The 115,343-nt window shown below is 73.5% G+C and carries 90 protein-coding genes and 2 pseudogenes (2 of these 92 running past the window's edge); 45 read left to right on the plus strand and 47 right to left on the minus strand.

The genetic code is table 11. The features are described 5' to 3' along the window. Together ACWCRA_RS15470 and ACWCRA_RS15475 are read left to right on the plus strand one after the other, a co-directional pair. Positions 1-2,448: the 3' portion of an SAV_2336 N-terminal domain-related protein gene (locus ACWCRA_RS15470; protein WP_451067825.1), read on the plus strand. Its footprint begins 1,125 nt before the window's first position; the window shows 2,448 of its 3,573 coding nt (coding positions 1,126-3,573); its start codon lies off the left edge, out of view; the stop codon is at positions 2,446-2,448. 94 nt (positions 2,449-2,542) lie between these two features. After that, positions 2,543-3,535, plus strand: coding sequence for an ABC transporter substrate-binding protein (locus tag ACWCRA_RS15475; RefSeq protein WP_351555729.1), 993 nt, complete (start codon positions 2,543-2,545; stop codon positions 3,533-3,535). Between the two features lie 262 nt (positions 3,536-3,797). Here the strand turns inward: ACWCRA_RS15475 and ACWCRA_RS15480 are convergent, their stop codons facing one another. Both ACWCRA_RS15480 and ACWCRA_RS15485 read right to left on the minus strand, forming a co-directional pair. Continuing rightward, positions 3,798-3,953 carry a hypothetical protein gene (locus ACWCRA_RS15480; RefSeq protein WP_451067826.1) on the minus strand — a complete coding sequence of 52 codons (156 nt, stop codon included), beginning with the start codon at positions 3,951-3,953 and terminating at the stop codon, positions 3,798-3,800. Positions 3,954-4,483: 530 nt separating this feature from the next. Then, positions 4,484-5,485 carry a ferric reductase-like transmembrane domain-containing protein gene (locus ACWCRA_RS15485; RefSeq protein WP_451067885.1) on the minus strand — a complete coding sequence of 334 codons (1,002 nt, stop codon included), beginning with the start codon at positions 5,483-5,485 and terminating at the stop codon, positions 4,484-4,486. A gap of 325 nt (positions 5,486-5,810) precedes the next feature. On the opposite strand from ACWCRA_RS15485, the gene ACWCRA_RS15490 reads away from it, so the two are divergent. Both ACWCRA_RS15490 and ACWCRA_RS15495 read left to right on the plus strand, forming a co-directional pair. Further along, positions 5,811-6,437, plus strand: coding sequence for a hypothetical protein (locus ACWCRA_RS15490; RefSeq protein WP_351555721.1), 627 nt, complete (start codon positions 5,811-5,813; stop codon positions 6,435-6,437). A 77-nt stretch (positions 6,438-6,514) separates the two neighbouring features. Further along, on the plus strand, positions 6,515-7,114 hold the full coding sequence (locus ACWCRA_RS15495; RefSeq protein ID WP_351555718.1) for a sigma-70 family RNA polymerase sigma factor: 600 nt from the start codon (positions 6,515-6,517) through the stop codon (positions 7,112-7,114). A gap of 486 nt (positions 7,115-7,600) precedes the next feature. On the opposite strand, the gene ACWCRA_RS15500 is transcribed toward ACWCRA_RS15495, so the two are convergent. The 5 genes from ACWCRA_RS15500 to ACWCRA_RS15520 form a co-directional block, all read right to left on the minus strand. After that, complete coding sequence (locus ACWCRA_RS15500) at positions 7,601-8,665, minus strand: ParB/RepB/Spo0J family partition protein (RefSeq protein ID WP_351555715.1); 1,065 nt, start codon at positions 8,663-8,665, stop codon at positions 7,601-7,603. A 464-nt stretch (positions 8,666-9,129) separates the two neighbouring features. After that, the gene (locus tag ACWCRA_RS15505) at positions 9,130-10,365 is read right to left on the minus strand and encodes an ABC transporter permease (RefSeq protein WP_351555713.1); all 1,236 of its coding nucleotides are present in this window, start codon (positions 10,363-10,365) and stop codon (positions 9,130-9,132) included. Further along, positions 10,362-11,189, minus strand: coding sequence for an ABC transporter ATP-binding protein (locus ACWCRA_RS15510; RefSeq protein ID WP_451067827.1), 828 nt, complete (start codon positions 11,187-11,189; stop codon positions 10,362-10,364). Before ACWCRA_RS15510 ends, ACWCRA_RS15505 begins: the two co-directional genes overlap by 4 nt. Continuing rightward, entirely contained in the window at positions 11,186-12,484 is a 1,299-nt protein-coding gene (locus ACWCRA_RS15515) for an efflux RND transporter periplasmic adaptor subunit (RefSeq protein WP_351555709.1), read from the minus strand. Before ACWCRA_RS15515 ends, ACWCRA_RS15510 begins: the two co-directional genes overlap by 4 nt. A 17-nt stretch (positions 12,485-12,501) precedes the next feature. Then, entirely contained in the window at positions 12,502-13,083 is a 582-nt protein-coding gene (locus tag ACWCRA_RS15520; RefSeq protein WP_351555706.1) for a hypothetical protein, read from the minus strand. A 257-nt stretch (positions 13,084-13,340) separates the two neighbouring features. Between ACWCRA_RS15520 and ACWCRA_RS15525 the strand changes: the two genes are divergently transcribed. Both ACWCRA_RS15525 and ACWCRA_RS15530 read left to right on the plus strand, forming a co-directional pair. Beyond that, positions 13,341-13,991, plus strand: a complete 651-nt coding sequence (locus tag ACWCRA_RS15525; RefSeq protein ID WP_351555703.1) for a response regulator transcription factor — start codon at positions 13,341-13,343, stop codon at positions 13,989-13,991. A 117-nt stretch (positions 13,992-14,108) separates the two neighbouring features. Further along, a complete protein-coding gene (locus tag ACWCRA_RS15530; protein WP_351555701.1) occupies positions 14,109-15,398 on the plus strand; it encodes a sensor histidine kinase in 1,290 nt (429 codons plus the stop codon). A 116-nt stretch (positions 15,399-15,514) separates the two neighbouring features. Here ACWCRA_RS15530 and ACWCRA_RS15535 read toward each other — a convergent pair whose 3' ends face one another. The 4 genes from ACWCRA_RS15535 to ACWCRA_RS15550 all read right to left on the minus strand — a co-directional run bounded on the left by ACWCRA_RS15535 (position 15,515) and on the right by ACWCRA_RS15550 (position 26,118). Continuing rightward, positions 15,515-20,434 carry an amino acid adenylation domain-containing protein gene (locus ACWCRA_RS15535; protein WP_451067886.1) on the minus strand — a complete coding sequence of 1,640 codons (4,920 nt, stop codon included), beginning with the start codon at positions 20,432-20,434 and terminating at the stop codon, positions 15,515-15,517. Positions 20,435-20,519: 85 nt separating this feature from the next. Further along, positions 20,520-22,607: an ABC transporter ATP-binding protein gene (locus ACWCRA_RS15540; RefSeq protein ID WP_451067828.1), complete on the minus strand. Its 2,088-nt coding sequence runs from the start codon at positions 22,605-22,607 to the stop codon at positions 20,520-20,522. Beyond that, positions 22,604-22,846, minus strand: a complete 243-nt coding sequence (locus ACWCRA_RS15545) for an MbtH family protein (protein WP_351555696.1) — start codon at positions 22,844-22,846, stop codon at positions 22,604-22,606. The genes ACWCRA_RS15540 and ACWCRA_RS15545 overlap by 4 nt, the downstream gene beginning before the upstream one ends. 332 nt (positions 22,847-23,178) lie before the next feature. After that, entirely contained in the window at positions 23,179-26,118 is a 2,940-nt protein-coding gene (locus ACWCRA_RS15550; RefSeq protein WP_451067829.1) for an AAA family ATPase, read from the minus strand. Between the two features lie 485 nt (positions 26,119-26,603). Here ACWCRA_RS15550 and ACWCRA_RS15555 point away from each other — a divergent pair, with 485 nt between their 5' ends. Together ACWCRA_RS15555 and ACWCRA_RS15560 are read left to right on the plus strand one after the other, a co-directional pair. Next, positions 26,604-29,810 carry an AAA family ATPase gene (locus ACWCRA_RS15555; RefSeq protein ID WP_451067830.1) on the plus strand — a complete coding sequence of 1,069 codons (3,207 nt, stop codon included), beginning with the start codon at positions 26,604-26,606 and terminating at the stop codon, positions 29,808-29,810. Between the two features lie 212 nt (positions 29,811-30,022). After that, positions 30,023-31,534: an FG-GAP and VCBS repeat-containing protein gene (locus ACWCRA_RS15560; protein ID WP_451067831.1), complete on the plus strand. Its 1,512-nt coding sequence runs from the start codon at positions 30,023-30,025 to the stop codon at positions 31,532-31,534. On the opposite strand, the gene ACWCRA_RS15565 is transcribed toward ACWCRA_RS15560, so the two are convergent. Genes ACWCRA_RS15565 through ACWCRA_RS15580 form a run of 4 tightly spaced genes read right to left on the minus strand, consistent with a single transcriptional unit; the run spans position 31,535 to position 35,944 of the window. Continuing rightward, the gene (locus ACWCRA_RS15565; RefSeq protein WP_451067832.1) at positions 31,535-32,752 is read right to left on the minus strand and encodes an MFS transporter; all 1,218 of its coding nucleotides are present in this window, start codon (positions 32,750-32,752) and stop codon (positions 31,535-31,537) included. It lies immediately after the preceding gene. After that, positions 32,749-33,987: an ATP-grasp domain-containing protein gene (locus ACWCRA_RS15570; protein WP_351556323.1), complete on the minus strand. Its 1,239-nt coding sequence runs from the start codon at positions 33,985-33,987 to the stop codon at positions 32,749-32,751. The genes ACWCRA_RS15565 and ACWCRA_RS15570 overlap by 4 nt, the downstream gene beginning before the upstream one ends. A 2-nt stretch (positions 33,988-33,989) precedes the next feature. Next, complete coding sequence (locus ACWCRA_RS15575) at positions 33,990-35,255, minus strand: pyridoxal-phosphate dependent enzyme (RefSeq protein ID WP_451067833.1); 1,266 nt, start codon at positions 35,253-35,255, stop codon at positions 33,990-33,992. Next, complete coding sequence (locus ACWCRA_RS15580; RefSeq protein WP_351556434.1) at positions 35,252-35,944, minus strand: class I SAM-dependent methyltransferase; 693 nt, start codon at positions 35,942-35,944, stop codon at positions 35,252-35,254. Before ACWCRA_RS15580 ends, ACWCRA_RS15575 begins: the two co-directional genes overlap by 4 nt. A 335-nt stretch (positions 35,945-36,279) precedes the next feature. Between ACWCRA_RS15580 and ACWCRA_RS15585 the strand changes: the two genes are divergently transcribed. The 5 genes from ACWCRA_RS15585 (at position 36,280) to ACWCRA_RS15605 (ending at position 40,863) form a co-directional block, all read left to right on the plus strand. After that, positions 36,280-38,532, plus strand: coding sequence for an MMPL family transporter (locus tag ACWCRA_RS15585; RefSeq protein WP_351556328.1), 2,253 nt, complete (start codon positions 36,280-36,282; stop codon positions 38,530-38,532). Positions 38,533-38,806: 274 nt separating this feature from the next. Next, positions 38,807-39,004, plus strand: coding sequence for a DUF397 domain-containing protein (locus tag ACWCRA_RS15590; protein ID WP_351556334.1), 198 nt, complete (start codon positions 38,807-38,809; stop codon positions 39,002-39,004). A 435-nt stretch (positions 39,005-39,439) separates the two neighbouring features. Beyond that, a complete protein-coding gene (locus ACWCRA_RS15595; RefSeq protein WP_451067834.1) occupies positions 39,440-39,802 on the plus strand; it encodes a hypothetical protein in 363 nt (120 codons plus the stop codon). 7 nt (positions 39,803-39,809) lie between these two features. Continuing rightward, positions 39,810-40,181 carry a hypothetical protein gene (locus ACWCRA_RS15600; RefSeq protein ID WP_451067835.1) on the plus strand — a complete coding sequence of 124 codons (372 nt, stop codon included), beginning with the start codon at positions 39,810-39,812 and terminating at the stop codon, positions 40,179-40,181. Between the two features lie 118 nt (positions 40,182-40,299). Then, positions 40,300-40,863 carry a dihydrofolate reductase family protein gene (locus ACWCRA_RS15605; RefSeq protein WP_351556343.1) on the plus strand — a complete coding sequence of 188 codons (564 nt, stop codon included), beginning with the start codon at positions 40,300-40,302 and terminating at the stop codon, positions 40,861-40,863. 9 nt (positions 40,864-40,872) lie between these two features. On the opposite strand, the gene ACWCRA_RS15610 is transcribed toward ACWCRA_RS15605, so the two are convergent. Both ACWCRA_RS15610 and ACWCRA_RS15615 read right to left on the minus strand, forming a co-directional pair. After that, complete coding sequence (locus ACWCRA_RS15610) at positions 40,873-41,187, minus strand: hypothetical protein (protein ID WP_351556346.1); 315 nt, start codon at positions 41,185-41,187, stop codon at positions 40,873-40,875. Positions 41,188-41,248: 61 nt separating this feature from the next. Next, entirely contained in the window at positions 41,249-41,599 is a 351-nt protein-coding gene (locus ACWCRA_RS15615; protein ID WP_351556349.1) for a DUF6879 family protein, read from the minus strand. A 219-nt stretch (positions 41,600-41,818) separates the two neighbouring features. On the opposite strand from ACWCRA_RS15615, the gene ACWCRA_RS15620 reads away from it, so the two are divergent. Continuing rightward, positions 41,819-42,289, plus strand: a complete 471-nt coding sequence (locus tag ACWCRA_RS15620) for a pyridoxamine 5'-phosphate oxidase family protein (RefSeq protein ID WP_351556352.1) — start codon at positions 41,819-41,821, stop codon at positions 42,287-42,289. A 162-nt stretch (positions 42,290-42,451) separates the two neighbouring features. Beyond that, a complete protein-coding gene (locus ACWCRA_RS15625; RefSeq protein ID WP_451067836.1) occupies positions 42,452-43,660 on the plus strand; it encodes a serine hydrolase domain-containing protein in 1,209 nt (402 codons plus the stop codon). 55 nt (positions 43,661-43,715) lie between these two features. Here the strand turns inward: ACWCRA_RS15625 and ACWCRA_RS15630 are convergent, their stop codons facing one another. Then, a complete protein-coding gene (locus ACWCRA_RS15630) occupies positions 43,716-45,707 on the minus strand; it encodes a YncE family protein (RefSeq protein WP_451067837.1) in 1,992 nt (663 codons plus the stop codon). Positions 45,708-45,967: 260 nt separating this feature from the next. Further along, complete coding sequence (locus tag ACWCRA_RS15635) at positions 45,968-47,029, minus strand: PucR family transcriptional regulator (RefSeq protein WP_451067838.1); 1,062 nt, start codon at positions 47,027-47,029, stop codon at positions 45,968-45,970. 256 nt (positions 47,030-47,285) lie between these two features. On the opposite strand from ACWCRA_RS15635, the gene ACWCRA_RS15640 reads away from it, so the two are divergent. The 4 genes from ACWCRA_RS15640 (at position 47,286) to ACWCRA_RS15655 (ending at position 56,742) form a co-directional block, all read left to right on the plus strand. Beyond that, positions 47,286-47,858 carry a hypothetical protein gene (locus ACWCRA_RS15640; RefSeq protein WP_351556361.1) on the plus strand — a complete coding sequence of 191 codons (573 nt, stop codon included), beginning with the start codon at positions 47,286-47,288 and terminating at the stop codon, positions 47,856-47,858. A gap of 258 nt (positions 47,859-48,116) precedes the next feature. Then, positions 48,117-50,159 (plus strand): SPFH domain-containing protein, encoded by a 2,043-nt coding sequence (locus ACWCRA_RS15645; RefSeq protein ID WP_451067839.1) that lies wholly within the window; start codon positions 48,117-48,119, stop codon positions 50,157-50,159. Between the two features lie 97 nt (positions 50,160-50,256). Further along, positions 50,257-55,578, plus strand: coding sequence for a DNA repair ATPase (locus ACWCRA_RS15650; RefSeq protein WP_451067840.1), 5,322 nt, complete (start codon positions 50,257-50,259; stop codon positions 55,576-55,578). Between the two features lie 288 nt (positions 55,579-55,866). Further along, on the plus strand, positions 55,867-56,742 hold the full coding sequence (locus tag ACWCRA_RS15655; protein WP_351556437.1) for an NAD(P)-dependent oxidoreductase: 876 nt from the start codon (positions 55,867-55,869) through the stop codon (positions 56,740-56,742). A gap of 24 nt (positions 56,743-56,766) precedes the next feature. Here the strand turns inward: ACWCRA_RS15655 and ACWCRA_RS15660 are convergent. From ACWCRA_RS15660 to ACWCRA_RS15675, 4 genes and pseudogenes are all read right to left on the minus strand, one after another. Continuing rightward, positions 56,767-56,844 (minus strand): annotated as a pseudogene (locus tag ACWCRA_RS15660) (alpha/beta hydrolase); the annotation flags it as partial. Next, positions 56,845-57,504: pseudogene (locus ACWCRA_RS15665) on the minus strand (alpha/beta fold hydrolase); the annotation flags it as partial. A 22-nt stretch (positions 57,505-57,526) separates the two neighbouring features. Next, positions 57,527-57,886: a hypothetical protein gene (locus ACWCRA_RS15670; protein WP_451067841.1), complete on the minus strand. Its 360-nt coding sequence runs from the start codon at positions 57,884-57,886 to the stop codon at positions 57,527-57,529. A 14-nt stretch (positions 57,887-57,900) separates the two neighbouring features. Further along, positions 57,901-59,157, minus strand: a complete 1,257-nt coding sequence (locus ACWCRA_RS15675) for a helix-turn-helix transcriptional regulator (RefSeq protein ID WP_451067842.1) — start codon at positions 59,155-59,157, stop codon at positions 57,901-57,903. 169 nt (positions 59,158-59,326) lie between these two features. On the opposite strand from ACWCRA_RS15675, the gene ACWCRA_RS15680 reads away from it, so the two are divergent. The 4 genes from ACWCRA_RS15680 (at position 59,327) to ACWCRA_RS15695 (ending at position 60,877) form a co-directional block, all read left to right on the plus strand. After that, on the plus strand, positions 59,327-59,779 hold the full coding sequence (locus ACWCRA_RS15680) for an ATP-binding protein (protein WP_451067843.1): 453 nt from the start codon (positions 59,327-59,329) through the stop codon (positions 59,777-59,779). Continuing rightward, the gene (locus ACWCRA_RS15685) at positions 59,776-59,994 is read left to right on the plus strand and encodes a hypothetical protein (protein ID WP_451067844.1); all 219 of its coding nucleotides are present in this window, start codon (positions 59,776-59,778) and stop codon (positions 59,992-59,994) included. Before ACWCRA_RS15680 ends, ACWCRA_RS15685 begins: the two co-directional genes overlap by 4 nt. A gap of 124 nt (positions 59,995-60,118) precedes the next feature. Next, a complete protein-coding gene (locus ACWCRA_RS15690; RefSeq protein ID WP_351556379.1) occupies positions 60,119-60,361 on the plus strand; it encodes a DUF397 domain-containing protein in 243 nt (80 codons plus the stop codon). 69 nt (positions 60,362-60,430) lie between these two features. Continuing rightward, positions 60,431-60,877: a hypothetical protein gene (locus tag ACWCRA_RS15695; RefSeq protein ID WP_351556382.1), complete on the plus strand. Its 447-nt coding sequence runs from the start codon at positions 60,431-60,433 to the stop codon at positions 60,875-60,877. Positions 60,878-60,899: 22 nt separating this feature from the next. Here the strand turns inward: ACWCRA_RS15695 and ACWCRA_RS15700 are convergent, their stop codons facing one another. The 3 genes from ACWCRA_RS15700 to ACWCRA_RS15710 all read right to left on the minus strand — a co-directional run bounded on the left by ACWCRA_RS15700 (position 60,900) and on the right by ACWCRA_RS15710 (position 63,031). After that, complete coding sequence (locus ACWCRA_RS15700; protein WP_451067845.1) at positions 60,900-61,070, minus strand: hypothetical protein; 171 nt, start codon at positions 61,068-61,070, stop codon at positions 60,900-60,902. A gap of 90 nt (positions 61,071-61,160) precedes the next feature. Continuing rightward, entirely contained in the window at positions 61,161-61,628 is a 468-nt protein-coding gene (locus ACWCRA_RS15705; RefSeq protein WP_351556388.1) for a DUF7144 family membrane protein, read from the minus strand. 56 nt (positions 61,629-61,684) lie between these two features. Next, positions 61,685-63,031 carry a hypothetical protein gene (locus tag ACWCRA_RS15710; RefSeq protein ID WP_451067846.1) on the minus strand — a complete coding sequence of 449 codons (1,347 nt, stop codon included), beginning with the start codon at positions 63,029-63,031 and terminating at the stop codon, positions 61,685-61,687. A 341-nt stretch (positions 63,032-63,372) separates the two neighbouring features. Here ACWCRA_RS15710 and ACWCRA_RS15715 point away from each other — a divergent pair, with 341 nt between their 5' ends. The 3 genes from ACWCRA_RS15715 to ACWCRA_RS15725 all read left to right on the plus strand — a co-directional run bounded on the left by ACWCRA_RS15715 (position 63,373) and on the right by ACWCRA_RS15725 (position 66,912). Next, positions 63,373-64,821, plus strand: a complete 1,449-nt coding sequence (locus tag ACWCRA_RS15715) for a chloride channel protein (protein ID WP_351556394.1) — start codon at positions 63,373-63,375, stop codon at positions 64,819-64,821. Between the two features lie 42 nt (positions 64,822-64,863). Next, positions 64,864-65,649 carry an aminoglycoside phosphotransferase family protein gene (locus ACWCRA_RS15720; protein WP_351556397.1) on the plus strand — a complete coding sequence of 262 codons (786 nt, stop codon included), beginning with the start codon at positions 64,864-64,866 and terminating at the stop codon, positions 65,647-65,649. Between the two features lie 162 nt (positions 65,650-65,811). Next, the gene (locus ACWCRA_RS15725) at positions 65,812-66,912 is read left to right on the plus strand and encodes a magnesium and cobalt transport protein CorA (RefSeq protein ID WP_351556442.1); all 1,101 of its coding nucleotides are present in this window, start codon (positions 65,812-65,814) and stop codon (positions 66,910-66,912) included. Positions 66,913-66,933: 21 nt separating this feature from the next. On the opposite strand, the gene ACWCRA_RS15730 is transcribed toward ACWCRA_RS15725, so the two are convergent. After that, entirely contained in the window at positions 66,934-67,140 is a 207-nt protein-coding gene (locus ACWCRA_RS15730) for a hypothetical protein (RefSeq protein WP_351556400.1), read from the minus strand. Positions 67,141-67,235: 95 nt separating this feature from the next. Here ACWCRA_RS15730 and ACWCRA_RS15735 point away from each other — a divergent pair, with 95 nt between their 5' ends. The 7 genes from ACWCRA_RS15735 to ACWCRA_RS15765 all read left to right on the plus strand — a co-directional run bounded on the left by ACWCRA_RS15735 (position 67,236) and on the right by ACWCRA_RS15765 (position 75,515). After that, a complete protein-coding gene (locus ACWCRA_RS15735; RefSeq protein WP_351556402.1) occupies positions 67,236-67,523 on the plus strand; it encodes a hypothetical protein in 288 nt (95 codons plus the stop codon). Positions 67,524-67,573: 50 nt separating this feature from the next. After that, positions 67,574-67,765: a hypothetical protein gene (locus tag ACWCRA_RS15740; RefSeq protein ID WP_351556445.1), complete on the plus strand. Its 192-nt coding sequence runs from the start codon at positions 67,574-67,576 to the stop codon at positions 67,763-67,765. Positions 67,766-68,617: 852 nt separating this feature from the next. After that, a complete protein-coding gene (locus ACWCRA_RS15745; RefSeq protein WP_351556405.1) occupies positions 68,618-68,908 on the plus strand; it encodes a hypothetical protein in 291 nt (96 codons plus the stop codon). A gap of 83 nt (positions 68,909-68,991) precedes the next feature. Further along, positions 68,992-69,795 carry a bestrophin-like domain gene (locus ACWCRA_RS15750; RefSeq protein WP_351556408.1) on the plus strand — a complete coding sequence of 268 codons (804 nt, stop codon included), beginning with the start codon at positions 68,992-68,994 and terminating at the stop codon, positions 69,793-69,795. A 251-nt stretch (positions 69,796-70,046) separates the two neighbouring features. Continuing rightward, the gene (locus ACWCRA_RS15755) at positions 70,047-71,198 is read left to right on the plus strand and encodes an LLM class flavin-dependent oxidoreductase (protein ID WP_351556411.1); all 1,152 of its coding nucleotides are present in this window, start codon (positions 70,047-70,049) and stop codon (positions 71,196-71,198) included. Next, positions 71,195-71,797: an FMN reductase gene (locus ACWCRA_RS15760; RefSeq protein ID WP_451067847.1), complete on the plus strand. Its 603-nt coding sequence runs from the start codon at positions 71,195-71,197 to the stop codon at positions 71,795-71,797. The genes ACWCRA_RS15755 and ACWCRA_RS15760 overlap by 4 nt, the downstream gene beginning before the upstream one ends. A gap of 367 nt (positions 71,798-72,164) precedes the next feature. Then, positions 72,165-75,515, plus strand: a complete 3,351-nt coding sequence (locus ACWCRA_RS15765; protein WP_451067848.1) for an ATP-binding protein — start codon at positions 72,165-72,167, stop codon at positions 75,513-75,515. An 84-nt stretch (positions 75,516-75,599) separates the two neighbouring features. On the opposite strand, the gene ACWCRA_RS15770 is transcribed toward ACWCRA_RS15765, so the two are convergent. The 6 genes from ACWCRA_RS15770 to ACWCRA_RS15795 all read right to left on the minus strand — a co-directional run bounded on the left by ACWCRA_RS15770 (position 75,600) and on the right by ACWCRA_RS15795 (position 81,897). Beyond that, entirely contained in the window at positions 75,600-76,778 is a 1,179-nt protein-coding gene (locus ACWCRA_RS15770; RefSeq protein WP_451067849.1) for a MerR family transcriptional regulator, read from the minus strand. 318 nt (positions 76,779-77,096) lie between these two features. Further along, positions 77,097-77,969 carry an ABC transporter permease gene (locus ACWCRA_RS15775; RefSeq protein WP_351556423.1) on the minus strand — a complete coding sequence of 291 codons (873 nt, stop codon included), beginning with the start codon at positions 77,967-77,969 and terminating at the stop codon, positions 77,097-77,099. Next, positions 77,966-78,931: an ATP-binding cassette domain-containing protein gene (locus ACWCRA_RS15780; RefSeq protein WP_351556426.1), complete on the minus strand. Its 966-nt coding sequence runs from the start codon at positions 78,929-78,931 to the stop codon at positions 77,966-77,968. Before ACWCRA_RS15780 ends, ACWCRA_RS15775 begins: the two co-directional genes overlap by 4 nt. Positions 78,932-79,066: 135 nt before the next feature. Then, positions 79,067-79,597, minus strand: a complete 531-nt coding sequence (locus ACWCRA_RS15785) for an NADPH-dependent FMN reductase (RefSeq protein ID WP_351556429.1) — start codon at positions 79,595-79,597, stop codon at positions 79,067-79,069. 261 nt (positions 79,598-79,858) lie between these two features. Beyond that, the gene (locus ACWCRA_RS15790; RefSeq protein WP_451067850.1) at positions 79,859-80,836 is read right to left on the minus strand and encodes a GlxA family transcriptional regulator; all 978 of its coding nucleotides are present in this window, start codon (positions 80,834-80,836) and stop codon (positions 79,859-79,861) included. Positions 80,837-81,072: 236 nt separating this feature from the next. Further along, positions 81,073-81,897, minus strand: coding sequence for a S1 family peptidase (locus ACWCRA_RS15795; protein WP_451067851.1), 825 nt, complete (start codon positions 81,895-81,897; stop codon positions 81,073-81,075). A 143-nt stretch (positions 81,898-82,040) separates the two neighbouring features. Here ACWCRA_RS15795 and ACWCRA_RS15800 point away from each other — a divergent pair, with 143 nt between their 5' ends. Further along, on the plus strand, positions 82,041-83,069 hold the full coding sequence (locus ACWCRA_RS15800) for a GlxA family transcriptional regulator (RefSeq protein ID WP_451067852.1): 1,029 nt from the start codon (positions 82,041-82,043) through the stop codon (positions 83,067-83,069). Between the two features lie 88 nt (positions 83,070-83,157). On the opposite strand, the gene ACWCRA_RS15805 is transcribed toward ACWCRA_RS15800, so the two are convergent. Then, positions 83,158-83,535, minus strand: coding sequence for a hypothetical protein (locus tag ACWCRA_RS15805; RefSeq protein WP_351559639.1), 378 nt, complete (start codon positions 83,533-83,535; stop codon positions 83,158-83,160). A gap of 183 nt (positions 83,536-83,718) precedes the next feature. On the opposite strand from ACWCRA_RS15805, the gene ACWCRA_RS15810 reads away from it, so the two are divergent. The 3 genes from ACWCRA_RS15810 to ACWCRA_RS15820 all read left to right on the plus strand — a co-directional run bounded on the left by ACWCRA_RS15810 (position 83,719) and on the right by ACWCRA_RS15820 (position 88,088). Beyond that, positions 83,719-84,771, plus strand: coding sequence for a hypothetical protein (locus ACWCRA_RS15810; protein ID WP_451067853.1), 1,053 nt, complete (start codon positions 83,719-83,721; stop codon positions 84,769-84,771). Positions 84,772-84,887: 116 nt separating this feature from the next. Further along, entirely contained in the window at positions 84,888-85,904 is a 1,017-nt protein-coding gene (locus ACWCRA_RS15815) for an endonuclease/exonuclease/phosphatase family protein (protein WP_351559635.1), read from the plus strand. Between the two features lie 180 nt (positions 85,905-86,084). Beyond that, the gene (locus tag ACWCRA_RS15820) at positions 86,085-88,088 is read left to right on the plus strand and encodes an FUSC family protein (protein ID WP_451067854.1); all 2,004 of its coding nucleotides are present in this window, start codon (positions 86,085-86,087) and stop codon (positions 88,086-88,088) included. An 11-nt stretch (positions 88,089-88,099) separates the two neighbouring features. Here ACWCRA_RS15820 and ACWCRA_RS15825 read toward each other — a convergent pair whose 3' ends face one another. Continuing rightward, positions 88,100-88,489, minus strand: a complete 390-nt coding sequence (locus ACWCRA_RS15825) for an RNA-binding S4 domain-containing protein (RefSeq protein WP_351559631.1) — start codon at positions 88,487-88,489, stop codon at positions 88,100-88,102. A gap of 100 nt (positions 88,490-88,589) precedes the next feature. Beyond that, positions 88,590-90,656, minus strand: coding sequence for a PhoX family protein (locus ACWCRA_RS15830; RefSeq protein WP_451067855.1), 2,067 nt, complete (start codon positions 90,654-90,656; stop codon positions 88,590-88,592). 361 nt (positions 90,657-91,017) lie between these two features. Between ACWCRA_RS15830 and ACWCRA_RS15835 the strand changes: the two genes are divergently transcribed. Next, entirely contained in the window at positions 91,018-92,742 is a 1,725-nt protein-coding gene (locus ACWCRA_RS15835) for a VWA domain-containing protein (RefSeq protein WP_451067856.1), read from the plus strand. Here ACWCRA_RS15835 and ACWCRA_RS15840 read toward each other — a convergent pair. After that, positions 92,739-93,863 carry a sensor histidine kinase gene (locus ACWCRA_RS15840; RefSeq protein ID WP_451067857.1) on the minus strand — a complete coding sequence of 375 codons (1,125 nt, stop codon included), beginning with the start codon at positions 93,861-93,863 and terminating at the stop codon, positions 92,739-92,741. The two genes, ACWCRA_RS15835 and ACWCRA_RS15840, sit on opposite strands and share 4 nt — an antisense overlap. A gap of 197 nt (positions 93,864-94,060) precedes the next feature. Beyond that, positions 94,061-94,714 carry a response regulator transcription factor gene (locus ACWCRA_RS15845; protein ID WP_351559101.1) on the minus strand — a complete coding sequence of 218 codons (654 nt, stop codon included), beginning with the start codon at positions 94,712-94,714 and terminating at the stop codon, positions 94,061-94,063. 188 nt (positions 94,715-94,902) lie between these two features. Between ACWCRA_RS15845 and metG the strand changes: the two genes are divergently transcribed. After that, entirely contained in the window at positions 94,903-96,522 is a 1,620-nt protein-coding gene (gene metG / locus ACWCRA_RS15850; RefSeq protein ID WP_351559099.1) for a methionine--tRNA ligase, read from the plus strand. Positions 96,523-96,656: 134 nt separating this feature from the next. Here the strand turns inward: metG and ACWCRA_RS15855 are convergent, their stop codons facing one another. The 4 genes from ACWCRA_RS15855 to aspS form a co-directional block, all read right to left on the minus strand. Further along, entirely contained in the window at positions 96,657-97,544 is an 888-nt protein-coding gene (locus tag ACWCRA_RS15855; protein WP_451067858.1) for a L,D-transpeptidase family protein, read from the minus strand. 11 nt (positions 97,545-97,555) lie between these two features. Beyond that, entirely contained in the window at positions 97,556-98,383 is an 828-nt protein-coding gene (locus ACWCRA_RS15860; protein ID WP_351559095.1) for a hypothetical protein, read from the minus strand. After that, positions 98,367-98,894: a SigE family RNA polymerase sigma factor gene (locus ACWCRA_RS15865; RefSeq protein ID WP_351559109.1), complete on the minus strand. Its 528-nt coding sequence runs from the start codon at positions 98,892-98,894 to the stop codon at positions 98,367-98,369. The genes ACWCRA_RS15860 and ACWCRA_RS15865 overlap by 17 nt, the downstream gene beginning before the upstream one ends. Before the next feature lie 220 nt (positions 98,895-99,114). After that, positions 99,115-100,887, minus strand: a complete 1,773-nt coding sequence (aspS, locus tag ACWCRA_RS15870; RefSeq protein ID WP_351559093.1) for an aspartate--tRNA ligase — start codon at positions 100,885-100,887, stop codon at positions 99,115-99,117. 168 nt (positions 100,888-101,055) lie between these two features. Here aspS and ACWCRA_RS15875 point away from each other — a divergent pair, with 168 nt between their 5' ends. Further along, a complete protein-coding gene (locus ACWCRA_RS15875) occupies positions 101,056-103,170 on the plus strand; it encodes an ATP-binding SpoIIE family protein phosphatase (protein ID WP_351559091.1) in 2,115 nt (704 codons plus the stop codon). Positions 103,171-103,600: 430 nt separating this feature from the next. Here the strand turns inward: ACWCRA_RS15875 and ACWCRA_RS15880 are convergent, their stop codons facing one another. The 3 genes from ACWCRA_RS15880 to ACWCRA_RS15890 form a co-directional block, all read right to left on the minus strand. Next, a complete protein-coding gene (locus ACWCRA_RS15880; protein WP_451067859.1) occupies positions 103,601-104,650 on the minus strand; it encodes an AI-2E family transporter in 1,050 nt (349 codons plus the stop codon). An 80-nt stretch (positions 104,651-104,730) separates the two neighbouring features. After that, positions 104,731-105,687 (minus strand): pirin family protein, encoded by a 957-nt coding sequence (locus ACWCRA_RS15885; RefSeq protein ID WP_351550307.1) that lies wholly within the window; start codon positions 105,685-105,687, stop codon positions 104,731-104,733. Positions 105,688-105,851: 164 nt separating this feature from the next. Then, a complete protein-coding gene (locus tag ACWCRA_RS15890) occupies positions 105,852-106,310 on the minus strand; it encodes an SseB family protein (protein ID WP_351550310.1) in 459 nt (152 codons plus the stop codon). A gap of 137 nt (positions 106,311-106,447) precedes the next feature. Here ACWCRA_RS15890 and ACWCRA_RS15895 point away from each other — a divergent pair, with 137 nt between their 5' ends. The 4 genes from ACWCRA_RS15895 to ACWCRA_RS15910 all read left to right on the plus strand — a co-directional run bounded on the left by ACWCRA_RS15895 (position 106,448) and on the right by ACWCRA_RS15910 (position 110,982). Next, complete coding sequence (locus ACWCRA_RS15895) at positions 106,448-108,274, plus strand: acyl-CoA dehydrogenase (protein ID WP_351550313.1); 1,827 nt, start codon at positions 106,448-106,450, stop codon at positions 108,272-108,274. Positions 108,275-108,366: 92 nt separating this feature from the next. Next, the gene (locus ACWCRA_RS15900) at positions 108,367-109,089 is read left to right on the plus strand and encodes a hypothetical protein (protein ID WP_351550316.1); all 723 of its coding nucleotides are present in this window, start codon (positions 108,367-108,369) and stop codon (positions 109,087-109,089) included. 131 nt (positions 109,090-109,220) lie between these two features. Further along, on the plus strand, positions 109,221-110,519 hold the full coding sequence (locus ACWCRA_RS15905) for a M18 family aminopeptidase (RefSeq protein WP_351550319.1): 1,299 nt from the start codon (positions 109,221-109,223) through the stop codon (positions 110,517-110,519). Between the two features lie 88 nt (positions 110,520-110,607). Then, positions 110,608-110,982 carry a hypothetical protein gene (locus ACWCRA_RS15910; RefSeq protein ID WP_351550322.1) on the plus strand — a complete coding sequence of 125 codons (375 nt, stop codon included), beginning with the start codon at positions 110,608-110,610 and terminating at the stop codon, positions 110,980-110,982. Between the two features lie 363 nt (positions 110,983-111,345). Here the strand turns inward: ACWCRA_RS15910 and ACWCRA_RS15915 are convergent, their stop codons facing one another. Further along, the gene (locus ACWCRA_RS15915) at positions 111,346-113,145 is read right to left on the minus strand and encodes an NHL domain-containing thioredoxin family protein (RefSeq protein ID WP_451067860.1); all 1,800 of its coding nucleotides are present in this window, start codon (positions 113,143-113,145) and stop codon (positions 111,346-111,348) included. A gap of 262 nt (positions 113,146-113,407) precedes the next feature. Between ACWCRA_RS15915 and ACWCRA_RS15920 the strand changes: the two genes are divergently transcribed. After that, positions 113,408-114,232, plus strand: coding sequence for a maleylpyruvate isomerase family mycothiol-dependent enzyme (locus ACWCRA_RS15920; RefSeq protein WP_351550328.1), 825 nt, complete (start codon positions 113,408-113,410; stop codon positions 114,230-114,232). A gap of 53 nt (positions 114,233-114,285) precedes the next feature. Here the strand turns inward: ACWCRA_RS15920 and ACWCRA_RS15925 are convergent, their stop codons facing one another. Then, positions 114,286-115,343, minus strand: the 3' portion of a protein-coding gene (locus ACWCRA_RS15925) for an MFS transporter (protein WP_351550331.1). The gene runs 286 nt beyond the window's last position; only the last 1,058 of its 1,344 coding nucleotides appear in the window; the start codon falls outside the window, past its right edge; the stop codon is at positions 114,286-114,288.

Genomic DNA, 115,343 nt, shown 5'->3' on the forward strand with positions numbered 1-115,343 from the left:
TGGGTCGCGCTCCCCACCCTGACCTTCTCGCCCCACTCGCTGGGCCGCTGGGCGCGCGGGTTCGCGCACGGCGCGCCGGAGGGGTACGACGCGGTCCTCCTCCCCGCTTCGGGCACGCTGCCCACCCCCTTCGACGCGCCCGGGCCCGCCGGGGCCTCCCCGGACGCGGCGGAGGCGTTCCTCCGCACCGGGACCCCGGCCGCCGTCCGACTGGCGGCGCTCTGCAGCCCGTTCAGCCGGATCGGGCTGCGGCTGCTCCAGCTCATCCGGCAGGAGGTGGTCCCCGAGGCGGGCCTCGGGGAGGTCGCCGAGCTGCTCACCAGTGGTGTCCTCGCCGTCGAGCGCACCGGGGGCGCCCCGCCGGTGCTGGTCTTCCAGGGCACGGCCCGGCGCCGGTTGACCTCGGCCCTGGCCCGCCGGGACGCCTGGCTGATGCACTCGGCCCTCACCCGCTACATCGCCGCCCACCCGCCGTCCCCCCGTGGCCTGGGGGCCGTCGCCGTCGAGACCTCCGGCTCCCCCCTCCCGGACGATCCACGGGACGACGAGGAGCTGCGGCCGTTCGCGGAGGCGTCGGGGGAGCTGCTGAGGGTCCTGCGGGGTGGGGGGCGGGCGGCACCGGTCGTGCCGAAGCCGGAACCGGAACCGGAACCGGAGACCGAACCGGAGCCGGAGCTGGAGACCGTCTCACCGCTTCCGGACCCGGAGCGCAGTGCGGCGGTGCTCATCGGCGTCTCGGCCTACACCCGCCTTCCGCGCCTGTGGAACGTGGCGGACGCGCTGGACGAGATGCGCGGCCTGCTGACCTCCCCCGCCGGGTGGAATCTGCCCGACTACCGCTGTGTGACCGTGCTGGACCCTCCGGACGCCCGAGCCGTGCTGGAAGCGGTCCAGGCGGCCTGCGACCGGGCCGAGGACGCGCTCTTCCTCTACATCGCGGCGCGGACGCTGGAGAGCGACGGGCCGGAGCTGCCCGCCTGGGCGGTCCCGGACTCCGTCCCGGGGGAAGCACGCGCCACCGGCGTGCCCTTCGACAAGGTCCTGAGGATCGTCCACGGTTCCTCCGTACGCCGGGTGATGGTGGTCCTCGACCACACCCTGGGGATGGAGTCCACACGGGAGCTCACGGAGTCGGGCACCCGGGTCTCCCGCTCCCCCTCGACCCACCTCATGGTCTGCGAACCCCTCCTGGACCGCCCGCGCGCCGCGTCGATCCACCGGTTCGTCGAGCAGGGGCTGCCCGGCGGGCCGCGTTTCCTCGGGGTACCGGAAGTACTGACGCATCTGGCGGAGTTGTCCGGCCGGCAGGGGCTCACCTCCGCCTCCTGGACGGAAGGGCGGCTTCCGCTGGCATTGGGCCGCAACCGGCTCGCGGGGGAGGGCAGCCCGCTCGAATTCGCTCGCCGGAGCGTGTACGGACAGATGTACCGGATCATGCCGTTCGGCGCCGAGGCGGAGCTGCTCCCGGATGCGGAACGGCTGCTGACGGCGCTGCTGTGGTTCATGGGGCCGGACCCCGCACGTACCGTGCGCTCCCTCTCCCCGGGGGACCCCTCCCCGTTGCTGGATGAGCTGACGGAGTATCTGGAGCGGCGCGGGTTCGATCTGCGGCCCGGCACGCTGGACGGCGGCCCGGACTATTTCTGTTCGCCCAACGGGTCGTCGTCGCTCTTCCCGTTCGAGGTCAAGGTCCGGGCGGAGGGCCGGGGCTCCGGGGACTCCCTGCCCTGGAGCCTCAACCGGCTGACCCAGTACCCCTCCCCCATCGCCTTCCTCCTCGTCCTGGAGCCCTCCCGGAACCCCGTGCCGCCCCCGCTCGGCGAGCGGGTCTCGGTCGTCGACACCAGCCGGGGCGGGGAGCCGGACGAGCGGTCGTGCGTGGTCACCCTCCGGCTGCCGGTCTCCCTCACGTCCGCACAACCGGGCCCGGACGAGGAGGAGCACGTACCGGAACGGCCCGAGGACCTCTGGGAGTCCTATGACCGGTCCCTCCACGAGGTGCTGCGGGACGCCGTCGACGGTGCCTGCGAGAACCTCGCGGGACGGGAGGTCGCCACCCTCCTGGACGGCTATCCGCACCGGGACGGCGGCGGACTCGACCTGGAGGACGTCGACATACCCGCCCTGCTGGACTCCCCGACCGTGAAGTCCGTCCACCCCGACCGCTCGACCCTGGACTGGCACAGCCATGAGGAGTACGACCACGGTCTGGTCGTCGGCGAGGTGACCGTCGAGGCCGAGATCACCATCGAGGGGTTCATGACGAAGTCCGCGTTCGCGTTCCACGAGCACGAGGTGGATGTCCTCGACGGGGACTGGAACGACGACACGGTCTGGGCGTCGGTCAGCCGCTCGGTGGTGCTGACCTTCCACGCCCAGGTCGAACCGCCCCCCTTCGACGCGGAGCTCGAACTGCAGGCGGTGGCGAGCCCCGGCCCGCGCCGGTAGCCGATCCCCCTGTCGGGATTCAGCCAAACACACTTACACTTAGCCAAGCCTTACCAAACCTGCGTCGGGTCCCCAGCACGAAAGCGGAATGTCCATGATCAGCACGACCTCCTCGCGCCGCCGAACTCTCGCCCTGGCCACCGCACTCGCCGGTGCTCTCACGCTCACCGCCTGCGGCTCCGGCTCGGACTCGGGCTCGGGTTCCGAGGACAAGGGCGCGGACAAGGCGGCTTCGAAGACGACGGTCGTCAAGACGGCCATGGGCGATGTCAAGGTGCCCGCCGAGCCGAAGCGCGTCGTCGTGCTCGACACCGCCGAGCTGGACTCCGTGATCACCCTCGGTGTGAAGCCGGTCGGCGCCACCCGCACCGACACCCCCTCGGGCTTCCCCGGCCATCTGCCCAAGGAGTCGGTCGAGGGCGTCAAGCTGGTCGGCGAGATGCCGGACCCCAGCCTGGAGACCATCGCGGCGCTCGACCCCGATCTGATCCTCACCAGCAAGATCCGCCACGCCGACAAGTACAAGGAGCTGTCGGCCATCGCGACCACCGTGATGACCGAGTCCACCGGCCTCCCCTGGAAGGAGAACTTCCTGACCCACGCGAAGGCGCTGGGCAAGGAGGCCGAGGCGGAGAAGGCGATCGCCGGCTACAAGAAGCAGACCGCCGCCGTCACCGAGGCCCTGGGCGGCAAGGAGAAGGCCGCCGGCACCGAGGTCAACATGGTGCGCTTCATCGAGGGCGCGGACATCCGCATCTACGGCAAGGAGAACTACATCGGCACGCTGCTCGCCGATGTCGGTCTGGGCCGCCCCGCCATCACCGACAAGGCGGAGGAGGGCTTCATGCTCAATGTGAGCCCCGAGAAGATCGACACCGCCGACGCCGATGTCATCTTCCACTCCACCATCGGCGACCCGAAGAAGGCCAAGGCCACCGAGGTCCTCGGCGGTCCGCTGTGGAAGAACCTCGGCGCGGTGAAGAAGGGCAACGTCTTCCCGGTCGAGGACGAGCTGTGGATTCAGGGCATCGGCTACACCGCCGCCGGCAAGATCCTCCAGGAGATGCAGACCGCGCTCACCAAGTGACGCATGACGCGGTGACGCGGTGACGCGGCAGCCCACCGGAGCACGGCGAACCGCCCGGCACGGGCCTCTCCTCGGGGAGGTCTCCGCGCCGGGCGGTTCGCCGTCCGGGCCCCCGGGGCCCCCGGATCAGCCGGGGTCCCAGCTCTCGTCGTCCTCGGAGGCGCCGTTGAACGGGGTCACGGTCATCGTCAGTCGCGGTACAGCCGCCATCGTCCTCATCCTCACGTGTGTCGTCATCGTCATCACCCGCTCCCGCCCGGCCTCAGCCGAGCCGTCGGCGGTCGCGCCCACGCATGCCACGCATGCCGCGCGGACCGTTCGCCGGTGCCGTGTCGCCGAGCCCCGGCTCGCCCTGCGAACAGGGCATATCGGGGCCGGGCGGGGTGGTCGGTACGGCTCGGGGCAGGGTCGTGGTCATCTTCATCACCTTGAGAGGGAGGTACGCGGCGAGGTCTTCCGTCGGCGGCCATGGTCCGGTGGGGCCGGCGGCGGCGGTTCCACTCGCGTGTGCCGGGTGGAACGTCGGTCGGGCTCCCGCGCGGCCCCTTCCCCCGCGCTCGGCCGGCCGGCCGGCGCGCGGAGGCGCACGCCGGCGGCAGGCGTTCGGGGAGGAGGAGAGGGGTCCGCTCCGTGGACGTAACGACGCGCGTCAACGCGTGCGATACCCACGGATGCGTACTGCGAGAACTCGGAAACTGCGTCGGGGCCGAGCGCCCGGACGCTGATGCGTCACGGCACTCACCGGGTGGTGGCGGTGTCCGCCTTTCCTGTGGTCATGCCCCGATCCTGACAGGGGGTGGGGGTACCCGCAACGCAGTTTTCACGGCGTGATGAGCCGCCGGGAGCGGCCCCCGAAATTCCCTTCCGCACAGGCGAAAGCCCCCGCGCGGCGGCTTGCCGAACGGGGGCGGAGGGTGTCTCGCGAACGCCTGGGCGGGGGCCGCCGGGTCAGTCGTGGTTGTGGGTGGAGGAGGTGTCGGCGGGGGGTTCCGTACGGCCGCCGTCACGGCCCGAGATCACCACCGCGAGCAGCACCGCGATGGCCGCGGCGGCCAGTACCCGGCCGGTGAGCCGCAGGCCCCAGCCGGCCGCCGAACCCGAGCGCGCGCCGGGCGCGGCCAGCCGCTGGGAGCGGCGCGCCGGACGGAGCAGCCGCACCAGGAAGAGGGCGGCGATGGGGAGTTGCAGCAGCCAGATGGAGGTGCGGAACCAGCCGTCGTACCAGACGTTGGTCCCGTACAGCAGGGTGTGCCACACGCTCAGCACATAGACCACGAGGACGAAGCGGTGCATCACCCGCCAGGTCCTGGGGCCGATGCGGTGGCGTATGTAGAAGAGCAGACCGAGCGGGATCGCGAGATAGAGGGCGGCCTGGCCGATGGGGATGGCGATTCGGCCGGTGCCGGACTCGTAGCCGCCGGGCACGAAGGACTCGACGAAGGCCGTCCAGGTGCTGCCGTACCAGGTGTCGGTGTCGTGGCGGATCAGCTCGGCGGCGAAGGCCAGGGCGTGCGCGAAGATCAGGGCGATGGTGTTGATGCTGGTGGTGCGGTGCAGGCGCTCCAGCCGGGGGACCGACATCGGCAGCCAGGACGGGCGGGGGCCGGAGAGCAGCAGCCCGAGGATGACCGTGCCCCAGGCCCACAGCAGCGCCGACCAGCCGAAGGCCTGGCTGACGAAGTAGACCCAGAACGCGCCGGTGTCGGCCATGAAGGGCATGACCGTGACCGTGGAGGAGGTCTTCGCGCGGATGCGGAGATAGAGGATCACGAAGATGACGGCGGTGATGGCGAGGGCGACCGTGCCGTCCAGGACGCTGTTGCGCAGGTCCGAGCGGAGGGTGATCCGGGGCTGGGAGCGCTCCCGCGCGCGGGGGATGGAGACCAGGCCCTGTCCGCCCTCGGCTCCCGATCCCGCTCCCGTGCCCTCGGCTCCCGATCCCGATCCCATGCCCTCCGCGCCCGTGCCCGTGCCCGCCGCCGTCGGCCCGGGGTGCTGCCCGGCGGCGCCGTCGGGGGACTCCGGCTCCGGAGTCGCTCGCTCCGTGTTCGGCTGCATCGGCTCGGCTCCGCTCCTCGCTGAGACCCGCGCGGGCCCGGGGCGCGTGCGGGGCGTGTCGGTGGAGGTGTCGGACACGGTGGCCGGAAAGTTCCCGGCACTCCTCAGTGACGTGCATCACTGTGTCCGGGTGTCCGGGCAAAGGGCGTGATCGGGCGATGTGTCGGCATCAGCGGGTCTTCCCCGGACCCCAGGTCCCACTGGCACCATGACTCCCATGGGAGCCGGACCCGCACTCCGCCTCGCCCACACCGCGGTGCTCGCCGCTGTGTGCGTCGTGGTGTCCGGGCTCGGCCATGCGCTCTCCTCCGACGGTGCGTCACCCTCCCTCTGGGGATATCTCGTGGTGATCCCGCCGGTATGCGCGGCGGCCTGGCGGCTCACCCGTACGGAACGCTCCGCGCGGTGCGTCGTCGCGGCGAGCGCCGCCGGGCAACTGGCGCTGCACATGCTCTTCGGGCTGGTGGCCCATCCGCCGGCCGGGGGCGGCGGGCTCCATCCGCCCGGGCACACGGGGATGGCGCGGGCGCCGTCCGGCGGTGTGCTCGATCCGTCCGCGCTCACCCCGCTGACCGGTGCGATGGGGATGGCCCATCTGCTCGCCGGGGCGGTGTGCGGGTGGTGGCTCTGGCGCGGGGAGCGGGCGCTCGTGCAACTGTCGCGCGCGCTCCGGCTGTTCGCCGGGGGGCGGCTGCGCTTCGTCCGCACGGTGCTGTGCGGGGTGTGCCTCCCGCCGGTCCCGCTCCGGGTACCGCCCGGCCACGGGGCGCCGGTCCGGGCGCCCGCGTCCCTGGTGTCCCTGCGCGCGCTCCCCCGGCGCGGGCCGCCCGCGCTCTCCTTCTGATTCGTCACCTCGTCACCTCATCCATTCCCCACGGGAATCCCTGACGGGCTCTGCCCGGACATGAAGGACGTTTTGTGATGCTTTCTTCCCATGTTGTCGAGACCGAGCGCGACCGCGACGCGGAGATCACCGGCTGGGCGCTGGCGGCCGGGCTCGGCGATCAGCGGGCCGCCGAGCTGTTCGTGGGGGCCACGTACGAGGACGTGCGGCGGTTCGTCGCGCACCTCACCGCCGATGTGCGCGGGGCCGAGGATCTGACCCAGGAGACCTATCTGCGCGCCCTGCCGAGTCTGAGACGGTTCGCCGGGCGCTCCTGCGCCCGGTCGTGGCTGCTGGCGATCGCCCGCCGGGTGGTGGTGGACCGCTACCGGAGGGCGGCGGTACGGCCCCGTGTCGCCGACACCGCCGACTGGCTGAGCGCGGCGGACCGGGCGCAGCCGCGCCATCTGCCCGGGCTGGAGGAGGCGGTGGCGCTGGGGGACGCGGTGCGGGGGCTGGAGCCGGGGCGGGGGAGGGCGTTTGTGCTGACGTGTGTGGTGGGGTTGTCGTATGCGGAGGCGGCGGAGGTGGTGGGGTGTCCGGTGGGGACGATACGGTCGCGGGTGGCGCGGGCCCGTCGTGACCTGGCGGCCATCTGGCACGCCCCCCACCCCCCGTCCCTCCCCTCAGCCGCCTAGCCCCCACCGCCCCCGCACGACGGGCAGCCCGAGCAACCCCAGCCCGTCTGGGGGCACCTCCCAGAAGCAGCTCTGGGGGAGTTTGAGGACGGACCCTGCGCCACAGGAGACCCGAGCAAATTCAGCCCGTCCGGCGTTTGAGGACGGACCCTGCGCCACAGGACCCCGCACCCTGCGGGCCACGGTCGGGGGCCAGCCCCCGAACCCCCGCGCCTCAAACGCCGGCGAGGCTGAATACGCCCAGCCCATCCGGGAACACCTCCCAGAGGCAGCTCTGGGGGAGTTTGAGGACGGACCCCGCACCACAGGACCCCGCACCCTGCGGGCCACGGTCGGGGGCCAGCCCCCGAACCCCCGCGCCTCAAACGCCGGCGAGGCTGAATACGCCCAGCCCGTCTGGGGGCACCTCCCAGAGGCAGCTCTGGGGGAGTTTGAGGACGGACCCCGCACCACAGGAGACCCGCACCCCGCGGGCCGGGTCCGGGGTCAGGGGGAAGGGGTCACCTGGCGTTCAACCTTCGCCGCGAACTCCGCCCAGATCTTGGCGTGATCCCGCGCCAACTGCGCCACCACCCCACCCCAGTGCGGCGGCACATGATCCACCAAGTGATCCCACCCCGCCGCCTCCAGCGTGTGCATGTTCAGCAGGCGCAGCAGCGTGCGCCCGCTCTCGCTGAAGCGGAGGGAGGGGTCCGCGCGCAGCCGGGCCACCAGGAGGGCGCGGTCCTTGATCATCGCGCGGTCGACCGGAGGCGGCTCCGGAGGCGCGGCCGGAGCGGCGGCACGGGCCGGGCGGCCCCCGCAGCCGCCCGCCCCCCGCTCCCCCGGCACCGGGTCCTCCCCCCGGCTGAGCCGGTTCCGCACATCGCGCGCCGTCTCCGGCGAGATCCCCGCCGCCTGCGCGATCTGCCGCAGCGAGAGCCCCGGGTTCTCGGTCATCAGCGCACTCGCCAGCCTCCGCCCCACCGCCCGGTTGACCGGCCGCACCCTCCCGTCCTGCCCGATCCGGGCGCTGTCGGCGGACGCCACCCCCGGCACCCGTTTCCGCATCCCGGCGACCGTGCGCGCGGCGATCCCCGTCACCGCCGCCACCATCCGGTCCGACCACTGCGGATGCGAGGTCATGATGCGTTCGGCGGCCTGTTTGCGGTCCGCCAGTGAGAGCGGCAGACCGTGGGCGATGTTCATGCTGACGGCGACCACGAAGGCGTCGGCGGCGTCGCCGTCGAAGAACCGCACGCCGATCGTGCCCTGCCGCCGCAGCCGCGCCGCCTTGAGCCGGTGCATCCCGTCGATGACCCGGTTCGTGGGCCGGTGCACGATGATCGGCGGCAGCTCCGCGTGCGCCGTCGCGAGCGCCTCCACATGGTCCGTGCTCTCACCGAGAATCCGCGGCGAGTCCGCGGAGTGCAGCGCGTCGACGTCGACCTGGACAACCGGTTCCTGAACGGGCTGGACGAACTGCGCGAGCTGTACGTGCTGCGCGTGCTGCTGCTGTGTGTGCTGCGCCTGCTGTACGTGCTGCTGTACGTGCTTGGTCCCCGACTCCACTGAGACTCCTCACGATGTGATCCCACCCGGGAGCGACCACCCCGTGCCCGTCCACCGAGAGACCCCACGCCGGCGCCGGGCGGCGCGCGTGGTGTCGGGACCGGGCTCCGCCGGAGTGATCGTGGTCTGCTGAAGAAGACGTGGTGGCGAGAAACTTCCCCCCGTCGCGCACCCTCCCCGTCGCACGCTTTCCCAGGTGGAGGCCCCCGCTTCACCCCCCTGCCGGCGTGAGGACGGGTCCCCCGACCCCCTCACTGCTCAGCTCAAATCCGACTATAACAACGCGTGTTCCCGTGCGTACCCATAGAAGTCCCCTATTCCGGGACCCCGCATCCCCTAGGGCCCTCCCCGGACCCCGCCGGGAACAACCGCAAGGGGGTACGGACCACACCCCACCGGTGGCCCGTACCCCCCTCGTTGCCCTCACGGACACCCCCCAAAAAACGGTGTCCGCGCGGGCGGTCTCACACGGTGCGCAGCGCCTCCGTCGGGGAGAGTCGCGCCGCCCGGATCGCGGGCAGCAGCCCCGCGAGCGCACCGATCAGCAGGGCGGAGACGATCCCGCCGACCCAGGACTCGACCGGGATCACCACGGCCCAGTCCTGGGTACTGGCGTAGATGGCGGTCGACGCCACCCCCGCCCCGACCCCGACCGCGCCCCCGATCAGCGCCAGCATGACCGCCTCGGCGAGGAACTGGCCGCGCACCTGGCTCCTGGTCGCCCCCAGCGCCCGCCGCAGCCCGATCTCGGACCGCCGCTCCAGAACCGAAATGATCATGATGTTGGCGACACCGACCGCGCCGACGATCAGCGCCACCGCCCCGAGGCCGAGGAAGAGGCTGTTGAAGGCGCCCTCCGCCGCCGCGCGCGCGGTGAGCGCGTCGGACGGCTGGCTGACGTCGACCTCCCCCGCCGCCTGCGGGTTCGCGGTCTGCGCGAGCACCGACTGCACCGCGCCCACCTGATCGGTGGCGGACCTGACGTACACCGTGCTCGGCGGGCCGCCGACGGGCTTCCCCGCCACGACGCTGACATGGTTGAGATAGTCACGCGCCGCCGGATAGCCGATCAGCGCGCTGGTGTCGATCTCGCCGGTGAGCGCGGCCGGCTCCAGGATGCCCACGACATAGAACCACTGGCCGCCCAGCCAGACCCGCTGCCCCGGATAGACCCGGGTGATCCCCATCCGCTCGGCGGCGGTCGCGCCGAGCACGGTCACCGGCTTGGTGGCGGTCGCCTCGTTCAGCCAGCGCCCGTGGGCGACCCCGGTGGCGATCACCGGGAGCAGATTGAGGCTCGCCGCCCTGACCTGGAGGGCGTTGGTGTTGGTGGAGGGGACCAGCGGGCTGCGGTACGCCTTCGCGTCGGCGACCGTCCCCACATGGGCGATCTCCTCGACCGGGTCCAGCATCGAGAGCCGGGCGGGGGCCTCCAGCGGGAGCTGTGCCTCCTTGCCGCTGAGGGTCTGCCCGTTGGTGACCTTGAGCAGATTGGTGCCGAGCCGGTCGATCTCCGCGAGCAGCCCGGCCTGGGAGGACGAGGACAGCCCGAGGACGGCGACGATCGCGGCCACCCCGATGGCGATCCCGAGCGCGGAGAGCGCGGCGCGCAGCGGACGGGAGCGGATGCCGATACTGGCCAGCCGGGCCTGGTCGCCGAGGCGCAGCCGGGCGGGGGCGGTGAGGTCCTCGGCGTTCATCCGCTCTCCTCCCCCGCGCCCGCGCCGCCCGTGCTGTTCCCGCCGCCCGCGCCGCCCGTGCTGTTCCCGCCGCCCGTGCTGTCCGAGACGATCCGCCCGTCCAGTACGTGCACCTGGCGCGGGAGCCGGGCGGCGAGTTGCGCGTCGTGGGTGATGACGACGATCGTCGCGCCCTCCGCGTTGAGCTGGTGGAGCAGTGCCACGATGGCGGCGCCGGTGGTGCTGTCGAGATTTCCGGTGGGCTCATCGGCGAGCACGATGGCGGGCCGCCCCACCAGCGCCCGGGCGATGGCCACCCGCTGGCGCTCGCCGCCGGACATCTTCCCCGGCCTGAAGCCCTCCCGGTGCCCCAGCCCGACCTGGGCGAGGGCGTCCGACGCCCGCCGGCGCCGCTCGTGGACCCCGGTGCCCGCGTACAGCAGCCCGTCCGCGACGTTCTCCAGCGCCGTGGCGTACTCGGCGAGGAAGAACTGCTGGAAGACGAAGCCGATACTGCGGGCGCGCAGGGCGGCCAGCCGCCGGTCGTCCAGTGTCGCGATGTCGATGCCGTTGATCCGTACGACCCCTTCGGTGGGCCGCTCCAGGGTGCCCATCACCTGGAGGAGGGTGGTCTTGCCGGAGCCGGAGGGGCCGACGATCGCGACCAGTTCACCCCGGCGGACGGTGAAGGAGACCCCCCGGAGCGCGGCGACCGGCGGCTGTTCGCCGTAGGTCTTGGTGACCGCCGTCAGCTCCAGGACGGCGGGTGCGACGGACGCGGAAGGCGCCGCGGGCGCCGCGGACACGGCGCCCGGGACCGTCCGGGGCGAGGGAAGGGTGGTCATGTCGAGGGCACCGCCACCCGGTCGCCGGCCGCGAGCGCGCCGGTCACCTGGACCTGCCCCCCGGCGCTGTCGAAGAGCCCGAGGGTGACGGGCACGGTCTCCCGCCCGCCCGCCGCGGTGACCCGCTCCACCGCGTACCGCCCCCCGGCGAGACCGACGAGCGCGGTCACCGGGACGGTCAGGGCCTTCTTCACCCCGGCGGTGGTGATCTGGACCTGGACGGGGGCCTGGTCGAGGCTGCCCGCGTCCTTGGGGCGCTCCAGGGTGATGTAGACGGGGAGCGCGGCGGTGGACGCGCCGGAGGCGGAGGCCTCCTCGCGGTCGCCGCCGTCGCCGTCGCCGGACGAGGAGGTGGCGATGGTGCCGATCCGGCTGACCCGGCCGGGGGTGGTGCGGTTGTCGGGGAGGGTGACCCGCACCCGGTCGCCGGTCTTCACCCCGGTCTGCTGGGAGGCGTTCAGCTCCACCCGCACCTGGCGGCTGGTGGTGCCGGCCTCCACGACCGGGGAGCCGGGCACGGCCCGGGTGCCGAGCTGGGCGACCGTCCTGGTGACCCGCAGGGGGCCGGGGAGCAGCACCGCGTCGCCGAGCTTCAGCCGCCCGGTCTCCTCGGCGCCGATCTCGTCCTGGAGGTTGATCAGCGCCTCCCGGGTCTCGGCGCCGAACTCGTCGGAGTCCTCGTCGATCTCACCGGAGCCGGCGTGGCCGAGGGCCAGCAGATTCCGGTTGAGCGCCTTGACGTCCCGGCCCTCGTCGCCGTACGCGAGATCGCGGTAGAAGGGCCGCGAGCCGCAGAGCAGGGGGACGGGCCGGTCGGCCACGCCGTAGAGGGTCTCGCCGCACTTGATGACATCGCCGACGGCCGGGAGGGAGGTGTAGATGCCCCGGGACTGGTTGACGGCGGTGTGCGCGCCGCCGTCGGGGCGGGCGGCGTACGAGAGGGTGCCGACCTGGCTGACCTGCGCGGAGAGCGGACCCTCCCGTACGGTCGCGACCGCGCCGCCGCGCTCCTGGTCCGGCGCCGCCACCGGGTCGCCGCCGAACGGGTCGGTGACGGCGACCGCCCCGCCCGCCGCGGCCACCAGGACCACGGCGGCGGCGACGAGCAGGGGTCCTCTGCGCCGGCGGCGGTGCCGGCGCGGCTCGGGCTTCCCGGCGGGCGCGCCCGGCGCGACCGTCCCGGCCGGCGCCTGGGCCTCCGCTTCCTTCCCCGGCTGCGTCTCCGGCTCCGGCCCCGTCACCGGGCCGGTCGCCGCCCCGGCCCTCGGCGCCGTCTCGGGTGCCTCGTCGCTCATCACTGCCACCGCCGGTCTCAGTTGGGTCCGGGACCGGGGGCGACGCCGCCCGGCATGTGCTTGCGGCAGGTCTCCTCGGCCTTCTTGAAGACCTGGGACTCGGGGTCGAGTTCCGGGCCGCGGTTGAGCTGGAGGCGCCCCTCGACCGGGTCGGGGAAGGCCGGTACGCCGTTCTCCCGCATGCAGGAGACGAACTTCAGCAGCTGCTTCTCCTGGTCGCTGCCCGCGCCGGAGCCGCTCGCGAGGCCCGGGGGCTCCTTGTCCTTGCAGGCCTGCTGGGCCGACTTGTAGGTGGCGTTCTCCGGGTCGAGCGGCCCGCCGCGCTGCACCTGGAGCCGGAGCCGGCCGTCGACGGGGTCGGGGAAGGAGGCGACGCCGTTCTCCCGCATGCACTGCGAGTACGCCACCAGGGCCGCCGTGCGGTCGGCGGTGCCGGTCCCCTCCCCCTTCGGGGCGGAGTTGCCGCCGTCGTCGCCGGAGCCCCCGTCGTCGGACTCCCCGCAGGCGACGGCGGTGAGGCTGAGCACGGTGATGGCCGCGAAGGCCATCGCGGCCCTGGCGGCGGCGCGTCGGCCGCCGGGTGCGTGTGTCCTGCTCATGTGCTGGTCCCTCCGTGTCCTCGGGCCGTCCGTGTGGGCGGTGGGCCCGCTGGTGACGCCGATGCGTTGCGGTGTGACGACTCCGTTCTACGAGTCGTCCGGTCACAGCGCGGTTCGCACCGGGACCTGACGGTGACGGGCCGGCGCCGGGTACGTTGAGGCGGGCCGGCGCGCTGTGACCGGTGTGCGACCGGGGGGCGGGCAGGCTGGTGGGCACCGTCCGGGGACCGGAAGGTGCGTTCGGCGGAGGGCGGGCGATGAGAGTTCTGGTGGTGGAGGATCAGGCCGAACTGGCCGCGTCCGTGGCGCGGGTGCTGCGGCGCGAGGGGATGGCGGTCGATGTCGTCCACGACGGCGCGGAGGCGCTGGAGCGCGCCTCGGTGGTCGACTACGACGTGGTGGTGCTGGACCGGGACATCCCCGGGGTCCACGGCGACGAGGTCTGCCGGACGCTGGTGGCGGGGGCGACCTCGCGGGTGCTGATGCTCACGGCGTCCGGCACCATCGCGGACCGGGTGGAGGGGCTGAGTCTGGGCGCCGACGACTATCTGCCGAAGCCGTTCGCGTACCAGGAGCTGATCGCCCGCATCCGGGCGATCGGACGGCGGTCGCAGCCGGCGGTGCCGCCGATCCTGGTCCACGGCGATCTGAGCCTGGACCCGGCGCGGCGGGTCGCCACCCGGGGCGGGCGCGAGCTGGCGCTCAGCCCCAAGGAGCTGGCGGTGCTGGAGTATCTGCTCGCGGCGCAGGGCCGGGTGGTCTCGGCGGAGGAGCTGCTGGAACGGGTCTGGGACGAGGCCGCCGACCCGTTCACCACCACGGTGAAGGCGACGGTGAGCCGGCTGCGGTCCAAGATCGGCAGCCCGGCGCTGATCGACACGGTCCCGCGCGGCGGCTACCGCATCTGACCCACGGCCCGCGCCCTGCCGCGCCCGCCACCGGCCCCTGACCAGCACCGGCCCCCGCCCCAGCCCGTCGTCCCGCCGGCCCGCGCCCGTGCGCGAGCCGGCCGAGAGGCCGCACCCATGCCCCGTACCCTCCGCGCAGCCCCCCGCGCCTCCCGCGTCCCGCGCCTCCCCCGGCTGCCGCGCCCGCCCGCCCGGTTACGGCCGAGCCGGGTCCGCACCCGGCTCACCCTGCTCTACGGAACGCTGTTCACCGTCTCCGGCACGGTGCTGCTGGCCATCGTCTATCTGCTGGTGAGCACCCGTCCCCGGAATGTCGTCACCAAGGTGCGGCGCGCCCCGGGCCCTCCCACCCCGGGGTCCGGCCAGGGGCCCACCGAGGGACCGGGGAACGGGCCGCTGCTCGACCTCGGCAAGGACATGCGGCGGCAGGCGGAGCGGCAGCACGAGTCGATGCTCCAGAACCTGCTGGTGCAGTCGGGGATCGCGCTCGCCATCATGATCCTGATCTCGCTGGCCCTGGGCTGGCTGGTGGCCCGGCGGGTGCTGCGCCCGCTCTCCACCATGAACTCCGCCCTCCAGTCGATCACCGCGCGCAATCTCCACGAACGGCTCGCCGCCGAGGGGCCGCGCGACGAGATGAAGGACCTCTCGGACACCGTCGACGGGCTGCTGGAGCGGCTGGAGACGGCACTCGGCACCCATAAACGCTTCGTCGCCAACGCGGCGCACGAACTGCGCACCCCCCTCACCCTCGAACACGCCCTGATCGAGGAGATGCTCATCGACGAGGACGCGGGCCCCGGGGAGCTGCGCGCCACCTTCGGGCGGGTGCTGGAGATCTGTCAGCAGCAGGGCCGGCTGCTGGACTCGCTGCTGACCCTCACCACCGGCGAACGCGGCCTGGACCGACGCGCCCCCCTGGACCTGGCCCGGCTCACCGAGCAGGTCGTCGCCGCCGCCCGCCCCGAACTCGACCGGCGCGGGCTGCGCGTCGGCACCCGGATCACCGCCGCGCACAGCCACGGCGACCCGGCGCTGGTGGAGCGGCTCATCGCCAACCTCCTCGACAACGCCACCGACTACAACATCCCCGGCGGCAGCGTCGAGATCCACTGCGGCACCCGCGCGGGCCGCGCGGTCGTCTCGGTCACCAACACCGGCCGTCCGATCCCCGCCGACCAGCTCGACCGCCTCTTCGAACCCTTCCACCGGCTGGACCGCACCGCCGGCCGCGACGGCCACCACGGCCTGGGCCTCTCCATCGTCCGCGCCATCGCCCAGGCCCACGACGCCCCCCTGACCGCCACCGCCCACCCCTCCGGCGGGCTCCGCGTCGATGTCTCCTTCCCCCGCCTCCCGGAACCGGCTCCCGAGGAGACCGCCACCGCCGGGGCCGTCCCCCGCTAGGGGGTTTCTCTCGGATCAGGCCGGACACGGGAGGCTCCCGGGGCGGCGCGCGCCCCGGGAGCCGTGGTGCCGGTGGCCGGATGGCCGGATGGCCGGGTGGCCGGGTGGCCGGGTGGTCAGGACCTCGTGGCCGCCTCCCCGGAGGCGCGGACGGCGAAGGTCGCCTCGAACTCCTCGATGTCGTCCTGGGCCAGGGAGATCAGCGAGAAGTCGGACGGCGTGTGGCCGCCGCTCGCGCCCTCGGTGACATGGGCGACCAGACCCCGGAGCATCGCCGCCCAGGCTCCCAGCAGCTCTTCGAGGAGCGGGGTGCCCAGCAGACCCACCGGGCTCTCCAGAAGGACTGTCAGCTCCGGGCCGCCCGGGAGGTCACGGACCGAGCCCCCGGCCTCCAGCGGGTGGCGGGCGGCCATCTCCGGGTCGATGGTGCCGCCCATCGCCCGCTCGCCCGCCGGGCGCCAGTCGGGGCGGACGCCCCGGGTGTCGCCGTCGGCGGCCGAGGCGAAACGGCCCATGTAGTTGAACGCGACCTGCGGGGTGGGCAGGGCCGCCAGGGTGGGGGCCGTCGCCGGGTTGAGATGGCGGAGCATCCCGTACCCCAGTCCGTCGCCGGGGACGGACCGCAACTGCTCCTTGACGCGCTTGACCAGCCGGCCCGCCGCCGCGCCGCCGGAGCGGACCTCGGCGAAGTCCAGCACCCCGGGGTCGAGCCGGACCGGGTGGACCCCGGTGAACCAGCCGACCGTGCGGGTCAGATCCATCTCCCCGGTCAGCGGCTCCCGGCCGTGCCCCTCCAGCGCGACCAGCATCCCCCCGTCGAACCCCTCGCCCCGGGAGCGCCGCCACTCCCCGACGGCGGCGACCAGCGCCGCGAGCAGCACATCGTCGACCCCGGCGTGGAAGGCCGCGGGGACGCTGGTGAGCAGCGCGGTGGTCACCTCGGCCGGCAGGGTCAGCGGCACCCGGTCGAAGCCGTGCGCCAGCTTGTCCTCGGCCGGGTCGAGCGGCCGTTCGCCCAGGATCAGTTCGGACCCGGCGAGCATCTCCGTCCACCGCGGCAGCTCGCTCACCCGCTGCTGGCTCCGGGCCTGCTCGGCCAGCTCCCCCGCCCAGCGGCGGAAGGAGGTCCCCACCGGTTCGAGCGCGACCTCCGCGCCCGTCTCCAGCGTGCGGTACGCCAGCGCCAGATCGGGCACGAGAATCCGCCAGGACACCCCGTCCACGACGATGTGGTGCGCGGCCACCAGAAGACGGCCCGGCACCCCCGGCCCGAGGTCGAACCAGACGGCCCGCACCATCTGCCCCGCGTACGGGTCGATCCGCCGGGCGGTCTCCCGGGCCTCCGCGTTGACCAGGGCGGACAGCTCCTCGTCGGTCAGCCCCGCCGCGTCCACCCGGCGCACCAGATCCGCCGCCGGCGCGCGCTCGCCCGCCTCCGGGACCAGCAGCCGCTCCGCTCCGCCGGGCTCGTCGGCGGCGACCAGCTCGGCACGGAGCAGATCGTGGTGGTCCAGCACGGCCGCCAGGGCCGCCGTGAGCCGCGCCTCCTCCAGCTCCGCCGGAACCGCCAGCAGCATCGACTGCGTACCGGAGCGGGCCACCGAACCGGACTGCCCGGCCAGCTCCCGCATCACCGGCGTCAGCGGCACATCGCCGGTCGCCACGTCGTCGACGGCGTCCGCGCCCTCCCCGTTCTCCACGGTCCCGGCGACCCGCGCCAGCTCCGCCGGGGTCTTCAGCTCGAACACCTGGCGCGGGGTGATCACCACTCCGGCCCTGCGGGCCCGCGACACCACCAGCATCGACATGATCGAGTCGCCGCCGAGGCCGAAGAAGGAGTCCTCGGCGCCCACCTTCTCCAGGTTGAGCACCTCCGCGAAGAGCCCGCAGAGCAGCTCCTCCACCGGGGTCGCGGCGGCCCGTCCGGTGACCCGCCCGGCGAAGTCCGGCGCGGGCAGCGCCTCCCGGTGCAGCTTGCCGTTGACCGTCACCGGCAGCCCGTCCAGGGCGATCACCGCGACCGGGACCATGTAGTCGGGGAGCCGGTCGGCGACATGCGCGCGCAGCGCCTCCTGGTCGACCGTCCCCGCGTCCTCCGGGACGACATACGCCACCAGCCGTTTGACCCCCGGCTGGTCCTCGCGGGCGATCACCACGGCCTGCCGGACGGCGGGGTGCGCGGCGAGCACCGCCTCGATCTCGCCGGGCTCGACGCGGTAGCCGCGTATCTTCACCTGCCCGTCGGCGCGCCCGGCGAAGAGGAGTTCCCCGTCCGGGCTCCACCGCGCCAGGTCCCCGGTGCGGTACATCCGCCGCCCGGCCGGGCCCGCCGGACCGCCGCCCGCGGGCGCCGGGAAGGGGCAGGCCACAAAGCGCTCGGCGGTGAGCGCCGCCTGTCCGACATAGCCGCGCGCCACCCCGGACCCGGCGATGTACAGCTCGCCCGTCACCCCCGGCGGCACCGGGCGGAAGGCGTCGTCCAGGACATAGGCCGAGGAGTTGTCCATGGGGTGGCCGATGGGCACCAGATCGGGCACCTCGCGGCCGGCGGTGAAGGCGATCTGGGTGGTGAACGCGGTGGTCTCGGTGGGCCCGTAGGTGGAGCGGACCACCAGGCCGGGGTGGGTCTCCAGCAGGACGCGGATGGCGTTCGCGGAGACCACGTCACCACCGGTGGACACCTCGCGCACCCCGGTGAAGATCTCCGGGTGCTGCTCGGCGAGCACCCCGAAGAGCCCGGCCGTCGCATGGACGTTGGTGACCCGCCGGTCCGCGATGAGCCGCCCGCGCGCCACGGCGTCGACCTCCCCCGGCGGTACGACGACCAGCTCCCCGCCCCGCAGCAGCGGCACCCACAGTTCGTAGGTCGACGCGTCGAAGGCGTGGTTGGCCTGGACGAGGACGCGCTCCACGGTCTCGTCGCGCCAGCTCCCGTCCAGGCAGAAGCTCAGCACATTGCCGTGGGTGGCGCCGACGCCCTTGGGTTCGCCGGTGGAGCCGGAGGTGTAGAGGACGTACGCCAGATGGTCGGCGGTCAGCGGTACGCCCGGGTTCTCCGCGCCCGGGCCCTCCGCCAGGGTCTCGAAGGCCACCGGGAAGAGGGCGGCGCTGAACGGGTTCTCGCCGCCGAGCCGGCCGGCGGTCCCCCGGTCGAGCAGGACGAGGGAGACCTCCGCTTCGGCGGAGCGGCCGTGCAGCGGCACATAGGCGCCCCCCGCCTTGACCACCGCGAGCAGCGCGGTGACCAGCGCGGCGGAACGCTCCAGCACCACGCCGACCCGGCTCTCCGGGCCGACCCCGGCGGCGATCAGCCGGTGCGCGAGCCGGTTGGCGCGTGCGTTGAGCTGCGCGTACGTCAGGGTCTCGGCGCCGTCGGTCACGGCGGGCGCGTCCGGGGCCGCGGCGGCCCGGCGCTCGAAGGCGGTGGCGACGCAGCCGCCGGGCAGCGGGCGGGCGGTGTCGTTCCAGCCCTCCAGGACCCGGTGGCGCTCCTGCTCGTCGAGGAGTTCGGCCCGGCCGACGAGGGTGGACGGGTCGTCGGCTATCTGGGTCAGCAGCCGGACCAGCCGGGCCATCAGGGACTGGACGGTGCCCTCGTCGAAGACGTCGGGGCGGTAGTCCAGGCGGAGTTCCATCGCGTCGGCCGGGGTGACGACCAGGGTGAGGGGGTAGTGGGCGGCCTCCTCGCCGCCCGCTCCGGTGATCCGGATCTGGCCGTCGGCGGGGGCCGCGTCGGGAGTGCCGCCGCGGGCGCCGGGCGGGGGGCCGCCGTGCAGCGGGCCCGCGGCGCCGGGCGGCCGGGCCCCGTGCGGCCCTTCCGTGCCCGGGGGCGGCCCGGGGGGACGGCCCTGGGGCGGTCCCGGCGGAGGGCCCTGGGGCGGCCCGGGCGGGGGGCCGTCGCGCCGGGGGCCCGGCGCGCCGCCCGGACCGGGTTCGCCCGTCTGGCCGCGCGGCCCCGTGCGCGGCTGCTGGACCGGCCCGCGCGGATAGTTCTGGTAGACGACCAGCGCGTCGAAGGTCGCCCCGGGGCCCGCCACCCGCTGGATCTCGGTGAGACCGAGGTGCTGGTGCTCCAGCATCGCCGAGTGCTGGCCCTGGAGCCGCTCCAGGACCGCGCTGAACGGCAGCGCCGGGTCCAGACCGACCCGTACCGGCACGGTGTTGATGAAGAGCCCGAGCATCCGCTCCACGCCCGGCAGATCGGCCGGCCGGCCGGACACGGTGGCGCCGAACACCACATCGCCGCGCCCGGAGAGCAGGCCGATCAGCACGGCCCAGGCACTCTGCACGACGGTGTTGAGGGTCACCCCGTGGCTCTGCGCCACCCCGCGCAGCGACTCGGCGAGGCCGTATCCGGCCCGGGAGACGACATGCTGGAGCATCACGGGCGGGCCGCCCCGGTCGGCGGGGCCGACCAGCGTCGGTTCGGGGGCGTCCGCGAGCAGCTCCCGCCACGCGGCGCGGGCGACGTCCTTGTCCTGGCGGACCAGCCACTCCAGATAGGTGCGGTACGGAGTCACCGGCGGCAGCACCCCGGCGTCGCCCCCGGCCCCGTACACCTCCCACATCTCCCCGAAGAGGATCGGCAGCGACCAGCCGTCCATGAGGATGTGGTGGATCGTCACGACCAGCCGGTGGCGCTCCGGGCCGAGTCTGACCAGCAGCACCCGCAGCAGCGGCGGTACGGCGAGGTCGAACCGCGCCCGGTCCGCGTCGGCGGCGCGGGCCTCGGCCTCCCGGGCCGCCTCCTCGTCCAGTCCGGCGAGGTCCACCATCCGCCAGGGCAGCGGGGCCCGCTTGGCGATCACCTGGACCGCGTCGCCGGAGCCCCGGGTCTGGAAACCGGCCCGCAGGCTGGCGTGCCGGTCGAGCAGCGCCTGCCACGCGGCCCGCAGCCGCTCGGGCTCCACCCGTCCTTCGAGGGTGAGCACGCGCTGTCCGACATAGACGTCGCGGGGCGCGTCCTCGTCGTAGGCGGCGTGGAAGAGCAGTCCTTCCTGGAGTGGCGCGAGCGGCCACACGTCCTCGACCTGCATCTGGGTCAACGTCTTCTCCTTCTCACCGGGCATGACGCGAGGGCGTCGGAGCGGGGGGCCACCGAGGGGGCGGTTGTCGTGGGCATCAGCGGGGCGGCGGGGGCAGCAGATGCGGCCTTCCGCCGCCCCCGCCGGGCGGCGGGAGCAGATGGGGTCGGCCTCCGCCGCCGGGGGGCGGGCCGAGCGGCCCTCCGTGCGGGCCCCCTCCCGGCCCGCCGTTCGGACCCCCGTGCGGACCCCCGTGCGGTCCGCCGGCGCCGTGCGGTCCGGTGGGTACGGGGCCGGGGGCGCCGGGCCCCCGGGTGAGCTGGGTCCGGTACAGCTCCGCGTACACCCCGTCCAGCGCGAGCAGTTCGTCGTGGACACCGCGCTCCACGATCCGTCCGCCGTCGACCACCAGGATCTGGTCGGCGTCGCGGACGGTGGCGAGCCGGTGGGCGATCACCAGCGAGGTGCGGCCGGCCAGCGCGGTCCGCAGCGCCCGCTGCACCGCCGCCTCGGACTCGGAGTCGAGATGGGCGGTGGCCTCGTCCAGGACCACCACCGACGGGGCCTTGAGCAGCAGCCGCGCGATGGCGATGCGCTGCTTCTCGCCGCCGGAGAAGCGGTAGCCGCGATCGCCGACGACGGTGTCGAGCCCGTCGGGGAGCGAGCTGATCAGCCGCCAGATCCGGGCGGCGTCGCAGGCCTCGATCAGCTCGCGCTCGCTCGCGCCGGGACGGGCGTACTCCAGGTTGGCGCGGAGCGTCTCGTGGAAGAGGTGCGCGTCCTGGGTGACCATGCCGACGGTCTCGCGGAGCGACTCCAGCGTGAGATCGCGGACGTCGTGGCCGCCGATCCGCACGGTGCCCCGCTGGGGGTCGTAGAGCCGGGGCACCAGATGGGTGAGGGTGGTCTTGCCGGCGCCCGACGGGCCGACCAGCGCGGTGAGCTTCCCGGCCGGGGCGCGGAAGCTGATGCCGTCGAGGGTCCAGGAGTCGTCGGGCCGTTCGGGCGCGGGGGCCGCGAGCGCCTCCAGCGAGGCGAGGGAGACCTCGGAGGCCGCCGGGTAGCGGAACCGTACGTCCTCGAACGCGACCTCCGGCGCGGTGGCGGCCGGCGCGGGCAGGGCGCGGGCCCCGGGCCGTTCGGTGATCAGCGGCTTGAGGTCCAGCACCTCGAAGAGCCGGTCGAAGCTGACGAGCGCCGTCATGACCTGCGCCTGGGCGTTGGAGAGCTGGTTGATCGGGCCGAACAGCCGGGTGAGCAGGGTGGCGAGGGCGACCAGGGTGCCGATCTGGAAGGCGCCGTCGATGACCAGCGAGCCGCCGATCCCATAGGTGACGGCCGTGGCGAGCGAGGCGAGCAGGGTCACCGAGAGCAGCAGCAGCCGGGAGTGGACCCCGGTGACGATCCCGAGGTCGCGGACCCGGGCCGCGCGGTCCGAGAAGAGCCGGGTCTCGTCGGCGGGCCGGCCGTAGAGCTTGGTCAGCAGGGCGCCCGCGACATTGAACCGCTCGTTGAGCATGGTGCCCATCTCGGCGTCCACCTGCATGGACTCCCGCAGCAGCCGCTGGAGTCTGCGGCCGACGACCCGCCCGGGAAGGATGAAGAAGGGCAGCACCACCACGGCGAGGACTCCGACCGCCCAGGAGAGATAGAAGATCGTGCCGAGCACCAGCAGCAGCACCAGGGTGCTGGACATCACCATCGACAGCAGCGAGGTCATCGCCTGCTGGGCGGCGACCACGTCGGTGTTGAGCCGGCTGACCAGGGAACCCGTCCGGGCGCGGGTGAAGAAGGCGAGCGGCTGGCGCTGCACATGGTCGAAGACGGCGGTGCGCAGGTCGTAGACGAGCCCCTCGCCGATCCGGCCGGAGAGCCGGCTCTCCAGGAGCCCGGCACCCGCCTGGAGCACCGCGAGCGCGCCGACGGTGAGGGCGACCCGGACCACCACGGAGGTGTCCCGGGGAAGGATGCCGTCATCGATGAGGACCTTGAACAGCAGCGGGGTGGTGACGATCATCAGCGCGTCCAGCGCGGTGATGACCAGCAGCGCGGCGACGGTGCCCCGGTAGGGCCGGAGATAGGGCAGAACGCGCCGCAGGGTGCCCGGGGTGATCTGCTGCCGGTCCGGGGACTCGGGGCCGAATCCGCCCCGCACCTGGATGAGGGGGCCCGGTCCACCGATCATGAGACGGGAACCCGCGCGGTGGTGGCGGGCGCGCCGCCCATGGCGGTGACCAGGCTCAGCGGGCGCATGTCCGTCCAGACCCGCTCGATGAAGTCCAGGCAGGCGGTGCGGGCGCCGGGGCCGTGGGCGACCGCCCAGCCCCCGGGTATGTCCGCGAACGCGGGCCAGAGGGAGAACTGGCCCTCGTCGTTGACGAGCGCCAGAAAGGTACCGTCCGCGTCGTCAAAGGGGTTGGCCACAACAAATCCTTTCCTTGTTCCTGGGGAACCGGATTGTGCTGAGCGAAGGCATGACCGTGCGGGATATCAATCACTCCGGGACGGCGCATTCCGGGATGGCGCATTCGGGGACGGCGGAGCGCTTTCCCGCTCCCCCCTGCCGAGGCCCCAGAGTCACACGGCGCGCGGCGCGCGGACAAGAGTCGCCCGCGCTGTCCGAGTGCGGAGTTGATCATTGGTAATTCGGGCCGCGTCCCCATGCCGCGTCCAAATGGTGTTCTTCCGCAGTTGGACGACGCGCCCGGCGGGTACTCCCGGGCGGAATGGGGTGACGGCCGGCGGGAGAACCCGCGTCAGGCGGGGTGGCCTTCGAGCGGGAGCATCAGATGGACGGGGAGGTCGGTCCGCCGGTGCACCCGGAGCTTGCGGTAGACGCGGGTGAGGTGCTGTTCCACCGTGCTCATCGTGATGTGCAGGTGCTGGGCGATCTGGCGGTTGGTGTAGCCGCTGGCCGCGAGGCCGGCGACGCGCCGCTCGGAGACGCTCAGCCCGGCGAGCGGCCCCTCGCCGCCGTCCCGCTCGGGCGGTTCGGGCAGTTCGGCGGGGAGCAGCAGGGGCCGCGCCTCCTCGGCGGGCTCGACACCGCACTCCGCCGCGAGCTGCCGGGCCCGCTGTTCCATGGCCCGGGCCGGGCCCTCCTGGCCCCGGGCGCGGCAGACGTCGCCGAGGTCCGCGAGGGCGCGGGCCAGCTCCAGCCGGTCGCCCGCCCGCTCCAGCAGCCGCACCGCCGTTCCCAGCGCCTTGGCGCGGGCGGGCGCGTCGCAGGCGGCGGCGAGCACCCGCAGCGATATTCCCCGGGTTCTGAACTGGCCCGGGCGGATGCGTTTCAGCTGTTCCGACACGAGCCGCCCGGCGGCTTCCCGCTCGCCCAGCGCGATATGGGCGCGGGCGAGATCACTGCGCCAGGGAACGAATGCGGGGGTGTCGAATCCCCAGCGGATCATCAGTTCGCCGCATGCCTGGAATTCCGCGAGTGCGGCCTGCGGTCGGTCTATCATCAAATAATAGTTTCCCCGGGCCTGGAGATAGGGGAGACAGACCGGAGTGTGGAACATCGCGTCCGGAACCGGAATGTCGAGGCACTGTTCCGCCTCGTCGTGCCGCCCCCGCGCGATGAGCGCGGAGAGCAGCACGGAGACCGGAAAGCCGAGGGCGACACCCCACCCCTGGGACGGAATCAGGGTGAGCGCCTCGTGGGTGGCCTTCTCGGCGCTCTCCAGCTCCCCGCGCCGCAGATGGACGGCGGCACGGAGCGCGAGGAAGAGGGCGTTGCCCAGCGGGGGGCCCTGTGCGGCGGCGGGGCCGAGCCGCTCGCAGGCGCTCTCCGCGCGATCGGGCTCGTCGGAGTGGACCAGGGCGGCGACGGCGGCGAGCGCCGCCATGGAGCCGGGCGCCCGGCCGGGGTGCCGCAGAATGCGCTCGGCGCGTACGAGGGTGTCCTGCCCGGGGTCGGCGGCGGGGCCGGGAGCGGGGCCGGGGCCGGCCGGTTCGGCACCGGGCGGTTCGGCGCGGGCAGGCTCGGCACCGGGCGGTTCGGCGCGGGCCTGGGCGCGGAAGGACGTCAGCAGGGCGGCGGTCTCGTGGGAGCGCGGCGGCGCGGACGGGAAGGGGGCGGCGGGGGCGCCCTCGCACGGGACGGAGGGAGAGCCCCCGCACGGGGCGGAGGCGGCGGGGGCCGCCGGGGCGCGGTCGAGGCCCGGGTAGCCGAAGGGGAGCCACCACAGGGGAGCCGGGGGGCCGGGGCGCCCCGCCGGACGGTCCATCAGACCGAGCGCCTCGTCGACGCGGCCGAGCCAGAGCAGCCAGGAGACCGGCAGGGCGGCGCGGGCCGCCGGCAGCGCTCCGTCCCGTACGGCGAGCACCAGTTCGGGGAGGCGGCGCGCGGCGACCGCCGGATCGAGCTGCCACTCCGCTTCGGTGAGGTCGAGCAGGACGGCGGGCCGCTGCTCCTCGTCCGCGCACTCCTGGAGGGCGAGCCGGAGCAGCGGGATCGCCCGCTGCCGGTCCCCGCCCGACCGCGCCTGCCGGGCCGCGTCCCGGAGCGCGGCGACCGCCCAGGGCGCGTCCGCCCGGTCGGCGGCGAGCAGCCGGTGCGCCACGGCGGGCGCGGGCGCGCCCAGGCCGTGCAGCACCTGCGCCACCCGGACGTACAGCGCGGTACGGGCCTCGGGCCGCATCCCGCCGAGGACGGCGGCCGGGACGGCCGGGTGGCGGAACCCCCCGGGGCCGAGCAGTCCGGTGGCCCGCAGCGCCTCCCGGGCCGGGCCCACCGACTCGGCGTCGTACTGCGCCAGTTCGCCCAGCGCCGCGTCGGACACATCCTCCCCGAGGACCGCCATGGCCTGCGCGAGCGCGGTGGACTCCGAGTGGAAGAGACAGGTGAGGACGGCCTGCCGGAAGGATTCGCCGAAGACGGGCACGGCGCGGGGCGCGGGCCCGGCGCCGAGGGTGTCCTCGATCAGCGCGTGCGCGAGGAGGGGGTTGCCTCCGCTGGCCGTGTGGCACTCGGCGGCCAGCCGCTCCACGGCCGGGGGCGCGAAGTGCCCGGCCAGCAGGGCGGCCGTGCCCTGTTCCGTCAGCGGTCCGACGCGCAGCCGCCGGGCGCCGGGCCTGCGGAGCAGTTCGGCGTGGACCAGGGGGTGCGGCCGGGAGGCGCGCACTGCCTGGGTCAGCACCAGCAGCACCCGCGCGCCGCCCGGCCGCCGCACCAGGTGGAGCAGCAGATGCAGCGAGGACGCGTCCGCGTGGTGGATGTCGTCCACCCCGATGACCAGGGGGGCGCCGCCCGCCGCGGTGAGCAGGATCTCGCCGAGGGCGCCGAGGACGCGGGCGGGGACCTGGAGGGCCGCGCCCGGTTCGGTTCCGGCCGGGGTCACGGTGGTGTGCGCGGTGGCCGGTTCGGCACCCGGGCCGCCGTGGGTGCCGGCGGCGCGCGCGCCCTCCCGCAGCAGCCGGTCGGCCCGCGCGATCCGGCGGGCCGTCAGGGCCGGTGCCTGGAAGAGCTGGCCGACCGCGCCGAGTGGAAGATCGCGCTCCACCCGGGAGGCCGAGGCGGTGAGGAAGACCCCGCCGGACGCGGTGACACGGGCCCCGAAGGCGTCGAGCAGAGTGGTCTTGCCGGTGGCGGCGGCCCCCTCGACCAGCACCACCCGGCCCGGGGGCCGCTCGTCGGCGAGTGCCTCCTCCAGTATCCGGAGTTGCTCGGTCCGCTCCACCACGCTCATGCCAGGCATGTCCCCCGCCCCCCCAAGCAGCCGCCCTCCTGCCTGCGCGTGCCCGCCGAGCCGCCGAGCCGCCGGGCAGACGGCGCCACGGCCGGCGCGGGGCCGGACAGGGAGCCGCTCCTGCTGACTCTCGCACCGACGGGCCGTCAGGACAAACGTCTGTTTGTGGCCTGTTTCGAGCATGAACAGAGCCTCGGCGAGCGGCCCGAGGGGCGCGCGACAGGCGCGCGCGCCGGTGCGGAGGGCCCGCGCGGACCACCCGTACCGCGCACCGCACAGCCCCTCCACAGCCGTTCCACATCTGCCTCACAGCGCATCACCAGCCAGAACAGCCCACTGGGGCCACGCCGGGTCCCCACCGAACCCGGATGGCGCGGTGACCTTCCTGTGACGGCGCCCATGGTCTACTCCTCACGCACGGCTCCACCGCCGTCACGGTAAGTCCAGTCGACGTCGTGACCAGAGGAAATACGTCATCCGTTGGGGATACGTCTATGCAACTGATCGAGCGGGAACGGGAGCTGGCGACGCTGCGCGGGCTCCTCACCGGAAGTCTGGGCGGGCAGGGGGGCGTTGCGCTCATCAGCGGAGCGGTGGCCTCCGGCAAGACCGCGCTGCTGCGCTCCCTCTCGGCGGACGCCGAGGCGTCCGGGGCGCTCCTCCTCCGCGTCACGGCGGTCGCGGCGGAGCGCCGCACCCCGCTGAGCGTCGCGCACGCCCTGCTGCGCGCGCTCCCCGGACACACCGGACGGCCGCTCGCGCCCGCGCGGGCCGGGGAGCCGTCCCCCGACACCCTGCGCGGGTTCTCCGCCGCGCTGCTCGCCGGGTCCGCGCGCACCCCGCTGGTCATCGGCGTCGACGACACGCACCACGCGGACCCCGCGTCCCTGCGCTGTCTGCTCCACCTCGCCCACCGATTACGGTCCGCCCGGATTCTGCTGGTCCTCACCGAGCGCGACGGGGGCTGGCCCGACGATCCGCTGCTGCACGCCGAGTTGCGGAGCCGGCCGCACTGCGTCCGGATCGGTCTCGGCCCGCTGTCGCGCGCCGGGCAGACCCAGCTGCTCACCGAACGGCTCGGCGCCGCGAAGGGGCTCCGTCTCGCCGCCGCCTGCCACAGCCTCACCGGGGGGAATCCCCTGCTGGTACGGGCCCTGCTGGCCGATCACCGACGGCTCGGCCCGACCGTGGGGCCCGCTTTCACCCAGGCGTGGACGGAGTGTCTGCACCGGGGGGAGCCGGGGCTCCACGAGGTCGCCGGGGCGCTGGCGGTCCTGCCCGACGCGGCCCCGGCGGGGCTGGTGGGGCGGCTGCTCGGCCGGGACACGGCGCGGGTGGCGCATCTCGTCGCCACCATGGACGCGGCGGGGCTCCTGGACGCCGGGCGCTTCCGCCACCCGGTGCTGCGCACCGCCCTGCTCGACGCCATGCCCGCGCGGGGGCGGGCCGCGCTCCACACCCGCACCGCCCGGCTGCTCCACGACCACGGCCACGCCGCACTGAGCGTCGCGGAGCACCTGATCGCGGCCTCCAGAGCCGGGACGGCGGACCCGGGGCAGGGGGCGCCCTGGGCGGTCGCCGTGCTCCAGGAGGCGGCGGGGCGGGCCTGGGCCGAGGGGGAGCGGCAGCTGGCGCTGGTGTGTCTGGGCACGGCGCACGGGATCTGCCCCGAGGGGCCGGAGCGGGTGCGGGTGGTGGGGGCGCTCGCGCGGGCGCGGTGGCGCACCGATCCGGTGACGGTGCTGCCGCTGCTGCCGGAGTTGTGCGGTGCGGCGCGCGAGGGGGGGCTGGACGGGCGGGGTGCCGCGGGGCTCCTCGGCGCCCTGCTGTGGTTCGGCCGCACCCGGGAGGCCTCCCGCCTCCTCGCCCTCCCGGCCCCTCCGCCCTGGCACGCGGCCACCCTCCTGGCAGCCTGCGCCTACCCCGAACTGCTCCCCCCTCCACCCCCTGAGCAAGCCCCTCCCCCACCGCCCCCCCGCACCACGGGACCCCGCACAGTGCGGGCCACGGTCGGGGACCAGCCCCCGAACCCCCGCGCCTCAAACGCCGGCGAGGCTGAATATGCCCAGCCCCTCGAAACGGCTGGGCCTGCTCAAGTCCCGGAAGCCGCCGGGCATGCCCGGATCACCGCAGAGGCCAAGGCTGCCCAGCCCACCGGAGAGCCGGGCACCCACCCCCCGGCAAACCCGAACACCCCAGCCGGTCCGCCACTTGAGAACGAACCCCGAGCCAACCCAGCCCGTCCGGCGATTGAGGACGGACCCCGCACCACGGGACCCCGCACAGTGCGGGCCACGGTCGGGGACCAGCCCCCGAACCCCCGCGCCTCAAACGCCGGCGAGGCTGGAAATGCCCAGCCCGCCTGGGGGCACCTCCCAGAGGCAGCTCTGGGGGAGATCGAGGACGGACCCCGCACCACAGAACCCCGCACCACAGAACCCCGCACCACAGAACCCCGCACCCGGCGGACCCCCGGGTGGCTGGGTGCCGTGGACGCGCTCTCCGGGGCCCTCACCGGCACCCCGGGCAACCACACCCTCACCCACGCCCGCCAAGTCCTCCACCAGACCCGCCCCGGCGATTCCACCCACCCCCACGTCCTCGCCGCCCTCGCCGCCCTCGTCTACGACGACCACCCCGCCGAGGCCGCCCGCTGGTGCGACCCCCTCCTCGCGGAGGCCGCGACCCGCGACGACGCCGTCGGCCACGCCCTCCTCACCGCCATCCGCGCCGTGACCGCCCTCCGGCTGGGCGACCCGGCCGCCGCCGGCGCGCACGCCCGCGCCGCCCTCGCCCGGATCTCCCCGGCGAGCTGGGGCGCCGCCATCGGCCTCCCGCTCTCGGCGGCCGTACTCGCCGCCACCGCGACGGGCCGGTACGACGAGGCCGCCCACCACCTCTCCCACCCGGTTCCCCGCGCCGGCTTCGACACCCCCTGCGGCGTCCACTATCTCCAGGCCCGGGGCAGGCTGCGGCTCGCCTCCGGCCGCCCCCGCGACGCCCTGCGCGACTTCCTCGCCTGCGGGGAGGCGATGGAGGGGTGGGGGTTCACCGCCCCCGGCCTCGTCCCCTGGCGCGGCGACGCGGCCGAAGCCCTCCTCGCGCTCGGCGAGCGCCCCCGCGCCGCCACCCTGATCGGCGAGCAGCTCGCCCTGCTGCGCCCCGGCCCCTCCCGGACCCGGGGTCTCTCCCTGCGCGTCCAGGCGCTGACGGCCGCCCGGCCGGACCGGCCCGCGCTGCTGAGGGAGTCGGCCGCCGTCCTCGAAACCTGCGGCGACCGGTACGAACTGATGCTGACGCTCTCCGAACTGAGCCACGCCCAGCACGCCCTGGGCTCCCACGACGACGCCTTCGCCTCGGCCCGCGCCGCCCACCGCCTCGCCCGGCGCTACGGCCTGGGCACCCCGAGGACCGCACCCACCGACACCACCAGCACCAGCACCAGCACCGACACCACCGACGGCAGCACCCCCCGGTTACCGGGCATCCAGGAACAGCGCCGGGACCGGTCCGGCGAACTGACCGAGGCCGAGCGGAGGGTGGCCGCGCTCGCCGCCCACGGCCACACCAACCGCCAGATCGCCGAGACCCTGCTCGTCACGGTCGGCACGGTGGAGCAGCACCTGACCCGGGTCTACCGCAAGCTCCGGGTGAACCGCCGGGCCGAGCTGCGGCCCCGGCTGCGGATCTCCCCGGTCTAGCCCGAGCGGGCGGCAGCACGTGCACCCCCTGCTCACCCCTGTCGCCGGGCGACCGGCGATCACGCGGGGATCTCGGGCCGCCCCGGGCCCCAGGCCCCGGGCCCCAGGCCCCGGGCCCCAGGCCCATCACCGGAAACGGACCACAACCCTTCGGCCCGCCGCGTGATCTCCGAGACTGTCCCGTCCGCCCGAACGATCCCCGAGGTCCCCCGATGAACCCCCGCAGTGCCCCCCGTGCCCTGGCCCTCCTCGCCGCCATCGCGGTGACCGGCTCCCTCACCGCCCCGGCCGCCTCCGCCGACCCCACCCCGAAAGCCCCGAAGCCCGCGACCTCACCGCACGACGACTTCAACGGCGACGGCCACCAGGACCTCGTCGTCGCCGCACCCCGGGCAACCGTCGACGGCAGGGCCGGAGCCGGCTACGTCTCCGTCCTCTACGGCTCCGCCAGCGGCCCCCGGGTTTCGAGCAAGCAGATCCTCCAGCAGGGCACCGGCGGAGTGCCGGGCGCACCGGGGGCGGACCACCGCTTCGGAACGTCCCTCGCCGCCGCCGACCTCGACCGGGACGGCTACGCGGACCTGGCCGTCAGCGCCGAGGGCCAGGGCCCGCCCGGCGACCCGGACGCCGCCGGCGGACTCTCGGTGATCTGGGGCAGCCCCGCGGGCCTCGGGCGCGGCACCACCCCGGCCACCTCCCTGAAGGGCTTCACCACCAGAGCCCTGGTGACCGGGGACTTCGACGGCGACGGCCACCAGGATCTGGTGTCGGCCGGCGTGGGCGCCGGTCTCACGGTGCGCCACGGACCCCTGCTGCGGGACGGCACCCCCGCCCGCACGGCACAGGTCGACGGCGAGGACTGGAACGTGGAGGAGCTGGTGGAGCTGGTGACCGGCGATCTCAACGGCGACGGCGCCACCGACATCGTCGGACTGGACCGGGACCCCGGCGCGGAGGGCGAGTACGCCTTCACCCCGCTCCAGTGGATGGGCTCGCCCACCGGCCTCGGCCCGATCCGGCGCAACGCCCTCGGAAACCAGCACGGCGACTCGATCGACGTCGGGGACACGGACAAGGACGGCTACGAGGATGTCGTCATCGGCTACGCGCACTGGATGACCAACCACCAGCCGGCGGCCCACGGCGGCGTGGTCGTCACCATCCCCGGCTCGGCGACCGGACCGGACGTCTCCCGGAAGCGGACCCTCTTCCAGGACAGCCCCGGCGTCCCCGGCACCGCCGAGACGGACGACATGTTCGGCGCGGACGTCTCCGTCGGCGACATCGACGGGGACGGCTACGAGGACATCGCGGTCGGGGTCCCGGGCGAGGGCCTCGGCACCGTCGCGCACGCGGGGGCGGTGGTCACCCTGCCCGGCTCCGCGACCGGCCCCACCGGCACCGGCGCGAAGACCGTCACCCAGAACACCCCCGGCGTCCCCGGCACCGCCGAGGCGGGCGACGGCTTCGGCTCCGTGGTCAAACTCATCGACGGAAACGACGGAAACGGCGGGACCGGCGGAAACGGCGGGACCGGCGGGAGTACGGCCGTCCGCAAGGACCTCGCCGCGAGCGCCGTCAACGAGAACAACGGGGCCGGCTCGGTCTGGTGGCTCCCCGCCACCGCCTCCGGCCTCACCCCCGCCGGCTCCTTCGTCTACGGCCCCGGAGCCCTCGGCACCACCGCCGCCAAGGGCTTCTTCGGCGAGAAGTACACCTCCTGATCACCCCTGCCGCTGGGCGAGCGGGCGGCCCGGCACGGCCGCCCGCCGCCGCCCGCACCGGCGCGCGCGCCACACCACCGCCCCCCACAGCAGCAGCGGCAGCACCGCGCTCTGCGCGGCGACCACGAGCCAGAACCCGCCTGCCCCGCCGCCGCCCTCCGCCGCGCCGTACAACGGCCCGCCGAGAAGGGCCGCGGCGAAGGCGCCGAGGCCGGCCGCGAGGCGCTGACGGCCGAAGACGGTCGCGGCGGGGGCCCGGGAGCGGGCCAAAGCCTCCAGATCGTTCCGGAGGAAGAGCACGGTCTCCGCGAGCCCCAGCGTGAGCGCGCCCACCGCGATCCCGAGGGGGCCGCCGGTGGCGACGGCCGTCATCCCGGCGGCCATCGCACCGAACCCGAGCCAGAGGGTCCGCCCGTAGCCGAGCCCGGCGATCCGGTCGGCGAGCAGCGGCTGCGCGGTGACGAGCAGCAGCGAGTACGCCATGAGGAGCGCGCCGTAGTAGGCGGCGGAGGTGCGCGGCACGGCGAAGAGCGCGATGTAGTGCTGGAAGAACATGAAGACATAGACGGAGAGCAGGGTGTAAGCGAACGGCGGCAGCCGGACCCCGGCCGTCGGGCGCGGGGGCTCCGGGGCCGCGGACGGCACCGGCTCCGCCGGCTTGTCCTCCGCGTGCGGCAGCACCGCGTGGGCGAGCCCCACCACCGCGAACACCGCCGCGACGACGGTGAACAGCAGGGCGGGCGAGGTCAGCACGAAGGGCGCGGCGGCGGGCGGCCCCAGCGCCATCCCGGCGTTGAAGGCCGAGCCGCTCGCCGCCAGCAGCCGGGGCCGCTGCTCCGGTGCGCACCCGGCCACCAGATACGCCTTGTTGGCGGGGAGGTAGAGCGCGGCCCCGGCCGAGACCAGGAAGAGCGCCACCACCGCGAGCCAGGGCCGCTGGAGCCCCGGGACGAAGCAGCAGAACCCGGCGGTACGGATCGCCAGCGCCACGAGCATCGTGGCGCGCAGCCCGATCCGCCGGGCCACGGCCGCGCCGACGACCCCGCCGCTGAACTGGACCAGCGAGGCCACGGCGAGCACCGCGCCGACGACGCCCAGCCCGAGCCCCCACCGCTGGTGCAGCAGCACGGACATGAAGGGGAGCACGGCGAAGCTGCCGAGGGTGATGAGGAACGAGGCTCCCAGCAGCAGGAGTTGGGGCCAGGAGAGCCGGGTCATGGACCGTCGGCCGTCTTCATCACCGGAGTCACGGAGGTGGCCGCGCTCCACGCGCGGTGCTGGGCGAGTTCGGCGGTGGCGGCGTGCGCGAGGACCATGCCGGTGCAGCCTCGCTGGTCGCCGAGTTCGGTCACGGAGTCGCCGGGGGCGCGCACCGGATACCACTCGGGCCCGCCGGGGAAGCCGCCGAGGGAGCCGAGCCCCCGCCACTCCTCCAGCACCCCGGGCCGGTCGGGGTAGACGAGGACGAAGGCGACGGCCGGTCCCGCGGTGCCGCCGTCCGGGGCGTCCAGGAGGGCGGGGCGGCGGCCGAGGGCCGTCTCGATCAGCGCCTCGTACACATTGGTCCCCAGGGACCGGCAGAGCGCCTCGCCGACGAGCGCGCCGCCGATCCTGCGGTTGATCTCGACCAGTTCGGGTCCGCCGGCGGTGAGCACGAACTCGACGTGGGCGAAGCCCTGATCGTGCCCGGCCGCCGCGAGGACCCGCGCCACCCAGCGGGCGATCCGCTCGTGGTCGGCGGGCGGCAGCGCGACGGGGAAGGCCGCGCCCTCCTCGCGCACGGCGGGGGTACGGGAGGTCTGGCGGCTGGAGACGCCGAGGAGCCGGGTCTCGCCCGCCCAGCTCAGGGTCTCCGCGCTGTAGAGGGGCCCGGCGAGGAACGGCTCCGCGAACAGGTGGCCCTTGAGGGGGAGTTCGGCGGCCTCGGCGAGCGCGGCGCGCAGGGCGGGCTCGTCGTGGACGATCCACACGCCCCGGGAGGAGGTCCCGGCCGAGTCCTTCAGCACGGCGGGCAGCCCGACGGCCTCGCGGACCCGGGCGGCGGCGTCCGGCCGGGAGGCGTCGACGGGGACGGCGGTGTGCCCGCTGACCCCGGCGCGGTGCAGGGCCCGGCGCACGGCGGCCTTGTCCCGCAGCCGCCGCACGTCCTCGGGGGCGGGCCCGGGCAGGCCGTACGCGGCGGCGAGTTCGGCGCCCGGGACGGACCAGGTGTCGGTGGTGTTGATCAGTCCGGCGAGGCCGGGGAGCCCGTCGAGGGCGCGCCGCACGGCGGCCGTGTCCATGGTGTCGACATCGACGACATCGAGGGCGGCGCCGGCGGGGAGCGCGGCCAGCTCGTGCCGGTAGACGGCGCGGTCGCCGGTGAGCAGGGCGAGCCGGTGCCCGGCGGCGGCTGCCGCCCCGGCGGTCCTGGCGAGCCCGAAGGAGAGCGATTCCAGCGAGGCGATGGTCATGATCACAGGCTCCCATCGGCGCGGCCGTGCCCGGCGGGCACGGCGCTGCCGGTGCCGCCGGACGGCCGGCCGGGCGCCCCCACCACGGCCTGCACCCGGACGCCGGGGCTCCCCGCCCGGCCGCCGGGCTCCTCCACCCGCGCGCCGGGCGGCGCGGCCCTCCCGGCCCACTCCATCACCGCCCACGGCGGGCGCAGCTCCCCCAGCGAGCCGATCCGCTCCGGCCGCAGCCCGCCCGGGTCCTGGGCCTCCGCGTGCCGGGCGAAGACCCGCTCCGTGTAGCGGTGTCCGGTGTCGGCGCCGAGCACCAGATAGGTGGTTCCGGTCCCGGCGTCCTGCCCGGCACTCCGCCCGGCCGCGCTCCCGGCGGTCCTTCCGCCGCCCCGCCCCGACTCGTTCCCGGCCTCCCAGCGGGCGACCAGATGGGCGGCGCCCGTGGAGAGCCCGGCGAAGACGGCGTGGCGGCGCAGCAGTTCCACCGCGCCGGCCATGGCGTGCCGGAAGTCCAGCCAGTGCAGGGTGTCGTACAGCTCGTGGCGGACGTTCCCGAAGGGGATGGAGCTGCCGATCCCGGCGATGATGGCCTCCGGGTCGTTGAACCCCTCGCTGCCGAAGGTGACGCTCCCGAAGGGCTGCACCCCCACCAGCCGCACCCTGCGCCCCGTACCGCGCAGGGCCTCGGTGAGCCCCCCGGTGGAGGAGCCGGTGCCGACGGCGCCGACGACGGTCAGCGGGCCGGGCGGCAGGGCGGCGGCGGCGAGGTCGGCGAACTCGCGGTAGCCGGCGTAGTGCACGCCGTCGTGGTACTGCCGCATCCAGTGGAAGTCGGGCCGGGCCTCCAGCAGGGCGCGGACATGCCGCACCCGGCGCTCCTGGTCGAGGAGGAGGCTCTGCGAGGGCGGCATCTGGTCGACGGTCGCGCCGAGGACTTCGAGCTGGGCGCGCATGGTGGCGTCGACGGTGGTGGAGGCGACGATGTGGCAGCGCAGCCCGTAGCGGTGGCAGGCCATGGCGAGCGCGAGGGCGTAGATCCCGCTGGAGCTGTCGACGAGGGTCTGTCCGGGGACGACCCGTCCGCTCTCCAGCAGGGTGCGCACGGCCCCCAGGGCCGCGTACACCTTCATGGTCTCGAACCGGGCGAGGACGACGGAGCCGGAGAGCCGGACGAAGGCCGGGTCCTTGAGGGCGTCCGTGATGTGGTCGTGGATGGGGACGGCGGCGGTCATGGCGGAACGGGTCTCCTCGGGGCCGGGACGGAGTGTGTTCATGACGCCCGCCCTCGGACGACGAGCCGGCGCGCGTGCTGGTCGTAGGGGCCGCCGTCGAAGTCGCCGAAACACTCCACCCCGGTGAACCCGGCCTCCAGGAAGAGATCGTGGAGTTCGGCGGCGCTGTAGAGGAAGGAGTGGATGGAGGCCGTGCGGGCGGTGTCGCCGCGCACATGGGTCCAGTCGGTGCGCAGCCGGCGCCAGCTGTCGAGGATGGTGTCGCGCTGGACGATGTACGAGCCGTCCGGCAGGTCGACGGCCTGGGGGCGGCCGATCCAGCCGGCGATCACCTCCTTGCCCATGACGTCGACGAGCAGCTGTCCGCCGGGGGCGAGGCTGCGCCGGGCGTTCCGCAGCACCTGGAGGTTGTCGGCGGCGTCGGCGAAGTACCCGAAGGAGGTGAAGACATTGAGGATCACGTCGTAGGCGCCGGGCGCGGTGTATTCGAGCATGTCGGCCCGGACGAGTTCGACGGCGGCCCCGGCCTTCTCGCAGGTCTCCCGGGCGCGCTCCAGCATGGCGGGGCTGAGGTCCACGCCGGTGACGCGGTGGCCGCGCTCCGCGAGCGGCACGAGGAACAGGCCGGGCCCGCAGCAGAGGTCGAGCACGCGGGAGCCCGGCGGGAAGCCGAGGAGCCGGGAGTCGCGGACGAGGGCCGCCACGGTGTCGGCGCGGTCCCCGGAGAACATGACGGGCGCGAAGTCGACCCAGAGCCCGTCGTCGGCGTACCACGGCTGCTCGCCGCCGCCCGGACCGACACTGCCGCCGCCCCCGCCGGCACTGCCGCCTCCGCCGCCATCGCCGTTCCGCGCACCGCTCGTCACATCGGCCTCCTCTTCGTGTCCGTCCGGCTCTTCGCCTGTGTCGTGCACCGACCCTTCCCGAAGTAGTCGCGTGGTCACGGCATGGAGTTCCCCCGTGTTGTGGGCGTGCCCCCTCGCCGAACGCCGACAGCAATGCAGAATGTCCGCAGTGTCCCTTTTCGGAGCGCGGGAAATGAGCGCCAGCCTGGTCGGGAGTCCGTATGCCGGTGCCGCCGTCCCCCGGCCCCACGCCGTCCCCCGGCGCCGCGCCGCCCGTGCCCAGGGGCACCCTGCGGCGGATCGGGGAGTGGTGCGCCCGGCACGCGGTCGTCGTCATCATGCTCTGGCTCGCCGCGCTGGCCGGGCTCCAGGTGCTGCACCACACCCACGCCGGTGAGTACTCCGACGACTTCTCCCTCCCCGGGACCCAGTCGCAGCGCGGACTCGACACGGTCAGGGAGCACGACCCGTCCGTCGACGGCTACAGCTCCCAGATCGTGCTGCACGACCCCGACCGGCCGCTCACCGACGCCGGCTCCGGGATCGCGGGCGCCACCGACGCCATCGAGCATCTCCCCTATGTGCTGTCCGCGCAGAACCCGCTGACGGTGACCAGCGCCCCGGCCGTCGGCCCGCTCTCCGCCGACGGGAGGACCGCGTACATCACCGTCCACTTCGCCCGGCCGCCGTCCGAACTCGGCGAGGAGTACCTCCACGGGGTGGACTCGGCCGTCACCCCGCTGCGGGACTCGGGCGTCGAGGTCGAGTACGGCGGCGCGCTCGGCGAACTCGCCCGCCCGTCGGCGGACGACCGCACCAGCGAGATCATCGGGTTCGCGGTCGCGATCGTCGTCCTGCTCATCGGATTCGGCAGTGTGGTGGCCGCCGTGCTGCCCCTGCTCACCGCGCTGATCTGCGTGATCTGCGGGCTGGCGCTGCTGGGGCTGCTCGCCGCCGCGTTCACCTTCGCCACCGTCTCCCCGACGCTCGCCACGATGATCGGCCTCGGCGTCGGCATCGACTACGCCCTCTTCCTGGTCACCCGGCACCGCCAGAACCTGATGAACGGCGAGGACCCCGCCACCGCGGCCGGGAAGGCCAACGCGACCAGCGGGCACGCGGTGCTGCTCTCCGGCTGCACGGTGATCATCGCGCTGTCGGGGCTCTGGGTCTCCGGGATCGGCTTCATCGGGAAGCTGGGCCTGGCCGCCGCCGTCACCGTGGTCACGGCGGTGGCCGGCGCGCTCACCCTCGTGCCGGCGCTGCTCGGGCTGATCGGCCGGCACATCGACCGGCTGCGGGTGCGCGCCCCGGTCGCCGAGGCCGACACGGACCCGGAGCGGGCGGCGCACGGCGGCTGGCACCGGTACGCGCTGCGGGTGGAGCGCCGGCCGTGGCGGTATCTGATCAGCGGGGTCGCCGTCCTCGCCGTCCTCGCGTTCCCCGTCTTCTTCATCCAGCTCGGGCACATCGACGACGGCGCCGATCCCCGGTCCTTCACCGACCGGCGCGCCTTCGATCTGATGTCGACGGCGTTCGGCCCCGGGTCCAACGGCCCGCTGACGCTGGTCGTGGACCAGACCGCCGTACCGCAACAGGACCGCGCGGCACTGGCGTCCCAGGCGCGGCAGGCGCTCGGGGACGTCCCGAACGCGGCCGTCATCACCCCGCTGAACCCCACCCCCGGCGGCGATCTGCTCCTCGGCACGGCCTACTCCGTCGCCTCCCCCCAGGACGAGCGCACCACCGCCCTGGTCAACCATCTGATCGACGACTCCCTCCCGGCCGCCGTCTCCGGCACGGCGGCCCGCGCCTATGTCACCGGCACGACCGCCGCCCAGGTCGACTTCCTCGACATCGTCTCCCAGCGGCTGCCCGTGATGATCGCCGTCGTGGTCGGGCTCGCCTTCCTGGTGATCCTCACCGTCTTCCGGGGACTGCTCGTGGCCGTGAAGGCCGCCGTCCTCAATGTGCTCTCGATCGCGGCCTCGTACGGGGTGGTGGTCGCCGTCTTCCAGTGGGGGTGGGGCGGCCCGGCGCTGGGGGTGAACGGGGAGGTGCCCATCGAGAGCTATGTGCCGATGATGATGTTCGCCATCGTCTTCGGCCTCAGCATGGACTACGAGATCTTCCTGCTCTCCCGCATCCACGAGGCCTGGCTGCGCACCGGCGACCCGAAGGCGAGCGTGGCGCACGCCCTGGAGATCACCGCCCGGGTCATCACCTGTGCGGCGCTCATCATGGTGAGCGTCTTCGCGGCGTTCGTGCTCAGCGACAACATCGTGGTGAAGATGCTGGGCCTCGGTCTGGCGGCCAGCGTCCTGATCGACGCGACCGTGGTCCGCCTGCTGCTGGTCCCCGCGGTGATGACCCTGCTGGGCCGGCGCGCCTGGTGGACCCCGCGCCGGCTGGACCGGGTGATGCCCCACCTGGAGGCGGAGGGCCACCCGGAGGAACCGCCCCGGACCCGGTGACCATCCCGCCCGGGCCTGCCGCGTGCCCGGGCGGCGGATCGGAGGATGTCCCGCTGATGAGCCGTACCAGCGGCGGGAGATGATCGGTCCGGCGCCGAGCGTCCCTCGGATCACCGGCTGTCCGGCGGGCGGCGGCGGCGGGCGGCGGGCGGCCACGGAGCGGAAGAAGTGCAGTATGTCGCGGGAGAACACCCCGCGCGCCTCGCTCGCGTCCGGCGAGTCGCGCCCCAGCTCACCCACCACATCGCACGAGACCTCCGAGAGGCCCAGAGCCATGAGCGCACCCATACGGTGGCAGAAGTCCTCCTCCGGCGGCGGAGGAGAGAACTGCGTCGAGATCGCCCGCCACGAGGGCAGCATCCTCCTCCGCGAGAGCGACACCCCCGGCACCGTCATCACCACCGACCGGGCCAAGCTCGCCGCCTTCATCCAAGGCGTCAAGGCGGGCGAGTTCGACCACTTCCTCGACTAGGGAGCTTCTTTCGGATCGGGCCGGACCGGTGAGCGGGGTCCGGTGCCGTGGATCGCGAGGCGGAGGAGGGAGCCCACGCGGAGCGCCGGCGACCGACGACAGCGCGGCGGGGCGCGGTGCCGGGGCTCGCGAGCCCGGCACGATCCGAAAGAGACGACCCAGATCCTCCCGGTCCGGCCATGGATGTCCACCCGGTGGGGCGTGAGGGGCTGCCTGCGTGGAGCCCACCGGAGCCGTGCCGGCGCCCCGGGGGAGCGACGTCGCGCCCGAGGTGACACCGGGGCCGGGCCGGCGTCCGGCCCCACGGCAGGGCCCTGGACCCCGGTCACGGGCCGCTGCTGACCGGGCCGCCGGGCAGGACCACGGGCATCGCCGAACCCACCCCTGGCGGACACGCCGACCCGTACACCGCTCCGGCCGCGCCCCCGACGCAGGATGGGGCGCGTGACCGAACCCGACACCTTCCCGGCCCTCTGTGGGCACACCCACCTCTTCCCGGGCGCCCGCTGCCGTGTCCAGGGGCTCCCGGACCCGCGCGCCTTCGCGGCGGAGCCGTGGCCCATCGAGGTGGACCTGCGCTTCTCGGACGGCGTGCTCACGGAGGCGGAGCTGCGCACCGGGGGTCCGGCGGGCCCGGTGCTCGCCGTCCCGGCCCACACCACCGGCGCGGGCACCCCCATCGGCGGACGCATCTGGCTGATCCGGGAGTTCACCACGGCGGGGGACGAGGTCGAGCTGACGATCGGCGGCCGGGAGCAGGTCCGAACACCGTCCACGGGCGGGCCTCCGGCCGCATAATGCAGCCGTGAAGAGCGACCACGTGGTCTTCGACCGAGGACAGCCCATCGAGCATCGCATCGGCCGGCTCGTGACGCTGTGGACCGGCGACGGCCGCGGACCGGACCATCTGGTCACCGGGCGGGCGTTCCACGCCGTGTACTGCCGGCACCTCAGGCACGGGACCGATCACGGCATCGCGTGGGCGGAGTACGTCACCGCCGCGTACGACGCCATCGGGGGCGACGAGGGGTGGAACGTCATGCTGCGCGCGCGGGACGTCTGCGAGAGCTGCGGGGACACCTACCGGCTGGAGAACATCGGGCTGTGCACCGGGTGCATGGAGTACACCTGCTACTCCTGCCGGGGGCACGGGTCCTGCGCGGGGGAGATCGTCTGACGGGGCGGACGCGCCGGGCCCCGATTGTCAGTGATGGTCGCTAGCGTTTCCTCCGGATGGGGAAGGGCCGCGGAGGCCCGGGACCCGCCGTATCCCAGGACTCCGGAAGGGCACCGCCATGCGCACGTTCAAGCTCCAGCTCCAGACCACCGTCGACGGCTTCATGGCGGGGCCGAACGGCGAGATGGACTGGCTGACGTTCCCGTGGACCGACGACATCGCGGCGCACATCGGCGCGCTCACGGAGCCGGTGGACTGCATCGTGCTGGGGCGGAAGCTGGCCGAGGGGTTCATCCCGACCTGGGCGGCGGGGCCGGAGGGGGAGCCCCGGGAGGCCGTCGACAAGATGAACAACACGCCCAAGGTCGTGATCTCCCGGAGCCTCACCGAGTCGCCCTGGGAGAACACCGCGGTGGCCGGCGGGGACCTCGCCGAGACGGTGCGCCGGCTCAAGGAGCAGCCGGGCGGGGACATCATCACCTACGGAGGGGCGACCCTGGTCCCCGAGCTGATCGCGCGGGGCCTCCTCGACGAACTGCACCTGTTCGTCAACCCGACGGCGATCGGCGCCGGGCTGCCGGTGTTCGGCGACACGGGCGGGCTCCAGCGGTTCCGCCTGGTCGAGGCCCGGCAGTTCGACTGCGGGATCACCGGACTGCACTTCGAGCCGAAGCGCCCCTGACCGCGGTGCCTACCGGTGCGTCCGCTGCCACACCGGCTCCTCGCTCCGCAGCTCGTCGCGGTGCTTGCGCACCCAGCTGAAGAACTCCTCCGGGGACTCCTCTATCGAGGCGACGAGAACCAGGTGCAGACAGAGGGCCTCATGGGCGATCTCGTAGTCGCAGGCCGCGCACACCCACCACTCGGCCCGGCCGGGCTTGAGCTTCTCCTCGCACCGGGGACAGGACGGGTTGAGCGCGGGCTCCGATGTGCCGCACGGATAGCAGATCCACCAGCCGTCCTGTGTCTGCGTCATCGTCTGGCCGCACTTGGTGCAGGTCTTCATATGCCGCTCCTCTCGGGGCCAGTCTGGCAGCGGACGGGACTCCCCCAGGGCCGGGGTCCCTTCAGACTCTGTACTCCTCGTGCGGAATCCCTCGCTCCCACACCGCCTCGAAGGCGGAGGCGCACAGTGCCGTCACGCCGGGGTCGTCCGTCCGATCGGTGTGCGTCCATCTCCCCTCCCCGTCGGAGATGTTGAACTGCGCGAGGCGGCCGTCGAAGAGCCAGAAGTCATTGCCCGGCAGCGCCAGATCCGACGCGAGCCGCCGGGGAAGCCGGCGGATCTGTTCACCCGCGGCGGCGTTGGTGAAGCTCCCGGAGTGCTCGAAGGCGATGTACTGACTGACCGGCTCGGAGACCACCCGGGCCCGCCGGATGACAACAGGGACATCCTCGGCCCAGTCTCCCGCTCTCACGTCCGGCGCCGGGCGCCGCACGGCCGGAAGAACCCTCGCCGAGGGCACCCCCACGCCCCACCCGGGAGTGGGAGCGCCCCGCGCGGGAGCCGGCCGGCCCGTTCTCCTCGTACACCCCATGGCCGCCGTGCCGCCGGTCGCCGGAAACGGGCCGCTCCGCCCAGGGACCTGGTCCTCCGGCCCGACGCACTCGCTCACCCCGCCCCCTAGCCTCCTCCCATGACCACCGACACCACGGCGGAGCCCGCCCCCCGCACCCCCCGGCAGCGCAAGCGCGAGGCGTTGGAGCGGCTGGAGCGGGACATCGACGTGTGGGTCGCCACCGCCGACGAGGGCGGAGAACCCTGTCTGGTGCCGCTGACGTTCTGGTGGGACGGGGGCGGGGTGTGGCTGGCCACCCGGGAGACCCATCCGACCGGGCGGAACCTCGGCGCGTCGGGGCGGGTCCGGCTCTCCTTCGGGCACACGCGGGACGTGGTCCTGGTGCACGGCAGCGCCCGCAGGGTGCCGCGTGAGGAGCTTCCGGACGGGGTGGGGGACGCCTTCGCCGCGAAGGATGGCTGGGACCCGCGCCGGGACCACCCCTCGTATGTGTTCTTCCGCGTCACCCCGCTGCTCCTCCAGGCGTGGGGGACCGTCGCCGAGAACGCGGAGCGGACCCTGATGCGCGACGGTGAGTGGCTGGTCTGAGCCGGGGGTGCCGGCGCGGGCGGTTCCGCCGTACGGGTGGGCGGGGTGCGGGAACACGGCGGGCGGCGGTTCGGCGCGGCGGCCCGGTGGGGCGGCTCCCCGATGCTGGGAGCGGCCCGGGGCGCGGGCCCTCGTGCCGGACCCACAGAAGGAGTGATCCCGTTGGCCGGAGACCGTCGTACCCCCTCCCGGCGAGCCGCGAGGACCGCGAGCGCGACGAGGGCGACGAGGGCGACGAGGGCGTCGGCCGCGCTCGCCGTGCTCGTCGCCCTCGCGGCCCTCGCCACCACCCTGGCCGGCGCTCCTGCTGCGGCGAGCACCCCCCGGCCCGGCGACCCCGTGCAGCGGGGCATGGAGCGGCTGGTGACCGAGGACCGCTGGCCGGGTGCGCTGGCCGCCGTGCGCGGCCCCGGCGAGCGGCGGTTCCGGCATCTCACCGCCGGGGTCGCCGATCTGGCGACCGGGGCGCCGGTGCCGCGCGACGGGCGGGTGCGCATCGGCAGCAACAGCAAGACCTATCTGGCCGTGGTGGTGCTCCAGCTCGTCGGCGAGGGCCGGGTGGAGCTGGACGGGCCCGTCGAGACCCATCTCCCCGGGCTGGTGCGCGGCGAGGGCATCGACGGCCGGAACATCACCGTCCGGCAGCTTCTCCAGCACACCAGCGGGCTGCCCAACTACACCGACCACCTGGAACCGGACTGGTTCGTGAGCCGCGACCGCTATCTGGAGCCGCGCGAGCTGGTCGATCTGGCGCTCTCCCGCAAGGCGTCCTTCCCGCCCGGCACCGACTGGCAGTACAGCAACACCAATTTCGTCCTGGCGGGCCTGCTGGTGCAGAAGGTCACCGGCCGGCCGCTGGCCGAGGAGATCGAGCGGCGGGTCCTCGCGCCGCTCGGCCTGCGCGACACCTCCTTCCCCGCCGCCGGGGACCGGACCATCCCGGGCCCGCACCCGCGCGGCTACCACGCGGACGACCCGGCACAGACCCCCGGGGACATCACCGTGATGGACCCGTCGTGGGCCTGGGGCGCCGGGAGCATGATCGCCACGCCGGGCGATCTGAACCGTTTCCTCACCGCGCTCATGGGCGGCCGGCTGCTCAAGCCGGCCCTGCTGGAGCAGATGCGGACCACCGTCCCCGCCGACAGGCTCTGGCCGGGGTGGCGGTACGGGCTCGGACTGCTCAGCATGCCGCTGAGCTGCGGCGGGGTGGTCTGGGGACACGGCGGCGACATCCCCGGGTACAAGACCATCAGCGGGGTCACCGACGACGGCCGGGCCGCCACCCTCGCCCTGACCGCGATCCGCCGGGCCTCCCATCCCTCCGTCGCGCACGCCAACGACGTCTTCGACACGGCCCTCTGCGGATGAGGGCGGCGGAACGGCCCGGCGCGGGAGCGCGCCGGGCCGTTCCGCGCCGCTCGGGTCAGGAGGTGAAGGTGAAGTACCTCCACGGGCCGTGCGTGGTGGAGTTGACCGTGTCACCGGAGGAGCCGTTGATGTACGAGGAGCGCATCCGCAGCCGGTAGCCGGTCTCGTGGGGTCCGTTCAGCTGAACCCGGGAGACACCCTTGGAGTCGAGGGGGAAGTACGCGTTCTCCAGCTCCAGGTCGTACCACTTGCCCTCGTAGAAGAACTCCAGCGTCAGCCGCTCGGAGCGGTTCTTGAAGGCCGGCATCGTCGTGGTGAAGTACGGGTTCTTCGACTTCTTGTAGAAGTGGTACTTCTGGTTCCCGAGCTTCGCGTACTTGTAGTGGTTCGTCAGCGCCGTCGACACCTTGACCCTGGTGCCCACCCAGGTCTTCGCCGACTTCGACGAGGTGCGGGAGTCACCGGCGAAGTCCGCCGTCACGACCGTGTCGCGGGTCAGCCTCACCTTCGCGGAGAGCTTGCCGGAGCTGTTCACCGTGCCGGTCTTGATGAGCTTGCGGCCCTTGCCGTCGCCGGCCGGGTCCGCGTACAGCTTCACCGTCCGGTTCTTGTACGTCTTGCCGAGCTTCGCGGTGAAGTTCACCGTGGAGTTGTAGTCGTAGAACTTGTTGTTGTTGTCCAGCGACAGGGTGGTGGACGAGCGCGAGACCTCGACGCTGTCCGAGCCGGCCGACCCCTGGTGCTGGGCTCCGCCCGCGTATGCCGCCCTGTAGGTGACCTTGCCGCCGGAGTACGGGGTGTCGCTGAAGGAGAAGGTGCCGTTCGACGCGACCTTCTTCTTCCCCAGGGACTTGCCCTTCGGCGACTCCGCGTCGGTGCGGGTGACGGAGACCTCGGAGCCCGCCGGGAACGCCACGGTCGCGTTCACCTTGCCGCTGACCGTCACGGGCTTGGCCCGGGTGGCCTTGGCGGGCGCGCTCACCGTCACGGTGGTGAGGGACTTGCCCGGGTCGTTGAGCACCCGGAGCGCGTACGCGCCCTGGCTGTTCTGGGTCACCGCGAAGAGGCGGCTGCCGCTCGCGTCCCAGGCCAGGCCGCCGTCGACCAGGGCCTCGGCATAATTCGTGGTGTTGTTGTTGGGGAAGTCGTAGCTCCGGACCAGCTTGGTGGAGCCGGCCGACGGGAAGATGTGGACGTCCTCGGACCACCGGGCGTCCGAACCGGTCGCGACCCGGCCGTCGGCGGCGACGGCCACCGAGTTGGCGAACTCCTTCGACGCGTACTGGCCCGCCGGTGTGAGGTCCGAGGTCCTCCAGATCTGGTGGCGGTTGCCGGACGCGGCGGTGATCAGCCGGCTGCCGTCCGGGGAGAGCCGGGCGTCGGCGAGCCGGACGCCGAGCGCGGCGCCCCGCACGGTGCGCTCCGCCGTACCGCCGCTGATGTCGTAGACCGCGACCCGGCCCGAGGTCGTGTCGGTCTCCGCGACGACCAGGGTGTTCGGGGCGCCGGGGGTGGTGACCAGCTCGGGGGCCTCGGGCAGCTTGCCGCCGTCCGCCTGGTCCAGGGTGACGACCGGCTCGGCACCGGACAGGTCCAGCGAACCGATGTCGCCGGAGTTCCCGCCGCCGTAGCCGAACCAGATCTTCCCGCCGGCGACGGCGACATCACGCGGCCCGGAGACGGTGTTCCCGATGGGGTACCTGCCGGCCTCGGTGACCGTCGCGGTGTCGTAGGCGAGGATCGCGTTCTCGTCGTTGACCGCCGCGTACAGCGTGCCGCCGTCGGGGGAGAGCGCCAGCCCGTCCACCCCGGGGAGCGAGGGAACCGAGGTCACGACCTTGCCGGTGAAGTCCGTGACGACGATCTGGTTGCCCGTGGAGATGTACAGCCGCTTCCTGGCGTCGTCGACGACGAAGTCGCGCACGGAGTCGACGGGCAGTTTCGTGACGGAGTCGGCCGAGGCCGTGCCCGCCGTGCCGACGACCAGGGCGGCGGAGCTGAAGAGGACCGCGAGCGCCGTCGCGGTAGAGATGCTGCGCCTGCGCACAGTGATTCGTACCCCCACATGGAAACGCGTGGAAACGCGCGAGAAGAGGGCCGCGCGGCACCCGTGATGCGGTGGTTCTCGTCCCGGGGCGCGGCCGGTGTGAAGCGCAGCGTAAGCCATGGGTCCGGCGCATCACACCGCAATACCCCGCAACGATGTGATCACGGGGGGTACCGGACGGTTCGCGGGGCCCGGCCCGGATGCCGGGGGAACGGGCTGGTCACAGAGGTGCGATCGGGGACGGGAAGGGTCCGGCGCGGCTACCGCTCCCCCTCCGGCCAGCCCAGCAGCCGGGCCCCGATCACCGCCGTCTGGAGGGTGTAGCGGTGCACCGGATCGCCCGGGTCTGCTCCGGTCAGCCGGTGGATGCGGTCCAGCCGGTAGGTCATCGCCCGGACGCTCAGGGAGAGCCGGCGGGCCGCCTCCGCCGCCACGCACCCGGTGTCGAAGTAGGCGGTGAGGGTGGCGAGCAGCGGCCCGGCGCCGCCCCGGGCCCGCTGGAGCGGGCCGAGGACGCTCTCCACCAGATCCGCCATGGCCTGCCGGTCGCGGGTGAGCACGGGGTAGACGAGAAGATCGGCCGCGTGCAGCACCGGGTCGTCCAGGCCCATCCGGGCCGCCAGTTCCAGGGCGTTGAGCGCCTCCTCGTACGAGTGGACCACGCCGCCCGCCCCCGGGTGGGCCCGTCCGATCGCCACCCGGCCGCCGTCGGTCACCGCGTACGCCTGCTTGGCGAAGAAGCCCAGCACATCGGCCTGGTCGGCCGGGGCGATACAGATCAGCCGGCCGTCCTTGGTGGTCAGCAGGATGCTGCGGTGCCCGAAACGGCCGGTCAGCTCGGACTCGATCCTGCGGGCGACCGGAAAGCCGTCGTCGTACGGCTCCGGCCCCTGCGCCACGGCCACCGCGTGCGCGTGGGAGAGCAGCAGCCCGAACCGCTCGGCGCGCTCGGCGATCCGGCCGAGGTCGCTGGTGCCGTGCAGCAGATCGTCGATGAACTCCCGGCGGGCCGCCTCCTCCTGGCGCACCGCGAGCCGCTGGGCCCGCTCATGGCCCTCGGCGAAGGCGTCCACGGCCTGCTCGACGGCGGTCAGCAGATGGTCGGCGGCGGTACGCGGGAGCCGGGGGCGGACATCCCGCGCGGCGGCGAGCTGGGCACGGACCAGGGCGCGCAGCCCGATGCCCGCTTCGGCGGCCTGTTCGCCCCGGGCGCGGAGGAACTCCAGTTCGTCACGGGTGAGTCGGCGGCCCGTCCGGCATGCGTCGATCAGTATGCGGGTATAGCCCTCGCGATCGTCCTCGGACAGCTCCTGTTTCACCATGGATTCCCCCCACTCTTAACGCTTTCCTGACGCCCCTCGAACAGGGTCGCACGGCCTCCCCAAGGGTCGTGACCGGCATCAAGAAAGCGTAAAGACTGCCGGTCCACGGCAATGAACCCACCCCCGCGCCGGGCTCAGAATGAGCACGGCGACCGGGCCGGGACAGAGCGTCCCTGCCGGGGTACGGAAAGGACCGCCAACCACCACACCAGCAGCGGGCCGGCCGGGGCCGGGACAGTGAGACGGGGGAGAAGTGATGGGCGAGTTCGTCGATGCCGTGACCGGCTTCCCCACCGTGCTGTTCACCGCCGCGCTCGTGGTGGTCGCCCTCTTCTGGCTGCTGGTCCTGGCCGGCGCGGCCGAGGCCGACGCCTTCGACGCCGATCTGGACACCGGCGCGCTGAGCGTGGGCGGGGTGCCGGTCGCGGTCTCCGTCTCCCTGCTGACGGTCTTCGGCTGGTTCACCAGCCTCACCGGCTCCGTGCTGCTCGCCGGGGCGGAGGGGGCCTGGCGGCTGCTGTACGTACCGCTGCTGCCGCTCTCCCTCCTGATCGCCTGGCGGCTGACCCGCGCCGTCGTCCGGCCGCTCGTCAAGCTCTTCCCCGACGAACCCGCGCCGTCCCGGCAGGACTTCATCGGCCTGACCTGCACCATCCGCACCGGACGGGTGGGGGCGGACTTCGGCCAGGCGGAGGTCCGGGCCCGGGACGGCTCCACGGCAGTGGTGCAGGTGCGCCAGAACGGCACCGGTGAGATGTCCCTCGGGGCGACCGGACTGCTGTACGCGTACGACCACACCGGCGAGTTCTTCTGGGTCGCGCCGTACTGACGCGCCGCACCGACGCTCCGTACTGACGCGCCGCACTGACGCTCCGCACGGAGTCCCGTACCGGAGTCCTGTACCTGAGCGGCGTCCTGACGCGCCGGGCCGGCTGCGCGCACCGGCGCGCGGTACCGGCGGCCGTACGGACACGCCCCGCCGGCCCACCGCACCGTCACGACGCACCGGCCCGCGCCCTTGGGGCCCGGCCGCTCTCTCCGCTCCCACCTCTCCGCTCACCCGCCGCCCGCGAAACGGGAATCTCTCATGGATGCCATCTCCCTCGGCCTCGGCGTGCTCATCGCCGTGGTCCTGCTCATCGCCGTCGCACTGCTCCTGGTGATCAGCCGTCTCTTCCGCAAGGTGGAACAGGGCAAGGCCCTGATCGTCTCCAGAATGCGCAAGGTGGACGTCACCTTCACCGGGCAGGTCGTGCTGCCCGTCCTCCACAAGGCCGAGACCATGGACATCTCGGTGAAGACCATCGAAATCTCCCGCACCGGCCGGGACGGGCTGATCTGCCAGGACAACATCCGCGCCGATATCCGGATCTCGTTCTTCGTCCGCGTCAACAAGACCGTCGAGGACGTCATCAAGGTCGCCCAGGCCATCGGCACCGCCCGCGCCAGCGACCAGACCACCCTGCAGGAGCTGTTCAACGCCAAGTTCTCCGAGGCGCTCAAAACCGTGGGCAAACAGCTCGACTTCACCGATCTCTACACCAAGCGCGATGAGTTCCGGGACCGGATCATCCAGGTCATCGGCACCGATCTGAACGGCTACAGCCTGGAGGACGCGGCGATCGACTATCTGGAGCAGACGCCGCTCGCCCAGCTCGACAGCAACAACATCCTGGACGCCCAGGGCATCCGGAAGATCACCGAACTGACCGCCGTCGAGCATGTGCGCACCAATGAGTTCCAGCGCCACGAGGAGAAGGAGATCACCCGGCAGAACGTCGACGCCCGCGAGGCGATCCTCGAACTGGAGCGCCGGCAGGCGGACGCCGAGATCAAGCAGCGCCGCGAGATCGAGACCGTACGGGCCCGGGAGGAGGCCGAGACGGCGCGGGTGGTGGAGGAGGAGCGGCTGCGGGCCCAGGGCGCGTACCTCAGGACCGAGGAGCAGCTCGGCGTGCAGCGCGAGAACCAGGCCCGCGAGGTGGCCGTCGCGGCGAAGAACCGCGAGCGGGTGATCGCGGTGGAGAGCGAGCGGATCGAGAAGGACCGGATGCTGGAGGTCATCGCCCGGGAGCGGGAGACCGAACTGACCCGGATCTCCGCCGAGAAGGAGGTGGAGGCCGAGCGCCGCGAGATCGCCGAGGTGATCCGCGAGCGGGTGGCGGTGGACCGTACGGTCGCGGAGCAGGAGGAGTCCATCAAGCGGCTGCGCGCGGTGGAGGAGGCCGAGCGCGGGCGGCAGACGGTCGTCATCGCCGCCGAGGCGGCGGCGCAGGAGCGGCTCGTCAAGGACATCAAGGCCGCGGAGGCCGCCGAGCAGGCGGCGGTGCACCGGGCGGCGGAGGAACTCACCCTCGCCGAGGCGAGGAACAAGGCCGCCGACATGGACGCCCGCGCCCGGATCAGGCTCGCCGAGTCGCTCCAGGCGGAGGCGGCGGCCGAGGGGCTGGCCGCGGTCACCGTCCGGGAGAAGGAGGCGGACGCGATCGAGAAGTCCGGCCGCGCGGAGGCCGGGGCGACCGCGGCCCGGCTCTCCGCCGAGGCGGAGGGGCTGACGGAGAAGGCCGCCGCGATGGCCGCGCTGGACGAGGCGTCCCGCGGGCACGAGGAGTACCGGCTGCGGCTGGAGGCGGAGAAGGAGATCCGGCTCGCCGGGTTCGAGGTCCAGCGGCGGATCGCGGAGGCGCAGGCCACGGTGGTGGCGACCGGTCTGGAGAGCGCGGACATCAGCATCGTCGGCGGGGAGTCGGTGTTCCTGGACCGTCTGGTGCAGTCGATCTCGCTCGGCAAGGGGATCGACGGGTTCGTCGACCACTCGCGGACCGCGCGGACGCTCGCCGGGCCCTGGCTGGACGGGTCGGCGTCCTTCACCGGCGATCTCACCCAGGTGCTGGGCTCGGTGTCCACGGCGGATGTGCAGAACCTGACCGTGTCCGCGCTGCTGATGAAGCTGATGGGAGGGGGCGGCGGCGCGGCGGACGGGCAGTTGGAGAGCCTGCTGGCCGCCGCCGACCGCCTGGGCATCAAGGACACGCCGCTGGCGGCGCTGAACGGGCACGGGCAGAGGCACGGGCAAGGCCCCGGGCAGGGACCCGGCCAGGGCGCGGCCCCGGGCCGCGGCCAGGGCTGAGGGCACGGCCCTCCCGCAAGTTCCGCGGCTGCCGCGCGGGGGGCGGCAGCCGCGGTTCGTACGTACCTTCAGGGAGCTGGACCATATGGAACCGGGCATGAACACGAAGACGGACAGGACGGCGGGGGAGCCCGGAGCGGACGGCTCCGCCCGGGCGGCGGGGACGGGACCGGGCGGGCCCACCGGGACGACGGGCGCGGAGGCCGTCAGCGGCGGTGCCGGGTCGTGGGACCCCGGGGCGGCCCCGGGCCCCGGCGGTCCGGGGCGTGGTCCCGGCACGGGCCGGGGCGCCGGCGGCGGTCAGGTTGCCGGCGGCGGCCCGGGTGCCGGTGGTCCCGGCGGACCCGGCGTCGGTGACGGGCCGGGTGCCGGTGGCGGTCCGGCTGTCCGTGGCGGTCCGGGCCGTGGTCCCGGTGGCGGTCCGGGGCCCGGCCTCGGTGACGGCCCCAGCCGCCCCGGTGGCCGCCCGGGTGCCGGTGGCCCCGGCCCCGGTGACGGTCCCGGCGGGCCCGGTGGCGGGATCGACGCCGGGACCTATGAGCTGCTGCGCGACCGCCTCCACCAGCGCGCCGCCGAGCTGGCCCGGCGCGCCGAGGCGCTCAACACCGCCCGTGCCGGCGCCTTCGGCTCCACCGGGCTCACCCTCACCGGCACCGGCACCCTGCGCACCCCCGCCCCCGCGCTCCCGCGCGACCTCGCCGCCGTCGGGGGCCGGCTGCTCTTCGCGTACGACCCGCCCGGGGGGCTCACCGCCCGCACCGAGGCCGGCGACGTCCTCGCCCTCCACGACCAGGAGCTGAACCGGCTCCCGGAGGACGCCGTCCCGGGGCTGCTCGACGACCCGGCGTTCACCGCCGAGTTCGACGCCCTCCGCCGCTACTACCGGGGCGCCCGGCTGCTCCGGCTCCGTACGGTCGGCGACCGGCTGCTCGCCGTCCTCCTCACCGGCGAGAAGGACATCCGGGTGCTGCGCTGGGAGACCGGGAACGGCCGGGTCCGGTTCCTGGACGCCCGGGGCGAGCGGGATCACGCCCTCCCGGCGCCGTACGACTTCGACTGGACCGGGACCACCCGGGACAGCCATGTCCCGGGCCGGGTCCCCGGCCGCCATCCGCACCTCTCCATCGAGGGGGAGCTGCTGCTCTCCACGGCCGGCGGCTCCCTCACCCTGAGGGCGGCCGGTGCCCCGGACTCCGCCGGCCCCCTCCACCAGGAGCCGGTGGACGAGCCGCTCCAGTCGCTCGCCGACGCGGAGGTGGCGTACGCGCGGGTCGGCGCGCTGCTGCTGCTGCGGGTGCGGCCGTACAACGAGACCACCCTCCGCCATCTGGTCGTCAACACCCTCACCTCGTCGGTGACCCGGCTCGACGCCATCGGCCAGGCCGCGCGCCGGCTCCCCGGGGACGAGGGGATCGTCTTCCCCGGCGGCTACTGCCTCGCCGCGACCGACACGGTGCGGACCTTCGACGGCGCCGCCCCCGAACACCCCGGGGCACCGCTGGAGTTCGAGCGGACGGTGCGCTCCCCGGGCGGCGAGGACGTGCTCTTCGTCTTCCGCTCCCCCACCCGCACCCTGCTCCTCCCGTACAACACCATCCGCAAGGAGATCGCGAGCCCGCTGCCCTGCCTCGGCCACGCCCTCTTCGACGACGGCACCCTCGCCGTGCTCCGCGCCCCCGAGCCGGGCGAGGGCCCCGCCACCGCGCACCGCACCCAGGTGTGGAGCACCCCGTTCGTCTCCGACACGCACCCCGTCCCCGACCCGGGCGGCCCCCTGTCCCGGATCGGGAACGCCGACCTGGTGCGGGCGGTCTCCGACACGCTGGCCATCGCCCGCCAGGCCACGGAGACCACCGCCACGGCCCAGGTGTACGAGACGCTGGCCGCCGCCTGTGTCCGCGCCGCCGACCGCTACCCCTGGCTCGGTGACCCGGACGCCGGGGATCTGCGCACCCCGCTGGAGGAGGTGCGGGCGACGGCGGCGCGGGTGCTGGAGGAGTTCGCCACCGTGCAGACGCTGACCCGGCGGGCCGCCGAAGCGCTCGCCGAGGCGGACCGGCGTGTCGCCCGGCTCGTGCGCCGCGTCCGGGGCGAGGCACCGGCGGCGGCGGAGGAGTGGATCGCGCGGATCACCGAACTGCGCGCGGAGCAGGGGCGGCTGCTGACGCTGCGGGAGATGCGGTACGCGGACCTGGAGGCGCTCGACACCCTCGGCCGGGACATCGGCGACGGCATCGCGTCGACCGGCCGGCGCGCGGTGGCCTTCCTCGGGCGCGCGGACGCCTTCGCGGCCCACCACACCGAGACCGAGCGCTTCGCCGCCGGCGCGGAGGCGGTGGCGACCGCCGCGGACGCCGGGCGGCTCGGGGAGCGGCTGACCGAGCGGACCGCCGGGCTGCGGGCGCTGAGCGAGGTCGTCGCCGGTCTCGACATCGCCGACACGACCGTGCGCACGGCGGTCCTGGAGCGGATCGCCGAGGTCCTCACCGGGATCAACCGGGCCCGCGCCGGGCTCACCGCGCGCCGCCGGGAGCTGCTCGACCAGGAGGGCCGGGCGTCCTTCGCGGCCGAGTCCGCCCTGCTGGGCCAGTCGGTGACGGCGGCGCTGGAGGGCGCCGGCACCCCCGAGAGCTGCGACTCCCAGCTCGCCTCGCTCCTGCTGCAACTGGAGAACCTGGAGACCCGGTTCGCCGGGCACGACACCTTCCTCGCCGCGATCGGCGAGCGGCGTGCCGAGGTGTACGAGGCGTTCGCGGCGCGGCGCCAGACCCTCCAGGACGAGCGCGCGCGGCGGGCCGGGCGGCTCGCGGACGCGGCGGAGCGGGTGCTCGCCGCGATCGCGCGCCGGGCCGCGACGCTGGAGAGCACGGACGCGGTGCACACCTACTTCGCCTCCGATCCGATGGTGGTGCGCGTCCGGGCCACCGGGGACGAACTGCGCGCGCTGGGCGACCGGGTGCGGGCGGAGGAGCTGGAGGGCCGGCTCAAGGCGGCGCGCCAGGAGGCCGCGCGGGCGCTGCGGGACCGCCGGGAGCTGTTCACGGACGACGGCGGCACCATCCGTCTGGGGCGCCACCGGTTCGCCGTCACCACGCGGCAGGCGGAGCTGACCCTCGTACCGCACGGGGACGGGATGGCGCTCGCGCTGACCGGCACGGACCTGCGATCGCCGGTCACCGGGGCGGAGTTCGGGGCGACCCGGCCGTACTGGGGCCGGACCCTGCCGTCGGAGTCCGCCGAGGTGTACCGGGCGGAGCACCTGGCGGCCCGGCTGCTCCCGGAGGCGGCGGGCGCGGCGCCGGAGGAGCTGGAGCACCTGGTGCGGCGGGCGGCGGAGGCGGCGTACGACGAGGGGTACGAGCGGGGGGTCCACGACCACGACACGGCCGCGATCCTCCGGGTCCTGCTGCGGTTGCGCGCGGGGGCGGGGCTGCTGCGGTACCCGGCGGGGGCGCGGGCGGCGGCGCAGCTCTTCTGGGCGTACGGGACCGCGGAGGACGAGCGGGAGCGCTGGCGGCGCCACGCCGTGTCGCTGACACGGGCGCGTTCGCTCTTCGGCACGGCTCCGGCGCTGGAGGTGCTGCGCGCGGAGATCGCCGAGGCGATGGCGCGGGCGCGCACGGCGGGTGCGGTGGGGGCGGCGCCGGACGCGGGGGTGGCGGCGGGGTATCTGGTGGAGGAGCTGGGGTGCGCGGTGCCTCGGGAGCCCCAAGGGGCCCCGGTGTCCCCCGTGTCCCCCGTCTCCCCCGTCTCCGCCGTCTCCGCCACCTCCGCCGTGTCGTTCGCGACGGGTGCGCCCGCCCGGCTGTTCCTGGACACGTTCCGGAAGCGGGCCACGGGGAGCCGGGGGAGCACCCCGGGGCACACATCCCCCTACGCCGCCGATGTCCGGGCGCTGCTCGAAGCCGACGACCCGCTGGGGGCGCACCGGCTGATCGAGGGCTGGCTGGTCTCCTGCGCCGCGTCGTCCGGCGAGTCGGCCGACCCCGGCGACCTCGCCGAGGCGGTGGCGATCGAACTCTGCGCCGGCCTGGTCCGCCACGAGGTGGAGGCACCGCTGAGCGGTACGGTCACCGGGCTGCTGGGCAGCCATCCGAGGATCGGCCGGGGAGGGGTGCTCACCGTGCGGCTCGACGAGTTCCTCACCCGTACCGCCGGCTTCGCCGCCCAGGGCGTCCCCGGCTTCCGCGCGTACCGGAAACTGCGCGGCACCCTGGTCGCCGAGGGGCGGGAGCGGCTGCGGCTGGACGAGTACCGCCCCCGGGTCATGTCCTCCTTCGTGCGGAACCAGTTGGTGGACGAGGTGTATCTGCCGCTCGTCGGCGACAGCCTGGCCCGGCAGCTCGGCGCGGCGGGCGACGCCCGGCGCACCGACAGCGCGGGGCTGCTGCTGCTCGTCTCACCGCCGGGTTACGGCAAGACCACGCTCATGGAGTACGTCGCCGACCGCCTCGGGCTGCTCCTGGTCAAGGTGGACGGCCCGGCGCTCGGTTCGGCCACCACCTCGCTCGACCCGGAGCGGGCACCGGACTCCGCCGCGCGCCGGGAGGTCGAGCGGATCGCCTTCGCGCTGGAGGCGGGCACCAATGTGCTGCTCTATCTGGACGACATCCAGCACACCTCGCCGGAACTGCTCCAGAAGTTCATTCCGCTCTGCGACGCCACCCGCACACTGAATGGCCGTGACCTGCGGGGAAAGCGGTTCGCGGTCTGTATGGCGGCGAATCCGTACACGGAGTCGGGGGAGCGTTTCCGCGTCCCCGACATGCTGGCCAACCGGGCCGATGTATGGAATCTGGGCGAGGTGCTCACGGGCAAGGAGGACGCCTTCGCGCTGAGCTTCGTCGAGAACGCGCTGACGTCCCATCCGGTGCTGGCCCCGCTCGCGGGCCGGGACCGGGCCGATCTCTCCCTGCTGGTCCGGCTGGCCTCGGGCGATCCGGCGGCCCGCCGGGACCGGCTCGTACACGCGTACGTCCCGGCGGAGTTGGAGGGGGTGCTGGCGCTGCTGCGGCACGCGTTGACGGCGCGTACGACCGTACTCGCCGTCAACGCGGCGTACATCGCGTCCGCCGCCCGGACCGATGAGACGCGCACCGAACCGCCGTTCCGCCTCCAGGGCTCGTACCGGAACATGAACAAGATCGTGCAGCGGCTCGACCCGGCGATGAACGAGGCCGAGGTGGCGGCGGTGATCGAGGACCACTACGCGGGTGAGGCGCAGACACTGACCAGCGGCACGGAGTCCAATCTCCTCAAACTGGCGGAGCTGCGCGGCACACTGGGCGAGGCGGGGGCGGCGCGCTGGGCCGAGGTGAAGGCCGGGTATCTGCGGGCGCGGGCGCTGGGCGGCGGGGGCGGGCTGGGGCTGGTGGCGGAGCGGCTGGCGGGGGTGGAGGCGGCGATCAGGGGGAGTTGAGAGGGGGCCGGGGGGCGGGGTCCCCGGGGCTCGGGGGCTCCGGGGCTCGGGGGCTCGGAGCCTCGGGGCCGGGGTGGCGGGCGCGGGGCTCCGGGCCTCCGAGCCGGGGTGGCGCGGCCGGATATCTGTCCACACCCTGTGGACAACCCTCCCCCACTTCCACTAGAGCGATCGTTCTACACAGGTGCTAGAGTCATGCCCGCACCGCTAATTAGAGCGTTCGTTTTAGTCCTTGAGCTCGTGGAGGTCCTTGTGGAGAATCCTGCGCACACCCCGGCGGACGCCCCGGTGTCCGGCCCCCGGCAGCCCCTCACCCTCATCGGACTCGGCCCCATGGGCCGGGCCATGGCCGCCGTGCTGCTCGACCGGGGCCATGAGGTCACCCTCTGGAACCGCACCGCCTCGCGGGCGGACGAGCTGGTCGAGCGCGGCGCGGTCCGCGCGGCGAGCGTGGCGGACGCGCTCGCCGCGAACGAGCTGGTGATCCTGAGCCTCACCGACTACGACGCCATGTACGGACTCCTGGAGCCGGCGGCCGGGGCGCTGGCCGGCCGGACGGTGGTCAACCTGAGCTCCGACACCCCGGAGAAGACCCGGGCGGGGGCCCGGTGGATCGCCGGGCACGGCGCCGTGATGATCGCGGGCGGCGTCAACTCCCCGCCGTCCGGGATCGGCCGGCCCGATTCGACCACCTTCTACAGCGGCCCGCGCGACGCCTTCGAACGCCACCGTCCCGCCCTGGAGTCGCTGACCCGCGCGGACCACCGGGGCGAGGACCCCGGACTCGCGGCGCTGATGTACCAGATCGGGATGGTGATGTTCTGGACCTCGATGCTGAGCTACTGGCAGGCCATCGCACTGGCCGGCGCGAACGGGCTGACGGCGGCGGATGTCCTGCCGCACGCCGAGGACACCATGGGCGGGATGCCCGCCTTCCTCCGCTTCTACGCGGAGCGGGTCGACGCGGGGAACCACGCCGGGGACGTGGACCGGCTGGCGATGGGCGCGGCGAGTGTGGAGCACGTCCTGGACACACTGGCGGACGCCGGGGTGGACAACGCCCTGACGGGCACCCTGCTGGAGGTGTTCCGGCGGGGGATGGCGGCCGGGCACGCCGAGGACAGCTTCTCCAGCCTGGTGGAGCTGCTGAGGAAGCCGTCCTGAGCGGGTCGTCGCCGCCGGTGCGGGTCAGCCGGCGCAGTGGGTGTCGCGGGCGGGCCGCTCGCCCGTGGTCAGGAAGCCGGTGACCGCACGGTCGGCGCAGGCGTTGCCGCTGAGCGGCTTCCCCGGGGTCGTGGTCTCCCGCTGTGTCCGGTCCAGCCCGGAGGCGAGGCCGAGCACCAGGCCGCGTACGTCCTCCGGACGGCCGGCGAGCCCGAGCCCCTCCCGGTCGCGCGCCGGGTCGGCGGCCCAGCGGGCGAAGTCCGGGAAGCGGTCCTCGGCGCCGGGGGCGAAGTTCGCCGGCCGGCCCCGTTCCACCCGGCGCGGGTCGGGGTCCCCGGAGCTGTCCAGGACGGGGCGCCGATGTACGAGCCGCAGGAGTTCCCCCGGGCCGAGAGCTTCTCCGCCCCGAGGGCCCGCCGGAACCGCTCGATGTCCCGGACCTCGTTGGCGAAGGTGAAGCTGAGCAGTTCGTCGCCGCCGTCGCGCGGACATGCCTCGGCGGTGCGCCGGGCCCGTGCGGCGTTCTCGGAGATGTCCCCGTCCGCGCCGGGGAAGGGCCGCGGCGCGAGCAGGTCCCGGACCTCGCCGGGGAGCCCGCACCGGGCCGTGGTGCTCCTCCCGACGCCTCGGGTCCAGGCTCACGATGTCGTACGCCCCGCCCAACTCCTGTCGCAGGGCGGCCCCCCTCTGCCCCAGCCGCTGCACCCCCGACCCGCCGGGACCCCCGGGCAGCACGAGCAGCGTCCCGCGCCGCGCCCCGGGGTACCCCCGGGGGCCCGTGCCGCTAGCTCCGCTCGATCGCCTCGAAGATGTCCGAGTCGGTCTCCCGCTGCCAGTCGGGAAGCTCCGGCCAGTCCGCGACGTACCCCGGCTTCGGGTCCTCGAAGTGCCGGTACATCTGCGCGATCCAGCAGGTCGCGACAAACCGTCCCTTCTGCTCCCGCGACAGCCTCCCCGCGTGCCCACCGCTGACCTCGACGAACTGCCGCACCTGCTCGTACACGGCACCGGCGGCCTCGCGCTCCCACTCCGGTGTGTCCTCCCAGGGGGTCACGTACCCGGGTTTCGGCTCCCCGGGGAAGTGCCGGTGCACACCGGCGATCCACGCTTCACGAAACAGCCGCGCACCCTCAGCCTGCGACATGAACTCTCCTCTCATCACGCCGAACTCAGCACGCCGATCTCCGCTTTCAGCTCGGCGATCCGCCGGTCACGGGCCAGAGTGCGGATCTCGGCTCGTAGTCCGTGGAGTCTACGGACGATGTACCCCGACGAGGTCTCGCGAGCAAGCCGCACGGCCTCACGGCCGAATGCGATCACCTGGTCCACATCACGGCGTTTCGCACCGATCACGGCGAGATCCGTGAGAACGGCTCCGCGCCGCCGGAACGAGTGTCCCTCCACGAGGGCGCCGGTGTTCAGTGCCCTGGTCAGCGTCTGCTCCGCCAGATCGAGGCGACCGAGTGTCACATAGCGGGAGCCCCGCTCCTCGGCCAGCCGTGAGCCGTCGAACCGCAGCCAGCCACCCTGATGACTGGGAGGGGCAAGGTCCGTCACCTTCTCCGCTGCCTCCAGGGCGCGCTCACAGGCGGAGAGATCCCCCATACCGGCGAACGCTTCGGCCTGCGCGGCCGCGACCCAATGACGTGTGGAAAGGGAACTGTCCCCGTGACCGGCGACCCTCTGGGCGGCAGCGAGCACGCCAGAGGCCTCTCGGTACCTGCCCTCGTACACATCGACATACGCGTGCCGGACCAGGGCACAGGCCCAGAGGTCGTACGCACCCGCGTCCTTGCTCGCGGACGCCGCCAGCGTGTAGGAGGCGGCGGCATCCGCGTAGCGATTGCTGTCGAAGGACAGTTCTCCGGCAAGCTGGAAGAGGTCACCGGCAGCGATCCAGAGCGACCTCGCGTGCGCCCCGGAGCGGGCATTCAGGGAATCATTCACATCCCGCAGTTGATCGCGGACGATTGGATGGACGGATCGTTTGGAACGGGCAAGACGATAAACCTGCCAGAGGTGGCTGCTCATGCGTGTGAAAGAGGATTCACCTCCACTCCGCGTCGCTTCTTCCAGCGCCTCCGCCTCGTCGACGGGCAGGACCGCCAGTGCGCCTGCCATGGAGGTGGCGCGCAGAAACTCACGTCGGATCATATGGTCGACTTCCCCCGGGCTCAGGTGGTCGCATGACGGCGTCCTTGTGAGCTCATGGGATTCAGCCGGCGGCTGGGCCACCAAGGAGTCGAGCTCAGCAAGGCCGATCTCCAGCAGCTCTGCCAACTTCGGCCTGAGCGGTGGCTGAGGCAGGGCCCTGTATGTCTCCCAACGGTAGACCGTTGTCCGATCAACTTCGAGTGCGCGGGCCAGCCCCTCCTGGCTGTAGCCCAGGGCTTTCCTGCGATCAGCAAGGCTCATCGAGGTCCCGTCCCTTCCCCTGCGCCCACCGCACCTACCCGGTGGCGCGTACGTTGCACCGCATCGCAACAACACCGCCGCACGGATGCAGTTGAGTGCTCCGGTCCGCACACGGTTCCCTGGACCGTGTCAGCAACAAGAACGTCTCAACGCAGCCAGGGGTGCGGGCATGGAGGCAGGACATCGTGTCCATGAAAGCGCTGAACTCGGCGGAAGCGGTCCGGTCGTCCTGGATGGGGAGCTGAGCTGGAAGGTGCGCGTCAGACCCTCCGAGCTGCGGTCCATTCGCCACCGCGTCGCCTCGTTCCTGAAGGGAAGAGGTTGTTCCGCGGCGGCGGATGACGTGGTCCTGGTCATCGGCGAGTTGCTGGCCAACGTCCATGAGCACGCCGAGGGCATCTGCGACCTGGATGTCACGCTCCACGACAAGCGGGTGATCGTCCAGGTGAGCGACACCGTCACGACCCCGCCGACCCCGCGCCCCCGCTCCGGCGCCGCCGAGGCAGGACGCGGGCTGCTTCTCGTCGACGCGCTCACCGACCACTGGGAGACCACCCTCACCGCCACCGGCAAGGTCATCACCTGCACCTTCAGCACCCCCGAACGGGGGGTCTCCCCATGACCGCCGCCATGGCGAACAGCGGGCGCGCTTGGGTGCGGGGCATGTGCTGGCTCTACTGCCGCCGCACCGGCATCCCGGTGCTCTGGATCGGGCCCGCCACGACCGAGGGCCTGCACGCCCCCATATACGGCTGCGCCCCCTGCGTCGCCGAGCTGGAACACATGATCTGGCAGCACTTCACCGCCAGGAACAGCCTCCGCGCTCCCGCCTCCTGAGGCCGGGGCTCCGGACACACAGCCCCCGCCCCGGCCCTCGCTCCCCGCTTTCCGACGGCCGGGGCGGGCTCACCCGCACCACCACACGGAGACAGCGTCTCCACACACCTGGAGGGACACCCCCATGCACGGCATCTACAGCGTTCCCGTCGAAGAGACCCGGTTCGAGAACTTCTGCGGCGGCAACCTCGGCGGCGAGCACGAGACCTGCGTCGAGATCGCCACGATCCCCGGATTCGCCGCCGGGTTCGCCGTCCGCGACAGCAAGCCCGAGGGCGCCGGCCACGAACTGCGCTTCACCGCCGACGAACTCGACACCTTCGCCCTCGGCTGGGCCAAGCGCCAAGGGCTCACCCTCGGGGCCTGACCTTTGCCCCGGCAGGGCCGCATCCCTTGCGAGGGCACGGCCCTGCCCCACCCCCGGAAAGGCTGAGCGTTGAACTGGTCAGGCCACTGGCACGGATACGGCCCCTGGACCGGCTCCCGGGACACCTACGCGCAGGAGGCCCTGCGGCGGCCCGGCAGCCACCCCGAAGACCCGCACACCCGTGCCTTCATCGCCTCTCCCCTGCCTCCGATGCAGACCGGTCACTGGCTTCTGCGCACCGGCCAGACCACCCCCGACCGCACCTGGTCCGCGCTTTCGCAGGCCCTCGCCTGGCTGGCGGAGATCCACGCCGCGCACCCGCCCCACGGGCGCTACCCCGGGGTCGACATCAAGCTCGCCCACGCCCGGGACGCCCTCCCGCGCGGCACCGATGTCGTCTGGGTCCACTACACCCGGACCCAGCACCTCGTCTCCCTCTCCGTGGTGTGCTGCCCCCAGCGCTTCCATCCGGGCATCCCGTGCCCCGGGGCACCCGTGTGCCCGGGTGCTTCGTGAAGGCGCGGACAGCCCCGTCCGCTCACAGCTCCGCCCGCAGCGTCAGCGCATGCTCCGCCGGCCACCGCGCATTCCCGCTCGGGTCCCTCGTGCCCGCGTCCTCCGCGAAGAGCGCGGCACCGCACGCGACCAGGCCACCGGCATCGGCCCGTACGGCCCGGCGGACGACGATCCCGTCCCCGTGATCAGTCATACCCACGACGCCGACCCGGGGCACTGACAACGACCCGGGCCGCACGGGCCCGGGTCGGTGTCGTTGTCGGTGTCGGTGTGGAGCCGGCGGTCAGATCAGGTCGCTGCGGCCCTGCCCCTCCGGGTGGTAGGCCGAGAGCGCCCAGATGATGAACACATCGATCGCGATCATGATCACCGACCAGATGGGCAGATACGGCAGGAACAGGAACTGCGCGATCAGGCTGATCGACGCGAAGAAGATGCCCGCGTACCGGCCCCAGGCCATGTTCTTCAAGATCCCGTAGCCGACGACCACCAGACACACCCCGAGAATGAGGTGAATCCAGCCCCACCCGGTGAGGTTGATCCGGTAGACGTACTCGCCCACCCGGCCGTAGACATCGTCCGTGCCGATCGCCGCGATGCCCTGGAGGATCGCGAGCACCCCGTTGCAGAGCAACAGGATTCCCGCGAAGACGACCCCTCCCACCGCCCAGCCGCTGTTGTGGCCCGTCTCCGGGCCCCGCGAGGCCTTCGGTGGCGGAGTCCCGGCCGGCTGCTGTGATGCGTGGCTCATGGGACCTCCCTTCCTTGACCCGTGCGCCCAACGCGGACGGGACATGGATTCGAGCGTCAGTCCGCGCCCCTCCCGCCGCCATCCGGATACGGCCGTTCGGGTGAATTCCCGGATTCCGCGGATCGCGCAGAATCCGGTGTATCCGGTGTATCCGGGGATTCACCGGATACACCGCCCTCCGCCGCCAGGAAGTCCACCACCGCCACCGCGAGGACCAGCGCCAGCGCCAGCCCCACCACCACCCACCCCGTGGGGTGGCTCCACAGCAGATACGCGAGGACCGCGCCCGCCACCAGCACCCACACCACCCAGCGGCGCCACCGCCGCAGCCACGGCCCCACGGGGCCGGTGCGCAGACCCGCGCGGTCGGCCACACCCCGTACGGCGACGATTCCGGAGCGCCACAGTCCGCGTACCCGCACGGCGTGCCGGCCGGGGCCCGTGAGCCAGGCCGCGAGGGCCAGCACCACACCGAGGGTGACCACCATCCGTACCGTCGCCCGCAGAAAGCGGACGAATGTGTCGTAGACCGCCTCGGCGGCCGGCTGCGAGACACCGGACGGGAGGCGGTCGAGATAGATCCCCCGGAAGGCCGTCAGGGCCAGTCCCAGCAGCGCGGTGGCGAAGGCGGCACCGAGCGCGGCGGCCACCACGGCACGGCGGCGGCGGACCGCGAGGAGTACGCCCGCGACGAGGAGCAGCAGGGCCAGTACGGGGAGCCAGACGCCGGCGAGCTGGAGCAGCCGGAAGCCCGTCCTGAGTTCGCCGATGTCGTCGGAGCGCGCGACCACGAACGAGGTGTGGACCTCGGGGATCTTCCCGGCGACCGTGAGTCCGTCCGCCACCAGACGCTGCTTCACCTGGTCGACGACCGGCCCGAGATCGATCTCCACCGCGTTGTCGGTCAGCCTGACCGCACCCCCGCCGCTGCCGGTCAGCGCCTTGTCCACGGTGTCGTGCGCCCTGCGGTTGGCCTCGGTCCACAGACGCCGGAAGGTGTCGGACGACACCACCGCCTCCGCCTTGTCGTGGACGAAGCTCCTCAGCGCGCTCTCCAGCGCGTCCCCCGCCCGCCCCAGCGCCTTGGCCAGGCGCGGCCGGTCCGCCGGGGCCACTCCCTCCAGGAGGGAGGTGAGGTCGATGTGGTCCATGACGGCGTCGGTGGCCCGGTCCGCCGCCGCCGCGCGGACATCGGGGTCCGAGGCGAGCGGGGCGACCGTGGCGACATAGCGGTCGGTGTCGCCGACCTCCTCGGCGGTCCAGACGGCGACCGCGCTCAGCGGCGCCAGCACACAGCCGATGACGATCAGCAGGGCCGAGAGGAAGGAGCGCACCCGGTGGTGCCGCCGGTCCGGCGCCGTCCGGCTCTCCAGCGCGGCGACCCGCGCCCGGAGCCCGTCCAACTCGTCCCCGCCGCCCCCGTTGTGCGGGCCTCCGGCTCCGGGGCCCGACGCGTCCGCCGGACCTCGCGGCCCGTTCGGCCCGTTCGGCCCGTGCGAACCCTGTGGCCCGTGTGGTCCGTGCGGCCCGTTCGGTGCGTCCGACGCCATCGCCATGCGTCCAGCCAAAGCGGGACGGGCCCGGGCGGCGAGCCACGGGCGGCATACGGGTGGCATCCGGGCGGGCCCGCCCCGCCCGGCTCACCCGTTCGGGCCCGCCCCCGCGCACTCCGGCCGCCGCTCACCTTGCATGAAGGCATGCGTACACCGGGTGCCCGCGGAACGACCCCGCCACGGGGTCCCGTATGAGCGCCACGGACGACGGAGCGGAGCCAAGCGGACCGAACACACCAAACAGTCCAAACACACCAAACACACCGGACACACCGGGCGCGCCCGGCGCGACAGGCCCGCCGGACACCCGGACCACGAAGGCCGCCGGCACCGCCGGCACCCCCACCGCCCCGGCGGAGACCTCCCTCAGCGACACCCTCCGCAGCCGCGGCTACGCCCGTCTCCTCCTGCTCTCCGCCCTCCTCGGCATCCCCATCGCCCTCGCCTGCTTCTTCTTCGTCAGCCTCCAGCACACCTTCCAGCACGGCGTCTGGCACTCCCTCCCCCGCGCCGCCGGCTACGACCAGCCCCCCTGGTGGTGGCCCCTCCCCGCGCTGCTGCTGGCCGGGCTGCTGCTCGCCCCGGTCGTCACCCGGCTCCCGGGCGGCGGCGGGCATGTGCCCGTACAGGGGCTCGGCGGCCCCCCGCTGGGGCCGAGCGCGCTGCCCGGGGTGGTGTTCGCGGCGCTCGCGACCCTCCCGCTGGGGGTGGTCCTCGGGCCCGAGGCACCGCTGATGGCGCTCGGCAGCGGGCTGGCCCTGCTCGCCGTGCGCCCCGCGCGGCGCGCCGCCGACCCCCGGGCGGCCATGGTCCTCGGCACCACGGGGTCGACCACCGCCATCTCCACCATCCTCGGCGGCCCGCTGGTCGCCGCCGTGATGATCGTGGAGGCCGCCGGGCTCGCCGGGCCGCGGCTGGCCCTGTTGCTGCTGCCCTGCCTGCTGGCCAGCGGTGTCGGCGCGCTGGTCTTCACCGGCTTCGGCGAGTGGACGGGCCTGTCCATCGGCGCCCTCGAACTCCCTTCCGTACCCCCGAACGTCAACCCCGACGCGGGCGACTTCCTGTGGGGTGTCCCCGCCGCCGTACTGATCGCCGTGGTCGTGAGCACCGCCCACCGGCTCGGCCATCTGACCGCCGGCTGGGCGGAGCGCGGCGGCAGAGCCCTCCGCACGGTCGCCGCCGCCTGCGCCGTCGGCGTCGCCATCGCCGCGTACGCCCTGATCACCGGGCGCTCCCCGGCCGAGGCCGCGCTCTCCGGGCAGGCGACGCTGGGCACGCTCGCGGCCGATCCGCACGCCTGGCCGGTCGCCGCGCTGATCGCGCTGGTGATCTGCAAAGGTCTCGCCTGGGGGATCTGTCTGGGCTCGCTGCGCGGCGGTCCGATCTTCCCCGCGGTGCTGCTGGGCGCGGCGGCCGGAGTGGCGTGCGCGGGGCTGCCGGGGCTCGGCGCCGCCCCCGCCCTCGCACTCGGGATGGCCACGGCAGCGGCGGTGGTGACCCGTCTTCCGGTCACCAGCTCGGTCCTCACCGTCCTGCTGATGGGCCAGGACGCCCACAGCCAGATGCCACTGATCGTCATCTGCGCGGTGATCGGCTTTATCATCTCCCAACTCCTGGAGCGAAAGCATCTGAACGGGTGATGATGGGGAGGTTTACCAACAGCGAACAGCAAAGGGGTGGGGATGGACGATCGCGAAGTCCTGTCCGGCGGGGTCAACGAGGTCCTGCGGATCGGTGCGCGGGTGCGCCGGCCCACCGGCCCGTGGTCCCCGCTCGTCCACGGTCTGCTCCGGCACATCCGGGAGCAGGGCTTCACCGCGGCGCCCGCCGTCCACGAGGTGACCGGCGACGGGTACGAGATCCTGGACTTTCTGCCGGGCGAGGTCAGCGACTATCCGCCGACCCCCGCCGCCGCCTCCCGGGCGGCGCTGGAGAGTGCGGCCCGGCTGCTGCGCGCGTACCACGACAGCACGGTCGGCTACGCCCGGCGCGACCACGCCACGGGGTGGATGCTGCCCGCCCGCGCGCCCGTCGAGGTCATCTGCCACGGCGACTACGCGCCCCACAACTGTGTGCTGGACGGCACCCGGGTCACCGGGATCATCGACTTCGACGCCGCCCACCCCGGCCCCCGGCTGTGGGACATCGCGTACGCCGTCCACCGCTGGGCCCCGCTCACCGCGCCCGGCAACCCGGACGGCTTCGGCACGGCGCGGGAGCAGGCGCTCCGGGCCCGGCTCTTCTGCGACCGCTACGGGCTCGACGGCGCGGGACGGCACCGTCTGGTGGACACCGTCGCCGAACGGCTGCGCGCCCTGGTGGAGTTCACGCGCGCGCGGGCGGCGGAGGGGAACGCGGCCTTCGCCCGGCACATCGCCGAGGGGCACGATCGCCAGTATCTGGCGGACGCGGCCCATGTGATCGACCGGCGGGCGGAGTTCGAGCGGTACCTCCTCGACGACCGCTGAGCCGCGCACAGCCGCGGACCGGCCCCGGACCGGCCCCGCACCGCCCCGCGCACCGGCCGCGCCAGGCCGGCGGCGGGTGGATGTCCGGCCCCGGAAGACCACCGTCCGCGCCCCGGCGGTGTCACACTGACGCACGGTCCGCCGAAGGAGCCGCCCGTGCCGATGATCCACAAGCTGCGCCGAGTGATGCGCCGCGCCCACCGCCCCACCGTCGATCTCAGCCACCCGGCCCGCTCCCCGCTCGGCAGCACGGTCGTCAACTGCGTGGTGTACGAGGACGGGGTGCGGCAGCCCTGCGGCGACAGCGCGGAGGACGCCCTGCGCCGGGTGCGGGGGCGCGGCAGGGGGTTCGTGTGGATCGGCCTCCACGAGCCGACCGAGCTCCAGTTCGCCGTCTTCGCCGAGCTGTTCGGACTGCACCCGCTGGCGGTCGAGGACGCCGTGCAGGCGCACCAGCGCCCGAAGGTGCAGCGGTACGGGCAGGGCAGGGGCGGGGTCCTGTTCACCGTCCTCAAGACCTGCCGCTATGTCGGACACGAGTACCAGCAGTTCACCCCGGAGAGCGAGGTGGTGGACACCAGCGAGCTGATGATCTTCACCGGGGCCGACTTCGTGATCACCATCCGGCACGGCCGGCACGGCTCGCTCGGGCCGCTGCGCGAAGCCCTGGAGGACGACCCGGACCAGCTCGCCAAGGGCCCGGCCGCCGTGCTGCACGCCATCGCCGACCAGGTCGTGGACGACTATCTCGCCGTCGCCGACGCCGTCCGCCACGATGTGGACGATGTGGAGAGCGCGGTCTTCAGCGAGCACGCGCGCCAGGCGGACGCGGGCCGGATCTATCTGCTCAAGCGGGAGTTGCTGGAGCTGAAACGGGCCGTGGCGCCCCTGGAGCGGCCGATGTGGTCACTGGCCACCGCGCCCCAGCCGCCGGTCGGTCCCGACATCCAGCCGTACTTCCGCGATGTGGTCGACCATCTCGCCCGGCTGAGCGAGCAGATAGGCGGGTACCAATCCCTCCTGGACTCGATCCTCCAGGCCCATCTGGCACAGGTGACCGTCGCCCAGAACGAGGACATGCGGAAGATCACGGCGTGGGCCGCGATCGTCGCCGTGCCGACCATGGTCTGCGGTGTCTACGGAATGAACTTCGACCATATGCCGGAGCTGCGCTGGACCTATGGATATCCGCTGGTCATCGGCGTCATGGTGACGGCCTGCGTGGCGATCCACCGCAGTTTCCGCCGCAACGGCTGGCTCTGAACGGCCCATCTCCCGCGCCCTCTAGAGGAGGGTCACGAAGAGGCCGAGCGTCAGCAGCGCGACCAGGCAGCCGTAGAGCGCGAGGGTGAGGGAGCGCGCCTCGTCGGAGGGGTCGGTCCGCCCCGCGCTGGACAGACGCAGCGCGGAGGTGGCGACGAGCAGCAGCGCGACGGCCGAGAAGGCCGCGACCAAGGGGAACGGGAAGGCCGAGAGCAGGGATTCGATCACTCGGAGACCGTCTCACGGCCCCTGGATCGCCGCACCCCGGTGTACTCCGTCCCGGTGCGCGGCTTACCGTGGACGGACGACAACGGGAGGCAGCCATGGACGCCACGCTCAAGACGAGCATCGGTGGCGAACTGGTCGAACTCCCGGGCACGATCGCCGCGATCCGGGCCGCGATCCGCGCCGTCATGAGCGCGGACCGCGCGGCGGACTTCGAGCGGGAGATCGAGCATCTGCCCGTCGCCGATCTGCCCTCGGCCCTGGTCCGCTGGGCGCTGGCGGTCACCCCCGCCGACGCGGAGGACACCGAGCTGTTCGACCGGCTCGCCCGTGGCGAGAACATCGGCGCCGTCCCGGCCGACACCGCCGGGCCGGGGGTGGCGTGAACCGCTGCCGCATCCAGTACGCACCACCGGCCGACCACTCGCGCCACGCCATGGGCACCGCCCTGAGGGCCCGCTTCGACGCGGCGATGCACCATCTCGCGGCGGCCCCGTACGGACACGGCTCGACGCCCATCAAGGGGGACCACGACCGCCGGGAGGCGACGGTGGCGGGGGTGGTGGTGCGCTACTACGTGAGCGCCACCGTTCTGACGGTGTCGGTCGTCCGGGTCGTCTACGTCTGAGCCGTCCCCGAGGCGCGCGTCCCGCCTCGCTCGGCGCGGCTGCGGGCTGCGGGCTGCGGGCTGCGGGCTGCGGGCTGCGGGCTGCGGGCTGCGGGCTGCTGATCATCCCGGAGATTTCCGGTCACATTCCGAACGAACCGACCGGGGCGGTACCGACGGGCGCGCGCCGGGGGCGAGTTGGCGTCGTCGCAGGCCAACGCCTTTACCTCCCCACTCCGGAGTCATGGAATCAGACAAGCGTCTTATTCACCTCTTCGGGTGATAGTTGACCTCCGTGCGCCGCCTGCGTCCTACCGTGCGAATGTGGCGGGATTTGAGCAGCTGAGCGCACTGGGAGTCGCGGCGGTCCTGGGGTCGCACGGAGTGGGGTGGTCCGCCCCCTCGGCGGGGGTCCCGGAGAGACCGGTCCGTCCGGCGGTGTCGGCGCCCGTGCCGGGCGGCGGTGGAGAGGCACGGACCGGCGGCCGTCCCGCGGAACCGTTCCCCTTCACGGTGTCGACGTATGTGTCGGTGCCCGGGACGGTGTGCGCCTCGGCCTCCGTCGCCGTCCAGGGGCCGCGGCCGGTGTCCGTGGACGTGTCCGTGTCGGTCCAGGTGCTGCGGCACTGTCCGCCCCCGACCACCCCGCCCCCCTGCCCGACCCCGACACCCACTCCCACGCCCACGCCGACTCCAACCCCGACTCCGACACCAACGCCGACTCCGACGCCCACACCGACGCCGACGCCCACACCGACGCCGACGCCCACAGCCACACCAACCCCGACTCCGACGCCCACACCCACGCCCACGTCGGCCTCGCCATCGCCCTCCGCCCCGGCCACCTCACCCGCGCCCGCCCCCGAGGTGTCGGTGTCCCCGGCGGTGCCCGAGCAGGCCGCGCAGACCCCGGCCGCCGTCCCGCCGTCCCCGGCACCGAGCACCACCAGGGCGTCCCGGGCCACCACCGCGCCCTCCGCCGGCCCGGCACCCGCCCCGGCGCCCACGGCACCGGCGCCCCAGCGGGTCGAACCCGCACGGAACCGCGCTCCGGTCGCCGGACCCGAGACCGAGGGGTTCCCCCTGGTCGTCCTGGTCCTGGTCACCACGGTCCCGGCCGTCCTCGCCGCCGCCCTCCTGCGCCCCCGGCGCCGGCGCGGCTGAGCACGGCCCTCCGTACCGCCCGTCACCCGAGCACGCGTACACACGCACGATCCGAGCCGTACAGAGCAGACACGGAGATCACCATGTCCGAATGGCTGGTCCTGGCCATCGTGATGGCCGCCGCATGCGCCGTCGTACTCACCGTCGTCCTCCTCAGCCAGCGCAGACGCGCGGCGGACCCTGCGGGGGACGGGGACGACGACTCCGAGAGGGAGGCCCGCGAGGTCGAGATCCCCGATGTCCTGGAGTACATGACGATGATGGTCGGCGTGGTCTACGCCATCGTCCTCGGCCTCGCCATCGCGGGCGTGTGGGAGGCGCGCAGCGCCGCGCAGGACGATGTGCGGCGGGAGGCCCAGGCCCTCCACGAGGTCACCCAGCGCGCCGAGGTCTACCCGCCCGCGGTGCGGGAGCGGCTCCGCCAGGACATCGACACCTATGTGTCCCATGTCGTGGAGAAGGAGTGGCCGAGGATGGTGGACGGCCGGGAGCTGCCCGAGCGGGGCACGCGGCTGATCCAGGAGCTGCGGAAGGACTTCTCCCGGCGCGCGCCCGCGAACGAGCTGGAGGCCCATGCCTATCAGCCCGTCCTCGATCAGCTCGCCGTCGTCGACGACGCCCGCAACGCCCGCGCCGAGAGCGCGGGGTCGACCCTGCCGGCGGTGGTGTGGTTCGGGCTGTTCATCGGGGCCCTGGTGACCGTGGGCCTGATCTTCACCATGCGCATGGGGCGCAGCTTCCGCGAGCTGCTGCTCGCCGGGCTGTTCAGTGCGCTGATCGCGTTCCTGCTCTTCCTGGTCTGGGACTTCGACGCCCCCTTCGGGCGGTCGGGCTCGGACTCCGCCGACGCCTTCCGCCGGCTCTTCCCCGGCGCCGCCGGGCCCTGACCCCTGTCCCGTGGTGGCCGCCCCGGCCCCGGCCGGGCCCGCCACCGCCCGCCCGGCCCCGGCCCGGGGAGCGGCTTCCGGCGGCCCGGCGGCGCCCGGATCGGGGGCGGCGGCGCCGGGCTGTGAGGCCGGGGTGCTGCTCCGACCAGCGCGGACGGGGTGTGGAACAGCCAGAGGAATAGCCAGAAGAGGTCTCCCGTTGTAGGGTTTGGTTCAACATTCAACCAATCTGACATCGAGAGGTGAGCCTCATGCAGTTCGGCATCTTCACCGTCGGCGACGTCACCACCGACCCGACCAACGGGCGCACGCCGAGCGAGCACGAGCGGATCAAGGCGACGGTCGCCATCGCGCGCAAGGCGGAGGAGGTCGGCCTGGACGTCTTCGCGACCGGGGAGCACCACAACCCGCCGTTCGTGCCCTCGTCCCCCACGACCCTCCTCGGGCACATCGCCGCCCGCACCGAGAACCTGATCCTGTCCACCTCCACCACCCTCATCACCACCAATGACCCGGTGAAGATCGCCGAGGACTACGCCTACCTCCAGCACCTGGCGGACGGACGGGTGGACCTGATGATGGGCCGGGGCAACACCGGGCCGGTCTATCCGTGGTTCGGCCAGGACATCCGTCAGGGCATACCGCTGGCGATCGAGAACTACGCCCTGCTCCACAAGCTGTGGCGGGAGGACGTGGTGGACTGGGAGGGCAAGTTCCGCACGCCGCTCCAGTCCTTCACCGCGACGCCGCGCCCGCTGGACGGCGTACCGCCGTTCGTCTGGCACGGCTCGATCCGCTCCCCGGAGATCGCGGAGCAGGCCGCGTACTACGGTGACGGCTTTTTCCACAACAACATCTTCTGGCCCATGTCCCACACCAAGAAGATGGTCGAGCTGTACCGGAAGCGGTACGCGCACTACGGCCACGGCACCCCCGAACAGGCGATCGTCGGTCTCGGCGGCCAGGTGTTCATGCACAGGAACTCCCAGGAGGCGGTCAGGCGGTTCCGTCCCTACTTCGACAACGCGCCGGTGTACGGACACGGGCCCTCGCTGGAGGACTTCACCCAGCAGACCCCGCTGACCGTGGGCACCCCGCAGCAGGTCATCGAGCGGACCCTCGGGTTCCGCGAGGCGGTGGGCGACTACCAGCGGCAGCTGTTCCTGGTGGATCACGCGGGTCTGCCGCTCACGACGGTGCTGGAGCAGCTCGACATCCTCGGCGAGGAGGTCATCCCGGTGCTGCGCAAGGAGTTCGCCGCACTCCGGCCGGCCGGAGTGCCGGAGTCCGCACCGCTCCACCCGGCGGTCACCGCCGCCCGCACGGCGCCGAACGCCGAGCGGAACACCGTACCGACCGCCGAGCGGAACACCGTACCGACCGCCGAGGGGGCGTCCCGATGACCGCACGGAAACTGGTGGCCGTCTCCGCCGGTCTGAGCGTGCCGTCGTCGACCCGTCTGCTGGCCGACCGGCTCACCGAGTCGGTACGGAGCACTCTCGCGGCGGACGGCACGGACGTCGAGGTCCGCGTCGTCGAGCTGCGGGAGCTGGCGGTGCCCATCGCCAACCACCTGGTGACCGGGTTCCCTTCGCCGGAGCTGAGCGAGGCCATCGAGGCGGTGACGGAGGCCGACGGGCTGATCGCGGTCACCCCGGTCTTCACCGCCTCGTACAGCGGGCTCTTCAAGTCCTTCTTCGACCTGATCGAGCCGGAGGCGCTGACCGGGAAGCCGGTGCTGATCGGCGCGACCGGTGGCACGGCCCGGCACTCGCTGGTGCTGGAGCACGCGCTGCGACCGCTCTTCGCCTATCTGCGGGCGATCGTCGCCCCGACGGCGGTCTACGCGGCGTCCGAGGACTGGGGCGGCACGGGCGACGCGCTCACCGACACCCTGCCGGTGCGCATCCGCCGGGCGGGCGAGCAGTTCGCGCGGCTGGTGGCGGCGGAGGCGGCGGAGCGGGGGCCGGTGGACGACGTGCCGGTGCTGTCGTTCCCGTGATCCTCCGGAACCGGGTGCCCGGGAGTTGCCGGGCACCCGGGGGCTCCTGGGCGGGGGCTCCGGTCGGGGACTCCCGGGCGGTGACTCCCAGTCGGGAGGCTCCTGGTCGGGGGCTGAGCGCGAGGGGCTGAGCGCGAGGGGCTGAGCGCGAGGGCCCGGGTGCCGGGGGCCTGAGCGCCGGGGGCCTGAACGCCGGGGAGAGGTCCCGGGTCCCGGGTGCCGGGGGCTCCCGGGTGCCGGAGGTCCGCCGGTGGGGGCCGGGAGACCGCTCCGACCAGCCGTTTCCTCGCCCGTCCCGGCCGGGGCGGCACGGACCGCGCGCATTCTCCCGTGCGCGTTGTCAGTGCCGCCTCCTAAGGTTTCGGGCATGAGCCCTGTACTCATCGGTCGTGACCACCCCGCGGGTGTCCTCCGGGCGGAGATAGTCCGCGCGGCGGAGAGCCATGGCGGTCTGGTGCTCGTCACCGGCGAGGCCGGGATCGGCAAGACCGTGCTGGTCACCGACGGGGCGGACGAGGCGCGCCGGCGCGGGGCGCTGGTGCTGGGCGGCTCCTGCTGGGATTCCGACAGCGCCCCGGGCTACTGGCCGTGGGTGCAGGTGGTGCGCGGTCTGCGGCGCGGCATCGGCGAGGAGGAGTGGGCCGAGGCGGAGCGCGCGGCCGGCGGGCGGCTCGGGATGCTGCTCGGCGAGGACCCGGGCCCGGTCCGCGAGGCGGCCGAGGGCTTCCCGCTGTACGACGCGGTGACCACGGCCCTGGTCACCGCCTCCCAGCGACGGCCGGTGGCCGTCGTCCTGGAGGACCTCCACTGGGCGGACCCCGCCTCGCTCCGGCTCCTCGAATTCGCCGCCCAGCACGCGTGGTTCGAGCGGCTGCTGCTGATCGGCACCTACCGGGACGTCGAGGTGGAGGCCGCCGACCACCCTCTCCAGAAGCTGATCCTGCCGCTGGCGGCGCGGGCCGCCGCCACCGTCACCCTCACCGGCCTGGGGCGGGACGAGGTGGGGGCGCTGATGGCGCTCACCGGCGGGGTCGAGCCCGAACCCGCCCTGGTGGACGAGGTGCACCGGCACACCGGCGGCAACCCCTTCTTCGTGGAGCAGACCGTCCGCGCCTGGCGCGGCGGCAGCCCGGTGACCACCGTCGCGCCGGGGGTGCGCGAGGCGGTGCGGCAGCGGCTGGCGCTGCTGCCGGATGAGGTGAGCCGGCTGCTGGAGACGGCGGCCGTGCTGGGCCACGCGTTCCACCGCCAGGTGCTCGCGGCGACGGCCGCCGTGCCCGTGCCCCACGCGGACCGGCTGATGGAGCGCGCGGTGGCGGCCCGGCTGGTCACCGTGGAGCCGGACGGCCGGTTCGCCTTCGCCCACGACCTCGTCCGCGAGACCCTCTACGGCGAGCTGGACGAGGCCCGGCGGCGCCGGCTGCACGCCGCCGTCGTCCGCGCCCTGGACGGCGCCCCGGCGCTCAGCGAGAAGACCCACTCCGCCGATCTCGCCGGACACGCCTATCTCGCCGGCGAGGAGGTGGAGCGGGATCAGCGGGTCGATCTGCTGACGGCGGCGGCCCGGCACGCCGCGGGCCGGCTGGCGAGCGAGGAGGCCGAGGGCCACTACCGGCGGGCGATGGAGACGGCGGGGGACGACCGGCGCCGGATCGCGCTGATCTCCCTCGAACTGGGCAGTGTCTTCTGGCAGCGGGACGCCGCCGAGGAGGCCCGCGCCTCCTTCGACCACGCCGTGGAGCTGGCCCACGGGCTCCGCGACCCCACCCTGCTGGCCCGGGTGGCGATCACCCTCCACCAGTACGGCCTCGCCCACGACGAGGACACCCGGAACAGCACCCTGCTGCGGGACGCGCACCGCGCGCTCATCGGGTCCGCCGGGGAGGACCCGACAGATCTGTCGTCCGAACGGATCGCCCAGGACCTGGCGGTGCGGACCACGGCCCTGGCCCGCAGCGGCGCCGACGACGACGCGCTGGCGTTCTCCCTCTGGGCACGGCACGACACCATCTGGGGGCTGGGCACCAGCGAGGAGCGGCTCGCCCTCACCGAAGAGGTGATCACTGTCGCCCGCCGCTCCGGGAACACGGACCTGGAGCTGCACGCGGGCTCGATGCGCTGGGTGACCCTGCTGGAGCTGGGCGATCCGCGCTTCCGTGACCAGCTCCGCACCTTCGGCAGGCTCGCCGAGCGCTCCGGGCTGCGCCGCCACGAGCTGGCGAAGTCCGTCGACAACTCCCTGGTCGCCACCCTCAGCGGCCGGTTCGACGAGGGCACCGAACTGCTCTCCCAGGTGACGGACCTCGGCCTCGGGCAGGCGCCCTACCACTATGTGGCCTCCCATATGCGGTGGGCGCAGCTGATGCTCCAGGGCCGGTTCGCCGAGGCACGGGAGCAGGTGAAGGAGGCGCATCCCTATCCGGAGCTGCTGGCGGGGGTGACGGCGGCCGAGACCGGCGACACCGCTCTCGCCCTGCTCCACGCGGACGGGATCGCGGCGCTGCGGGAGCCGCTGCCCCGGGCGTTCCAGCCGCTGGCGCTGCGGATGCGGGCCCAGGCGGCGGCGGTGTCGGGCGACAGGGCGAGGATCGAGGAGGCCAGGGCGGCGCTGGCGCCGTACCGGGGGCAGTGGGTGGTGTCGCTGTGGGGGTGCGACATCAGCGGTCCCGTCGACCTCTGGCTGGGGCTGCTGGATGCGGCGCGCGGCGACCGGGAGGCCGCGGTGGCGGAGCTGACGGCGGCCCGCGAGTCGGCGGACCGGCTCCGGGCGCGGCCGTGGTCGGTCCGGGCGCGGGCGGCGCTGCTGGAGCTGCTGGGCCCGGAGGCCCGTGCCACTGCGGCCGGGGCGGCCGGGGGCCGGGGTCTCGCCGAGGGGGTGCGGCGGGACGCGGAGGAGCTGGGGCTCACCCATCTGCTGCCCGCCCCGGCGGCCGGCGCCGAAGGGCCGGCGCGGTCCCGTCCGGATGCCGGGGGAGGGTCCCGGGGCGGAGCCGGTCACGGGGGCGGGTTCCCGGGCCGGTCGGGTCACGAGGGCGGGTTCCCGGGCCGGTCGGGTCACGAGGGCGGGTTCCCGGGCCGGTCGGGCCACGGGGGCGCGGCCGGAGCACCGCAGGCGGCCCTGTCCGGCGGGGCGCCCGGCGCGGAGGGTCCCGGGCGGGAGAAGGAGACCTCCCGGCCCCGGTTCCGGCGGGAGGGAGCCGTCTGGGAGCTCTCCTTCGACGGGCTCTCCGTCCATGTGCCCGACGCCAAGGGGCTGCGGGACCTGCACACCCTCCTGGCGCACCCGGGGGACGACCTCGCGGCCGTCTCCCTGCTCGCCCCCGAGGCCGGTGCGGTGGCGATCGCCGCTCGCGGCCTGGGCGGCGATCCGGTGCTGGACGACGAGGCCAAGCTCCGCTACCGGCTCCGTCTGGAGCGGCTGGACGAGGAGATCGACCGGGCCGCCGTCCTCGGCGACACCCGCAGGGCGGAGGAGTTCACCCGTGAGCGGGCGGCGCTGCTGGACGAGTTGCGCACGGCCGCCGGCCTCGGCGGGCGCACGCGGCGGCTGGGGGACGAGGCCGAGCGGGCCCGTAAGACGGTCACCGCGCGCATCCGCGACAGCCTGCGGAAGCTCGCGAAGCTCCACCCGCCCCTCGCCGCGCATCTGCGGGAGTCGGTGACGACCGGGGCGCACTGCTCCTACCGCCCGCCGAAGCCGGTGGAGTGGCGGCTCTGACCACGGCGCCCCGGGCCGGGCGGTGGATTCCGACCACGGCGCCCCGGCACCGGCGGTGAACGCGGAAGCGGGGTCAGGGCCCGGTCAGCGGATGTCGGGCCCGGGGCCCAGAGCCTTCTGCTTCCTCGCCGCCCCGGAATCCGCCGCCGTCTCCTCCAGGGCGACGACATCGGCGACCACACAGGCGATGTTGTCCGGCGCGCCGGCCCGGTGGGCGAGGGCGATCAGGGCGGTGACGGTCTCCTCGGGGTCGGCGACCGTGGTGAGCGCCTCCCGGATCAGCGCCTCCGGCACGGCGTTGAACAGCCCGTCCGAGCAGAGCAGATACCGGTCGCCGGCCCGGGCCTCGCGCAGCCGCAGATCGGGGCGGGCGGTCTCCTCATCGCCGGTCAGGGCCCTCAGCAGCAGGGTGCGCTGCGGATGCGAGGCCGCCTCCTCCACCGTCAGCGAGCCCTCGTCGATCATCCGCTGCACCACGGTGTGGTCATGGGTGATCCGGGACAGCTCCCCGTCGCGGAGCAACTGGGCGCGGCTGTCACCGATATGGACGAGCGCCAGCCGGGAGCCGCTCCGGACCAGCGCGGTCAGGGTCGTACCGGATTCGGCGAGTCCGCTCACGGCGGCGTTGGCCCGGTGGACGGCGTCCTCCAGGGAGTTGAGCAGATCCCCGGCCCGCAGCGGGCGGCTCGGGCCGTCCGGACCGGGGCCGGGTCCTTCCGGCCCCTCCAGCCCTTCGATGTTCCTGAGCGCGTCGATCGCCGCGGCGCTGGCGAGGGCGCCCTCGCCGCCGAACCCGTCGGCGACGGCGAGCAGGCCCGGGGTGGCGTGGGCGGCGTCCTGATCGGTGGGGCGCACGGCCCCCCGGTCGGTGCGGGCGGCATAGCGGATTCCCAGAGACGTCATGGTGACGGTGTCCTTCCCCGATGGCTGAACGAGCTGATCGGCGAGGAAGAGCGCCAGGTCCCGGCGGGCGGAGGTCTCCGCCTCCACCCGGGCCCAGTAGGCCCGGATCGCCTGCGCGGCGGCGGCCGGGTCCGTGCCGTGGAGATCACAGACCTCCTGGATACGGACGAGCGGCATCCCGATCCGCCGCAGCCATGCCACCAGCCGGGCCCGGTCCAGCTGGGAGCGGTTGTAGTAGCGGTAGCCGGTGAACTGATCGACGCGCGCCGGCGGCAGCAGCCCCAGGTCGTCGTAGCGGCGCAGCGCCTTCGCCGACAGCCGGGACTCCCGGGCGAACGCGCCGATGGTGAGCCGGTCCATGGTTCCTCCCTCGCACCGGGCGGCGGGCCCGGCGGAATCGATGCTGGCCCTTCCCCGGGGGAGAAGGTCAACCGCACCGGCCGGACGGGCCCCCACCGGCCGCACCGCACGCACCGCACGACCGGCCCGCGCCGGCCGCACCAGCACCAGCACCAGCACCAGCACCAGCACCAGCCGCACCGGACGTCCGGTCCGCGCCGGCCGGCCACCGGGGAGGGGGCGGTGGGGACCACGGCGGCGGACACTCTCCCGGCCGAGTGGGGAAGAACCCGGCCGGGAGAGCGTCCGCCGCCTGCCCGTGTCCCCCGTGCGCGGGGGTCACTTGCGGTTGTAGAGCCGCATCGTCAGAAAACCGAAGACGATCACGAAGAACGCCGACCACCCCAGGGACCAGGCGATATCGGCGGCCGGCCACTCGCCGGCCATCAGCTCCCGCACACCGGTGGCGACATGGGTCACCGGGCTGTTGTTCACGAACGCCTGGAGCCAGCCGGGCATCGTCTTCGGGTCGACGAAGACATTGCTCAGGAACGTCAGCGGGAAGATCACCATCATGCTGACGCCCATCACGGACTTCTCGCTGCGCAGCAGCAGCCCGAACATCGTCCAGACCCAGGAGAAGGCGAAGGCGAAGACCAGCAGCAGCGCCACCCCGAGCACCACGCCCAGCGGCCCGCCGTCCGGCCGGTATCCGATGATCATGCCGACGGTCAGCATCACCGCGGACGCTATGACATAGCGCACGACATCGCCGAGGAGATAGCCCACCATCGGCGCGGGCCGCCAGATCGGCAGCGTGCGGAAGCGGTCGAAGACGCCCTTGGTGATATCGGTGTTGACCGCGATGCCCGTGTACATCGTGATCATCACCACGCTCATGGTGAGGATGCCGGGCAGCAGGAACTGGATGTACTCCGAGGTGGAGCCGGCCAGCGCACCTCCGAAGAGGTAGGTGTACATCAGCACCAGCATGATCGGGAAGGCCGTCACATCGAAGAGCTGATCGGGCACATGCTTGATCTTGAGCATGGTCCGCCAGCCGAAGGTGAGCGACGCGGAGAGCGCGCTGGGCTTCGCCGGCTTCTCCTTGCTGACCAGCAGCGCGGCGAGATCCTCCGCCCTCGGGGCATCGAGCAGCAGATCGTCGGCGCTCTTGTCCTGGGCGGACTTGGTGGTGGTCGCGGTGCTCATGCCGCCCCCTTCTTGTCGGTCAGGGCGAGGAAGACCTCGTCCAGGCTGGGCTGGCCCAGGGAGAAGTTGTCCACGGTGATTCCGGTGCGGGCCAGCTCGCCGAGCGCCCGCCCCGCCTGCTCGGCCGCGCTCTGGTCACCGCCGCCGTTGACCCGGGCCGTCAGCGCGACCGGGTCGGGGTCGAGCAGCACCTCGGAGCCGAGGGTCAGGGCCAGCACCCGCTGGGCCTCGGGCCGCTGCGCGGCGTCCCGCAGCCGCAGATGGACCGCGCCGGCCCCGACGGACGCCTTCAGCTCGCCCTTGGTGCCCTCCGCGATGACCCGGCCGTGGTCGATCACGGCGATCCGGGACGCCAGCTGGTCGGCCTCGTCGAGGTACTGCGTGGTCAGCAGGACGGTCGTGCCGTGGGCGACGACGGCGCGGACGATGTCCCAGACCTGGTTGCGGCTGCGCGGGTCGAGACCGGTGGTCGGCTCGTCGAGAAAGAGCACATCGGGCGTGTTGAGGATGGAGGCGGCGATGTCGATACGGCGGCGCATGCCGCCCGAGTAGTTCTTCACCTGGCGCCCGGCGGCCTCGGTCAGCCCGAAGGCGTCCAGAAGCTGGGCGGCCCGCGCGCGGGCGGCGGACCTGGAGTGGCCGAGGAGCCTGCCGAGCAGGATGAGGTTCTCGGTGCCGGTGAGGTCCTCGTCCACCGAGGCGTACTGCCCGGTGAGGCTGACCCGGGCGCGGACGGCGTCCGCGTCCTTCCGGACGTCCTTGCCGAAGATCCGGGCGCTGCCCCCGTCGGGGCGCAGCAGGGTGGCGAGCATTTTCACGGTGGTGGTCTTCCCCGCGCCGTTCGGCCCGAGGACGCCGTAGACGGTGCCGGCGGGGACGGCGAGATCGACGCCGTCGACGGCCCGGTTCTCACCGAAGATCTTCACCAGACCCTCGGCCTCAATTGCCAGTTCTGTACTCATTGACGAGAAATTTCCTTCGAATGGATCTTCGATTGGACGTCTTGGTTCTGTCGACTCGAACGGGCGGCGGAACTCATCGCCGACCGGGAGACCGATCCCGGATCTCCCGGACCTCCCGGACCAGGAGGTCCCGGGCTAGCAGACATAGGGCCGCGCCGCGCGGGCCTCCCGCAGCGCCAGCCCCCACCACCCGAGCTGGTCGAGCATGCGGTGCAGAGCGCGCTCCCGCTCCTCCCACCCCGCGCCGAGGAGGTCGATACCGACCACGTTACGCAGGGTCACGGTGTGCAGCTCGGTGAAGACCGAGCGCAGCTGCTCGACCGCGTACAGCCCGCAGGAACCGTGGCCGTAGCTGACGAAGGCGACCGCTTTGCCGCGCCACTCGTCATAGGCGAAGTCGATGGCCTGTTTGAGAGAGGCGGGGAAGGAACGATTGTACTCGGGGGTGACGACGACAAAGCCGTCAGCGGCGGCGATCAACGCCGCGAAGTCGGCCGCCGGGCCGGTCGTGCGGTCGGGGTAGCGGGCGGGGAAGTCGAAGTCGAGCAGATCGATCACCGACAGCTCCAGATCGGTGCGGTCACCGGCCCGCCCGGTGACCCAGCGGCCGATCTCCTCACCGGCGCGGCCCTCCCTCGTACTGCCGATGATGACGGCGACTCGCAACGGAGAGTGATCATCCGGCGGACAGTCCCGCCCGTCCTGACTGTCCTGACTGTCCTGACCGTGCCGCCCGTGCCGCCCGTCCCGCTTCCGCACGTGTGCCCTCCCTCTGCTCGGCGGCCCGGCTCCGGTGGCGCCCGTTCCGCGCCGTCACGGAGAAGGCGCGAGACGGCGTCGCGCGCTCGCGAGATCCGATCTCGCGAGCGCGCGACCGCAGGGCCGCGCGACCGGAAGGCCCGCGCGGCGCCGTCTCGCGGTGAGGGTCTACCGGCCCGTGTCCCCGCCGGACGCCCGGTGGGCCGCGCGGTGGGCCACCCGATGGGCACGAGGGGTCAGGCCGGTCAGCGCGCGGAAGTGGTGGCGCAGCCGGGCCGGTGAGCCGAAGCCGGTGCGGGCGGCGATCAGCTCCACGGGCTCGTCGGTCTCCTCCAGCAGCCGGCGCGCCCGCTGGAGGCGCGCGTCCAGCAGATACCTGCGCGGTGTGACACCGGTGCGGGCCCGGAAGCGCCGGCCCAGGCTGCTGACGCTGATCCCCGCGTGGCCGGCCATGTCGGCCGGGGTCAGGGGGAGGTGGAGCCGCTCCCGCACCCACCTCAGGGTCGGTTCCAGACCCCCGTTGTCGGCGAGTTCCCGGGCGATGCCCTCGTGGACACTGTCGGCGGCGGGGTGCAGCGGCGTGATGAGCTGCCGGGCGGTTTCCCGGGACACGCGCGGGCCGTGGTCCAGGGCGAGCAGACGCAGACAGACGTCCACCCCGCCGAAGATCCCCGCCGAGGTGAGAAACGGGCCGTCCGCGACGACCGTGCCCGCCGGGTCCACCTCGACACGGGGATGGCGCCGGGCCAGTTCGGCGGTGTGCCGCCAGCCCGTGGTGGCACGGCGGCCGTCGAGGAGGCCGGTGGCGGCGAGGGTGAAGGCGCCGGTCCCGACGGCGGCGATCCGGCTGCCGCGCGCGGCGGCCGCGCGGACCGCGTCGAGCACGGCGGCCGGCGGCTCCTCCCGGTGGCGGTCGTGGCCGGTGAGGACGACGGCGCCGGCGCCGATGAGCCCGTCCGTCCCCCAGGGGGCGGTGATACGGAGCGGTACCGGCCCGCCGGTGGCGGTGAACCCCGGACCGGCGCAGACGCGGACCTCGTAGCGGGCCCGGCGGTGGGTCCGGGCGGCGGCGTCGAACACGAGACCCGGGGCGGTCAGCTGATGTCCGGGGGCTCCGTCGAGGGCGAGAACGGCGATCACCGGCATGGACCGAACCTACCTTCCGGGTGTCCCGGACGGCCTCTGCGGGCCGCGTACGGGAGTCGGCGCCGGTACGGAGCCGGGGGGTACAGAGCACGGGGGCGGTACAGAGCACGGGGGCGGTACGGAGCCGGGGGGGCGGCACCGGAGCGGGAGCGGCACCGGGAGCGGGCGGTGCGCGGTCGGCGAACGGCGGGCGGTGCGCGGGCGGCGGGAGAGCCGGCCGCGCACCGCCCGACAGCTCAGCTGTTCCTGGCGATGTTCCGCGAGATCCAGCCCTTGTAGGCGGTCACATCGGTGTAGATGCCCTTGCCGGAGGCGCAGAGCGGATCGGTGTCGCCGTCGCCGGAGGTCGCGCCGATCAGCTCCCACCGCCCGGCCCCGTTCCGCTGGAGCTGCGGCCCGCCCGAGTCCCCGTTGCAGGCCATCGCGCGGGCCCTGGGGCTGGTGGTGCACAGCTCCTTCGCCCCGATGCCGCTGCACTCCGACGCGGCGGCCCTGCGGGCGTCGAGCTGCTGGAGCCGGTCGGGGAAGACCCACCGCTCGGCCTCGGGCGTGTCGTGCACGGTGCCGAAGCCCAGCAGCCGGGTGGGCGTGCCGGCCCCGCCCGGCTTCTTCGCGATGGCGATCGGCCGCTGCCCGACCGGGCGGTCCATGCGGATGAGCGCGATGTCGTCCTGGCTGCGGTGCCCGCCCCCGGCGCTGTAGCCCGGGTGCCTGATGATCTTGTCGACCTCGCGGACGGTGCCGCCGTGCTTCCGGTTCTCGCTGCCGACGCGGACCTTCCCCGTCATCATCGTCCTCTCGACGCAGTGTCCCGCGGTGAGCAGCCACTGCGGGTGGATCAGCGACGCGCCGCACTGAGCGTCGTACACCGACATCGGGACCGTCGCCATGAACGGGTAGCGCTCGGTCGACCGGTCCCCGTTGACGATGGCTCCCGCGCTGCCGGTCATCGCGGTGAGGACGAGGACGGAGGCCGCGCCGACCGCCGCCGCCCCGGCCGGCCGGGGTCGTATCCGCCGGGCGGGGCGGGCGGCGGTGTCGCGGGAGTGCGGGAGCAGCATGGGAGGGCCTTTCAGGGAGGGTGGTGGTCCGATGGGCACGGAGCCGGGCGTCCCCTCGCTTCCGTCTTCCGTGATCTCATCCTCACGTTCCCGGCGGGGCGGGAAACAGCTCCCTGAATGTCACCCTCGGCTAAATTCCGGACATGTCTGTGATCGCCGTCCTCGTGTTCGACTCCGTCCCCGGGCATCAGCTCACCGGGCCGGGACTGGTCTTCGGAACAGCGGTGCGACACCACCCCCAGGTCGCCTATGAGCTGCGGTTCTGTGCCGTCCCGCAGCTCCGTGCCACCGCCGCGCCCGGCTCCTTCGGGATCGAGACGCCCTGGGGTACGGAGGGTCTCGACGGAGCCGACACGATCTGGGTGCCCGGGCACGCGGGCTTCCGGGAGGAGCCGCCGGCGGAGGTCGCGGACGCGCTGCGGGCCGCCGCCGCCCGGGGCGCCCGGATCGGGGCGGTCGGCACGGGCACGTTCACGCTCGCGGCGACAGGGCTCCTCGACGGCCGGCGGGCCGCGACGAGCCGCCGGCACACCGGGGAGCTGGCCCGGCTCCATCCCCGTACGGAGGTGGACCCGGAGGGCTCGGTGGTCCGGGACGGCCCGTTCCTCAGCGCGGCGGGGGTACTGGGCGGGGTGGATCTGGGGCTGCGCATGGTCACCCTGGACCACGGCACACGGGTGGCGATCGAGACGGAGCGCCAGATGTTCCTCCAGCTCCACACCGCGCCGGACGACCCGGTGGCGTACAGCGCCGTCACCCCGCGGGACAGCCCGCTCGCCCCCACCACCCGGTGGATGGAGGCCCATCTCGACCGTCCGCTGACCCTCGCCGACATCGCCGCGCACGCGGGGCTGGGCGTCCGCAGCCTGACCCGGCGCTTCCGGGCGGACACCGGGCTCACCCCGCTCCAGTACCTGCTGCGCGCCCGGGTCCAGCGGGCCCAGCGGCTGCTGGAGCGCGGGGACGAGCCGGTGGAACGCGTCGCGGCGCGGACGGGGTTCGGCACACCGGCCAATCTGCGCCACCACTTCCAGCGCTTCACCGGCACCAGCCCGAGCGTCTACCGGACGGCGTTCCGCACCCTGGTCACCACCCTCACCGGGGCGGAGGACAACGGAGGCGACGGAGGGGACGGAGGGGACGGAGGGGACGGAGGCGGCGGGACGGGCTGAGCACGGCGACCGCGCTCCGTCGCCGTGCCGTCCCGTCCCGTCCCGTCCTGTCCTGTCCCGTTCCCGTCGGCAGTCGGCGGCGGCGTTCTCACGTCTCCCGTTGGTAGAAGATGTAGAAGAAGACCACGAGCGTGACCGCGGCGAGGATCAGCCCCACTCCCGCCGAGCGCAGCACGCTGTCCCCGGTCAGGCTGTGCAGGAACCCGATCGCGATTCCGCACAGCACGCCGTAGGCGGTGGCCCGCAGCTCGCGCGGCAGGGCGTTCTGGACCCGGCCGAGGCCGTAGGCCAGCGCCGTGAAGATCAGGCCGGCCACCACCCCGTACAGGACGTCCCCCCAGCCGACCGCTCTGCCGGTGCGGTGCAGGAACCCCGCGTAGAACCCGAAAAACGCGCCCAGGGCGAGCGGTACCGCCCAGGAGAGTGAACCGTGGTGCCGTGCGGGCACCGTCGCGTGAACGGCCATGACCGGGGCTCCTTCCCTCGCGTCCTTCCTCCTCTCAGGAAGCACCCGGCGTCCGCCCCCGGCAACTCGGCGGTCCCGCCGCCCGGCCCGGCGGGACCGGCGGTGCCGTCCGTCCCCGGGGAGGTCCGCCGGTCGGCGGTGCACCGCTCGCGCGCGGGCGGCGACCCGCGTTCCCTTGGAGGGGTGCGGAGACTTCTCTCAGCGGTGTCGGCGGTGCTGATCGCGCTCGTGGCCGTTCTGACGCCGCTGAGCGTGCTCGCCGTGTGGGCCGAGCGGGAGATCGGCGACACCGACGGCTATGTCACCGCGATGGCGCCGCTCGCGTCGGACCGGGCCGTGCGGAACGCGGTCGCGGACCGGATCACCGAGGAGGTGCTCGCCAAGGTCGACGCCGGGCCGCTGGCCGTGGGGGTACGGGAGCTGGTGCACGAGGCGGTGCTGTCGTTCGCCGGGACCGATGCCTACCGGACCGCCTGGAACACGGTCAACCGCGCGGCGCACACCGCGGTCGAGCAGGCGCTGACGAGCGACGAGGGCGACACCGCGAGTATCGATCTGACGCCGGTGAGCGAGCAGGTCAAACGGCAGCTGAGCCTGGAAGGGGTGCCGTTCGCGGAGCAGATCCCGGTGGTGGGAACGAAGATCACGGTGGTGGAGCCGGACCAGCTCGGCGTGGCCCGCGAGGTGTTCGACGCGCTCCAGGTCGCGGGGGTGTGGCTCCCGGTGGGTACGGTCCTGGTGGCCGTGGCGGCGCTGCTGTGCGCGCGGCGCCGGGCGCGTGCCCTGGCCGGCCTGGGGCTGGCGCTGGCCGTGGGCGGCGCGCTGCTGCTGCTCACGGTCGTGGTGGGCCGGGCGCCGGCCCTGGACGATCTGCCGCCGGATGTGGACCACCCGGCGGCAGACGCGGTGTACGGCGCGCTGACGGCGACCCTGCGGACGGCGTCCTGGTGTCTGATGGGCGCGGGTCTCGCCATCGCCGCGGCGACCTGGTGGTTCGGACGGCCCGGGCGGCCGGAGCGGACCGCGGGCCCCGGCGGCGGGGCGGACCCCGGGACGGAGACGGGCACGGGCCCCGGCAGCGGCAGCGGTCCCGGCACCGGACCCGACACCGGCAGCGGCACTGGCACCGGCAGCGATACGGATACGGAGACGGAGACGGAGACGAAGACGAAGACAGGGACGGGGACGAAGACGGGGATGGATGCGGGCGGCTCTCCTCCGGTTGCGTCGAGTTGATGCCACGGCCGCCCTGGCCGGAACGATGTGGGTGAGACTGACGTCATCCCTGTGTGGCATCTCGCGAAGGCGCCACACCGCCCTCTCCCGTCATCACCTCACGCACGGAGGCAGTTGTGGACAGCACGGCGCAGACCGCGGCCCCGGCCGCCGGACCAGGCGCTTCCGTACGCCGCTCCGGTGGCCGGGGCACCGCCTGGCTCGCGGGCCTGCTGCTGTCCGCCCCCACGGTGGTCGCGGCCTGCCGGGTCGCGGGCGTGGACGGAATGACACCGATCCCCCAGCTCCTCGCCTTTCTGCCGTGGCTGCTGGTGCCGGCCGGGGCGGCACTGCTGCTCGCCCTGCTCAAGCGCCGGCGGGCGCAGTCGGTGTGGGCGGCGGTGGTGCTCGCGGTCATCGGCTGGTTCGTCCGGCCCTACGACACCGGTCTCGCCGACACCCCCTCCGGCCGGGTGGTGGCCCAGCTCGAAGTGCTGACCTCGAATGTCGAGTTCGGCAACGCGTCCAGGGCGCTGGTGGAGACGGTCCGGCGGGAGAAGCCCGATCTGGTCTTCGTCCAGGAGTGCGCCGAGACCTGCTCGGACGCGCTCGCCGCGGAGATCCCCCGTGCCGACTATCCGCACCGCAATGTCGTCGAGGGGCCCATGGCCTCCGGCTCGGCGATCCTCAGCAAGTACCCCCTGCGCACCGCCCCCGGCATCCGGAGCACGCTCGCCATGCCCGGCTCGGTGGCGGAGATCGCGGGCAAGGAGGTGCACCTCCAGCTCGCGCACCCGCTGCCGCCGATCCCCGGCGGGGTCGACGCGTGGCGCGGTGAGCTGGGCCGCATGCGGGACTACGCGACGGGGGTGAAGGACGCCCCGGCGATCGTCGCCGGCGATTTCAACGCCACACCGGACCATGCCGCGTTCCGCCGAATACTGGACGCGGGCGGTCTGCGCAACAGCGCCGACCTCGGCGGGGCCGCCCGCACCCCTTCCTGGCCGACGATGGTGAGCCGGCCGCTGGGAGCCCAGATCGACCATGTGCTGATCAGCCGTGAGTTCTCGGTCCGCGGGGCCCGCTTCCTGGAGCTGGGCGACACCGACCACCGCTCCCTGCTGGTCCGCCTGGACCTCCACGACGCCCGCTGAACCCACCCCGCCGGACCATCACCCCACGGGCCACCACCCACCGGCCACCACGGCCACCACCGGCCATCACCGGCGACCGGACACCGGCGGCGGCCACCGCCCGACCCCTCCCGACCACCCCCGCGCACCTCCCCGGGAGGCGACTTGCCCCTACGGCGCGCCATGAGGCATGTGTGGACCATGGAGACCCGAGCGGGACGACTGTCCCCACCCGAGTGGCTGCTCAACACGCTGCGCCCGCAGTCCGCCCCCGTGCCCTGGGCGGCGGTCCTCCGGGCCGGGGTGGCGCTCTCCGTGCCGCTCGCCGCGGGCATCGCCGCGGGACGGCCCGAGTACGGCGCCCTGGTCTCCATGGGCGCGCTGAACGGAGTCATCAGCGACACCGCCGACGCCTACCGGATGCGCATCCTCAATATCGCGGTCCCGCAGCTCTTCGGCGCCGTCGGGGTCACACTGGGCACCCTGGCGTACGGGCAGGGCTGGCTCGCGGTGGTGGTGCTGACCCTGGTGGCGCTGGCCTCCGGAATGGTGTCGTCGATCGGCGCGGTCGCCTCCGTCTCGGGGCTGGTGCTGCTGCTCAACGCGGTGGTGGGCGCGGGGCTCCCGCTGCCCGAACCGCTCTGGATGCCCGCGCTGCTGCTCACCCTGGGCGGGCTGTTCGTCCTGGTGCTCACCCTGCTGGGCTGGCCGTTGCGCGGCCGGACACCGGAGCGGGCGGCGGTGGCCGCCGCCTACCGCGGCGTCGCGGAACTGCTGGCGGCGGCCGGCACCGCCGCGTACCCGGAGCGGCGCCAGGCGGTCACCGACGCCCTCAACACGGCCTATGACCTGATCCTGGCGCTGCGCACCCGCGAGCACGGCCGGCGCGGCCCGTTGGTGCGGCTGCTGGCCCAGCTCAATGTGCTCATCCCGCTGCTGGAGGCGGCAGCGGCGGCGCATCTGTACGGCAGGGCGTCCCGCAGCCCGGCGGTCGCCGCCGCCGTCCGCGCGTTGGCGGACGCGGTCACCGACAGCGGGGGCGGGGGCGGGCCGGTGGATCTGTCGGGGCTGCCCGAGCCGGAGGGCCCCGCCGACCGGGCGGTGGACGCGGCGCTGCGGCACGCGGCGGCCGTGGTGCACCGGCCGGACCCGGACCTCTCCCCCGGGGAGGACAGCCTCGGCCGCCCGGCGGGACCCGCCGCCCGGTTCCGGACCACGGCCCGGGCCGTCCTGTTCTCCGAGGCGTCCTGGCGGTACGGCGCACGGCTGGCGCTGTGCATCGGGCTCGCCCAGGCGCTGGTGTCCCTGGTGGAGGTCCCCCGTTCGTACTGGGTCGCCCTCACCGTCACCTTCGTCCTGAAGCCGGACTTCGGCTCGGTCTTCTCCCGCGCGGTCCTGCGCGCCCTCGGCACCGCCGCGGGGCTGCTCGTCGCGGCCCCCGTGCTCGCCGCGGTGCCGCGCGGCTGGTGGGACGTGCCGGTGATGATGCTGCTCGCGGGGCTGATTCCCTGGTTCTCCGCGAAGGGGTACGCCTTCCAGACCGCCGCGATCACCCCGGTGATCCTGCTGCTCTCCGACACCCTCAACCACGAGGGCTTCGACCTGGTGCTGCCCCGGCTGCTGGACAGCCTCCTCGGCTGCGCCATCGCGCTGATCGCCGGGTATCTGCTCTGGCCGGAGAGCTGGCACACCCGGATCGGCGACCGGCTGGCCGCGGCCGTGGACGAGATCGCCGGATATGTGGCGTGCGCCTTCGACCCGGACGCGGACCGGGGGGAGCAGGTGCGCGGGCGCCGCAGGATCTACCGCGAGCTGTCGGCCGTGCGGTCCGAGTTCCAGCGGGCGCTGACCGAACCACCGCCGACCGGGGCGCGGGCGGCGGCCTGGTGGCCCCTGGTGGTCGCCGTCGAGCGCATCGTGGACGCGACCACGGCCGCCCGGGTGCGCGTCGGCCACGGCGCCGCCCCGCCGTCGCCCCCGGAGGTGGCGGGCGTCGCGCGCGAACTGCGCGAGCTGGCGGGGAATCTGCGCAGCAGCGAGGTGCTGGTGGAGGTGCGCACAGCCCTGGAGGGCGACGAGGACGGCGTCCTCGCCCCCCTCCGCCACGAGGTGACGGCGGCCCGCGCGATCACCTCACCCGTGCGCGGACCCCGCCGTCCCGGTGCCGGGGAGGGCCCGAAGGCCCCCGCTCACCCCGGGGAGTGAGACCGGGCGGGTCAGGGGCCCGGGCGCTGCTGGAGGCGCTCCAGGTCCCTGCGGTCCCGCTTGGTCGGGCGGCCGGCGCCCCGGTCCCGCACCGCCACCGGCGCGGTGAACTCCTTCGGCGGGGGCGGCGGGCTGTTGTCGACGAAGCACTGGACGGCCACCGGCGGTCCCACCCGCTTGCGCACGATCCTGGAGACGACCACCAGCCGCTCCCGGCCCGCGTGGAAGAGCCGCACCTGATCGCCGATCCGCAGGGTGTGCGCGGGCTTGACCCGGGTGCCGTTGACCCGGACATGGCCGGCCTTGCACGCGGCAGCGGCCTGCGAGCGGGTCTTGGTCAGCCGTACGGACCAGATCCAGGCGTCGACCCGTACGGACCCTTCCGTCCCTTCGGTTTCCATGCGTCCGACTCTACGGCTCCGGCACACGGAACAGCGGCCGGTATTCCCGGGCCGCCGGGGCGGGCCCGGGAAGAGGCCGCCCCGGCGGCCGGGGCCCGGGTCAGACGCCGATGTCGCGGCCGTCCTTGCGCCAGACGGCGACGACCGAGGGCCGGACGAGCTTTCCGGGGCCGTCGGGCCAGGTGCTCGCGGGCTTCTCGACCGACGCGCCGTCGATCTCGCCCGGGTGCTGGACCGCGACCAGGACCCGGCGCTCCTGGATCACCGGACCACAGGTCTCGGCCCCCTTCGGCACGGTGAGGAACTGCTTCAGCTCACCGCGCCGCTCGCCGTGGGTCGCCACCCCGAAGAGCCCATCGTGGGAGCCGAGCTGATTGCCGTCGGTGGAGATCCAGAGGTTGCCGTGCGGGTCGAAGGCGACATTGTCCGGGCAGGAGATCGGGCTGACCCTCTCCTTGGGGAAGCCCGCGAAGTAGGTGGACGGGTCCTCGGGGTCGCCGGCGACCAGGAAGAGCCGCCAGGCGAAGCCGTCGCCCGCCGGGTCGTCCCAGTTCTCCGCCAGCTCCAGGATCTGGCCGTGCTTGTTGAGATTCCGCGGATTGGCCTCGTCCGCGCCCGGCTTGCCGGGCTTGCCCCGGTCGGTGTTGTTGGTGAGCGCGACATACACCCGGCCCGTGCGCGGCGAGGGCTCGACATCCTCCGGCCGGTCCATTTTCGTGGCGCCGACCTTGTCGCCCGCGACCCGGGTGAAGACATAGACCTCGTCGGCCGTCATCCCCGGGACGTGCGAGGTCTCGCCGGTCGCCAGCGGAATCCATACGCCGGAGCCGTCGAACTCCCCATCGGCCGGGAGCTTCCCGGTGCCGTCGATGTCCCGCGGGCTGTCACCGGTCAGCTTCGCCACATACAGCGTGCCCTCGTCGAGGAGCGTGCGGTTGTGCTCGCGCGCCGCCCGCGAGGTGCCCTTCCGCATCCGCTTCGACGACACGAACTTGTAGAAGTAGTCGAACCGCTCGTCATCGCCCATGTACACCACCGGGCGGCCGTCGGCGGTGAGCCGGGGCTGCGCCGCCTCGTGCTTGAAGCGGCCGAGCGCGGTGCGCTTGCGCGGGGTGAAGTCGGGGTCGTACGGGTCCAGCTCGACCACCCAGCCGTGACGGTGGGACTCGTTGGGCTCCCGCGCCACGTCGAAGCGCTTGTCGAACCGCTCCCACTTCCGCTCGGATGCGCCGGTGCCGATGCCGTAGCGCCGGTCGGTCTCGCCGGAGGCGTTGGCGAAGTACTGGTTGAAGTTCTCCTCGCCGTGCAGGGTGGTGCCCCAGGGGGTGGTGCCGCCCGCGCAGTTGTTGAGCGTGCCGCGCACCCGGCTGCCGGTGCGGTCGGCGGAGGTCCGCAGCAGCGGGCTGCCCGCCGCCGGGCCGGCCATCTCGAAGAGGCTGGTCGCGGTGAGGCGGCGGTTGAGGTGATGGCGGCGGACCGGGGTCAGCCGCCCGGACCCGCGCTCCTCCTCGACGACCACGACGGAGAGCCCATGGGCCGCCCAGGCGATCTCCACCTGCTCACGGGTCGGGTTCTCCGGGTCGTACCCCCGGAACATGAGGACCTCGTCCGTGTACTCGTGGTTGGCGACGAGGACCTGGCGGTCCCGCTCGCCCCGGAGCGGGAGGAGGGAGAGGAAGTCGTTGTTGTAGCCGAACTGGCCCGCCTGGGCGCGCGCGGTCTGCCGGTCCGGGTGGAAGGCGGGCGCGCCGCGCAGGATCGGGTCGCCCCAGCGGATCACCACCTCCTGGGTGTATCCGGCGGGGATGGTGACCTTGTCGTTCCGGTTGGGGGCGACCGGCGAGAAGCGCAGGCCACGGGCGCCGTCCCGGGAACCGTGGCCGGGTCCGTGGCCGCGTCCGGTGACAGGGGCCGCCGCGGCGGGGGCGGCGGCGCCCGGTCCGGCCACGGCAGCGGCTCCCGCCGCGGCGGCGACGGTCACCACGGCGGTGGCGCGCACCATGGACCGGCGCGAGAGGGCCCCGGCGATGATGTCCCCGGCGTACTCGTTGCCGGAGGTGTTGGGCACCTCCTGGAAACAGGCGTCCCCACAGCGGTAACGGCAGGTGAGCGCCGATCGTCCGCCCGCGTGCGGCTTGGTGCTCAGGAGCGGCAGCAGTCTGCGCACTTTGTGGTCCTCCTCCGGCGCACACCGCGCCGACAGTCTGTCGGAATCTCTCCGGGCGAGACGTTAGAGGGGAACCCGTGCGAACCGGCGGACGTTGAATGAACGGCGGGTGAATGCGGGGAGTGGGGTGGGGATTATCGGCCAGGGTGCGGCCGAATGGCCGCGGTGCGGGTTCAGTCGTGAACACGCCGTGGATGTGTGGTGGGCACGTCGGGGACGGTGCGGGGGTCGACCGCCCCTGCGGGGGTTGGCGGCGGGCGGCGGCTAACCTTACGTGTCCGCCCTGGCCAGGACATACCACGGACAAACCTGGTCCAAGTGTGGAGAATACGGCACCCAACTCATGCGAAAGGCCTCGCACATGGGCATTCGGAGCTTGCTGCGCAAGGTGTTCGGTCGCGATCGTTCGGAGCCAACCGAGTCGGCGGCTGCCCCCTCCGTACCCGCCCAGTCCGAACGCACGGAACCGGCCACCCCTCCCACCGTCCCGCCCCCGGCCGAGACCTCCTCGCCCGCGGAAACCGCACCCGCTGAGACCGCGCCCGCGCCCGCGTCGGAGCCCGCGGCCGAGAGCACGCCCGAGGCGGCTCCCGAGACCACTCCGGAGCCCGGCACCGCCTCCGTGCCCGCGCCCGCCTCCGCGTCGCCCGAGGTCCGGGCGACCGACCTGGTGTCGGCCGCCTTCGACAACGCCCAGCCCCGCCCCCGCACGCCATCGGTCCCCTCCCAGGCCCGCACGGAACCGGAACCGCCGGCACCCTCGGTGGAGCCCGCTGCCGAGGAGACCCCGGCGAAGCCGGAGCCCTCGGCCGAGACCCCGCCCGCACCCGAGGCCGTGGAACCCGGGCCCCCGGAGCCCGAGCCGGCGTCCACGACCCCGGAGCCCGAGCCCGAGCCGGTGGAGGTCCCGAAGGCAGCAGCCCCCGAGGTTGCCGAAGCCGTGGAGCCGGAGGCGAAGGAAGAGAAGGAAGAGAAGGAAGCGGCGGAGCCGGAGGCACCGGTGGAGCCCACCGCGCCCCCGGTGGCCGCCGAGACTCCGGTGGCCGCCGAGGACCCGGTCGTCGCCGAGGACCCGGTCGTCGCCGAGACGCCCAACCCCGACCCCACCCCGCCCACCGAGAACACCCCGGCAGAAACAGAACCCGAGCCCGACGCCCCGGCAGCCACAACGGAACCCGAAACCGCCCCCAGCGAACCCACACCGGCCGAGACTCCCGCCGCCACCGAGGACCCGGTCGTCGCCGAAGCAGCCGACCCCGAGTCCACCACCCCGGCGCAGCCCGAGCCCGAGCCCGCCACGGTCACCGGGGAGAACCCCGTGGCCGCCGAGGACCCGGTGGCCGCCGAGGCTGTCGTGTCCCAGCCCGTTCCGGCCGGCGAAGCCGTGGAGGCCGAGCCCGCCCCCGTCGCCGAGGCACCCCCCGCCGTGGCGGAGGCCGGGGTGGCGGTCGTCGGGCTTCCCCATCAGGAGGCGGCTCGGGCCGCGGTGGCGCGGGCGGGGCTCGGGGAGGTGCGGGCGCGGGTGTATCTGGTGCTCGACCGGTCCGGGTCCATGCGGTCGTACTACAAGGACGGCAGCGCCCAGCGGCTCGGTGAGCAGGCGCTCGCGCTCGCCGCACAGTTCGGTGAGGACCCCTCGGTCGGGGTCGTGTTCTTCTCGACCGAGGTCGACGGGACGGGCGAGCTGACCCCCGCCTCGTACGAGGGCCGGATCGATGAGCTGCACGGCTCACTCGGCCGGATGGGCCGCACCAACTACCACCTCGCGATCGAGGAGGTTCTCGCCCTCCACGCCAAGTCCGTCCCCGGCGGCCCCGCCGGCCCGGCCCTGGTGATCTTCCAGACCGACGGCGCGCCGGAGTCCAAGACCGCCGCCACCGCCGCGCTGAGTGCGGCGGCCACGGCGGACCCGGGCGTCTTCTGGCAGTTCGTCGCCTTCGGCGAGCACGATGCGAAGGCCTTCGACTACCTCCGCAAGCTCGCCGCGGACAACGCCGCCTTCTTCCACGCCGGGCCCACCCCCGCCACCCTCCCCGACGGGGAGCTGTACGACGGCGTCCTCGGGGCCTGGCGCCCCCGCGCCTAGCCGGCGGCGCCGACCGACGGCGTAACCGACGGCGTGACCGTCGGCAGTGAGACGGTGACGGTCAGACCGCCCTCCGGGCCCGGTCCGGCCGTCACCGTTCCGTCGTGGGCGTGGGCGATCGAGCGGACGATGGAGAGCCCCAGGCCCGCGCCCGGCCCCATCCGGTCCCGCCCCTCTCCCCGCCGGAACGGCTCGAACAGCGCCGGGATGTCCTCCTCGGGGATCACCGGGCCGGTGTTCTCCACCGTGATCACGCCCTCCGCGACCCGCACGGACACCGTCCCGCCGGGGATGTTGTAGGCCACGGCGTTCGCCACCAGATTGCCCACGAGACGGTCGAGCAGCGGCCGGTTCCCCCGAACGACACCGGCACGCGCACCGGCACCCGCACCCGCACCGACTCCACCCCCGGCCCCGCTTCCGCCCCCCGGCCCGCCGATCCGCGCCGTCACCCGGTGCCGCAGCGCCTCCTGAGCCACGGCCTCGCCGAGGTCCACCTCCTCGTACTCCTCCAGCCCCCGCTCCCCGCGCGCCAGCGTCAGCAGCCCCTCGATGAGCCGTTCACTGCGGCGGTTGGCGTCGAGCAGGATCTCCCGGGCGGCGGCCAGTTCGTCCGCGGTGCATCCCGGCGCCAGGCCCACCTGGATCGCGGTGCGCTGGGTGGCCAGCGGCGTCCGCAGCTCGTGCGAGGCGTTGGCGATGAACCGGCGCTGGCTGTCGAACGCCTTCTCCAGCCGCGCCAGCAGCGCGTCCAGCGTGTCGCCCAGCTCCTTCAGCTCGTCGTCCGGACCGCTCGCCGCGATCCGCTCGTGCAGGGTCCGCTCGGAGAGCCGCCGGGCCTTCGCCGTCATGGCGTGCACCGGCCGCAGCACCAGGCCCGCCGTCCACCACCCCACCACCACCGCGCAGAGCGCCGCCACCAGCAGCGCGGTGAAGGACCAGAAGAGCGACTGCAGCGACTGCGCGGACACGGCCGCCGGCGGCGCGAGGGCCTCCGCCCGGGGGTCCGCACCGGTGGTGGAGAGCAGCCGGACGACCCCGAGCAGCACCCCGCCGAGCAGCAGGAAGGCCACCCCGTGGACAAAGGCGACCCGGATGCGGATCGCCGACCCGGGCCCCATCCCGTCGGGGCCCCTGTGCACCCGCCGCCCCGAGGAGCCACGGGCCCCGGGCCCCCCGGAGCCCTCGTGAGCCCCCGGCCCCCCGGGCGCACCCGACACACCCGACACACCCGACACACCCGGCGCAGCCGAGACACCCGGCGCCTCCGGCACACCCCGCACCGCCGAAACCCCCCGCACCGCCGAAACCCCCCGCCTCACAGCGCGTACCCCACACCCTGCACCGTACGGATCAGCGCCGGCTCCCCCAGCTTCCCCCGCAGCTTGCTCATACAGACCCGTACCGCCCCGGTGAACGGGTCCGCGTGCGCGTCCCAGGCCCGCTCCAGCAGCTCCTCCGCCGAGACCGTCGCGCCGTCCGCCTCCAGCAGGAGCTGGAGCACGGAGAACTCCTTCGGCGACAGCTCCAGATCCCGCCCCTCGCGCCGGGCCGTCCGGCGGGAGGGGTCCAGCCGCACCCCGTGCCGCTCCAGCAGCGGCGGCACGGGCCGGGCGCTGCGCCGCCGCAGCGCCCGGACCCGGGAGACCAGCTCCGGGAAGTCGAAGGGCTTGCCGAGGTAGTCGTCGGCCCCCAGATCGAGCCCCGCCACCCGGTCCTCCGGACCGGCCGAGGCGGTCAGCATCAGAATCCGGGTGCGGGAGGCGGCGGCGACCAGCGCGCGGGCCACCTCGTCGCCGTGCACCCGGGGCAGATCACGGTCGAGCACGACGACGTCGTAGTCGTGCAGCCCCAGACTGGCGAGGGCCTCGTCCCCGCTGTGGACGGTGTCCACGGCGAATCCGGCCCGCCGCAGCCCGGTGGCGACCAATTCCGCGAGGGCGGCCTCGTCCTCGGCGACCAGTACCCGCATCTCGTCCTCTCCACCCCGTCCGCACCACTTCCGGTTCGTCCCCGTCCACTTAACGCCACGGGGTGTTCCGCTGACGCCACGGGGTGTTTCGCCGGTCTCCCCGGCCCCCCGGCTCCCTGGGCCGCCCCCCGTGCCCGCACGGGTTTATCGCGGTGAGAAGGGCCGCGCGGGGCCAGTAGGATTTCGACATGGCGGCCACTGGAACCGAGAAGCAGGGGGCGGCGGCGTACTACGTCTCGACCCCCATTTACTACGTCAACGACGCTCCTCACCTGGGCCACGCCTACACGACCGTCGCAGGCGACGTGCTCACCCGCTGGCACCGTCAGCGCGGCGAGAAGGTGTGGTACCTCACCGGCACGGACGAGCACGGTCAGAAGATCATGCGCACCGCGGAGGCGAACGGGGTCACTCCCCAGGAGTGGTGCGACAAGCTCGTGGAGGAGGCGTGGAAGCCCCTCTGGGAGCATCTGAACATCGCGAACGACGACTTCATCCGCACCACCGAGAAGCGCCACACGGACCGGGTGAAGGAGTTCGTCCAGGATCTCCACGACAAGGGCGAGATCTACAAGGGCGGGTACGAGGGCCCGTACTGCGTGGGCTGTGAGGAGTACAAGCTCCCCGGCGATCTGATCGACGGCGAGGGCGAGTACGCCGGGCAGAAGCTCTGCCCCATCCACAAGAAGCCGGTGGAGCTCCTCAAGGAGGAGAACTACTTCTTCAAGCTCAGCGAGTACGGCCCGAAGCTGCTGGAGCTGTACGAGTCGAACCCCGGCTTCATCCAGCCCGAGTCCGCCCGCAACGAGGTCGTGAACTTCGTGAAGCAGGGCCTCCAGGACCTCTCGATCTCCCGGTCCACGTTCGACTGGGGGGTGAAGGTGCCGTGGGACGAGAAGCATGTGATCTACGTGTGGATCGACGCGCTCCTGAACTACGCCACCGCCGTCGGCTACAACGAGAACCCGGCGAAGTTCGATGAGACCTTCCCGGCCGATGTGCACCTGGTCGGAAAGGACATCCTCCGCTTCCACGCGATCATCTGGCCGGCCATGCTGATGGCGAACGGACTGCCGGTCCCGGGCCGGATCGCGGCCAACGGCTGGCTGATGGTCGGCGGCGAGAAGATGTCCAAGTCGAATCTGACCGGCATCAAGCCGCAGGATCTGACCTCGCACTTCGGTGTCGACGCCTACCGCTGGTACTTCCTGCGCGCCATCGCCTTCGGGCAGGACGGCTCCTTCTCGTGGGAGGACTTCACCGCCCGCTACACCAGCGAGCTGGCCAACGACTACGGCAACCTCGCCTCCCGGGTCGCCGCGATGATCGGCAAGTACTTCGGCGGCGCGCTGCCGGAGGCCACCGCGTCCGGCGAGGCAGAGACGGCCGTCCGGGACGGCCTGGCGCGGGCCGCCGCGACGGCGGACCGGAAGATCGGCGACGAGCTGGACTTCCAGGGCGGCATCCTGGCGATCTTCGAGTTCGTGAAGCAGGTCAACGGCTATCTGACCGAGCAGGAGCCCTGGAAGGTCGCCAAGGACGACTCTCCGGAGGGCCGCGCCCGGCTGGCGACGATCCTCTACACGGCCGCCGAGTCGCTGCGGGCCGTCGCGGTGCTGCTGAACCCGGTGATGCCCGAGACCTCGCAGGCGCTGTGGGAGTCGCTGGGCGCGGAGGCCGGGCTGGGCGCGCTGGCGGAGCAGCGGGTGCGGGACGCGGGCACGTGGGGTCTGCTGCCGGTGGGCTCGACGGTGACGAAGGGCGCGGTGCTCTTCCCCCGCCTGGAGGAGCCGAAGAAGGACCAGTAGGGACCGGCAGCGGTTCCGTGCGCGGAGACGGGGACGACCGCCGGCCCCGACGAGGGACCGCCGGCCCCGGAGAGAGGACCGCCGGCCCCGGGAAGGGGGCCGGCGGTCCTTCGCGCGTACCCACCGGTGCCAGGTCAGCGGGCGAGGGACCCGGCGGGCCCCATCACCACCACCGGCCGGTCCTTCGGGTCCAGGCGCCTCAGCAGCTCGGCGACCCTCGGCTCGGCGAGGCCGACACAGCCCTGGGTGCCGCTGCCGTGGTCGACGTGTATCCAGATGCCGCCGCCCTTCTCCGCGCCGAGCGGACGGGTCCAGTCCAGCGGGGTCACCCCGGGCCTGCGGTTGTAGTTGACCGCCACCACATGGTCGAACGCCCCCTTCAGGGGCTCGCCGTCGAAGTTGGTCCCGCCGACCGTGAAGGCCGGGCCCTGGTCGTACGGGAGCCTGCTGCCCGGGTCGGGGAGCAGACCGCCCGCGTCGGTGAGGCCGTACACCCCGATCGGTGAGCGCAGGTCGCCGAGGCGGTGGTCCTCGGTCCAGCCCCGGTGGGCGTTGCGGGCGGGCCAGGGGCCGGTGACGCGCTGCCAGCCGAGCCGGGGGTCGCGCTCCCAGAGGGCCGCCGTGGAGTGGCTGGAGTCGATGTCCTCGCCGGAGACGACGAAGACCTGACGGGTCCGCTCGTCGATCCGGTCCCCGGTGCGGGGGCCGATGCCGGGTATCTCCCGCACCACCTCCCGCCGCGCGGCCTGCGGCTCGGCCCGCCGCTCCCCGGGCCCGGCGGCGGCGGAGGCCCCGGCTCCGGTCCGCCCGGCGCCGGGGCCACCGCTGTCCGCCGTCCCGCCGGCGCCCGCCGAGCAGCCGGTGAGCAGCGCACCGAGGACCAGCGCGGCGGCCGGGAGCGCGGAACGGACCGTACGGACCGTACGGACCGTACGGACAGGACGGGCCGTTCGGACAGGACGGGCCGGGGCGGGACGGGCGGAACGGACCGGGAGACGGACCGGGAGGGTACGGAAGGTCATGCGCGGGCCCTTCACTGGGTGGCGCCGGTCGTCGGCGGCCTGTCGAAGATCTCGGTGAGGGGAGCGGCCGGAGCGCTTCTGTCCCGGTAACGGGCACTGTCGACGATCTTCTGTGCCTGCCGCACCGTCCGCTCGGAGGTGCCGTCGGTGACACAGACTCTGAAGACGCTCCTGAGGTCGTGGTACCGGTCCTCGTTCAGCACCTCGGCCGTGTACATGGCGCTGCCGCCGATCCGCTCGCAGAACCGGTCCATGCCGGCCGGCTCGCCCAGGGCACGGGAGGTCTTCTCCCTGCCCGGGTTGACGGATGTCTGGTCGTCCACCTCGATGAGCACCTCACCGGGGGCGAGCCGCTCCACGGGGGCGCAGTTCGGCGCCCGGTCGCGTCCGCAGGGCCGGACCAGGGAGGTGAGCGGCTGGGTGCTCAGATATCCGACCGCCTCCACGCTGTTCCGGCTGTCGGCGGGGGCCGCCAGGGCGTGCCAGGACGACGGCAGGTCGACGGCCAGCCCCTCCAGTTCGGAGAAGCGCAGCGGTCCGGCGCCCCGGACGGAGCCGGGGGCGGGCAGGGCCTCCACTGCGCGCACGGAGGGTGTGCCCGCCGGGGACGCCGTGCTGTCCGGGCGGTGGTGGAGGCCGTCCAGGGTCTGCGGCAGCAGCGTCCCGGCGACCGCGAGGGCGGTGACGGTGAGCACGGCGGCCCCCGCCCGTCTGCGGCGCCGGCGGGCGACCCGCTCCCGCACCTGGCGGAGCCGCCCCTCGGGGGCGCTCAGCTCGGGGGTGGCGCGCTCCAGCAGGACGCGCAGCTCGTCCTCGGCGTGGTCAACAGGCTCGCGCATGGTGCTCACGCCTCTCGGTCGCGGAGTCGGGCAGCAGCGCGCGCAGGGTGCGCAGCGCCTTGGACGCCTGGCTCTTGACGGTGCCGGGCGCGCAGCCGAGGGTCTCGGCGGTCTCCTCGACGCTCAGGTCCTCGAAGTAGCGCAGCACGACGACGGCGCGCTGCCGCACCGGGAGCGCGCGGATCGCCCAGGCGAGCGACTGCTCCAGATCGACGGAGGCGTACGCGTCCCAGGACGCGACCGCGTCCGGCAGTTCGCCGTGCGGCACCTCGCCGCGCCAGCGCCGGCGCCACCAGGAGGCATGGGTGTGCACCAGTGTCCTGCGGATGTACGCCTCGGGATGGTCCCGGGCGACGGTGTGCCACTTGGGCCAGACCTTGGCCAGCGCGGTCTGGAGCAGGTCCTCGGCGAGATGCCGGTCGCCGGTCAGCAGCCAGGCCACCCGGAGGAGCCGTGGCCCTCTGGCGGCGACAAACGCCTCGAAGTCGCCCTCGTCGCCCCCGGAGCCCATCCAGCCATCCCCGCCCTTGTTCTCGGTCGTCCACATCCGGAGAACGCGCTGGGCCGGGGTCCCGGTTGCCCGCCCGCGCTGAATGGTTTCTTCAGCCGCCTGGCCCGGGTGGCGGCGCACCTCCCCGGGCGGGCGGGAGGCAGCGGAGAGGCCCCGCGCCGCCGTGGCGGTGCGGGGCCTCTCCGGAGACCGGGCGGGAGCCGCCCGGCGGACCGGCGGCCTACTCGGCGGGCTTGGCCACCGGCTTGCGGAGCTGGATGTTCAGCTCCCGCAGCCGGGACTCGTCCAGCTCGGTGGGCGCGCCCATCATCAGGTCCTGGGCGTTGCCGTTGAGCGGGAAGGCGATCGTCTCGCGGATGTTGGGCTCGTCGGCGAGGAGCATCACGATGCGGTCCACGCCCGGGGCGATGCCGCCGTGCGGGGGGGCGCCGAGCCGGAAGGCGCGGAGCATGCCCGCGAACTCCTGCTCGACGGTGTCGCGGTCGTAACCGGCGATCTCGAAGGCCTTGAGCATGATCTCGGGCTCGTGGTTGCGGATCGCGCCGGAGGACAGCTCCAGGCCGTTGCAGACGATGTCGTACTGCCAGGCCAGAATGTCGAGGGGGTCCTTCTCCTCCAGGTCCCTCATCCCGCCCTGCGGCATGGAGAAGGGGTTGTGGGAGAAGTCGATCTTCCCGGTCTCCTCGTCCCGCTCGTACATCGGGAAGTCGACGATCCAGCAGAAGCGGAACTCGCCCTCGACGAAGTGGCCGGAGCGCTTGGCGGCCTCGACCCGGACGCCGCCCATGATCTTGGTGACCTCGTCGAAGTCGCCCGCGCCGAAGAACACGGCGTGGCCGGCGGCGAGGCCGAGGCGCTCGGTGAGGACGCTGACGTTGTCCTCGGTGAGGAACTTGGCGATCGGGCCGGAGAGCGAGCCGTCCTCGGCCACGCGCACCCAGGCCAGGCCCTTGGCACCGAGCGAGACGGCGAAGTCGCCGAGCCCGTCGAAGAACTTCCGGGGCTGGGCGGCGACATCCGGCACCGCCAGCGCGCGGACGTGCTTGCCGGCGAACGCCTTGAACGCGGAGCCCTCGAAGACATCGGTGATGTCGGTCAGCTCCAGCTCGGCCCGGAGGTCGGGCTTGTCGCTGCCGTACTTCAGCATCGCCTCGCGGAAGGGAATGCGCGGGAACGGCGAGGTGACGTGCCGGCCGCCGCCGAACTCCTCGAACAGCTCGGTCATCAGCTTCTCGACCGGGCGGAAGACATCCTCCTGCTCGACGAAGCTCATCTCCACGTCGAGCTGGTAGAACTCGCCGGGGGAGCGGTCGGCGCGGGCGTCCTCGTCGCGGAAGCAGGGCGCGATCTGGAAGTAGCGGTCGAAGCCGGAGATCATCAGGAGCTGCTTGAACTGCTGCGGCGCCTGCGGCAGGGCGTAGAACCTGCCCGGGTTGAGACGGGACGGGACCACGAAGTCGCGCGCGCCCTCGGGGGAGGTGGCGGTGAGGATCGGGGTGGCCATCTCGTTGAAGCCGAGCGCGGTCATCTTGTGCCGGATGGCGGAGATCACGGCACTGCGCAGCATGATGTTGCGGTGCATGCGCTCGCGGCGCAGATCGAGGAAGCGGTACTCCAGCCGCCGCTCCTCGTTGACCCCGTCGTCCGCGTTGATGGTGAACGGGATCTGCTGGGAGGCGCCCAGCACCTCCACCTCGGCGACCTCGACCTCGATCTCGCCGGTGGGCAGCTCGGTGTTGACGTTGTCCGCGCCACGGCTGACGACCGTGCCGTCGATCCGGACGACGGTCTCCTTGGTGAGGTGGCTCAGCGCCTCGTTGGCGGCGGTGCCGGGGCGGGCCACCAGCTGGGTGATGCCGTAGTGATCGCGCAGATCGATGAAGAGGATGCCGCCCAGGTCTCGGCGATTGTGCAGCCAGCCGCTCAGCCGGACGTCGGTGGAGACGTCAGAGGCGCGGAGCTCGCCGCACGTGTGTGACCTGTACCGATGCATCGTCGTTCATCCAGTCTTGGTGATTTTGGGATGGGCCGGGTCCGTCAAGGTTACCGCCCGGGGCCGACACACCTCATGGGGATGGACACGCCACCGCTTGTCCCCCGTGAGTGGGCCCCGGAGGGGCTCTGGGCACGATGGTGCTCCAGATCGGAATAAAGTGAGGCAATGCGCACCGAGGATGTCCTGGCCGCGATCGCAACCGGCCTGTGGCGGTGGGACAACGCGGCGGGGTTCGTCACCCTCGACTCCGAGGCCGCCCGGCTGCTGGAGCTGCCCTGCGAACCCGCCGCCCCCGGCGAATCCCCGTCCCACACCTTCCCCGAGTCGGTGGTACGGGCCCGTTTCCATCCCATCGACTGGAACGAGATCAACGGGGTCGTCTCGCTGGCCATCGCCGAGGGGACGCTCGCCGAGGGCAGGCTGCGGGTGGTCGACGACGAGGGCCGGGTCGTCCGTACCGTGCGGAGCCGCTCCAAGCCGGTCCTCCACAACGGGGCGTATCTGCTGGACGGAATGCTCCAGCAGGTCGCCGAGCCCACCGAGGGCACGGCGGCCCGCACCCCCATCACCGGTGACTGGCGGCGCTCGCGCGAGGCGTTCCTGCTGGACGCCGGGCGGGCGCTGGCGGAGGCGCGGTCCACCGCCGAGGTGCTGCGGGTGGCGGCCTCGCTCTCCATGCCCGGGTTCTCGCCGGACGGGCTCGCGGTCTTCGGCGCCGCGGGCGAGCGGCTGACGATCATCGGGCACCACGGCCACCAGAGCGCCGGGGAGGATCCTTTCAGCGATATGCGGCTGGACACGCACCACCCGGCCGCCGACGTGGTGCGCGGCGGGCGGGCGGTGTATCTGCCGAGCCCGGAGGAGTACTGCCGGCGCTACCCCACGAGCTGGCCGCTGGCCCAGCGGCTGGGGCGCCAGTCCTGGGCGTATCTGCCGCTGATCGTCGCCGGGCGGACGATGGGCGCCTGGATGGCGGCCTTCCGCCACCCGGTGGCCTTCACTCCCGACGAGCGGTCGGTGCTGACCACGGTGGCCCGGATGCTGGCTCAGGCGCTCACCCGGGCCGGGGTCGCGGAGTCGGAGCGGGAGCTGTCGCTGGGGCTCCAGCGGTCGATGATGCCGGTGCTGGGGCCCGCGATCCCCGGGATGACGGTGGCGGCGCGGTACGTGCCCACCGGCGGCGGGCTCCAGGTCGGCGGCGACTGGTACGACATGATCCCGCTGCCGTCCGGTCGGATCGCGCTGGTCATCGGGGATGTGCAGGGGCACGATGTGCGGGCGGCCGGGCTGATGGGGCAGCTCCGGATCGCGCTGCGGGCGTACGCGTCCGAGGGGCACCGGCCCGACGCGGTGCTCTCGCGGGCGTCCCGCTTTCTGCACGGCATCACCGATACGTACGAGAAGGCCGACTACTCCAGCCCCCGCTTCGCGACCTGTCTGTATCTGGAGGTGGACCCGGCGAGCGGCGGCATCGAGATCGCCCGGGCCGGCCACCCGGAGCCGGCGGTGCGCACCGCCGACGGGACGGTGCTGATGCGGCCCACCGAGGGCGGGCTGCCGCTGGGCATCGACCCGGACTCGGACTATCCGACGACCCGGATGGCGCTGGAGCCCGGCGAGACGATGATGATCTGCACCGACGGGCTGCTGGAGACCGGCGGGCACGATCTGGACACCGGGTGGGTGCGGCTGCGGGAGGTCCTGGAGAACCACACGGAGCCGGACTCGCTGGAGGAGCTGGCGGACTCCCTGGTGCAGGCGGTGCACGGCCCGGTCTCCCACTACACAACCGGCCCGCTCGCCGACCGGCGCGAGGACGATGTCGCGCTCGTGCTGCTCGCCCGCGACGGGGCACCGGTCCGGGAGGCCCCCCGGCGCACGGCGATGACGGTGGCCCAGGCGGAGCCGGAACGGATCGCGGCGGCCCGGCAGCAGATGCGGGAGCTGCTGCACGACTGGGCGGACACGGAGCAGATCGACTCGGCGGTGCTGATGGTCTCCGAGATGCTGACCAATGTGCTGGTCCACACCGACGGGGACGCGCTGCTGGCCGCGGAGGTCACCTGCGGCACGGGCGAGGGCACCGCCCGCCGTCTGCGCGTGGAGGTGACGGACACCAGCGATGATCTGCCGCACAAGCGGCGCCCCGGGGAGATGGCGTCGTCGGGGCGGGGGTTGATGCTGATGGAGATGCTGGCGGATGCGTGGGGGGTTGATCCGCGGGGCGAGGGCAAGTCGATCTGGTTCACCCTCCACGAGTCGACCAAGCCCACCCCGTAATCCGGGTGGCCCCTCCGGGGTGCTGGTGACTTCCGGGGCTCCGCAGCGCGCGGGCACCTGTGCCACAGGGTCCGTCCACCCCAGCCCCTCCGGCGAACTGAGGCACAAAATCCAGCCCCCCCGGCGATTGAGCCGCGCCCCCAGCCCCTCCGGCGAACTGAGGCACAAAATCCAGCCCCTCCGGCGATTGAGCCGCGCCCCCAGCCCCTCCGGCGAGCTGAGGCACGAAATCCAGCCTCGCCGGCGTTTGAGGCGCGGGGGTTCGGGGGCTGGCCCCCGAACCGGGCCCGCGGGATGCGGGGTCCTGTGGACCAGGGTCCGTCCTCGAACTCCCCCGGAGCTGCCTCCGAGAGGTGCCCCCAGACGGGCTGAGTGGTCCATCCCCGTCTGGGGAATTGAGGCGCGGGCGCCCGGGGCTCGGGGCGGGAGGTCAAGGGGTCGGAGAGGGAGGAGACGGGTAGCGGGCGCGGAGTTCGCTGATGACTCCGAACGCCGCCGCCGTCACCGGAACCGCCAGCAGCATCCCCAGAATCCCCGCCACCCCCGCCCCCGCGGTAATCGCCAGCATCACCACCGCCGGATGCATCTGCACCGTCCTGCTCTGAATCATCGGCTGCAACAGATGCCCCTCCAGCACCTGCACCGCCAGCACCACCCCCAGCGCCCACAGCCCGATCACCCACCCCCGGTCGGCGAGCGCGACCAGCACCGCCACCGCGCCGGAGATGAAGGCCCCGAGGTAGGGGATGTACGCCCCGACGAACACCAGCGCCCCCAGCCCCACCGCCCCGGGCACCCTCAGCACCAGCAGTCCGATGGTGATGAGGATCGCGTCGATGAGGGCGATGAAGGTGGTCCCGCGCATGAACCCCTCGACGGCCTCGAAGGCACGCCGCCCCATCGCCTCGACGGCGTCCCCGTTCGGCCCCGGCGCGATGGCGTGGGCCAGATCGGACGCCCGGTCGGAGTCCCGGAGAAAGAAGAAGATCAGCAGCAGCGCGAGGACGGCGGTGGCGATCGCCTGCCCCACCACCCCCAGCCCGCTGATCACCCCGGAGGCCGCCGTCCCCCCGAACTTCTGGAGCAGGTCCTTCGCGTTGCCGGCGAGGTCGTTGACCGAGGTCCCGGCCGCCCCGAGGTGCTCGACGAGCCCCTCCGCGGCCCGCCGCAGCGAGAGCAGGATCTGGTCGCCGCTGTCGATCAGCGCGGTCACGATGATGTACATGGCCCCGCCGACGACGGCGAGCACGGCCACACAGGTCAGCCCGGCCGCGAGCGACCGGTTCACCTTCATGCGGACGAGCCATCGGTGGAACGGCCCGAGCAGCGCCGTGCCCAGCAGCGCGAGCAGCACCGGGGTGACCGCGATCCGGAAGGTCCCCAGTACCCAGAGCACCGCCGCGGCCACCCCTGCCACCAGCAGGACGACGGCGCACCAGGCCGCGAGGCGCCGCACGGGCTCGGGGAGAAGGGTCAGCACCCCTCCACCCGACCACGCCCGCGCGCCCCGGGCCCGCCCGGCGCGCCCGCCCGGGTGACGGGCGGGCGCGCCGGGACCGGCTACATCCCGTGGACCGCCGGGACCGACCCCAGGCGCCCGGCCTGGAAGTCCTCGAAGGCCTGCTTCAGCTCGGCCTGGGTGTTCATGACGAACGGCCCGTAGTGCGCCATCGGCTCCCGGATGGGACGCCCGCCGAGCAGCACGATCTCCAGGTCGGGGGTGTTCGAGTCCTGGGACTCGTCCGCCCGGACGGTCAGCGCGCCGCCCTCGCCGAAGACGGCCGTCTGCCCCTTGCGCACGGGGCGCCGCTCGGTGCCGACGGAGCCGCTGCCGGCCAGGACGTACGCCAGGCCGTTGAAGTCCTGCCGCCACGGGAGATTGATCTCCGCGCCGGGGCGCAGGGTGGCGTGGATCATCGTGATGGGGGTGTGGGTGATGCCGGGGCCCTCGTGCCCGTCCAGCTCACCCGCGATGACGCGGAGCAGAGCGCCCCCGTCGGGGGAGGTGAGCAGCTGGACCTGGCCGCCGCGGATGTCCTGGTAGCGGGGGTCCATCATCTTGTCGGCCGCGGGGAGGTTCACCCAGAGCTGGAGGCCGTGGAAGAGGCCGCCGGACATGACCAGCTCCTCCGGGGGAGCCTCGATGTGCAGCAGTCCGGACCCGGCGGTCATCCACTGGGTGTCACCGTTCCGGATGGTGCCGCCGCCGCCGTTGCTGTCCTGGTGCACAAACGTTCCGTCAATCAGATACGTGACGGTCTCGAAGCCCCGGTGGGGGTGCCAGGGGGTGCCCTTGGGCTCTCCCGGGGCGTAGTCGACCTCGCCCATCTGGTCCATCATGATGAACGGGTCGAGGTGCCGGTAGTTGATCCCGGCGAAGGCGCGGCGCACCGGGAAGCCCTCCCCCTCGAACCCACTGGGAGCGGTGGTCACCGTGAGGACGGGACGGGGTGTGGCCTCCACGGGGGCGGAGACGCGCGGCAGGGTGAGCGGGTTCTCGACAGTCACAGCGGGCATGGGGAGTACCTCCTTGTGCGGTCAGTTTAGTTGAATACTGAACTTTCCGCTACCCAGAACGCGGAGACGCCCGGGAGGTATTCCTCCCGGGCGTCCGCGGGGCCCAGATCCGGCCACAGGGTTACAGGGCGGCACAAGCCGCGCACAACGAGGCGATCCGATGATCAGCCGTACATCCGGCGCATCGCGAAGTCGACCATCTGCTCCACCGCCTTGGCGTCGAAGACCATCCGGTGCTCCCCCTCCATGTCGAGGACGAAGCCGTACCCGGTCGGCAGCAGATCGATCACCTCCGCCCCGGTGATCACGAAGTACTTGGACTCCTTGCCCGCGTACCGGCGCAGCTCCTTGAGGGAGGTGAACATCGGGATCACCGGCTGCTGGGTGTTGTGCAGCGCCAGGAAGCCCGGGTTGTCGCCGCGCGGGCAGTAGACCTTCGAGGTGGCGAAGATCTGCTGGAAGTCCTCGGCGGAGAGGGTTCCGGTGGTGAAGGCGCGCACCGCGTCGGCGAGCGAGGGGGGCGACGGCTCCGGATACAGCGGCTGCCCCTGCGACTGCCCCCCGTAGGGCTGCTGGGGTGCGTACTGCTGGTGAGCGCCCTGACTCTGGTCATAGCCGTACATGCCCGCAAGGGTAACGAGTCACATTTGGGCGATGGGGGGTTGCAACTTATTACTGGTGGGTAGCATCATCGTAGCTACTTACTGGTAGCTGGGTAAGCCGACCGCCATCAGACTCCCGAACCTACGGAGCCGTCGCCATGGGGCACTACAAGTCGAATCTCCGCGACATCGAGTTCAACCTCTTCGAGGTTCTCGGGCGCGACAAGCTGTACGGCACCGGCCCGTTCGCGGAGATGGACGTCGACACCGCCCGCAGCATCCTCGAAGAGCTGGCCCGCCTCGCGGAGAACGAGCTGGCGGAATCCTTCGTGGACGCCGACCGCAACCCGCCCGTCTTCGACCCCGAGACCAGCACCGCCCCCATACCGGCCTCCTTCAAGAAGAGCTACGAAGCCTTCATGGAGTCGGAGTACTGGCGGCTCGGCCTGCCCGAGGAGATCGGCGGCACCACCGCGCCCCGCTCCCTGATCTGGGCCTACGCGGAGCTGCTCCTCGGCTCCAACCCCGCCCTGTGGATGTACTCCTCGGGCCCCGCCTTCGCCGGCCTCCTCTTCGAGGAGGGCAATGACGCCCAGAAGAAGATCGCGGCGATCGCCGTCGAGAAGCAGTGGGGCTCCACCATGGTCCTCACCGAGCCCGACGCCGGCTCGGACGTGGGCGCCGGCCGCTCCAGGGCCGTGCCGCAGGAGGACGGCTCCTGGCACATCGAGGGCGTGAAGCGCTTCATCACCTCCGGCGAGCACGACATGTCGGAGAACATCTTCCACTACGTCCTCGCCCGCCCCGAGGGCGCGGGCCCCGGCACCAAGGGCCTCTCCCTCTTCCTCGTACCGAAGTTCCTCTTCGACTGGGAGACCGGCGAGCTGGGCGAGCGCAACGGCGTGTACGCCACCAACGTCGAGCACAAGATGGGCCTCAAGGCCTCCAACACCTGCGAGATGACCTTCGGCGACCGCCACCCCGCCAAGGGCTGGCTGATCGGCGACAAGCACGACGGCATCCGCCAGATGTTCATGATCATCGAGTTCGCCCGGATGATGGTCGGCACCAAGGCCATCGCCACCCTCTCCACCGGCTACCTCAACGCGCTGGAGTACGCCAAGGAGCGCGTCCAGGGCCAGGACCTGGTGAACTTCGCGGACAAGACCGCCCCCAAGGTCACCATCACCCACCACCCCGATGTCCGCCGCTCCCTGATGACCCAGAAGTCGTACGCGGAGGGCATGCGCGCCCTCGTCCTCTACACGGCCTCCGTGCAGGACGAGATCGCCGCCAAGGAGACCGCCGGCGAGGACACCGCCGGGCTGACCGCGCTCAACGACCTGCTCCTGCCCATCGTCAAGGGGTACGGCTCGGAGCGGTCCTACGAGCAGCTCGCCCAGTCCCTCCAGATCTTCGGCGGCTCCGGCTACCTCCAGGAGTACCCGCTGGAGCAGTACATCCGGGACGCCAAGATCGACACCCTCTACGAGGGCACGACCGCCATCCAGGGCCAGGACTACTTCTTCCGGAAGATCGTCCGTGACCAGGGCCAGGCGCTGAACACCCTCTCCGAGGAGATCAAGAAGTTCCTGGCCGTCGGCACCGGCGGCGAGGAGCTGGCCGGCGCCCGGGACGCGCTGGCCCAGGCCGCCGTCGACCTGGAGGCGATCGTCGGCGCGATGACCAACGACCTGATCGCCACCGGCGAGGACGTCCGCAACATCTACAAGGTCGGGCTGAACACCACCCGGCTGCTGATGGCCTCCGGCGATGTCGTCGTCGGCTATCTGCTGGTGCGCGGCGCGGCCGTGGCGGCGGAGAAGCTGCCGACCGCGACGGCGAAGGACGTGCCGTTCTACCAGGGCAAGATCGCCGCCGCGAAGTTCTTCGCCGCGAACGTCCTGCCGGGCGTCTCGGTGGAGCGCGCCCTCGCGGAGAACGTCGACCTCTCGCTGATGGAGCTGGACGAGGCCGCGTTCTGATCCGCGCCCCCGCTCTCCGGCGGACGGCCCGTCCCTCTCGGGGGGCGGGCCGTCCGTATGATCAACGCGCAGAGAGAGCAGGGGGAGAGACCATGACAGTGACCGGATACCGGCGGTTCACCGCCGCCGGAGTCACCGCGGCCGTACTGCTGCTGGCGGGGTGCGGCTCCGGCGACGGCCAGGGCGGCACGGACGCGAAGAGCACACCGAGCGCCTCCGCCGCCCCCGGGGGACCCGACGGCACCGGCTCCGTCAGGGCCACCCGGCTCGACGACACCGCCGTCAGGGCGCTGCTGCCCACCGACGACTCCGTCCCCGGCTGGAAGGCCGCCGCCCCCGCGAGCGCCTTCGACCTCACGGCGGCGAACGCCCCCACCGGCCCGACCTGCGGCAAGAAGACCACGGACCCGATCTGCGAGAACGCGGTCGCGGCGGGCAGCGCCATGTTCCTGAAGGAGGGCGCGGGCACCGTCACCTTCATGCTGTACGCCTATGAGGACGCCGCGTCCGCGTCCGCCGCCTACCCCGCCATGCTGGGGCGCGGCGGCGACGGGATGACCGGTCTGTCGAGCCCCGCGAAGCTCCCCGCCGCCGTCGGCGAGCAGCACGATGTCATCCGGGGCACCAGTTCGGTACGGACCCCGGGGGCCACCGTCCAGATCCGTGTCGGCACCACCCTGCTGGCCGTCCAGACCGGCGGGCTCCAGGCCGAGCGGCGCGGCGACGGTGAACTCCGTGAGCTGGCGGGGATGTTCGCCGAGCGCTCCCGCCAGGCGCAGAACGGCGAACCGCCCTCCGCCCGCGTCGGCGGCTGACCCCGCCGCGAGGGCGGGCGCCCCGCTCCGGCGAGGAGGCCGGGGCTCCCGCCCACGGGCCGGGCCCCGGGCCACCGAGCGCATGCCCCGTACATGCGCCCCCAGCGCACGCCCCTCGTTAAGGTGGCTCCATGAGCACCAGCGCACCCGCCCGGTTCGACCGTGGACACACCGACGACCTGATGACCTTCCTGGCCGCCGCCCCCTCGCCCTACCACGCGGTGACCGTCGCCGCCGGGCGGCTGGAGAAGGCGGGCTTCCGGCAGGTGCGGGAGACGGATGTCTGGGACGCCACGGCCGGCGGCAAGTACGTCATCCGCGGCGGCGCGCTCATCGCCTGGTACGTGCCCGAGGGCGCCGACGCCCACACTCCCTTCCGGATCGTCGGCGCCCACACCGACTCCCCCAATCTGCGGGTCAAGCCCCGGCCCGACGCCGGCTCCCACGGCTGGCGCCAGATCGCCGTCGAGGTCTACGGCGGGCCGCTCCTCAACAGCTGGCTCGACCGCGATCTCGGCATCGCCGGCCGGCTGACCCTGCGCGACGGCTCGCACCGGCTGGTCAACATCGACCGGCCGCTGCTGCGCGTACCGCAGCTCGCCATCCACCTCGACCGCAATGTCACACCGGACGGTCTCAAGCTCGACAAGCAGCGCCATATGCAGCCGATCTGGGGCCTCGGCGACGCCCACGAGGGCGATCTCATCCAGTTCCTGGAGGAGGAGACGGGGATCGAGGAGGGCGAGGTCACCGGCTGGGACCTGATGACCCACTCCCTTGAGGCCCCCGCCTATCTGGGCCGGGACAGGGAGCTGCTCGCCGGGCCGCGCATGGACAACCTGCTCTCCGTGCACGCCGGCACGGCCGCGCTCGCCGCAGCCGCCGCCGCGCCCGGACTCTCGTACATCCCCGTCCTCGCCGCCTTCGACCACGAGGAGAACGGCTCGCAGGCCGACACCGGCGCCGACGGCCCGCTGCTCGGCTCGGTGCTGGAGCGCTCGGTGTTCGCGCGCGGCGGCGGGTACGAGGACCGGGCGCGCGCCTTCGCCGCGACGATCTGTCTCTCCTCCGACGTCGGCCACGCGGTCCACCCCAACTACCCGGAGCGCCACGACCCGACGCACCACCCGCGTCCCAACGGCGGTCCGATCCTCAAGGTCAATGTGAACCAGCGGTACGCCACCGACGGGAGCGGCCGGGCGGTGTTCGCGGCGGCCTGCGAGCGGGCCGGTTCGCCGTGGCAGTCGTTCGTGTCGAACAACGCGATGCCGTGCGGCACCACCATCGGACCGATCACCGCCGCCCGGCACGGCATCCGGACCGTGGACATCGGTGTGGCGTGTCTGTCCATGCACAGCGCGCGCGAGCTGTGCGGCTCGGACGACCCGTATCTGCTGGCGAATGTGCTGACGGCGTTCCTGGAGAGCTGACCGTCCCGCCCGCACCGCCGCGACCGGCCGGCCGGACCGGCCGGTCGCGAAACATCCGCGAAAGGCGGTGCCGGGCAGGCTGACGGGCATGGTTCTGCTCGATCGGACGGCGTCCGCCGCCCCCACGTCCGGCGGCCCCTCGCGCCGCGCCCTGCTCCGTGTCGTCGCCCTGGCCGCCACCGCGCTGTTCACCGGCGCCTGGCTGGTGATCGACCAGTACAACGACCGGCCGCCGTGGGCCGACGACGTCACCTACGAGGCCGGTTACCTGCACGGGAACCGCGTCAAGCAGTACGACCGCGACGGCGCGCTGACCGCCGATCTGCTGGCCGGGGGGTGCCAGCGGCTGGCCGAGGACGGCACGGCGGGCGCCAAGGCGGAGCACGACCCGGAGCTGTGGGTACGAGGGTGTCTGGACGGGGCCACGGGGAAGGTCTCGGCCGAACAGGGCCTGCTCGGCTAGGGATGCCCGCGCCCGCGCCGACCGGCATCGCCCCCCGGCCCCGTCCGGGATCGCCCCCGAGCCCGCCACCGGGCCGGGCTCAGCCACGAGCCCACCGCCCGGACCGGGGGGCGCGGTGGGGCGCGCCCGCCGGCTCACCGGATGTCCCCCGCGCTCCGGGCCGACCGGGCCGACCCGGACACGAGCCCCACGGACGGCCCGGCTCAGCCACGAATCCCGCCACTCGGGCCGCGGGGCGCGGTGGGGCGCGCCCGCCGGCTCACCGGATGTCCCCCGCGCTCCGGGGCGCAGGGCCCTGCGCCCTGGTCTCGCTGGGCTCCTGTGCCCCGGCACCGCGCCTCGCCGCGCTGTCGTACCCGACGCCTACACCGGGTCCCCGCCCGCTTCGGCCCCCTCCTCGTCCAGGCCCGCCAGCACCAGCGGCAGCCGGGTCGCCGCGCCCTCGGTCACCCGGACCGGAACACCCCAGTCCTGCTGGTGCACATGGCAGGCCGGGTACTCGTTCGCGGGGTCGTTGTCGCAGGACGCCGCCATCGCGGAGACATGCAGCACCCCTTCCCGTACCGCCGGGTCGATCTCCAGCGCGCGGGTCAGATCGGTGCCCGCGCCGGCCCCGCCGGTGAGCAGCTCCGGCGGGGTCGCGGAGACCAGCAGCCGGGTGGAGGGGCCGTAGCGGGTGTCGAGCTTCTGCCCGGCGGGCGCCCGGAAGACCACGTCCAGGCGCAGCGTCCCGGGCGCGACCTCGGTCGCCGCACGCCGGGTGCGGTGCGCGACGGCCTCGACCCGCACCGCCTCCTCCGGCAGCCGCAGCCGGGTCAGCCGGTGCCGCGCCGACTCCACCACCACGATGTCGTCCCCGGCGAGCACCGCGTCGGAGGGCTCCCGCAGATCGGTGGCGAGGGTGGTCACCTCGCCGCTCACCGGGTCGTACCGGCGCAGCGCGTGGTTGTAGGTGTCGCTGACGGCCACCGACCCGTCGGGCAGGGCGGTCACGCCCAGCGGGTGCTGGAACAGCGCCTGACCGGCCGGTCCGTCCCGGTGTCCGAAGTCGAAGAGGCCGGTGCCCACGGCGGTGCGCACCACGCCGTCCAGGCCGATCCAGCGCAGTGCGGAGGTCTCGGAGTCGGCGATCCACAGCCGGTCCCCGGCCGCCGCGAGCCCCGAGGGCTGGGCGAACCAGGCCTCGGCGGCGGGCCCGTCGACGAGCCCCTCGTTGGTGGTGCCGGCCGCGACCCCGACCGTTCCGGTCTCCGGGTCGAGGGTCCAGAGCTGGTGCACCCCGGCCATGGCGATCCACAGCCGCCCGTCGAACCAGGCGATGTCCCACGGCGAGGAGAGATCGGTCTCCAGCGCGGGACCGGAGGCCGGCGACCCCTGCCACCACTGCTTCCCGGTCCCGGCGAGCGTCTCGATCGCGCCGGTCCCGGGGTCGTACGCCCGGATTCTGTGGTTCACCGTGTCGGCGACGGCGATCCGGCCGTCGGGCAGCGGCGCGAGCCCCTGGGGCTCGCGGAACTCCCCCTCGCCGATGTGCCGCACCACCCGCTCGCCGTCGGGCTCCAGCTCGACCAGCCGGTGCCGGGTGGTGTCGGAGACGAGGAAGTTCCCGGAGGGCAGGACGACCGCCTTCCCCGGGAAGCGCAGCTCCCCCGCCTCCGGCTCCGGCGGGACATACGGCCCGTCCCCGCGCCGCAGCGTCCCCTTCGCCGTGTGCTCGCTCTCCAGCTCCGCGACGAGCCGCTCGATGGCGTGCGCGTGCCCCTCACCGGCGTGCTGGGCGACCACATACCCCTCGGGGTCGATGACGACCAGGGTGGGCCAGGCGCGTACCGCGTACTGCTTCCAGGTGGACAGCTCCGGGTCGTCGAGCACCGGGTGGTGCACCCCGTACCGCTCGACCGCGTCGACGACGGCCCGGTGGTCGGCCTCGTGCACGAACTTCGGCGAGTGCACCCCGATGATCACCACGGTGTCGCGGTGCTTCTCCTCCAGCTCCCGCAGCTCGTCCAGGACGTGCAGACAGTTCACACAGCAGAAGGTCCAGAAGTCGAGAATCACGATCTTCCCCCGCAGCTCGCCGAGGGTGTACTGCCTGTCACCGGTGTTCAGCCAGCCGCCCCTGCCGGTCAGCTCGGGGGCCCGAACACGTGCACGTGTCGCCATACCCTCATCCAACCGCACCCGCCCGGAGCGGCATTCCCCCGGGCACGCGTTGGGTTTGTTCCGGTCTGGGACGAATTGGCGGGAGAACGGGCGCACGGCGTCAGCGGTCCTGTAGGAGAGGCCGGGGTGCGGGCCTACGATCGTCATACGAAAGGACTGCCGGGCCGCCGCCCGGCAGCGTAACTTAACTGACCGAACCTCCCACGCAGCCCAGCCGTCGCCGCCAGCAGCCCAGCCGCCCGCAGAACCGCCGAGGGGTCCCGTGACCGTCCATCCCAGCCTCCAGAACTACGCCGATGCCTGGACCCACGCCATCGAAGCGATAGCCGAGTTGGTGCAGCCTCTCGTGGAGGGGGAGTGGAACCGGGCGACGCCGTGCCCCGCCTGGTCGGTGCGGGACGTGGTCTCCCATGTCATCGGCATGGAGACCGAGATGCTGGGCGACCCCCGGCCCATCCACACCCTGCCGCGCGATCTCTACCATGTGAAGAACGACTTCGCCCGGTACATGGAGATGCAGGTGGATGTGCGCCGCCACCACACCTCTCCGGAGATGACGTCGGAGCTGGAGTACACCATGATCCGGCGGGCCCGTCAGCTGCGCAACGAGACCCGCTCGCCCGGCACCATGGTCCGCGCGCCGCTGGGCGCCGAGCAGACCCTGGAACTGGCGATGCGGATGCGCGCGTTCGACACCTGGGTGCACGAGCAGGATCTGCGGGTCGCGCTCAACGAGCCCGGCAACCTCGACTCACCGGGCGCCCACATCACCCGGGACGTCCTCCTCGAAGCGCTGCCGAAGGTCGTCGCCAAGGACGCGGGCGCGCCGCCCCACTCGGCCGTGGTGGTCGATGTGCACGGACCGGTGGAGTTCCTCCGTACCGTACGGGTCAACGCCGACGGGCGGGGCTCGGTCGACGGGGCACCCTCGCTGGGTCCCATCGTCACCCTCGCCACGGACTGGGAGACCTACTACCGGCTCGCCTGCGGGCGGGTGCGCCCGGCCGCCGTGGCGGACCGGGTCAAGGTGGACGGGGACCAGGAGCTGGCGGCGGCGATCCTGCGGTCGTTCGCCATCACGCCCTGACCCCGTCGGGCCCCGGCGGGCCTCCGCCCGGCCCCCGGCCGGCCCCCGCCCGGTCAGGCCGGGACGTGCACGGCCTCCACCCTGCTCGCCACCAGCCGCTCCCGCTCCAGCTTCACCGCCCGCCCCCGCAGGCGCAGGATCTGGACGAGCCCCAGCGCCTCCAGGACGAACACACTGGAGAACGCGATCCGGTAGCTGCCGCCGGTCGCGTCCAGCAGCACGCCGATCGCGAACAGCGCCGTCATCGAGGCCGTGAAGCCCCCGACGTTGACGATGCCCGACGCCGTGCCCTGCCGCTGCGGCGGATTCGCGGGCCGGGCGAAGTCGAAGCCGATCATCGACGCGGGGCCGCACGCCCCGAGGACCGCGCAGAGGGTGATCAGCAGCCACATCGGCGCCCGGTCCGGATGGGCCAGGACCGCCGCCCACACCACGGAGGTCGCCCCGACGGTCCCGAGGGCGAGCGGCAGCCGGGCCGCGTGATGGCGGGCGATGACCTGTCCGTACACCAGACCCACCACCATGCTCACCAGCACCACCAGGGTCAGCAGTGAGCCCGCCGTCTCGCGTGTGAGGCCCTGCGCCTCGATGAGGAACGGCATCCCCCAGAGCAGCATGAAGACCATCGCGGGGAACTGGCTCGTGAAGTGGACCCACATCCCCAGCCGGGTGCCCGGCTCCCGCCAGGCGAGGACCAGCTGCCGGCGGGCGAAGGCCGCGCCCGGCGCGCTCCCGGGTGCCGCGCCCGCCGCCTTCGGCCGCCGCCCGGACACCCCCGGCTCGTCCTTGAGGAAGAGCAGCACCAGCACCAGCACCACCGCGCCCGCCACCGAGCTGCCCGCGAAGGTGGCGGTCCAGCCGACATCGTGCAGCAGCCGGGAGACGAGCATGGTCGAGACCAGATTGCCCGCCATCCCGAAGAGGGCGGCGACCTGGGCGATCAGCGGCCCGCGCCGGGGCGGGAACCAGCGGCTGCCCAGCCGCAGCACGCTGATGAAGGTCATCGCGTCGCCGCAGCCGAGCAGCACCCGGGCGGTGAGCGCCATCCCGTACGAGGGGGCGAGCGCGAAGCCGAGCTGTCCCGCGGTGAAGAGCGCCGCCCCGATGACGA

Source organism: Streptomyces sp. NPDC001889 (assembly GCF_053594535.1).

Coding starts and splice junctions, on each gene's coding strand:
- ACWCRA_RS15670 (WP_451067841.1), bottom strand. CDS start 57,886: ATGTCGCAGGCTGAGGGTGCGCGGCTGTTTCGTGAAGCGTGGATCGCC.
- ACWCRA_RS15535 (WP_451067886.1), bottom strand. CDS start 20,434: ATGCAGGTCGAGGACGTGTGGCCGCTCGCGCCACTCCAGGAAGGACTG.
- ACWCRA_RS15780 (WP_351556426.1), bottom strand. CDS start 78,931: ATGAGTACAGAACTGGCAATTGAGGCCGAGGGTCTGGTGAAGATCTTC.
- ACWCRA_RS15640 (WP_351556361.1), top strand. CDS start 47,286: ATGGGCGAGTTCGTCGATGCCGTGACCGGCTTCCCCACCGTGCTGTTC.
- ACWCRA_RS15900 (WP_351550316.1), top strand. CDS start 108,367: ATGACAGTGACCGGATACCGGCGGTTCACCGCCGCCGGAGTCACCGCG.
- ACWCRA_RS15750 (WP_351556408.1), top strand. CDS start 68,992: ATGTCCGAATGGCTGGTCCTGGCCATCGTGATGGCCGCCGCATGCGCC.
- ACWCRA_RS15855 (WP_451067858.1), bottom strand. CDS start 97,544: ATGACCTTCCGTACCCTCCCGGTCCGTCTCCCGGTCCGTTCCGCCCGT.
- ACWCRA_RS15800 (WP_451067852.1), top strand. CDS start 82,041: ATGTCTGTGATCGCCGTCCTCGTGTTCGACTCCGTCCCCGGGCATCAG.
- ACWCRA_RS15550 (WP_451067829.1), bottom strand. CDS start 26,118: ATGCCTGGCATGAGCGTGGTGGAGCGGACCGAGCAACTCCGGATACTG.
- ACWCRA_RS15775 (WP_351556423.1), bottom strand. CDS start 77,969: ATGAGCACCGCGACCACCACCAAGTCCGCCCAGGACAAGAGCGCCGAC.
- ACWCRA_RS15765 (WP_451067848.1), top strand. CDS start 72,165: ATGAGCCCTGTACTCATCGGTCGTGACCACCCCGCGGGTGTCCTCCGG.
- ACWCRA_RS15725 (WP_351556442.1), top strand. CDS start 65,812: ATGATCCACAAGCTGCGCCGAGTGATGCGCCGCGCCCACCGCCCCACC.
- ACWCRA_RS15875 (WP_351559091.1), top strand. CDS start 101,056: ATGCGCACCGAGGATGTCCTGGCCGCGATCGCAACCGGCCTGTGGCGG.
- ACWCRA_RS15735 (WP_351556402.1), top strand. CDS start 67,236: ATGGACGCCACGCTCAAGACGAGCATCGGTGGCGAACTGGTCGAACTC.
- ACWCRA_RS15700 (WP_451067845.1), bottom strand. CDS start 61,070: ATGACTGATCACGGGGACGGGATCGTCGTCCGCCGGGCCGTACGGGCC.
- ACWCRA_RS15605 (WP_351556343.1), top strand. CDS start 40,300: ATGCGCACGTTCAAGCTCCAGCTCCAGACCACCGTCGACGGCTTCATG.
- ACWCRA_RS15895 (WP_351550313.1), top strand. CDS start 106,448: ATGGGGCACTACAAGTCGAATCTCCGCGACATCGAGTTCAACCTCTTC.
- ACWCRA_RS15915 (WP_451067860.1), bottom strand. CDS start 113,145: ATGGCGACACGTGCACGTGTTCGGGCCCCCGAGCTGACCGGCAGGGGC.
- ACWCRA_RS15770 (WP_451067849.1), bottom strand. CDS start 76,778: ATGGACCGGCTCACCATCGGCGCGTTCGCCCGGGAGTCCCGGCTGTCG.
- ACWCRA_RS15865 (WP_351559109.1), bottom strand. CDS start 98,894: ATGGGCTCCGGGGGCGACGAGGGCGACTTCGAGGCGTTTGTCGCCGCC.
- ACWCRA_RS15610 (WP_351556346.1), bottom strand. CDS start 41,187: ATGAAGACCTGCACCAAGTGCGGCCAGACGATGACGCAGACACAGGAC.
- ACWCRA_RS15680 (WP_451067843.1), top strand. CDS start 59,327: ATGGAGGCAGGACATCGTGTCCATGAAAGCGCTGAACTCGGCGGAAGC.
- ACWCRA_RS15620 (WP_351556352.1), top strand. CDS start 41,819: ATGACCACCGACACCACGGCGGAGCCCGCCCCCCGCACCCCCCGGCAG.
- ACWCRA_RS15760 (WP_451067847.1), top strand. CDS start 71,195: ATGACCGCACGGAAACTGGTGGCCGTCTCCGCCGGTCTGAGCGTGCCG.
- ACWCRA_RS15755 (WP_351556411.1), top strand. CDS start 70,047: ATGCAGTTCGGCATCTTCACCGTCGGCGACGTCACCACCGACCCGACC.
- ACWCRA_RS15595 (WP_451067834.1), top strand. CDS start 39,440: ATGGGGCGCGTGACCGAACCCGACACCTTCCCGGCCCTCTGTGGGCAC.
- ACWCRA_RS15560 (WP_451067831.1), top strand. CDS start 30,023: ATGAACCCCCGCAGTGCCCCCCGTGCCCTGGCCCTCCTCGCCGCCATC.
- ACWCRA_RS15570 (WP_351556323.1), bottom strand. CDS start 33,987: ATGACCATCGCCTCGCTGGAATCGCTCTCCTTCGGGCTCGCCAGGACC.
- ACWCRA_RS15515 (WP_351555709.1), bottom strand. CDS start 12,484: ATGAGCGACGAGGCACCCGAGACGGCGCCGAGGGCCGGGGCGGCGACC.
- ACWCRA_RS15525 (WP_351555703.1), top strand. CDS start 13,341: ATGAGAGTTCTGGTGGTGGAGGATCAGGCCGAACTGGCCGCGTCCGTG.
- ACWCRA_RS15635 (WP_451067838.1), bottom strand. CDS start 47,029: ATGGTGAAACAGGAGCTGTCCGAGGACGATCGCGAGGGCTATACCCGC.
- ACWCRA_RS15505 (WP_351555713.1), bottom strand. CDS start 10,365: ATGAACGCCGAGGACCTCACCGCCCCCGCCCGGCTGCGCCTCGGCGAC.
- ACWCRA_RS15840 (WP_451067857.1), bottom strand. CDS start 93,863: ATGGGGCCCGGGTCGGCGATCCGCATCCGGGTCGCCTTTGTCCACGGG.
- ACWCRA_RS15490 (WP_351555721.1), top strand. CDS start 5,811: ATGGGAGCCGGACCCGCACTCCGCCTCGCCCACACCGCGGTGCTCGCC.
- ACWCRA_RS15860 (WP_351559095.1), bottom strand. CDS start 98,383: ATGCGCGAGCCTGTTGACCACGCCGAGGACGAGCTGCGCGTCCTGCTG.
- ACWCRA_RS15575 (WP_451067833.1), bottom strand. CDS start 35,255: ATGAACACACTCCGTCCCGGCCCCGAGGAGACCCGTTCCGCCATGACC.
- ACWCRA_RS15805 (WP_351559639.1), bottom strand. CDS start 83,535: ATGGCCGTTCACGCGACGGTGCCCGCACGGCACCACGGTTCACTCTCC.
- ACWCRA_RS15795 (WP_451067851.1), bottom strand. CDS start 81,897: ATGCTGCTCCCGCACTCCCGCGACACCGCCGCCCGCCCCGCCCGGCGG.
- ACWCRA_RS15820 (WP_451067854.1), top strand. CDS start 86,085: ATGGAGACCCGAGCGGGACGACTGTCCCCACCCGAGTGGCTGCTCAAC.
- ACWCRA_RS15685 (WP_451067844.1), top strand. CDS start 59,776: ATGACCGCCGCCATGGCGAACAGCGGGCGCGCTTGGGTGCGGGGCATG.
- ACWCRA_RS15485 (WP_451067885.1), bottom strand. CDS start 5,485: ATGGGATCGGGATCGGGAGCCGAGGGCACGGGAGCGGGATCGGGAGCC.
- ACWCRA_RS15885 (WP_351550307.1), bottom strand. CDS start 105,687: ATGCCCGCTGTGACTGTCGAGAACCCGCTCACCCTGCCGCGCGTCTCC.
- ACWCRA_RS15530 (WP_351555701.1), top strand. CDS start 14,109: ATGCCCCGTACCCTCCGCGCAGCCCCCCGCGCCTCCCGCGTCCCGCGC.
- ACWCRA_RS15495 (WP_351555718.1), top strand. CDS start 6,515: ATGCTTTCTTCCCATGTTGTCGAGACCGAGCGCGACCGCGACGCGGAG.
- ACWCRA_RS15835 (WP_451067856.1), top strand. CDS start 91,018: ATGGGCATTCGGAGCTTGCTGCGCAAGGTGTTCGGTCGCGATCGTTCG.
- ACWCRA_RS15715 (WP_351556394.1), top strand. CDS start 63,373: ATGAGCGCCACGGACGACGGAGCGGAGCCAAGCGGACCGAACACACCA.
- ACWCRA_RS15910 (WP_351550322.1), top strand. CDS start 110,608: ATGGTTCTGCTCGATCGGACGGCGTCCGCCGCCCCCACGTCCGGCGGC.
- ACWCRA_RS15645 (WP_451067839.1), top strand. CDS start 48,117: ATGGATGCCATCTCCCTCGGCCTCGGCGTGCTCATCGCCGTGGTCCTG.
- ACWCRA_RS15585 (WP_351556328.1), top strand. CDS start 36,280: ATGCCGGTGCCGCCGTCCCCCGGCCCCACGCCGTCCCCCGGCGCCGCG.
- ACWCRA_RS15650 (WP_451067840.1), top strand. CDS start 50,257: ATGAACACGAAGACGGACAGGACGGCGGGGGAGCCCGGAGCGGACGGC.
- ACWCRA_RS15675 (WP_451067842.1), bottom strand. CDS start 59,157: ATGAGCCTTGCTGATCGCAGGAAAGCCCTGGGCTACAGCCAGGAGGGG.
- ACWCRA_RS15825 (WP_351559631.1), bottom strand. CDS start 88,489: ATGGAAACCGAAGGGACGGAAGGGTCCGTACGGGTCGACGCCTGGATC.
- ACWCRA_RS15740 (WP_351556445.1), top strand. CDS start 67,574: ATGGGCACCGCCCTGAGGGCCCGCTTCGACGCGGCGATGCACCATCTC.
- ACWCRA_RS15580 (WP_351556434.1), bottom strand. CDS start 35,944: ATGTTCTCCGGGGACCGCGCCGACACCGTGGCGGCCCTCGTCCGCGAC.
- ACWCRA_RS15540 (WP_451067828.1), bottom strand. CDS start 22,607: ATGATCGGTGGACCGGGCCCCCTCATCCAGGTGCGGGGCGGATTCGGC.
- ACWCRA_RS15705 (WP_351556388.1), bottom strand. CDS start 61,628: ATGAGCCACGCATCACAGCAGCCGGCCGGGACTCCGCCACCGAAGGCC.
- metG (WP_351559099.1), top strand. CDS start 94,903: ATGGCGGCCACTGGAACCGAGAAGCAGGGGGCGGCGGCGTACTACGTC.
- ACWCRA_RS15790 (WP_451067850.1), bottom strand. CDS start 80,836: ATGCCGGTGATCGCCGTTCTCGCCCTCGACGGAGCCCCCGGACATCAG.
- ACWCRA_RS15720 (WP_351556397.1), top strand. CDS start 64,864: ATGGACGATCGCGAAGTCCTGTCCGGCGGGGTCAACGAGGTCCTGCGG.
- ACWCRA_RS15475 (WP_351555729.1), top strand. CDS start 2,543: ATGATCAGCACGACCTCCTCGCGCCGCCGAACTCTCGCCCTGGCCACC.
- ACWCRA_RS15590 (WP_351556334.1), top strand. CDS start 38,807: ATGAGCGCACCCATACGGTGGCAGAAGTCCTCCTCCGGCGGCGGAGGA.
- ACWCRA_RS15905 (WP_351550319.1), top strand. CDS start 109,221: ATGAGCACCAGCGCACCCGCCCGGTTCGACCGTGGACACACCGACGAC.
- ACWCRA_RS15890 (WP_351550310.1), bottom strand. CDS start 106,310: ATGTACGGCTATGACCAGAGTCAGGGCGCTCACCAGCAGTACGCACCC.
- ACWCRA_RS15510 (WP_451067827.1), bottom strand. CDS start 11,189: ATGACCACCCTTCCCTCGCCCCGGACGGTCCCGGGCGCCGTGTCCGCG.
- ACWCRA_RS15520 (WP_351555706.1), bottom strand. CDS start 13,083: ATGAGCAGGACACACGCACCCGGCGGCCGACGCGCCGCCGCCAGGGCC.
- ACWCRA_RS15565 (WP_451067832.1), bottom strand. CDS start 32,752: ATGACCCGGCTCTCCTGGCCCCAACTCCTGCTGCTGGGAGCCTCGTTC.
- aspS (WP_351559093.1), bottom strand. CDS start 100,887: ATGCATCGGTACAGGTCACACACGTGCGGCGAGCTCCGCGCCTCTGAC.
- ACWCRA_RS15480 (WP_451067826.1), bottom strand. CDS start 3,953: ATGACCACGACCCTGCCCCGAGCCGTACCGACCACCCCGCCCGGCCCC.
- ACWCRA_RS15555 (WP_451067830.1), top strand. CDS start 26,604: ATGCAACTGATCGAGCGGGAACGGGAGCTGGCGACGCTGCGCGGGCTC.
- ACWCRA_RS15690 (WP_351556379.1), top strand. CDS start 60,119: ATGCACGGCATCTACAGCGTTCCCGTCGAAGAGACCCGGTTCGAGAAC.
- ACWCRA_RS15845 (WP_351559101.1), bottom strand. CDS start 94,714: ATGCGGGTACTGGTCGCCGAGGACGAGGCCGCCCTCGCGGAATTGGTC.